Below are 115,343 nucleotides of genomic sequence, written 5' to 3'. Positions count from 1 at the left end.
GCGCCCTTGTCCTCGCCGTAGTAGTTCGTGTCCTGCTTGTAGTAGTAGGCCATCGCGTCGCCGTGGACGTTGGTGACGTAGTCGAGGTGCCAGCGGTAGGCCATGGTGCAGACGGACGAGGTGAAGCCCGCCGAGGCGTAGCACGGATCGCCGGAGTGCGCCGAGTAGACCGGCATCGAGTCCACCGAGTGCGTGGTCGCCTTGCCCGAGGACCAGCCGGGCAGCTCGTTGCGGCCGAAGGAGTAGACCGTGCCGTCCCGTTCGGTCACCGTCCAGTAGTCGGTGTTGTAAGTGCCCTGCCCGAAGCCGGAGTCGGTGATGTGCTTGACGACCTCACCGTTGTCGTCCTGGGCTTTCCAGACGCTCTTCGAGGCGTCCCACACCAGGGATGACGACTTGCCGTTCAGGGAGACGGTCAGGACGGGGCCGTCGTAGCACTCGTCCGGGGTGGACACCGGGGACGCGCTGCCCTCCGGGCTGTCGGCGCAGGAAGTGAAGCTCTGCTCTACGAACGAGTCCGGGGTGTTCCAACCGTCTCCCGTCCATGACGACTGGGCCTGTGTGGCGGACGTCTGGCCGTCCACCGAGCCCGAGTCGTAGCTCAGGTCCACCTTGGGTGCCAGCGAGGAGGCGGCGGGCGGAGTGGGGATCGGGTAGGAGTAGGTGAACGAGCCGGTGGAGCCGCCCGCCGCCCATGAACCCGAGGGCTTGAGCGTGGTGGCCCCGTAGGTGCCCGACGGGCCGCCGCCGTCACCGTCGGTCGTGCCGGAGACCGCGGCCAGCACCGTCGCGGCGGGGGAGACGGCGGCTGTGGCGTTGGTGGTGGCGCTGGGGGCGGCGCCAGTGGCCGAGTTCAGCGGGACGGTCGCGGAGAGCGACTTGCCGGCCGTGTCGTTGCGGGAGTCCAGCGGCGTCTGGGTGCGGCACCTGGCGAGTCGGGGAGTGGTCAGCGCACAGGCGGGCAGTTCGACCAGCCGCAGCCGGGCACCGAACCCGCCGCCGTACGCCTGGGCGAACGACGAGTAGTCCAGGCCTACTTGCACCTCGCCCCGTCCCCGGCCGGCCGGGGACACCGTGAAGAGCACACCGTCCACGCCGGCCGCGGTGGCGGCGCCACGACCGCTCATCGCCACCCGGGCGTCGGCGGGTCCGGCGTAGGAGGCGTGCCTCGGTGCGACCGCGCGCAGGGTGACCGGCGAGCGCTCGGGGGCGACGCTTGTCGGCGCGGGCGCTCCCGAAACGTGCACCGTGGCCGACGTCGCCGCCGGAAAGTGGGTGGCCGTCGCGCGGTAGGGCGTGCCCTTGGTGTTCTTCGCCGCGACGGCGTGCGAGGCGACCGCTCGCACGTCCGGCACTGCCGGTGCGGACGGCGGCTTCGGCGCGGCGGTGTGCCGGGCTCCGGTGTCGGCCGGAACGCTCGCGGCCGAGGCCACTCCCCCGCCGACGAACGCGAACAGGGCTGTCGGCACGACCAGCCACCGCGTTCTCACCCGCCGGAACAGCGCGACTTCCCCACCCCAGGACATCCTGACTCCCCCTCGCAGCCGGCGCCATGTCCGTTACGGAACGGACCGCAGTGAAAGGTTCCACGAACCCGTCATTGCTGTTGCCAATGAACTGTCCAATAACTGGCAATGACAGGACACCGCCATGACAAGTCGTCACAAACTAGGAGGAGTCGGGGGCGTGGGTCCCCTGACGGAAGGCGGGCGATCCCCCCGTGAACAGATCCCGAACACGCCGCAGAGCACCCCATCGCGGGCGCTCACTGAGCGCGGTGGCGATACTCACCCTCCTCACCGCGGGTATGTCAACCCTGACCGGCCCGGCGGAGGCCGCCGTGAGCGCGGGCCGTCCCGCCCGGACCACCCCGGCCGACCGCGGCGAACTGTCCGCGCTCGCCCGGGCCAAGGCCTCGGGCAAGGCCGTCGAAGTGACCGGCGCCACCACCTCCACCAGCACTTTGACCGCCCACCCCGATGGAACACTGACGGTACGTCAGTTTCTGGTGCCGGTCCGCAAGAAGGTCGCCGGCGCCTGGAAAAGCCTTGATCCCGACCTCGTCGAATCAGCGGACGGACGTATCTCTCCCGCGGTGTCGACCACCGGCCTGAGCCTGTCCCCGGGTGGCACCGGACCGCTGGCGACGATGAGCGCGGGCACCACGTCACTGTCGTTCTCGCTCCCGATGCGTCTGCCCGCACCCGAGTTGTCCGGGCCCACGGCGACCTACCCGGACGTCCTCGACGGGGTCGACCTCTCGGTCACCGCGGACGAGCAGGGCGGCTTCTCCGAGGTGCTTGTCGTCAAGAACGCGTCTGCCGCCGCAAATCCGGAAGTAAAGTCGCTGACCCTGGCGACCAGGGCGCACGGCGTGCGGGTCTCGGCCGACGCGGCCGGAAACATAGCGGCGAAGGACCCGACGGGACACCCGGTGTTCACCGCCACCGCCCCACGGATCTGGGACTCCGCGACAAAGGCGGCCACGGCCGACAGCACGGTGCAGGACCCGCTCACGGGAAGCTCCGTGGACCGGGCCGACGGGCTGCCGGTGCGCTCCTCCACCGCGACCCCGGGTGAGCACGCCCACTCCGCGCCCCTCAAGGTCGCCCTCTCCCGGCAGAGCGGCATCACCCTCACGTCCCCCGCCGCACTCCTCACGAACCCCTCCACGGTCTATCCGGTCTACATCGACCCGACCTTCACCGCTCCCTCGGCCTCGAGTTCCCTGCAGGCCTGGACCCAGATCAACTCACACTGGGACAGCGCGAGTTACTGGAAGTCGTCGGACCTGCTGCGGGTCGGCTACCAGGACTGGGAGGAGCCGACCTTCAAGTCCCGTTCCTTCGTACGCATCTCGGTGCCGTCCAAGCTCTACGGCGCGACCGTGCTGTCGTCCCAGCTGAACTTCACCGAGGAGTGGTCGCCCTCGTGCACCGCCACCGGCGTCCAGTTGTGGAAGTCGAGCGGTATCTCCTCCTCCACCACGTGGGACGACCCGCCCACGCTGAGCAGCCAGGTCGACTCGACCAAGACGGTCGCCCACGGCTTCAGCTCCTCCTGCCCCGCGGCCGGTGTCGGCTTCGACATCGGCAGCACCATGCAGTCCGCCGCCACCAGCAAGGCGACGAGTCTCACGTTCGGGCTGCGGGCCTCCGACGAGTCCGACGCGTACGGCTGGAAGGAGTTCTCCGACAAGATCAGCGTCAGCACCACCTACGACCACGCGCCGACGGTACCGAACACCATGAGCACCTCACCGGTCACCTCCTGCACGGGCGCCACCGTCGGGGACGGTGATGTGACCCTGCATGTCAAGGCGTCCGACCCGGACGGCGGGACGGTGGGGGTGGCGTTCTCGGCGGTGAACCACGCGACCGGCGCCACGGTCGCGAGCAGCAGCTCGAGCTCCCTGACCGCCCCGTCGGGCAACACCTTCTCGCTGAAGATCCCCAAGGCGACACTGGAGTCCCTGGCGAACAGCAAGGCTCTGCAGATCGACTGGAAGGCCCAGGACACCGACTTCCACTTCACCAGCGCCTGGACGAAGACCTGTTCCTTCACCTTCGATCCCAGCAGGCCGGGAGCCCCGGTCATCACGCTGCCCGACAGCAGCACCGCGTGCCCGGTGAATGTGCCCGCCGACGGCAGCACCGACCCGCCGTCCGTGGGTGTCATCGGCGACCGGTGCTCTTTCACGATCAGCCCTTCCCCCGGCGGCTCGGTCACACCGACCGCGTACGTCTACCAGCTCAACGGGGGAGCACCGCACACCCTCGCGGCGAGCAGCGGGAAGGTCGTGATCGTCCCGAGCCGGTTCACCGACACCCTCACTGTGACCAGCCTGTCGGCCGGCGCCAACTACGGCGACACCGCCGGTCTCGTCTTCAACGCGGCGACCCCCGCGACCCCGGCCGCCGACGGTGACCTGACCGGCCAGGGCGTCCCCGACCTCCTCCAGGTGGGTGCCAAGTCCGTCAACGGACTCTCGTCCGGCCTCTGGCTCGCCCCCGGCCAGGCCTCCCCCGGCCGCCCCGGCAACGGTCACGTCAACTCCGCGGCGACCGACATCGGCATGTACGGCAGCGGCGTCAACGCCAACAGCGCCACCGGCCTCGGCACCCCGGGCGACTACGACGGAGCCATCGCCTTCTCCGGTCCGTTCACCCGCGACAACCTCCAGGACGTCTTCGTCTACTACCCCTCGGGGACACACGCCGGGACCGGGGAGATCCTCTCCGGCAGCGGCGACGGCTCCGCACTGGACGCGAGCAACCCCGCCGACGTCCTGTCGGGCGCTCTCGACGACACGTTCGGCGACGCCCCGGTCCAGCTGGCCGCCGCCGACGGCGTCACCGGCGACGACTCCGGCGGTCAGAGCGCCTATCCGGACCTCATCGGCATCTCGGGGGACACGGGCAACGGCTACTACCTGAACCTCTACACCGGTGACACCGGCACCATCGGGTCGTACGGCAGCGGTCCGGGCGGTGTCGACAACTCCCTCCAGCTGCTGACGACGCCGACGCCCACCGGCGGCACGGACTGGCAGAACTGGTCCATCGTCACCACACAGCTGCCGAGCACCAGTCCGACGCCGGGCACCGCGATGTACCTGTGGAACAGCACCACGGGCGACCTCTATCTGTGGACCGGTTTGTCGTACGACCCGGACAGCGGCACTTTCTCCTTCTCCTCGCACCACGTCGCCTCCGGCTGGAACACCGGTCTCCAGCGCTCCCTGCAGGCCGCCGACATCAACGGCGACGGCAGCCCCGACCTGTGGAGCACCGACTCCACCGGCAAGGTGACCGCCGGCCTCATGACATCCGACGACAGCGGCTTCCAGAGCACCGCGCCACAGGACACCCTCGCCGCGCAGAGCCACATCTGGGACCTCGACGACCAGAGCGACGGCACGGTGGGCTCCACCACCGGGTCGGCCGACCGGACCTCGGCCACCGGACCGACGGTCAGCTCGGCCAACAGCGCCGCTGTCTGGTCGACCGGCGACCTGTTCAGCCCCGACGTCTCGCTGAACACCGGGGTGTCCGCGACCACGGCCACCCTGTCCTCGTCCACGGCTCCACTCGCCCTCGGCGGCAGTTTCAGCCTGTCCATCTGGGCCAAGGCCACCGTCGCGGGCAACGCCGTCGTCTCCCAGAGCGGCACCCACACCGCGGGCATGAAGGTCTACGCCGACGCGGGCACCGGGGAGTGGGCGTTCTGCATGGCCACGTCCGACGTGGCGAGCCCGACCAACAACTGCGCCTACGGCTCCCATGTCGCGCTGGGCGCCTGGACCCACCTGACCGTCACCTACGACTCCGTCAACAAGCTGATGGCCATCTACGTCAACGGCGTCGAAGCGGCCGCGGTGTCCCACACGGCTACCACCTCCGCGTTCGGCGGCGCTCTGGTGGTCGGGGGCTATCTGAACAACGGCGCCATGACCGCGTTCCTCGACGGCTCCGTCTCGCAGCTGCAGACCTGGACCCGGGTGCTGACCCCGACCCAGGTGGCGGGCACCGAGAGCAACGCCAACTTCACCCTCTTCCCGAACGACGGCACCCGCTGGCCCAGCGGCAGCAGTTGGACGCGCAACGCCACCACCGTCGCCTTCGACCAGGGGAAGCTGACCGTCACCTCGGCCGGGACACCGCTGTACACGAAGGGCACGGCGAGCACCCCCGCCGCGACCCTCACCTTCCAGCCGGACGGCAACCTGGTGGCCTACCCCGACGCCACCGCCACGACCGGGGCGCTGTGGAGTTCCGTCACCAACTACAACCAGGGCGGGGCGATGCTTCTGCAGCCCGACGGCAATCTGGTCATCTACCTGGACGACGGGCTGCCCGTCTGGGACACCGGCACCGACTTCGACTACGCCGACCAGTGGACCCTGACCAGCGCGTCCGGCGGTGACGACACCGCCGGGCTCAATCCGAGCACGCCCAGTTCCAGCGTCACCTGGGGCACCAACCACAAGGGCACGGCGGGCGCGGCCGCCGTCTTCAACGGCACCGACGGCATCGTCCACGCCACCGCGCCCGCGGTGAACACCACGCAGAGTTACACAGTCTCCTGCTGGATGAAGGCCGACAACGACCTCGCCGCGCAGTTCTGTCTCGGCCAGGGCACCGTCTACCACCAGGCGTTCTACCTCGGCTACAGCAACACCGCCGGCTGGGTCTTCCGCACCACCTCGAACGACCCCAGCACCTCGGCCACCCTCATCACCGCCGCCGCCCCCGCCACGGTCGGCACCTGGGTCCACCTCACCGGCGTCTACACCTCCGGCAGCGGCACCATGCAGCTCTACGTCAACGGCGTGCTCAAGGACACCGCCACCAACACCACACCGCAGTACAGCCCCGGCGGCGCGCTCACCATCGGCGCCATCGCCACCGTCAGCAATCCCACAGGCCTCTACAACCAGCTCACCGGCAGTGTCAGCGACGTCCGGACCTATCCGGGCGCCCTGACCGCGAGCGAGGTCGCCACGCTCTACAGCAGTTCCTGACATCTCCAGCCGTGGGCCGGGGTGACACCACCGCGGCCCACCCGGCTGCCCGCGTGCGCGGACCGGCCGGCCGGCCACTTGCCGCACCGGAAACTCGACGCTTTCCGTATTGGAAACTGTCCGCTACTCTTTCCGTCATGGAAACTCACGGGGTACCACTCACGCCGGAACAGGCCCGTTCCGCACTCGCCGACACAGACCACGTCCGGTCATCCGCCGCGGCGCTGTCGGCGACACCATGGCCGACCTGGTTCTTCGTCACGCTCACGCTCTATATCGCCGCCCTCCCTGTCGTCTACGGCGGCGTCATGGCCGACTCGGACTGGCTGCTGCCGCGTCCCGCCTGGATGGGGATCATGCTCGTGACCACCGTCGCGTACGGCGCGCTCTTCGCCGTCGCGGCCAAGGCGTGGCGCGAGCGGACCGGGGTGGCACTGCGGCTGGACGTGCTGCCGAAGCGGGCGACCGTGCCGCTCGCGGTCGGCCTGCCCGTGCTGCTGGTGGGGTCGGCGTTCGCGTTCCGCGCCACCGGACAGCCTCTGTGGCTGATCGCCGCCTCGCTGATCAGCGCGGGCGTGTCCGTCGGCTTCCACCTCGCCTTCGTCCGCCTGCACCGGAAGACGGCATGAGCGCCGAAACCCCTGACCCCCTGGACGGTTTCGACGCCACCATCCACGCCCCGAACCGGCTGCGTATCTGCGCCCTCCTGGACACCGCGGGCGAGGCCGAGTTCGGCCTGGTCCAACAGCAACTCGACCTCTCCGCCTCCGTGCTGAGCAAGCACGTCACCGTGCTGATGGACGCCGGTTACGTCGAGCAGCGCAAGGCCGTCCGCGACACCCGGCAGCGCGTGTGGCTCCGCCTGACCCGGCAGGGCCGGGACGCCTACCGGGGTCACCTAGCGGCGCTGCGGGCGATCGTGGGGCCGTCGGATCCGGCTGCCTGACCTGGGGGCGCTCTCGGCCGTCAGGTCGGCTCAGCTCAGCTCAGTTGAAGGGGACGGCGTCCGCCGAGGAGGTGTGCCAGTTGGTGACGACCGGCTGCTCGACGGTGATGGTGCCGACCGGCAGGGAAACCGGGTCCGGGTCGTCGTTGCCGACGGCGACGATGATGCTGTCCAGTTCCTTGCCACCGTCGGAGTTGGTGCTCTTGGGGTTCACCCCGGCGTAGGCGGCGGTGCTCCCGCTCAGCTTGATCTGATCACCGACCGACTGCTCGGCCGGGCCTGCCTCGGTGCCGTCGGATCCGAATGCCACGGTCGGCAGTGCGGCGGGCAGGTAGCAGCTGATCCCCGGCTTCGCCTTCGCGATGATCAGGATGTATCCGCCGCCCTGCGTCTCGGACTTGGTGCTCCAGGAGATGTCGTTGGCGCCGCAGCCCTGCTCGACCGGCTCCTTCTTGCCGTTGCCGGTGTCGGCACCGGATCCTGCCCCGTCCTCGGTCCCCTTGCCGGCCGCGTCGGAGCCCTTGCCGGTGCTCTGCCCGCTGCCCGCGGTCGACGATCCGGGCGGGGTGGCCCCGGTCGACGAGCCGGACGAGGTGGCCGCGGTGTCGGCCGTAGTAGCGGTCGGAGTGGCGGACGAAGAGCCCTTCGCGGCGCCGGTGTCCGAGTCCGCGGACGTGTCCTGGCACGCGGTCATCAGCATGGCACCGCCTACGAGGGCTGCGGAGACGAGTATGGCCTTGCGACGGTTGCCGGACATGAAATCCCCTTGGTGATCAGCGAGTTGAGGCCGAAGCGGGTTCGGCTTCTCGTGTCTTTCTTGATCATCATGAGGGGGCTGCGAGCCGAAGGGTTCCCGGCACATCGTTTCCGGACAACGCTGTCACCGAACGATGACATGATCACGACGGCTCACGGCTGCCCCAACCGCGTCCGGCCCGGCTGAACAACCGCCGTCTGTTCCTCGTGGTTGAGGGAAAGGAGGTGGTTCATGTGCCGGGTGAAGTCCAGAACGACCCCCGCGCCCGTCGCTTGGCCCGCGATCGACGTGCGGGCGCGCCGGTCGACCGCGCCGAGCGGGACGCGTGCGCCGGCCGCTCGACGCGTCCATGGTGGTCAGCGCCCGGGACATCGCGTCGAAACCGACCTCACCCCGGACGGCCCCCCGTGGCTCCGCCTCCAGCGGTCCAGGATCCGTCATGCCCCCAGCATGCCTCCCGCCACTGACAGTGACCGTCCGTGCGGCACCTGAAACGTGGACGGTTTGTGAGGACCGAACCGAAACACCGCAAATTTGATCACCAACTCCCCTATAGTGACGGCTAGTTGAGCACCATCAGTCACATCACGCTCACAAACCGATCGCAGCCGGCAGCACGAGGACACAGTCGAGGACCGACCAGGCACCGACCGAGAACCCGACCAAGGACCGCTTGATGACCGCGCCCCGCCAACCCGGCGAACGCCCCGCCTACCGCGCCCTCCTGACCGCCCCGCTGCTCACCGCCGTGATCGCCGCGCTCGCGCTGGCCGGCGCGGTCGCCCGGGCGCCGGACGGAGCGCGCACCCCGCTCACGCTGGGCGGAGCCGTCGCCACGCTGCTGCTGTGCGCGGCCGTCACCGTCGCCGCCCACGGGATCAGGTCCTCCCGGCTGCTGCGCCGACAGCTCGCGACCGTCACCGACGACGCCGGCCGCCTGCTGCACGACCGGGCCCGCCTCACCGAGGAGCTCAACCAGGTACGGGCCGGGGTGACCGCCGACCTGGAACGGGAACACGCGCGCGTGTCCGCCGATCTCGCTCGCGAACGCGCCCGCCTCACCGAGGCCTCCGCACAGGAGTTCACCCGCCTCCAGCGGGAGAAGGCCTACGAGATCAACCTCCTTACGGAGGACAACGACCGCCTCGCCGAAGAGCTGCGCCGGGCCCACCAGGAGCGGGCGGCGGCCCTCGCGGCCACCGCGAACGCGGCCGGCCGTATGCAGGCGCTGGCCACCAGCACCCTCGCCGACCTGCGCGCCATGGAGGACCGGCACACGGACGAGGACGTCCTCGCCGACCTCCTCCACCTCGACCACCGCACCGCCCAGGCGGGCCGCCTCGCCGACTCGATCGCCGTCCTCGCCGGCGCCCGCTCGGGCCGCCGCTGGGCCCGGCCGATCGTCATGGAGTCGATCCTGCGCGGCGCCATGGGCCGCATCAGCGGCTACCAACGCGTGCGCGTGCACTCCGCCAGCGGGGCCGCCGTCGCCGGACACGCCGCCGAGGGCGTCATGCACGCGCTGGCCGAACTCCTCGACAACGCCGCGACCTTCTCCCCGCCGACCGCCGAGGTCCGCGTGTACGTCGAGGAGGTCCCGGCCGGCGTCATCGTGTCCGTGGAGGACAGCGGCCTGGCCATGGGCGAGGTGCAACTGCGCCGCGCCGAACGGGCCGTCTCCGGCGAGGACACCGACTTCGGCGGTCTCACCGGCACCCGGCTCGGCCTCTCGGTCGTCGGCAGGCTGGCCCGCAAGTACGGCCTCAAGGTCTCCTTCCGCCCCTCCGCGCGCGGGGGCACCGGCGTCCTGGTGCTGATCCCGCAGGACATCCTGGCCGGGGAGGCGGTCCCGGCCGAGCCGCTGCCGACACCGTCGGCAGCGGCCGCATCGCCGGTGCGGTTGGCGCCGCCGGTCGCCGAGGCATCCACGGCTCCGGTACCCACCCCCGGGGAGCCCTGGGAGGCCCGCTCCGCGGCCCAGGACCAGGACCTGGACCGGGATCCGCGGGTGTCGTACGCGGAAGAGGCCCCCGCGGACTGGCCGTACCCGGAGGACCCGTACCCGGAGAACCCGTACGCGGCGGGGCCGAACACGGAGGTGCCGAACACGGGCGGCTCCTCCGCACAGCAACCGCCCCAGCAGGAGCCGTACGCGCGCCGGCCCCGCCCGGAGCAGCAGTCCCCGCCCCAGCCCTACTCGCGCCCGGAACAGTCGTACGCGGCCGCTCGTGCCGCCGCAGGCGACCTGGACCCGGACCCCGTGCCCACCCACGAGTCCCCCGACCGCGCCGGGCAGGCGCCGGAGGCCTCGGAGAACCACGGCCCGGAAGCGCCCCCCGTCGGGCTGCCGCAGCGGCGCCGGGGACGCACGCTCGCCGAGGCCGAACGCGCCCGGGGAGCGGCCCGGACCGACGAGTCGAGGTTCTCGATCCCGCTCGCCCCGCCCGACCCCGAACCCGACGACACGCGCGCGCGTGTGGCCCGGTTCGGGAGTTTCCGGCAGGCCGTGCGCGGCATCCAGCCGGACCAGGCGGCCCTCCAGGGCAGCACGAACCCAAGTCCGAATTCGATCTCAAGTCCGAACCCGACCCCGGAACCCACACCCACGCCCCCGGCGGAAGCCGTGCCGTCCACACCCCCCACCTCCACCTCCCACCCGGAAGGCGACCCCACCTGATGACCGGCACCGGTACTGGCCTCGGCCCCGGCCCGACGACCGCCGACGACAAGCTGACCTGGCTCATCGAGGGCCTGCTGGAACGCACCCCGGGTGCCCGCCACGCGCTCGTGCTCTCCCGGGACGGCCTGAAGCTGTGCCGTACGCCGGAGCTGTCCGTCGACCAGGCGGACCAGCTCGCCGCCATCGCCGCCGGGATCCAGTCGCTGTCGCACGGCGCGTCCGTGGAGTTCGGGGACGGCAGCGGAGGGGTGCGGTCCGCGATGACCGAGTTCTACGGCGGGGTGCTGTTCATCGTCGAGGCGGGCCAGGGCGCCCACCTCGCCGTCGTCACCGCCGAGGACGCGGACGCCGGGCTCGTCGGCCACAACATGAGCGAACTCGTCGAGCAGCTCGGGGAGCATCTGCGCGCCCAGCCCCGCGCGGGCCACCCCGGTACGGCATGAGTCGACGCGGGGGACAGACGGGGGGACCGACGGGGGGACCGGAGAGGGTGCCGGTAGGAGGACAGGCGGGGAACCGTCCGGGAAGGGACGATTCTCCTGACCGGCTCTACACCCTCACCGGAGGGCGCAGCCGCTCCGCGCCCGACAATCCGTTCGACCTGGTGACGCTGGTCGTCGCCGAGAGCGATCCGGTGCCGGGGATGCAGTCCGAGCACGCCGCGATCCTGCGGCTCGCCGAGCGGCCGACCGCGGTGGTGGAGGTCGCCGCCGTGCTGCGGCTGCCGGTGGGCATCACGAGGGTGCTGCTCGCCGACCTCCTCGCCACCGGGCACGTCAGCGCCCGCCACCCGCGCCGGACCGCCGTTACCGACCCCGACATCCTGGAGCAGGTGCTCGTTGGACTCCGCAACCTCTGAAAATTCTGAGACCTCTGACCCGGCGGAAGCCGCCGGCCCCGACGCCGACGCCGACCCGGACCCGGGCCCGGACCCGCGGACGTCCAGGCCGCCCCTCCACGCCTCCGCCGACAACGGGCTGAAGATCGTGGTCGTCGGCGGCTTCGGGGTCGGCAAGACGACGCTCGTGCGTTCGGTGAGCGAGATACGTCCGCTCAGCACCGAGGAGACGATGACGCACGCCGGCGAGACCGTCGACGACATCAGCGCGGTCCGCGACAAGAACGCGACGACCGTCGCCTTCGACTTCGGCCGCATCACGCTCGACTCGCACAACGTGCTGTACCTGTTCGGCGCGCCGGGCCAGGAACGCTTCTGGTTCCTCTGGGACCGGCTGTTCTCCGGCGCGCTCGGCGCGGTCGTCCTCGTCGACACCCGCCGCCTCGACGACTCCTGGTACGCCATCGACCGCCTCGAACGGCACGGCACCCCGTTCGTCGTGGCCCGCAACGACTTCGGCGGCCCCGACTTCGCCCCCCAGGCCGTCCGCGACGCGCTCGACCTCGACCCCGACGTACCGCTCGTGCACTGCGACGCGCGCCTGCGGAGTTCCAGCAAGCGGGTGCTGATCGCACTGGTGGAACACGCCAAGCACCGCCACCAGCGCTCGCGTTCGGGTTCGGGTTCGGGTGTGGGTTCGGGTTCACATTCGGGTGCGTATCCGTATTCGTACGATGGTCGGGTGCCCGTACTCGACGAGCCCCACGAGGAGTTGCCCCGGTGACCGCCGCCCATGTCCCCCTCAACGGCCCCCGGTCGCGCACCGATCCCGAGCGGCTGTACCGGGAGATGCGGGACGAACACGGGCCGGTGGCACCGGTGTTGCTCGACGGGGACGTACCCGCGTGGCTGGTCCTCGGCTACCGCGAACTGCATCAGGTGACCGGCGACGCCGAACTGTTCAGCAGGGACTCGGGGTTGTGGAACCAGTGGGAGAAGATCCCCGCCGACTGGCCGCACCTGCCGATGATCGGCCGCGGCCAGCCCTCGATCCTCTACACCGTCGGCGAACGCCACCGGCAGCGCGCCGCGATGGTCGGCGGCGCGCTGGAGGAGGCCGATCCGGTCGAACTGCGGTCGTACACCGAGCAGTTCGCGGACGAGCTGATCGACTCGGTCTGCGCCCGGGGCGAGGCGGACCTCGTCCAGGAGTACGCGATGCGGCTGCCCGTACGGGTCATGGCGCGGCTCTTCGGTTTCGCCGACGAGGACGGGCCGGGGCTGGTCACCGCCGCCCTCGCGATGACCGACGGACAGGAGACCGGCATGGCCGGTCAGCGGCACCTGATCGCGTCGATGGGCCGCCTGCTGGCCGCACGCAAGGAACGCCCCTCGGACGACGTCGTGTCGCGCATGCTCGCGAACCCGTACGGCTTCACGGACGAGGAGATCACCCACGACCTGATGATCATGCTCGCGGCGGGGAACGACCCGACCGCCCACTGGATGGGCAACTCGCTGCGCCTGATGCTCACCGACGAACGGTTCGCGGCCTCCCTCTTCGGCGGCCGCAGCAGTGTCGCCGAAGCCATGAACGAGGTGCTGTGGGAGGACGCGCCCGTGCAGACCATGCCGGGCCGCTGGGCGTCCCGCGACACCCGCCTCGGCGGCCGGCACATCCGTACGGGCGATCTGCTCCTCCTCGGCCTCCAGGGCGCCAACTCCGACCCCCAGGTCCGCACCGACGGCTCCGCCCTCACCGGCGGCAACAACGCCCACTTCTCCTTCGGCCACGGGGAACACCGGTGCCCGTTCCCGGCGCAGGAGGTCGCGGAGGTCATCGCGAGGACGGGCATCGAGGTGGTCCTGGACCGCCTGCCCGACATCGACCTGGCGGTCCCCGCCGAGACCCTGGCCCGCCGCAAATCCCCGTGGCTGCGGGGGCTGGTGGAACTCCCGGTGCGGTTCACGCCGACGCCGGCGCTGGGCGTCGCAGCGACCTGAGGCCTCGGCTCAGAGACGTATCGAGACGTATCAGGGGCGTTCCCCGGGCTTGTCCACGACGCCCCAGGCGGCCCGGGCGACGACGTACCCGGGGTCCTGGTCCCCGTCCTGCCCGGTGTCCATCGCCTCGCCGAGATAGGCGTAGGTCTCGGCGTCGAAGAAGATCTCCTGCTTGCCCCTGTTGCCGGACGCGGTGCGCTCGGGATAGGTCACCGTCACACCGATGGCGGGACGTCCGAGGGGATCCTCGACGCCCTTCTCGACCCGTGCGCCGGGAATCTTGGCGAGCGCCCGGAACAGGCCCGCCTGGACCTTCGGCGGGATGAGGACCGAGCGATAGAGGACGTCGATCTCCCGCCAGTCGCGTTGCGCCTGGGTCTCACCCGGGATGTCGCCGATGGCGTGCTCCTGGCGGATGCGCTTCATCATGCGGTCCGGATCGCTGGGGAGCGTCGCGAGGAAGCGGTAGAACTGGCGCTGCGACCGGTCGTCGTAGCCCTCCTTCTTCCACTTCTCCTCCTGGTTGGGGCCGTACCAGACCTGGAGTTTGTTCGGGTCGAAGTCCTTGAAGTGCCCCGAGGGCGGCATGCCCGGCAGACGGGCGCCGCCGGTGCCGTCCCAACGGGTCCACTGCTCCTGCGACTGAGGTCCGTTGCTGCCGAAGCCGGTGCTCTTCTCGTAGACCCACTGCTTCGGACCGGGTTCTTTCGCGCCGAGCTTCTCCACGGTGGCCGCCGCCAGTTCGAGGGTGTCGGCGGAGGCCCGCGCGGAGAGCAGCCGCGCGGCGGGGGACGCCGTACGAGAGCTGTCGTCGACCAGGGACACGACAGCGCCACCGGTGACCGCGAGACCCGCGACCGCCGCGGCGGCCACGAGGACGAGACGACGCCGAGAAAGGGGCGTACGGACAACCCCGTCGCCGGCTCCGACGGCGGTTTCCTCGCGGAACGCCGCCGTGAGCAACTTCCTTTGCGGGGCCAGGTGTTCAGGGGTGGGCAGGGGCACATCGGAACGCATCTCACGCAGTGCGGGCACTTCGGGAAAATCGGAGAGGTCGTTCATGTGAGGTCGCCTTCGGGTGCGTGCGGTTCGAACGTTTCGCTGAAGGGGCTGTGCGCGCCGGCCGACGCGCGCAGCTTGCGACGGGCCCGGTTGAGCCGGGAGCGGACGGTGCCCACCGGGATGTCCAGCGCCTCGGCGATCTCGAGGTAGCTGAACTCGGCCCAGGCGAACAGCAGTAGTGCGTGCCGGTCGCCCTCGGAGAGCCTGGCCAACGACTTGGCCAGTGGCCGGGAGGCGGCCTGCGCGGTGACCCGGTCGTCGGCCGAGTCGGTCCAGGTCTCGGCCACGGGATCGTGTCCGGTACGGGCGAGGAGCTTCAGCGCTCTCACCTCCTCACGGCGATGCCGGCTGATCAGTTTCGCCGCGATGCCGTACAGCCAGGGGCGGACACCGGCGCGCTCGCTGTCGTAGCGGGCGCGTATGCGGAAGGCGGTCAGGAAGGTCTCGGCGGTGACGTCGTCGGCCGCGTCATGACCGAGCCGCCGGGCGACGTACTGATGGATGGCGGGCGCGTACTGGTCGAAGAGCGCCGCGAAGCGCTCCGGTTCGTCGAGCGACGCCGCGATCAGCACGGCGTCCGCCTCCGCACCGGCCCCTTGTGAGGGCCGGCAGAGGGAATCAGTCATGGACGGTCCGTGTCGTCGGAGGGGTACGGGGATTGGACAGGGTTCACCCAGTACTTGCCAAGGGACGGGGATCAGGTTCACGACACTTTCGAGCGGGGGCGCGCCCTGTCCGCCGAGTGGCGGGGACAGGTGGGGGCTGGTGCACTGGGGAAAGGGATGATCCCTCCGGGAGTGGTGGTCCATGGGATACGAACTCCACCAGCGCAGGGTCAGGGTCGTCACCGGCCCGCCGGAGGGAGGCCCCTTCCGGGAACTGTGGGCACACGGCCGACGCCCGTTCGTCGCCGCCTTCTGGCATCTCCGCGGTCGGTGGCTGATTCGGCGGGGTGTCACTCGCCCCAGACGGTGGTGGAATCCGCCGTGGACGACGGTGTTCGTCGCGGTGGTGGCTTTGTTGACGGCGGCACTTCTCCTGGGGTGCTTCGTCGCGGTGTTGGACCTCTTCCGGGTCTCATGGCTGGTGAAGGACGTCAAACGCCTGCGGGTCTGCGCCGACGGCCATGCCGCCTCGTGCAACGCGCTCAGCAGCGTGGTGCTGCCCGTACTCGTACTCGCCGCCTCGACGTTGCTGTTCCTGTCCTGGCGGCTGTGGCAGGTCCGCCGGTTCTGTACGTACCAGGCCAGGCGCGAGCCCGGCCGGCTCGTGCAGACCGCGGGAAGCCTGATGGGCGAGGTCGTCGGACGCGACCAGCTCTGCAACGCCATCATGACGAACCTGGGCGACAAGAAGGTCCGACGGCCCCACGTCATCGTCGGAGGCGTCGGTGTCGGCAAGACGGCGTTGCTGGTTCGGCTCGCGCAGAAACTCGCGGCCACCGGGGCCGTTCCCATCCCGATCCGGCTGCGTGACGCCCAGGGCGAGGAGAAACTGGACTTCGACGAGATGGCGCTCGCGCGTTTCCGCGACATCGTCGGGTCGAAGGTGCGGTCGGAGGGCGAGATCGACCGGATCTGGAAGTGGCTCAGGCAGCGCGCCGACCGGATCGTGGTCCTCGCGGACGGACTCGAAGAGGCGTTCGGCCAGGACCACATGAGCGGCCGGCGCGACAACCTGATCCGGGACGCGATACGCAGGGCAGGACAGGACGGGCTGCCGCTGGTCATCGCCTCCCGGCCGCACGACCCGCTGCGCGCGATGCAGGCGGCCGTCTCGGAACTGGAGCCGCTGAGCAACGAGGCGGCGTTGCGCTACATCGCCCGCAGTGGCAGCTGGCGCTCCGATCCGACGCTGCTCGACCGGATCGTGGAAGCCACCAACATGGCGGAGTCCCCCATCTACCTCAAGATCGCCAAGGATCTGCACAGCAAGGACCTGCTGGAACCGCTGTGGACCGGCGGCGGGGATGTGGACCTCCAGCTCCATGACAGCTGGCAGTTGCGGGCGGAACTCATGGAGACGTGGATCCACGCGCTGGTCGACGGGGACGTCCACCCCGAACTGCCCATCGACCACGACACAAGGCTGGCGGTCGTGGAGTACGTCTCCGCGTTGGCGTGCATCGGCCTGGCCTCGGACAGCGCCGACGTCAAGCTGGCGGACCTCACCTCGGACCAGGAGTGGAACCGGCGGGTCGCCCAGAAACTGGACCAGCGGATGGCGGATCTGCGCTGGACGCCGTCCCGGCCGGGCCGCGAACACCCCTGCCAGGAAACGGGGGACCGCACCGGCTGGTGGATGGGCCCCAGGGTGGACGTCCGGATCGCCGCGACCTGGGGCACCCGGATGGGGCTGGTCCACGAGGACGGTGACAAGGTCCGTTTTCAGCACAGCATCGTGCAGGCCTACCTCGGATCCCGCTTCCTCGACAAGATGTTCGAGAACTCGGCGATCGACGGTACGCCGGCCACCCACCTCACCCGGGCTCTGCGGCGGGGCGGACGGGAACTGCTCATCGCTCTCACGCTGTACTCCCGTTCGCAGAAGGGGAGATGCACCTGCCGGGAGGCCCCGGAGGGCGAACGGCAATGCCCCGTCTACCTGATGTGCGAGCTGCTCAAGCGGCAGGCGAAGAACCTGCTGACCGACGCGGAACGCGCCCGGAGAACCGCCGAACAGCTCACAGAGACCAGTAGCAGTAGCAGTACCAGTAGCAGTAACGGGGAGCCCGATGAGCGGGGCAGTCCGCGGCTGAGGTCGCTCGAGATCTACGGCGCCGCCGTCGAGATCGACAGCGTCGGATCCGCTCCGAAGCAGCACGACCTCATCTCGGAGATCCTGGACGACTGGAAACGTCTGGGCCAGGACGAGGACCCGACAAGGCTGCGTGAGGCGAAGCTCGCCCTGGTGAGACAGTGCGGAACGGCCGTACGCCGCGTGGCCGCCGCCCAGAGCCGCAACCCGGAGTACGAGCACCCGGCGTACCCGCCGTACGGCGTCCTGTACCGGATCGGGCGCAGGGAGACGGACCGCGGGGTGCGCGAGGCGCTGGTCAAGGAGATCGGGGCGGGTGGCGAACCCGCGTACCAGGCGCTCTGCGCCAGACTTTCCGCACCCTGTGCGTCGCTGTCGCTCGTGACCCGACGTCGGTGCAACGGCCAGGAGATGAAGCCCTGCCCCGAAGACGCGGCCAGGAACGACGGCCGGTCGCAGCGGGACCTGGCGGAGGAGAGGGAACGCAAGGAACGCAGGAGCGCCGAGGAGGAGGCCCTGGAGGAGAAGGGGAACTGGGCCTGCAACACCATGCGGGCCTGGCTGCTCCCGCTGCTGGTCGACTCCTCGATGATGTCCCGTCACCTCGCCAGTCCCCGCGACGACCTGGCCAACTGGGTCCGGGTGGCGACCGGGGAGAAACCCGACGCCGAGATCCTCCAGGACGGCCCCGGCGCCCCCATCGGCCTGGGCGTGGCGCTGGCCCAGGGATTCAAGTACGCCGCCAACCGACGGCCCGGCCCCCGGTTCAACCGGAGCGCCCGCGAGTTCCTCGTCAAGCAGGCCCAGGAGCTGCTGACCCAGAGCACGTTCTGGTACACGCGCCTGACGCTTCTGCACGCCCTGACGCTGTGGAGCCTGCCCGACGACGTCAACGCCGACCAGCCGATCCGAGGCCACGGGTCGGACCCCGCGGGCCAGGTGAAGGAGTGGCTGGCGCTGGGCGAGGGCAACCGGGCCGAGCACCCCCTGGTCGCGGGCGCCGCGAAGCTGGCCGTACGCGCGCTGCAGACCCGGCGGCCCGAGCGGTTCCTGTGGATCGACGAGGCGGCGCTGGCCTCCTGCATCGGCACCGAGGTCGGGCTGCCCGGGGAGCAGCGGGCCCACAACCTGTGGATACCGCCGTCCACCGGGTGGAGCACCCTGGACCCCACGGCACAGCAGTTGCTGGCGGACGTACTCCTGCTGCTGGTGCTCGGCGAACGCTCGTACCGGCCCAAGGACCTGTTCCGCATCCTGGAACTCCGTGCCCGCGAGCCGTCCCAGCTGCCCTCCTGCGTACGGAAGGACCGCACCCGGCTGAACCCTGTCCGAGGGGCGGAACGGGCGTCTCAGCCCGGGTCCAGCTGCACGGACGAGTGCCGGATGAAGATGTGCCCGTACCCGGCCAAGGTGGAGAACCTTCGGATGGAGTTCAGCGAGGTTTTCTGTCTGCACCAGCGCGACCTGTTGAAGAAGTGGCAGCCCTGGGCGTGGGCGTCCCTGCGCTTCCGCCGGGAGGCCGCCTGGCAGCGCAGGGTGCCCACGGCCGGCATGCGCCGCTTCTGGGACCAGATGAGCGACCGGGCCCGGGACATCGACCCGGACGACGACACGGACAGCACCCACTCACGCTGACCGCAGTCCAATCGCCCACGGTCTCATGGACCTCCGTCTCATCCGACGGACGACATTTCGCCCAGGTTTCGCGGAGCCGATAGGCTCGCGCCCGTGGCTGACATCCAGATCCCCGCTGACATCAAGCCCGCCGACGGACGCTTCGGCGCGGGCCCCTCCAAGGTGCGGACGGAGGCGCTGGACGCGCTGGCCGCCACCGGTAGTTCCCTCCTCGGTACCTCCCACCGCCAGGCCCCGGTGAAGAACCTGGTCGGCAAGGTGCGCGAGGGCATCAGTGAGCTGTTCTCGCTCCCCGAGGGCTACGAGGTCATCCTCGGCAACGGTGGCTCCACCGCGTTCTGGGACGTCGCGACGCACGGCCTGATCGAGAACAAGTCGCAGCACCTCACCTTCGGCGAGTTCTCGTCGAAGTTCGCGAAGGCGTCGAAGCTCGCCCCCTGGCTGGGCGACCCCACCGTCATCTCCTCCGACCCCGGCACGCACCCCGAGCCGCAGGCCGAGGCGGGCGTCGACGTGTACGCCTTCACGCACAACGAGACGTCGACGGGTGTCGCGGCCCCGCTGAAGCGTGTCGCGGGCGCGGACTCCGGGTCCCTGGTCCTGGTCGACGCCACCTCCGGCGCCGGCGGCCTCCCGGTCGACATCGCCGAGACGGACGTCTACTACTTCGCCCCGCAGAAGTCCTTCGCCTCCGACGGCGGCCTGTGGATCGGCGTGTTCTCCCCGGCCGCGATCGAGCGTGCCGAGCGGATCCACGCGTCGGGCCGCCACATCCCGGAGTTCTTCAGTCTCCCCACGGCGATCGACAACTCCCGCAAGAACCAGACGTACAACACCCCGGCGCTGGCCACCCTGTTCCTCCTCAACGAGCAGCTGGAGTGGATCAACGGCCAGGGCGGCCTGGCCTGGTCCACGGCCCGTACGAAGGACTCCTCGACCCGCCTCTACACCTGGGCGGAGGAGTCCAAGCACGCGAACCCGTTCGTCACCGACGCCGCCAAGCGCTCCCAGGTCATCGGCACGATCGACTTCGCGGACGAGATCGACGCCGCCGCCATCGCCAAGGTCCTGCGCGCCAACGGCATCGTCGACACGGAGCCCTACCGCAAGCTGGGCCGCAACCAGCTCCGCGTGGCGATGTTCCCGGCGATCGACCCGACGGACGTCGAGGCGCTCACGAAGTGCATCGACTACGTCATCGAGAAGCTCTGACCATCGAGTTTCCCGACCTGCTCCACGAATGACGGGGGCGCCCGGTGCTGGTCACCGGGCGCCCCCCTTTCGCTTCCCGGACGGTGGGCCACTCACCGCGCAGCAGCATCGGTGAGGACTGCCCGAAGTCGGTCTCGGCACTCGGCGACGAAGGCGGGGAAGGTGTGCCAGTAATAGGAGATTCCACTGACACCCACCGCGATCGCCCAGGCTCGGGCACGGGTCCAGGTCACATCGTCGAGGTTCAGGGTGTCCCAGTAGGCCTGCCGTGCCTGTGGCGGCAGGTCCCAGACCGTGGAGTGCTCGGCGTCGGGAAAGCCGACCGAAAGTCCTCCGAAGTCGATGACTGCGTGGAGCTTGCCGTCCCGGACCAGGAGGTTGGTCGGTTTGAGGTCGCCATGGAGCCATACGTGAGGTCCTGAGGCCTCGGGCAGTGCGAGCGCGGCTCGCCACAACTGTTTCAGAGAGTCAACGTCGAGCTCAGAACCCAGCTTGGTTCGGCAATCGTCGAGACACCCGGCGATCCACTGATCGCAGGGCCCCAGGGCGCCTCCGCGGTACCAACTGAGTCCATTTGCGCGTGTCGCTCCCATGAGGTCGATGCCGTGGAGTTCCCGCACGACCGCCGCCAGGTCGACTCCGAAGGCGGCCCAGTCCTGGACGGTGCCCGGGCCGGCTTCGGCACCGTCGATCCAACGGTGGACCGACCAGACCAAGGGGAAGGCGTCGGTTGGTGTTCCCGCGTGGACGGGCTGGGGAATCGGACGTGAAAGGAGGGGCGCCAGGCGAGGAAGCCACTCCTGTTCCTTCCGCACGGACTGTCCCTTGTCGGCAGTTCGTGGAAGCCTCACGAGCAGATCATCGCCCAGCCGGTACATGGTGTTGTCCGTGCCCGCACCTGCGGGCGACAACGGTAGATCGGCCCATTCTGTGCGCTGTGCCTTCAGCAACGACCGGACCAACGTCTCGTCGACCGGGATCTCATCTTGGTGAAGCGTCACATCAGAAATCTCACCGCACGGGGGACCGGGAAGCCAGTGACTTTCCGACCGAGACAGGTTCGCTCTCGCGCTCGGTGGGCACTGCGCGTGATCGCCGTTCTTCCGCCGTGTGCACCATGACGTAAAACCGCACCAAGCCACCTACGTCCTCAAGCTGTTCATTGCGCACTGCCGCCCCCTCGCGGAACGAGGGCCGGGCCGTAGGCTCCCAGCAGGACTCGGAGGCGAGGAGTGGCAAGCCTCGTCCGCTCTCTGCTCGTTGGCGCTCCGAACACCTCCACCAGCGATACCAACGTGCCCTGGCAGGGCTGAGCAGGGGCCCCACGTACGGGTCCGGCTGCCGTGGGGCCTCGTCGAGGTCGGGCGCCTGCGCGTTGAACCCGCCCCGCTGCGGCGGACGCGTACGCGCGGCACGAGCAACGCCCAGGATCAGAAGGACCCACAGGACCACACCCCCCGAACCGACAAGCACCGTCACCGGTCGAGCCTCTTCTCGACCCAGACGGTTTTTCCGATGACTTCCGGGCTCACGCCCCAGGCGTCCGACAGGGCGTCGACCAGCACGAGGCCCCTGCCGCCGGCGCCCTCGCTCGTCTCGCACAGGCGCGGCTGCTTGTCGCTCTGGGTGTCCCGCACCTCGACGCGGATGACGTCTCCCGTCTTCTCGATGGCCATGCGGACATGCCGACCAGATGTGCCGGGTACGCGCCCGTGGGTCACGGCATTCGTCATCAACTCGCTGACCATGAGCACCACGTCGTCCACGAAGTCCTGAGCCTCGGGGAGACAGCAGGACGCGAGAAGGTCCCGACAGTCCGCGCGGGCTCGTCCCACGGAGCGCGTGGTGGTGGGGTAGTTGAGTTGTGCGATCACGTCGGGCATACGGGCATCCCCCTTGGAGGGCACGTCAGGACGGAGGTGAGCACTCGACGACGGAGCACTTGATTTGCAACCCTGCACCCCTGCCGCAAGCGGTTGCAACCCTGCAACCCACTTCCAACTCGTTCGAGTGGTTGCCGAGTTGCCCGCCAGACAGGCCTCCGGCACGCTGCTATCGCTGGTCGAACCAGGAAGGGGGCGCCACGTGGCGACGCGCCGGATACTGCAGCCGACTGCACGCCAAGTGCGACTCGGGTCCATCCTCCGAGGACTGCGCGAGGAGGGTGCTCACGGCAGCCAGGGCTCAGTGGCGGGCGAACTCGGCTGGTCCGAGTCCAAGTTGTCTCGTATCGAGTCCGGCCGGCTGGGCATCGGCGTCGAGGACCTGGACGTACTTCTCGGCCGATACGGCGTCAAGGATCAGGGCCTGCGCACATACGTGTCCGACCTGCGCAGGCGAGGCAATGTTCGTGGCTGGGAGACCGACATCCGCTCGGTCGTGAGCGCCATGTACGCCGACTACATCGGTTACGAGTCAGACGCGTCGGACGCGTACAACGCCCAGACCACTCTCATTCCAGGACTGTTGCAGACGCACGACTATGCGGCGGCAGTGATCAGCCAACTGGTTCCTGAAATGGACGAGGAAGAGAAGTACGAACGGCTCGCCATTCGGGACAGGCGACAACAAGTATTCGATCGACCGAATCCCTTGGTCTTCTGGGGTGTCATCTCGGAGTCCGTATTCCGGCACACAGTCGGCGGACCCGCCGTGATGGCCGCCCAGTTCGAACACCTGCTGACCCTGGCCAAAGAATACCCAGGAACGATCAACATTCACGTGCTGCCAGAGTCGTCAGCATCCCATGCAGCCCTGTTCGGCCCATTCGTCGTCCTCTCGTTCCCAGAACAATGGGAGCCCGACATTGTTTACCTTGAGGGGCTGACCGGCACCCGCTTCCTGGAGGAACCCGGAGAAGTTCGGGCCTACAGTAGAGTTTTCAACCGGCTCATGATGTCGGAATCCCTCAGAGGGGCCGATTCATTGAAGCTCATAGAAAGTCACCTTAAAAACTACCGCAAAGGATGAGCCTGCATGTCGCATCACATAATCTCGGACGCCTCTACCCTGGCCATCGCGTGGCAGAAGTCGTCCACCTCCGGGCACGATGGTGACTGCGTCGAATTCGCCGCCTACGAGGATGCCATCGCCATCCGCCACAGCAAGGCCCCCAACGGCCCCGCTCTCCTTTTCTCCCGCTCCGAGATGGAGGCCATGCTCACGGGCGCCAAAGCCGGAGAATTCGACCACTTCATTCAGTGAAAGCCAGGACATCTTGAAGTTGCTGATCAGGCCAGATCGGCGCCGCTCGTAGAGCTCGTAACACGATCACGCGGCCCAGTCCCCATAGTCCTGCCGTGGTGGAGCGTGGGAACGCGGCCCTGGATCGCGGGCGACGGCTTGTGTGGGGGAGAGTGGCTGGATGAGCGTGACGTGGGCGGCGACATCGCCGGAATCTGGGCTCTTCCATCCGGTGGAGAGACGTTCAGAGGTGAAGGACCTGTCGGACCGCTTCAACGATCTGCGTTCCTGCGGCCGGGGGTACGTCGAGGTTCGGTCGCCGAACAAGGAGTTCCCGGTGCTGGTACTGGCCTTCCGAGGTGATCACGCGGTCGTCCATCTGATGAGTGACACCGAGAGGATGTCGCTGCTTGTAGGAGACGGCACCCTGCCCTCGGATGCCGAGGTCGAAGTCCCGATCATGGACGACCTCGCCGTGTTCACGGGCGACTTTGTCCTGGACACCGATCGGGCGTGGGGCCTGGTGCACGACTTCACCCAGACGTGGGCGGCCGTCCCTCTGGGCGAGTGGCGTGAGTTGTAGCCAACAGCTCGTGACCTGATCATCTCCCTGTTGACGTGCAGGACGATGCCCTCCATAGGCAACCGCTCGGGGACCCACTGTGGGTGGACTCTCCAGGTCATCCGTACGTCTCATCGCGCTGTTCCAACGCCTCGTCAGCGGTTGCCGCGTAGCAAATGACCGGGAGTCGACGTCCTGGCGGTGGCGACCCGAAGTCCATCGTTCATTCCCCGAACCTTCCGACATCGATGGGGCCGACGTGCCACGTGGGCGGTAACTCCAGCAGCCGCGCACCGGCTCCCACAATTACTCCTCATCAGCAAGACCGTGCAGCCGCGCCCGCAGGTTCTTGCGCCATGGCCGGTCCAGTTGGCCCGCGAAGCGCTCGCAGGTCATCGGCACGATCGACTTCGCGGACGAGATCGACGATGCCGCCATCGCCAAGGTCCTGCGCGCCAACGGCATCGTCGACACGGAGCCCTACCGAAGCTGGGCCGCAACCAGTTCCGCGTGGCGATGTTCCCGGCGATCGACCCCGCGGACGTCGAGGCACTGAGCTCTGTCCAACTTCACGCAGAGCTGGTCAGATGTAGGGCGAGGGCGGCTTGGACGAGTGCGGTGATGCGGACCGGACGGCGGCGTGCACGAGCGCCGAGTTGGTCACGGGTGGACGCCCGCCTGCGCAGCCAGATACTCGACGCCGCGGTGGCCGGACTCCTTGGACACGTGGACGTGGACCGCGTGTCGGCCGGACGGCAGTGCAGGGTCGGAGTGGTCGCCGCGGAAGGCGACCTGTACCGCGTCGTGGTGGAAGCCGTGCAGGCCGTGCTCGGGTCTGTCCGGCCAGCGGCCCGGCCATACGAGGAAGACCGCGTTGCCGTTGTCGCCCAGTGCCGCGATGACCCGGTCCTCGGCCGTCCCCGGTGCGAACCGTGCCGACATCTCGAGCGGCAGGTGTGCCTCCAGTTCACGGTCGTCCATGACCGGCACGTCCGGTTCGCAGCCGTCGGCGCCGCAAGAGGGTCGGGCGCCAGGGTAAGGGCGGTGCACAAAGCGGGAGTTCGGCAGCGCCGTCGCCATTCGGCGGACCTCGTCGACGTTCTCCAGGAGCGTCAGCAGTTCCGCTTCCTCGCCGCGGTGTTCCATCAGCGCGCACAGCCGCATGGCCTGGCGGTACGCGTCGGTGGCATCAGCGGTGACGCGGACACAGCGTGTGTAGCCGGCCAGGCAGTCTTCGCACATGGCCGCATGGTGCCACCCGCTGGTCCGGACTGTCGCCTGGAATGATCGGCGGACTCCGATGCCGAGGGGCGCCCGTCGGCATGGTTCCCACGATGCCTTGACGAGCAGGGCGTACAAGCAGTGCAGGCCGATGGTGTCGAGGTGGAGAAAGTCCCTCGCGAGCAGGCCACCGACCTGGGTCTTGAGGAACTGAGTCAACTCCACCCCGGCAGATAGATAATACCGAGGTGCCGGAGGCACAGTCCGCGTTCCGTACTGGGGACGCTGGGAGACGCTCTCCGACGGTCAGAGGACCGTCAACCGGTCCCACGCCAAGATCCGGGCCCTGGTCGAGCAGGCCGTCGCCGCCCTCAAGTCCTGGCGACTCCTCCGCAAACTGCGGTGCTCGACCACCCGCATCACAAGCCTGGTCCAAGCCGTCCTGACCCTGCATCTGGCGAGCTCAGGCCGATGATGGAAAGAGCTCACTGACGAAGTGCGTCGACTTCGTCATCGAGAAGCTCTGACTCAGTAGTTGGGTAATTGTCAAGGTCTGTGGATCGGTGTCCATGGGCGGAGTCTGACTTGGGTGTCGTTGTGACCGCGTAGGAGTTTCAGGCGCGGCCCTCGAGGAAGCCCAACAGTGCGCTGTGCAGGATCTCAGGCTGTTCCAGATGCAGGTCGTGGCCGGTGCCGGGGATGCTCATGGCGATGGTGGCGGGCTGCTGCCTGAGCATTTCGTCGGCTTCCTGGGCCGGGATGAAGCTGGATTGGGCCAGGACGACCAGCGTGGGACATGCGACCTGCGTCCATTCGTTCCGGAAGGAACGCTGGGCGTTCTCCGCCAGCGAGCGGACCATCACGTCTCGGTCGAAGCGAGGCCACCAGCCGTCGTCGCGTTCTTCCAGTCCGGCTGCCCAGCCTGCGCCCACCGGTCCGCCGCCAAGGAATGCGGCTGCCGCATCGCGTGAGGGAAATGGTGTCGGCCACGAGTCGAGCCAACTGCCGATGTCCTCGGGGCCGTTCGGGTTCGGACCGCCGGCGCCGGCCTCGACCAGCACGAGCGCGCGGACGAGGCCGGGGTGCTCGGCGGCGGTGAGCATGGCGGTGTGTCCGCCCAGCGACTGGCCGACCAGGACGGGCCGCTGCAGCGCCAGTTGATCGGCAACGGCGACGACGTCGGCGACGTAGGCGGCGCGGGAGACGTCCCGGGGATGGCGCTCGCTGGAGCCGTGTCCGCGCTGATCGACCGCGACGACCCGGTATCCGGGGCTCAGCCTCCGTGCCAGCACGTCCCATTCACCCGCGTGACCGGCCAGGCCGTGCAGCAACACGAGGGGCCGTCCAAGCCCGCCCCAGTCCCGGCAGACAAGCCGCACGCCATCTCGCACCACCACGCATTCAGACCATGCCATGTCGCCCCCAGGGGAATCGATGGCCTTGATCATGCCGAAGGTCTTGAGTAGCACGCCGATCACTCTTGTACGAATGACGGGGGCGCCCGGTGCTGGTCACCGGGCGCCCCCGTCCTCGTAGTTGCCCGCGAGAACGGTGACCGTCACTCGTATGTGACGTCACTCGTACTTCTCTGCGGGTGCGCAGTCCATGTAGGAGCCCGACTCGTACGCCGCCCGGTCGCTGTCGCGTTCGCGGATCGCCTCGACGAGGCGGGCGTGGTCCTGGAACTGCTCGGGGCGCAGCGTGTCGCCGAAGTGGTCGAGGAGCGAGTCCCGGATCACCTCGCCGAGGTCCGCGTGCAACTCGGCCAGCACGGTGTTGTGGGACGCGGTGACGACGGCCAGGTGGAAGGCCACGTCGGCGTTCGCGAAGCCGACCCGGTCCCCGGCCGACCAGGCCTCCTGCCGTTGCTGCAGCAGGAGTTCGAGCCGCTCCAGATCCTCCGGGGTACGACGGTCGCAGGCCAGCCGAGCCGCACGGATCTCCAGGGCGCTGCGGACGTCGGTGACATCCTCCCGCCGCGCCTTTTCGAAGCGGGTCCGCATCATGCCGGCGAGTTCACTGGTCGCGCGTACGTAGGACCCGGAACCGTGGCGGATTTCCAGCAGGCCGGTGTGCGCCAGAGCCCGGACGGCCTCACGGACCGTGTTGCGGGCGACGCCGAGCTGCTCGACCAGCTCCGTCTCGGTCGGGATGCGGGAGCCGACGGCCCAGGCGCCGGAGGTGATCTGCCGCCGCAGCCGGGTGATCACCTGGTCGGAAAGCGCCTGTCGGCGAACGGGATCCATTGTCATCCCATCAGTCTATGACGGCTCTCACCCAATGAACCCCTCTGAGACTCATAGACTCATCCCATGACTCTACCGTCGAACCACTAGACATAGAGTCGTAGGATGAGTCTACGATAGGGCCTATGTCGAAGAGTGAGCTCAACCGGCACGCCTCGCACCCCAGTCGATCCAGTCGATCCAGTCGACCCGGCCGACCCACCCCCCACGCTCCCCTCAGCACCTCCCGCAAAGTGAGCGGCCTCGCGGTGGCGGCGCTCGTACTCGCGGCGCTGAACCTGCGGCCGGGCGTCACCAGCCTCGGGCCGGTCCTCGAAGAGGTCCGCGACAGCCTCTCCATGAGCGGCACACTGAGCGGGGTCCTGACCTCCATCCCCGCCGCGTGCTTCGCCCTGGTCGGCTCGGCGGCCCCGCTGCTGGCCCGGCGCTACGGCGCGGCCGGCGCCATCGCCGCCGCGGCAGCGGTACTCACGGCAGGCCTCGCGCTACGGCCGTTGGCAACCGACGCCGCCCTGTTCGTCGCGCTGACCGCCCTCTCGCTCGCGGGCATCGCCATCGCCAACGTGCTGCTTCCGGCAGTCGTCAAGGAACGCTTCCCCGACCGGGTGGGCGCGATGACCGGCCTGTACTCCATGGCGCTGAACGCCGGCGCCTCGTCCGCCGCCGCCGTGACCGTCCCGCTGACCGAGGCGTTCGGCGGCGACTGGCGGTACGGACTGGGGGCCTGGTCGGTCCTGGCCGCCATGGCCGTGCCCCCCTGGCTGGCCCTCGCCCGCCGCCGGCCCCCACCGGACACGGGCAGGGCGGACGCGAACGCCCCGCAGCAGGCCCCGGCCCCGGTCCGGCTCTCCCGAGACCCCACCGCGTGGGCGCTCACCGCCTACTTCGGGCTGCAGGCCAGCTCCGCGTACATCATCATCGGCTGGCTGCCCCAGATCTTCCGCGACGCCGGACTCTCCGCGCAGTCCGCGGGCCTGCTCTTCTCGGGCACCTCACTGCTCGGCGTACCCCTGTCCTTCGCCCTGTCCGCCGTCGCAGGGAAACTGAGCCACCAGAGCGGGATCGCCGCGGCCATCGGCGTGTGCGGCCTGGCCGGATACGCGGGGCTTTGGGCCGATCCGGCCACCGCGCCCTGGCTCTGGGCGTTCCTCCTGGGCGTGGCCAACTGTTCCTTCCCACTGGCCCTGACGATGATCGGCATGCGGGGCCGGGACGGCACCGCCGTCGTCCGTCTCTCCGGCTTCGTGCAGGGTTTCGGCTATCTGCTGTCGATCCCCGGGCCCGTCGCCGTGGGCGTCCTCTACGACCACTCGGGCGGCTGGCGGCTCCCGCTGTCCTTCATCCTGCTGCTGACCCTGGTCCAGATCGCGGCAGGCCTGCTGGCCGGCCGAAATCGCCAGATCGGCTGAAAAACAAAACCCCATTGACTGTACGGCGAAAATAGTTCTACGATTTAGCAAGTACGCAGCAGAAAGATTGCCCCGCACAATTCGGTTCGCGCACAACTGCTGCAGAAGCCGCCCCACACAGTGGCCGGCGAGAAATTCCGAAAACCGCACCAGCACTCGCACCACAAGAACCATCGTTTCTCCAGCCATGCCCAAATCATGCGGAAAAGGGAAACCAGTGAGCACAGATGTGATGCCCGGTAATCGTCTCGCCACCACCTGCCTGACCGACCTCATCGCCGAACAGGCACGCCTCTCCCCGGACCGGATCGCCGTCGTCCACGAGACCGAGAGCCTGACATTCGCACAGCTCGTGAGCCGCAGCCAGGAGCTGGGAACCTTCCTGAGGCGGGCCGGCGTCAACCGGGACAGCCGCGTCGGTGTGTTCATGGAACCGTCGCTCGACCTGATGACGAACATCTGGGGAATTCTGTGGGCCGGCGGCTCCTACGTGCCACTCTCCCCCGAATATCCCGAAGAGCGGATCGCGTACATGATGGCGGACGCCGGAGTGGAAATCGTCCTCACCCAGGAATTACTCAGGCCCGCCCTTCAGGAACTGTCCCCGCCCGGAGTCCGCACCGTCACCCTCGACGAGGTGTTCCGGACATCGGAAATGGACAGGGAAGAGGGCGGGGAAAAGGGCGGGGAAAAGGGCGGGGAAAAGGGCGGGCAGGAATTCGGAGAAAAGGGTGGGGGAAGGAGTTGGGGCCGGCCCCGGCCCGACGACCTCGCCTACGTCATCTACACCTCCGGCAGCACCGGGAAGCCGAAGGGTGTGATGGTCGAGCACCGGAGCATCGTCAGCCAGCTGCGCTGGCTGCACGACGACCAGGGAATCGACGCCGGCGAGATCATCCTGCAGAAGACACCGATGAGCTTCGACGCGGCGCAGTGGGAGATCCTCGCCCCCGCCTGCGGAAGCACGGTGGTGATGGGAGCCCCCGGCGTCTACCGCGACCCCGCGGCGATCATCGCGACCATCGAGCGGCACGGCGTGACCGCTCTCCAGTGCGTCCCCACCCTCCTCCAGGCGCTCCTCGACACCGAGGACCTCGCCGGCTGCCACTCGCTGCGCCACATCTTCAGCGGCGGCGAAGCGCTCTCCCGAAGCCTCGCCGCCCAGTGCCTCGACACGATGCCGGCGACCCGCCTGGTCAACCTCTACGGCCCCACCGAGTGCACCATCAACGCCTCCGCCTTCGTCGTGGACCGTGCGGCGGTGGACGACGGACCGCGCACCATGCCGATCGGCACACCCGTGAGCGCCACCACGTTCCACATCCTGGACCCGAACGGGAAGCCCGTCGCGATCGGCGAGATCGGCGAACTGCACATCGGTGGAATCCAGGTGGCCCGCGGCTATCTCGGCCGCCCCGACCTCACCGCCGACCGGTTCGTCGAGGACCCCTTCTCCGCCGCCCCCGGAGCCCGCCTCTACCGCACCGGCGACCTGGCCCACTTCAACGCCGACAGCACCGTCCAGTTCGTCGGCCGCGCCGACAACCAGGTCAAGCTCCGTGGCTACCGGGTCGAACTGGACGAGATACGCCAGACGATCGAGACCCACGACTGGGTGCGCGGCGCGGCCGTCCTGCTGCGCGACGACGACGCCACCGGGTTCCAGAACCTGGTCGCCTTCGTCGAACTCAACCCCAAGGAAGCCGCCCTGATGGACCAGGGCAACCATGGCTCCCACCACCAGTCCAAGCGCAGCAGACTCCAGGTCAGGGCCCAGCTGTCGCACTCCGGCTCCCGTGACACCGCCGAGCTCGACGGCCGGCCGGTGGTCGAACTCCCCGGCGCCGAGGCCACCCCCGAGCAGCGTGCCCGTGCCTTCGCCCGCAAGACCTACCGCTTCTACGAGGGCGGGGCGGTCGGCCGGGAGGACATCCTGCGGCTGCTGAACCCGCCCGCCCGGGCGCAGCTCCCCGCGCGCACCCCCGCCGACCTGAGCCGGGCCGAACTCGGCGCGATCCTGCGCGAATTCGGCCACCATGTCAGCGACCAGCGGCTGCTGCCCAAGTACGCCTACGCCTCCCCCGGCTCCCTCTACGCCACGCAGCTGTACCTCGAGCTCAGCGGAGTGGGCGAGATCCCCGCGGGCCTGTACTACTACCACCCGCTCCACCACCACCTGGTGCTCATCGGCCCGCCCCTCCCGGACACGCGAGCCCCCCAGGCACCCCAGGCACCCCAGGCACCCCAGGCACCCCAGGCACCCCACGCGAGGGTCCACTTCCTCGGCAAGCACCGGGCGATCGAGCCGGTCTACCGCAACAACATCCGCGAGGTCCTGGAGATCGAGGCCGGGCACATGGTCGGCCTGTTCGAGGAGGTGCTGCCGGCCCACGGCCTCGGCATCGCCGCAGCGGAGTACCGGCCCGCCGTCAAGGACCGCCTCGACTGCGCCGAGGAGGACCACTACCTGGGCACATTCGAGCTGCTGCCGCGTGACACGGCCGAGGACGCCGAGACTCACAGCGGCAACGGCGACAGCGACGCCTTCGACATCTACGTCCAGGCCCACTCCGGCCGGGTCGACGGCCTCCCGGCCGGCCATTACCGGTACGCCGACGGCGACCTCGTACACATCTCCGAGGACGTGGTCCTCAAGAAGCATGTCATCGCCATCAACCAGCGGGTCTACGCACGGGCGGCCTTCGGTGTCAGTCTCGTCGCCACCGGCCCCGACTCCTGGCGGCACTACCTCGACCTGGGCCGCAAGCTCCAGCGCCTCCAGATGAACGATCTCGGCCTCGGCTTCATGTCGTCGGGCTACAGCTCCAGGTCCGGCAACGACCTGCCCTCGGCCAAGCGGCTGGGCCGCATCCTCACCGACCTCGGGCTGCCCACGGGACCGTCGTACTTCTTCGTCGGCGGGCGCGTCAGCGACGAGCAGTGGCGCGGCGAGGACATGAAGGAGGACTCGGTCCACATGCAGGGACCGGCCGAGCTGATCAAGGAGGACCTGGCCGGGCTGCTGCCCCGCTACATGCTGCCCAACCGGATCGTCGTCCTGGACCAGCTGCCTCTCACCGCCAACGGGAAGATCGACAACAAGGCCCTCGAAGCGTCCCAGCAGAACGAACTGGCCCTGTCAGGGCGTGCGTTCATGGCACCCCGCACCCGCTCGGAGCGCCGGGTCCGTGATGTCTGGCAGGCGGTGCTCAAGCGTGAACAGGTCTCCGTCGTCGACGACTTCTTCGAGCTGGGCGGCAACTCCCTGCTCGCCGTGGCCCTCGTGGGCCGGCTGAACAAGGACTTCGGCCGGGCGATGCCGCTCCAGGTGCTGTTCGAGGCCCCGACCGTCGAGAAGCTCGCCGCCCGCCTCGACGCCGAGACGGCCGCGCCGCTGACCCGGCTGGTGCCGCTCCAGCCCGAGGGCGCCGGCACCCCGCTGCACTGCTGGCCCGGCCTCGGCGGCTACCCCATGAACCTGCGCCCGCTGGCCACCGCCCTGGGCACCGACCGGCCCGTCCACGGTGTGCAGGCGTACGGCATCAACAGCGGCGAGGTCCCGTACGCCACGGTCCGTGAGATGGCGACCGCGGACGTCGAGGCGATCCGGGAGATCCAGCCGCACGGCCCCTACCTCCTGTGCGGCTACTCGTTCGGCGCCAGGGTCGCCTTCGAGGCGGCGTACCAGCTGGAACAGGCCGGCGAACAGGTGGAGCACCTGTTCCTCGTCGCCCCCGGCCAGCCCCGGCTGCGCCCCCAGGACGCCGAAGGCGCCTCGGGCCGCGCGGACTTCGGTGACCGGGCCTTCCTCGCCATCCTCTTCTCCGTCTTCGCCGGCACGGTCAGCGGCCCGGCACTGGACGAGGCCCTGCGGACCGTCCGCGACGAGGAGACCTTCGTCGCCTTCGTCACCGCCCGCTTCCCGGGCCTCGGCGAGGACCTCGTACGGGCCGTCACGGGCGTCGTCCGGCAGACCTACTCCTTCACCTACGAGTTCGAGGAGCTGGCCGGACGCCGCCTCGAGACCCCGGTGACGCTGGTCAAGGCCTCCGACGACAACTACTCCTTCATCGAGCGCAGCGAACGCCGCAGCGGCTTCTCGGTCCACCCGCCCGCCGTTCACCAACTGCGGGCCGGCCACTACGAACTGCTGCGCGAGCCGTACGCAGCCGAACTCGCCGCCCTCGTCAACGCCCGTCTCACCGCCCCCGCCCCGTCCACATACGCGTCCCCGTCCCCGTCCCCGCATCAGGGCCAGGTGGCCCGCGCCGTTCTCCAGGAGGTCGGAGTGCCCCACATCAACATCAAGCACTTCCCGGTGCCCATCACCGAGGAGCAGGAACTCGAACTGCTCAGCGCGGTCACCGCTGCCGTACGGAACGCCTTCGGCTGCAGGGAGGACGTCGTCTCCATCGCCCTCGAACCCGTCACCCAGGACGTGTGGAACGAGCGGGTCTACGTGCCCGAGATCGTCGACCGGCAGGACCTGCTGCGCAAGACGCCCAACTACTGACCTGCCTGCCCCGGCAGTTCCACCCCGATCACCGCCCCGACCACGGCCCCCTCTCCAGTAAGGACCCTTCCATGACGCTCCCCGCACGCGGACACCGTCCGGTGCCCCTGGTGTTCACCGACGAGGTGGCCGCGGCGCTCGCCGACGGCGACCCGGTGGTGGCCCTGGAGTCGAACGTCATCACCCACGGCCTCCCCTACCCCGACAACGCGGCGACCGCCCGCAAGGTGGAGGAGGCGGTACGGACCGGCGGCGCGGTGCCGGCGACCATCGGGATCGACGACGGCCGCATCCTGGTCGGGATGACCGACGCGGACATCGAGCGCTTCGCCGCCACCCCCGGCATCCCCAAGGTGAGCAGCAGAGACCTGGCCGCCGTCCTCGCCTCGGGCGGCATGGGCGCCACCACCGTCGCGTCCTCGCTGGTCGCGGCGGAACTCGCCGGCATCCCCTTCTTCTCGTCGGCGGGCATCGGCGGCGTCCATCGCGGCGCCGAGACCACCATGGACGTCTCCTCGGACCTGATCCAGTTCACCCGGTCGAAGGTGGCCGTCGTCTGCGCCGGCGCGAAGAAGATCCTCGACCTCGGCCTGACCATGGAGTTCCTGGAGACCCACTGCGTCCCCGTCATCTCCTACGGCTACGACGACTTCCCCGCCTTCTACTGCCGCTCCAGCGGACTGCGCGCCCCCCAGCGCCTGGACGACGAGGCCCTGATCGCCCGTGCCGTCGACACCCACTGGGCCCTGGGCAACCCGGGCGGTGTCCTCATCACCAGCCCCACCCGCGAGGAGGACGCGATCGACGGACAGGACATCGAGGCCGCCATCACCTCGGCCCTGGACAGCGCCTCGGCCGACGGGGTGCGGGGCGGCGCGGTCACGAAGTACGTGATGCGTGCCGTGGACCGCGCCACCGAAGGACGGTCCGCGCTGGCCAACATGGCCGTCCTCATCCACACCGCCGAGGTCGGCGGCCGGCTCGCCGCGGCCCACGCCCGTCTCCGACGCGAGCAGAACGGGTGAACCCGGCGCAGCCCGTGCCCCGGCCCTCGCCCCGAGCCCGAACCCACCCTCGGCCCCACCCTCAGACCCAGACCCAGACCCACATTCAGGGCCGGACCCAGGCCCAGCCCCAGGAGGCAGCTGTGACCCGCGTGGCGATGTTCGACCTGGACGGAACGCTCGTCGACTCACCGCGGGCGATCGTGGAGGCGTTCGGGGTCGCCTTCGAGACGATGGGCGCCGACCCCCGGGATCCGGCGGACATCCGGGCGACCATCGGCCTGCCGCTCGAGCAGGCGTTCGCCAAGCTGCTGGGGATGCCGCAGGACGACCCCCGGGTCGCCGAGGGCGTCGCCCGCTACCAGGAGGCGTTCCGTACGGTCATCCTGCCCCGGGCCCGGTCGCTGGTCTTCCCCGGTGTTCCCGAGGGCCTCGACGCACTGCGCCGCGCGGGGGTCGTGCTGACGGTGGCCACGAGCAAGTTCCACACCAGCGCCGACGCACTGCTGGCCGCGGCCGGCCTGCGCGACCTCTTCACCGTCCTGATCGGCGCCGACGACGTCACCTATCCCAAACCCCACCCTGAGTCGGGGCTGCGGATCCTCGAACAGCTCGACGCCCGCCCCGAACACGCCGTTATGGTCGGGGACACCACCCACGACCTGCGGATGGCCGAGGCGGCCGGCATCGCCTCGGTCGCGGTCACCTACGGGGTGCACCAGCGGCCGGAACTGGAGTCCGCCCGCCCGACGTACGTCGCCGAGACGTTCCCCGAGGTCGTGGCGCACATCATCGGCACACTGCCCTACAGCAGCCCGGCCGAGAACAGCTCGGACTCGCACAGCTCGGCCGGAAACACGCTGGTCGAGGACATGCTGAACGACCGTACCCACCACATCGAGTTCAACGGTCACCTCACCAACCACGTGAAACACGCCGTCGTGGCCCTCGCCGGCCTGGGCATCGCCCCGGAGCGGATCAAGGCCTACCACGACAACTACGTCACGCTCACCCCGTACGGCTGCCCCGTGGAGCCCGCCCGGGCACCCCAGCAGACCGTCGACGACGACAACTGGCTCCAACTCATCGGCAAACGCCAGGACTTCGCCGCCCTCTGCGAGTTCTTCGACCGTCGCGAGCGGGAACTCGGAATGCCGGAGATGCTACGGCGCTACCTGCCGCGCCTGCTCTCCGGCTGGGTCGGCGCCCTCCAGCACGCGACCATCCATCTGGGCTGGGCACTGGACGCCGGCAACCGCTGGATGGCCATCGAGGGCATCGCCTACCTGGCCTTCGCCCACGTCGACTGCCACCCGGAGCGGACCGTCGTCACGGACGCCTACGGCCCGGAGCGGCCCAAGGACTCGCTGCTGCGCATCGCCCGCTTCTGGGACGACAACCGACCGCAACTCGCGGCCTGGGTGCAGAACCTGGTCGACGACACGACGGCCGACACCCACCCCGAGCTGCTCAGGTCCGGACTCCAGCACCGGATCGACCGCATGCTCGGCGAGGGCCACCCCCGGATCTACGAGACGCCCACCTGGGTCAACGACCAGGACACCGACGCCAGTTGGGACCAGCTCGGCTACCTGGTCACCCTGCTCTACCTGGCGGAGCCGGGGGACTTCCTCCTGCTGCACCTCATGACCGCGCTGCACGCGATGCGGCACATCGCGGACGCCCTCCCCGAGGAACAGCGCCCCGAAGCCGTGAAGTGCTACTGGACCGGCATCCTTGGCGTCCTGTTCTCCCGCGGCCACTTCTCCCTGCCCGGAAAACTGACGGCACTCGACAGCCTCTTCGACACGGCCATGGACGACGTCAGCGACCCGCGCTGGGCCCGCGAGTGGGACTGGCTGGTCGCACGAGCCGCGGAGGAGGAGGAAGAGCACAACCCGAAGCTGGTCTACGTGATGCGCGCGATGTGGCACCGCACGGGCGGCCGGTCCATCTACCGGGTCGCCGCAGGCCAGTTCACCGCGACACCCGAACTGCCCGCGACCTTCGAACAGCCGCCGGTCGACTGACCCCCTCCCAACTCGCCCCGAAGGAGCCCGACATGACCACAGCGACCGCCCCCACGACTGTCACAGCGACGACGCCCACACCCACGCCCACACCCACGACCACACCCACGACCACACTTCAGACGTACCTGGACCGCAACGTCCACCTGCTCCCGCAGACCGACCAACTGCGCGCCCTGCACACGGTCGTCCGCGACCGCCACGCCCGCCGCGAGGACTTCGTCTTCTACACCGGCCGCATCATCCGTCTGCTGACCGAGGCTGCCCTGAACCTCCTGCCCTTCGAGCCGTACGACGTCACCACCCCCGTGGGCAGCACCTACCCGGGGCTGCGCTTCGCGGGCGGACTGTGCGCGGTGCCGATCATCCGCGCCGGCGAGAGCATGGAGGCCGAATTACGCGCGGTGGTACCCGGGATCAGGATCGGGAAGATCCTGATCCAGCGGGACCCTACGACCAAACAACCGCACCTGTACTACACGAAGCTCCCCGACGACATCGCCGACCGCCACGTCCTCCTGCTCGACCCGATGCTGGCGACCGGCGGCACGGCGGTCGCCGCCATCGAGGTCCTGCGCGGGCTCGGCGTACCGGAGGAGCACATCGTCTTCGTCAACTTCATCACCGTGGCGGAGGGCATCACCGCCGTGTGCGAGCGCTACCCCGGCGTACGGATCGTGACGTCCGCCATCGAGGAGGGGCTGAGCGAGCACGCGTACATGCTGCCCGGCATAGGCGACTTCGGCGACCGCTACTTCGGCACGGACCGCTAGAACCCTATGCGGACCAACCCCCGTACGGCACGGTGATGAGTTCCATCGCGTGGCCGGCCGGGTCCATGAAGTACACGCCTCGGCCACCGTCGTTGTGGTTGATCGTGTTCGGCTGTTGGCGGCGCGGGTCGGCGTAGTGCTCGATTCCGCGCTGCCTGATCTGCGCGTACGCCGCCTCGAACTCCTCCTCGGAGACCAGGAAGGCGTAGTGCTGGGGGGTGATCCGCTCCGCGGGGATCGTGGCGAAGTCCAGGGTGACGCCGTTGCTCAGCTCGACCGCGATGAACGGTCCCCACTCGGCGGTGATCTCGAGGCCCAGCAGGTTCACGAAGAACTCCGCGGACTCCCGGTTGTCCCGGGCATGGACGATCGTGTGGTTCAACTCGACTGACAAGGAATGCCTCCGAAGGCATGTCCCGACACCTCCATGCCTCACCCGGCCGGTGACCGACACGCGATGTCGCCGTAGATCCTAACCGCCGTGCGCCGCAAGGGGCTTGAGAAGGTACGCGCCCGTCGCGACGCCCTGCAGGACGCTGTCGGCGGTCGACTCGGCGGTCAGCCCGGTGGAGTCCAGGACGTGGGCCTCGTAGGGGCCCAGGTCGCTGAACTGGTCGTGCAGTGAGCGGATCGGCTCGGGGTCGGTCAATGCGCCGTCGGGCCGGCTCTGCGCCCGTTCCAGGGTGGTGCGCTGGCCCGGCCGGAGGATGACGTAGCTCAGCGGCAGGGCCCGCTCCCCGGCGGTTTCGCGGAAGAGGTCGATGAACCAGGGCCCCACGATGCCGTCGCAGACGACCTGGTAGCCGCCGTCGGCGTAGCCGAACGCCGCCGAGACCAGCACCCGGAGGACCACCTGGTTCTGTTGATGCGCTTCGGGCAGGTAGGGCGCGAGCCGGCCCTGCTTGATATAGCCCCAGAAGTCGTCGCCGTGCAGGTGGACGCTGGGAGTGAGGCGATCGGCCAGCAGCCTCGCCACGGTGCTCTTGCCGGCTCCGGGAGGCCCGGTCAGGACGATCACCTGACCGGGATGAGGGCGCGTCCGGGAGAGGGTCGGCTGGTTCATGCCGCCACAGTGCCACAGTGATCACGCACCCGCGCCCTCGCGCCCTCCCACCCTCACGTCGCCGTACAGCTCACCGTCGGCACACCTCCACCCCCCGGTGCTCCCCCGAACCCGAAGCTCGCCGAACCCCCCACCGGCACGCTCCCGTTGTGAGCCGCGTTCACAGCGGTGACCGTCCCGCCGCTCTGTGTGTACGAGGCGTTCCACATGCTCGTGACCGCCTGTGAACCGCTCCAAGTCCACGTCACCTTCCAGGACTTGAGCGCCACCGTGCCCGAATTGGCCACCTTCACCTCGGCGTTGAACCCGCCGCCCCAGTCGCTGCTGACGGCGTAGGTGGCGGCGCAGGCCGCCGTACTGCCACCACCGCCACCACCCCCTCCTCCCCCACCGCCACCGCCACCGCCGTTCCCCGGGAAGCCCGGTGCCTTCACGCTCGCCAGGTACCCGTCCTTCACCGTGTCCACAGTCGCCCAGTCGTCCTTCAGAATCCCGCCGGTGTCACCGGAGTTGGGGTTCCAGGACCAGAAGGTCCAGTGGAAGGAGTCCGAGCCGTAGGTCGAGGTGGGCCGCAGATAGTCGACCAGCGCCGCCAGCCACCGCTGGTCCACGGTCGACTGGAGCGTCGTACCGAACTCCCCCACCCACACCGGCGCGATGTTCTGCTTGAAGATGTAGCCCCAGTACTTGTCCCAGATCCCCGGCATGTTCGCGGGGAAGGACGGGTCGCTGAACCAGCTCTGCTGGGCGACGCTCGTCGCGTAGTCGTGGGCGGAGTACACCACCCGGTTGGCCACATCCAGTTGCACCGGGTACTGCGCGACGCCCATCAGGTTGCCGCCCCACCAGCCGGAGACCCCGTTGAACGTCTGCACGCCCTCCACGAACACCAGGAGCTGCGGATTCACGGAGAGCACCGCGTTGCCCGCCCGCTGCGCCGCCAGCCGCCAGTCCCTCGTCGTGTCGCCGCAGCCCCAACAGGCCGGATCGTGCGGCTCGTTGTGCAGGTCGATGCCGACGACCGCGTCCTGACCGGAGTAACGCGCCGCCAGCGCCTTCAGGTTGGCCAACCACGTCGACTCGGGCACCGCCGAGGTGTACCAGAGCGCCGACTGTCCGCCCGCGTCCGGCCGATGCCGGTCCAGGATGACCTTGAGGCCGATCTGGCCGGCGTACGCGACCAGCTTGTCCATGATCTGGAGGGAGCCCAGACCCTGCAGGTCGGCGTTCTTGCCGCTGCTGAAGTCGATGCTGTTGGGGACGGTGGAGGACTTGAAGATGTCGTCGCTGTACGGCAGTCGGATGGTGTTGTAGCCGAGCGACTTCATCTGGTCGATCATGCTCTTGTAGTCGCGGGACCAGAGGCCGTGGACCACGTAGTTGCCGGTCTCGAAGCCGAACCAGTTGATGCCGGCGATCCGGACCGGCTGCCCGGCCGCGTCCAGGATCTGCCGCCCGCTGGTGTGCCAGTACCCGGCACCGGCGGCGGCCACGGCACGTACGCCCGCCGAGCCGGCGTCCGCCGCGTGGACGGCCTGCGCACCGGCTCCCAGCGGCAGCAGGAGCACGGCGGCGACAGTACACAGAGCTCGCCGCAGACCACGAAGCCGGGGGAGGCGGGAGTGGCCGGTCCGGCCAGGGAGGCGAGAGAGACGAGGGAGACGAGGGAGACGAGGGAGACGAGGGAGGCCAAAGCGGCCGGGAACTTCAGGGACACGGGGATGGAAGCGGGAATGTGCGCGGGGGTGGAAGCGGGGCATGCCGCTCGCTCCTCTCGGGAGGCGCGGCCCCGGAATCGATGGGAGCGCTCCCATGCGCCGCGCACTTCCAGGAAACTGGCGCTACATGCTCACGTCAAGACTCGCGGCAGACGCTCACTTCACACCGCGCGCCCAAGGGCAACCCCGAGCGAGTCACTCGGCCCTCACGACGGCCGCCGACGAAGCCGCCTCACCCCGACAAAGGCCACGACGAGCACGGCGACAGCGATGGCCCCGGTCCTGACGTTCCCCTCCGAGCTCCCGGTTCCCCCGCCCCCCGAGGCCGAACTCCCGTTGCCCCCACCCGAGTCGGAGTCACCCGACTTGCCGAACGAGGGAGCGTCCTCGGCCGCGACACCGCTCTCGGCGCCCTCACTCCCGTACATGATCTTGGACCCGTCGACGCTGTACGTGACCGACTCCCCCTGCTGCTGCAACGGCACGTCGAGCTGCCCCTGCCGCTTGATCTTGCCGTCGTTCCACGAGTAGGCGACGCCCCCGAAGTACCCGCGTACGGCCAACTGCCGCCCGTCGGGCGAGAACGCGGCGTCGGTGGCCCACATGTCGACGGGGGCGACCGGCCGGAAGACGTTGGTGCCGGAGGAGGAGAGCTTGGCGGGGCCGGCGTACAGATGCCCGCCGTCCTCCTGCTTGTCGATGATGTAGACGCGCCCCGTCTTCGGGTGCACCACGAGGGACTCCGCGTCGCGCGAGCCGTCCGAGTACTTCACGACGTACTGCGTGGCACGGATCGTCTGGTCCTTCAGCACCTTGGGCTCGGGAAGCTGGTAGATCCAGACGTAGTCCCAGGTCACACCGTCGTTGTCGCCGATGTCTCCGACATAGATCTGGTTGTTCGGGCCGATGGAGATGGCCTCGATGTCACGGGGCTTGCCGACGCCCTTCATGGTGACGGTGGCGACGGTCCGCCCGGTCGCGCTGTCGATCGCGTACAGGAAGGCCCCGTCGTCGCTGTCGTTGTGGGTCCAGTAGACGCCGGGGTGCTGGCGGGACGCGGCGAGACCGCTGGACTCGGTGATCCGCGGATCCTTGATGGTGAAACCCTCGTCACCATCGGCGGCGGAGGCGGGCGCGGCGAGCGCCCCGACGAGTAGGGCCCCGGCAAGGAGGGCGAGCGATCGGCGCATGCCCTCAAGCGTGCCATCCCGGCGATCGATACAGGGCGCGCGACCCCTCAACGCCCGCCGGATCACCGCACGCCCGACCACCGACGGCCCGCCGGACCGACCGCCGGACCGACCGTCAGACGGCCGCCGACCGCCGACCGACCACCGGACCGACCGTCAGACGGCCGCCGGACCGGATGCCCGCGCCCCCGCTCCCCCGCACCCCCGCGCCCGCCTCCCCTGCTCCCCCCTGCTCCCCCCTGCTCCCCCGCTCCCCTGCTCCCCTGCTCCCCTGCTCCCCTGCTCCCCTGCGCACAACTCCCCCCAACCCGACATACACCCGCCACACCGTGGCCCGACTCACACACCCCACCCACCCCACCGCCCTCCCAGCCCTCCTCCCATCCCTCATCATGAGCGGATGCTCAGGTTGATGCCGGTAGGCGACTCCATGACCATCGGCAGCGCCGGCGAACACACCTGGCGCTACCGGCTGTGGCAGCACCTGCGGGAGACGTACGGCGGTCCGTTCCGGATCGTCGGCCCGCGCGAGGCGCTGTACGACAAGGCGACGGACACCGCCGACTCCTACGAGTACGCCGACCCGGACTTCCCGCGCGCCCACCTGGCCGGCTGGGGCGAGGGCTGGCAGCACATGGCCCCGCTGATCGCGGACGCGGTACGTGCCCACAAGCCGGACATTCTCCTGGTCTCCCTCGGCCTGATCGACCTGGGCTTCTACACGGACGCCGACCAGACGGCCGCCAACGCCCGCCTCTTCGTGGCCGAGGCACGACGCTCCAACCCGCGCATCGCCATCGCCCTGCTCCCGGTGATCCCCAACGTCCGCGCGGAGACGGACCCGCCCTTCGCCGCCCAGGTCGCCCGCTTCAACGAACTCCTGGCGAAGACGGCGGCCGACCTCGACGAACCCCGCTCCCCGCTGCTCCTGACGTCACCCCCACCCTCGTACGACATCCACCACGACACGTACGACGGCACGCACCCGAACGCGAGCGGCGAGCACAAGATCGCGGGGGCGTTCGCGGAGGCGATGTACCAGGCGTGGGGCGTGGGTGAGCCGTACCTGTCCGGAACCGACTGACCGAATCCTGCCGTGCCATGGTCACCGTGCGTATCGTTGTACCGCACGGCTGCGCTCGTCCGGGGCACAGCCGGGGAGGAGTGCCACGATGACCGTCCTTGAAGACAGGATCGAGATGGCCGACATCGCCGACAACAGCGAAGAGCTGACGCTCGACACGATGTTCGAGTGGCTTGAGAAGAGCCCCATCCCCGACGGATACAGGGTCGAGATCGTCGGAGGGAACATCTACATGTCGCCGCAGCGGGACACCCACTGGGAGATCATCGCAGCCATCTACGATCAGCTGCGCACGAAGTACCCGCGCAAGCGCGTGAAGTCCGACGTCCGCATCGACTACCCGGGCCATCTCAACGGCTTCTCCTCCGACGTCACGCTCATGACCGAAAGTGCGGAGAAGAGCGACAAGGGCCTGTGGCAACACCAGGACGTCGAGTTCGTCGCCGAAGTGATCTCGAAGAAGACCGCCGCCAACGACTACGGTCCCAAGAAGGCCGCCTACGCCGAGGCCGAGGTCCCCGTCTACCTCATCGCCGATCCCTACCAGGGCAGGTGCTTCCTCTACACCCACCCCAAGAACGGCGAGTACGCGACCGAAACGAAGCTCGCTTTCGGAGACGACGTGGACCTCGGCGACACCGTCGTCGGCCTCACCCTCAAGACGGACGAGTTCCCCCGCGACTAGGGCCTGTCGTTTGGATCACGCCTGGGCCGCGGGGTGTGGCACGCGCATCTGCCGCGTTGTCGTCGGTTGCCGACGCTCCGCGTCGACGCCCTCCTCCGCCTTGCAGCTGCACGCACCACACCCCGCTCACCAGCAGACAAAGGCGCCGCAGCTCGAAACCGGCGTGATCCAAACAACAGGCCCTAGACCTCGCGCGCTCCACCCTCGGGCACCGACGAGACCCACGTCACATTCGCCCAGTCATGTCACATCCCCCCGCTCCCTCCCGTCGTACGTGTGCAACGCCCACAAGGCAGCACCGAAGCAGCCGAAACGGCACCAACGACGGAGGAGCCCACCATGGAAGCCCGTTTGAACCTCTTCGCCAGCCCCGCCGCCACCAAGGCCATGAAGCACCTCATCGCGGCGGGCAACGCGACCGCGGACTCGGCCCTGCCGCTCGCGACGCAGGAGCTGATGCGGCTTCGCGCCAGCCAGATCAACGGCTGCGGCTACTGCACGGACATGCACACCAAGGACGCCGCCGCCGCGGGCGAGACCGCGCAGCGGCTCCACCTGGTCGCGGCCTGGCGCGAGGCCAACGTCTTCACCGACGCGGAGCGCGCCGCGCTGGAACTGACCGAGCAGGGCACCCGTATCGCGGACGCGGCAGGCGGGGTCACGGACGAGGCCTGGGCGAACGCCGCCAAGTACTACGACGAGGAGCAGCTCACCGCCCTGGTCCTCACGATCACCCTGATCAACGCCTTCAACCGGGTGAACGTGATCGTCCAGCAGCCCGCCGGCGACTACGTACCGGGCATGTTCGCCCACCACTGACGGCCCGGGCGGGCCGCACAGCGGAAAGCGGCACACCGGAAGGCAGCACAGCGGAAGGCCGCCCGGCAGGAATGCCGGGCGGCCTCGTCACTTGTTTGCGACTCCGCGCTGTGGTCAGAACATCATGTGGTCGTCAGAACATCGTGTTGTCGTTGGCCGAGGTGGCCGGCACGTCCTGCAGTACGTCCCAGTGCTCGACGATCTTCCCGTTCCGCACCCGGAACAGGTCCACGACGGCCTGTCCGCGCTCGCCGGGCGCGTTCACGTAGTGGCTGTGCACGGCGACCAGGTCCCCCTCCGCCACCACCCGCTTACGGGAGACGGCCAGCTCCGGGAACGCCTTGAAGTATCCGCCGAGCCCCGCCCGCGCACCGGCCACGCCGTCCGCGATGGTGGGGTTGTGCTGGTGGTACTCGGCACCCCAGTACTTGTCGAGCGCGGACAGGTCCTTGTCGACGATGAGCTGGTCGAACGCCTTGGTCACGAGCTTCTCGTTGTAGGCGGTGAGCCACCGCGACCCCGGCTGACCGGTCTGCGGCCGGCTGACCGTGGAGAACATGTCGTTGCCGTTGACGCTGGTGTCCGGCACGTTCTGCCCGGTGTCCCAGTGCTCGGCGATCTTCCCGCCCTGGAACCGGAAGATGTCGAACACGGCCGAGCCCTTGGTCCCCGGCGTCAGTACGACGTTGGAGTGCACGAGGACGAGGTCGCCCTCGGAGATGACCCGCTTGACGTCGTACTTCGCCTCGGGGAACTGCTGGTGCGCACCCACGGCGAGGTTCTTCAGCGTCTCGGAGCCGTCGGCCGCGAAGGGGTTGTGCTGGATGTAGTCCGTGCGTACGAACCTGTCGACGATCGCGGTGTCACCGCGCTCGAACACGCCCTTGAGGACGCGTACGGCGACGCCCTTCTGGTACTCGAGCCGGGCACCGTCACCGACGTACCCGCCGAACCCGGCGTGCCCGTAGGCGTGGCCCCCGCCGAAGGACGGCGAGGCGACGGCGGGCACGGTCGCGGCACCCAGCAGGGCGGATACGGCGAGCGCGGCGACGAGGACGCGGCGGCGGGCGGAGTTGCGCGGGGCGGACATGTGGGGGGTCACGGTGCTCCCTGTCTCGGACTCTCGAACTTTGGGAAATCTTGAAACTTAAAGCGAGTGGCGCTGCGCATACGTAAGCACTAACTACGAGTTAGTGTCAAGGTCCGCCGCCCCGCGCACAGCCCGGCTCCCCTGCCCGCCCTTGCTTAGAGCGCACTCCACGACGTTGGCTGAACAGTTATGGAGTACACGCAGCTCGGACGCACAGGACTCAAGGTCAGCCGACTCGTCCTCGGGACCATGAACTTCGGCCCCCAGACCGACGAAGCCGACAGCCACGCGATCATGGACGCGGCCCTGGAGAAGGGGATCAACTTCTTCGACACGGCCAACGTGTACGGCTGGGGCGAGAACAAGGGCCGTACGGAATCGATCATCGGAAACTGGTTCGCCAAGGGCGAGGGCCGCCGCGACAAGGTGGTCCTCGCGACCAAGGTGTACGGGAACATGGCCGCCGACGGCGACGCGTGGCCCAACCACGACAAGCTCTCCGCGCTGAACATCCGCCGCGCGGTGGACGCGTCGCTCAAGCGCCTCCAGACCGACTACATCGACGTCTACCAGTTCCACCACATCGACCGCTCGACTCCCTTCGAGGAGATCTGGCAGGCGATCGACGTGCTCGTACAGCAGGGCAAGATCCTCTACGCGGGGTCCTCCAACTTCCCCGGCTACAAGATCGCCCAGGCCAACGAGATCGCCGCCCGGCGCGGTGGCACCATCGGGCTCGTCAGCGAGCAGTGCCTCTACAACCTCGCCGAGCGACGCGCCGAGATGGAGGTGATTCCGGCCGCGCAGGAGTACGGGCTCGGGGTCATCCCCTGGTCGCCGCTGCACGGCGGACTGCTCGGCGGCGTCATCAAGAAGGAGGCGCAGGGCGGCCGGCGCACGAGCGGCCGAGCGGCCGACACCCTCGCCGACCCCGCCGCACGCGCCCAGATCCAGTCGTACGAGGACCTGCTGGAGAAGCACGGCGTCGAACCCGGCGAAGCCGCCCTGGCCTGGCTCCTCACCCGCCCCGGCGTGACCGGCCCGATCGTCGGCCCACGCACCGCCGAACAGCTGGAGTCGGCGGTACGGGCGTCTGAGCTGAAGCTGAGCGAAGAGCTGCTGACAGCCCTGGCCGAAATCTTCCCGGGCCCGGGCCCGTCCCCGGAGGCCTTCGCCTGGTAGGACACGAGCGGCGACATTCACCTGCGGGAATCAGCCCCGAGCGGCCGTAAGCAGCCACAGGAGGTGGACGGCGGCCGCGCCGCGGACCCAATACCAGCCGGGCGCCGCGGGCCGACGGCGCGGCTGGCATCGCGGGCCGACGTGGCTGGCATCGCGGGCCGACACCGTGGCTGGCGCCGTGGGCCGACGTGGCTGGCATCGCGCGACACCGTGGCTGGCGCCGTGGGCCGACGGTGTGGCTGGCGTCGCGGGCGACGGTGCGGGCTGGCGTCGCGGGTCGGCGTCGCGCGCCCGAGACCAAGTCGGCCACGCGGCCCCGGATCAGGGCCTGCGACGCGGGCCGGCTGGAAGACCGGTAAAGCGGGCAAACCTCGTGAGCCGGCGTCGCCCGGCCGAGAAACCAAGTCGGCCACGCGGACCCGAGTCGGGACCGGCGACCCGGGCCCGGCTAGAGGCCGGTGAAGCAGGCCGACCCCCGTGAGCCGCCGCCGCCCGGCCGGGGCGAAGCCGGTGACGCGGGCCCTGCGACGCCGGCCCGGCAGAAAAGCCGGTGAAGCAGGCCGACCCTCGCGGGCCGCCGCCTGCGCCGGGGCGAAGCCGGCCACGCCGTTTCGCGTCGTCGGTCGTCGCCGCCCAGCCGAGACGAAGTCGGCCACGCGGGCCCGAGTCAGGGCCTGCGGCGCAGGCCCGCGTCATCCCCCGTGAGGGCCTGCGGCGCACGCCCGCGTCATCTCACGTCAGGACCTGCGGCGCACGCCCGCCTCACTTTCCCAGCGCCGCCGCCACCGCGACCGCTGCGAACATCAGTACGAGTGCGCCGGCCATTACCCTGTTCCGGATTTTCGGATTCACGCCGTCGAGCCTAACCGGCCGCGCCGAGGGGCCAGCGGGCGACCACCTCGTACCGGGGCTGCTCCCCCGGCACCCCCGACTTCGGCAGATTGCTGCGTACGAGCGCCAGGTCGTCCACCGTCCACGTGCGGCTCGCGAACGCGTCCAGCGCCTCGATGTACGGCCCCGTCTCGAACGCCTCGCGGCAGCGCGCCACGGTGAGGTGGGCCTGGTAACGCCGGTGCTCCCCCATCTCCACGCCCGCCTTCCGGCCGGCCGCCTCCGCCCGGTCGGCCAGCAGCCGCAGCGCGGCCACCTCACCGGCGGCGCCGGCCCACAGCGCCCGCCCGTGCCCGAACTGCCCTCCGCCGCGCACCGACAGCGCGAACGCGTCCGTACGGTGCGCTGCCCGCGCCAGCCTCTCGGACAGTTCCGGTACGACGTCCTCGTCCACCTCGCCGTAGAAGGCGAGGGTGAAGTGCCAGCCGGGTACGCCGGTCCAGCGCAGCGCGTCCGCGCCGGGCAGGTTCCTCAACCCGGCCACGGCGGCGGCGAGTTGCTCGGCCACGTCCTCGGGCGGCAGTACGGCGGCGAACAGTCTGACCGTGCTCATGGCACTGGTGGCCCTCATGGCGCTCACCGTACTCACGCCGCGGAGGCGACCGCCCCCCGCCGCTCGTCCGGCTGCTCCTCCTGCTCATGCTCCTCGTCCCGCTTGACGAGGCGGACGCGCACCCGGCCGGAGTTCCGTACGACACTGACCCGCAGGCCCCCGACGCGGGCCAGGACCAGGCCGACGGCCAGAGCGGCGGCCGTCGCGATGATGCCGCCGAAGGCGAGGCCGACCCGGGGACCGTACTGGTCCGTGATCCAGCCGACGATGGGTGCGCCGACCGGCGTACCGCCCATGAAGACCATCATGAACAGGGCCATGACCCGGCCGCGCATGGCCGGATCGGTGGACATCTGGACCGAGGTGTTCGCCGTGACGTTGACCGTGAGGCCGGCGATCCCGAGCGGCACCATCAGCAGCGCGAACATCCACAGGGACGGGGCCACCGCGGCCACGATCTCCAGCGAGCCGAAGGCCACGGCCGCCGCGACGAGGACGCGCAGCTTCGCCGTACCGCGCCGGGCTGCGAGCAGGGCGCCGGCCAGCGAGCCGACCGCCATGAGGGTGTTGAAGAGGCTGTAGGCGCCGGCGCCCGCGTCGAAGACGTCGTCGGCGTACGCGGAGAGAAAGACCGGGAAGTTGAAGCCGAAGGTGCCGATGAAGCCGATGAGGACGATCGGCCAGATCAGGTCGGGCCGCCCGGCGACATAGTGCAGCCCCTCACGCAGCTGCCCCTTGGCACGCGGCGCCCGCTCGACGGCGCGCAGTTCGCGGCCGCGCATGAGGAGGAGGGCGGCGATGGGCGCGACGAAGGAGAGGCCGTTGGAGAGGAAGGCCCAGCCCGTGCCGACCCCGGTGATCATCAGACCGGCGACGGCGGGTCCGACGAGGCGGGCGGACTGGAAGTTCGCGGAGTTGAGACTGACGGCGTTCTGGAGCTGGTCGGGCTCGACGAGCTCGGACACGAAGGACTGCCGGGCCGGGTTGTCGACGACGGTGGCGACACCGACGGCGAAGGCGGCGAGGTAGACGTGCCAGACCTCGACCTGCCCGGTGAGCGTGAGAACGGCGAGCACCAGTCCGGTGACGGCCATCATCGTCTGGGTGACGAGCAGTGTGGGCCGCTTGGGCAGCCGGTCGACGAGGACACCGCCGTACAGGCCGAAGAGCAGCATCGGCAGGAATTGCAGCGCCGTCGTGATACCGACGGCGGTGGAGGACCCGGTGAGACTGAGGATCAGCCAGTCCTGGGCGATGCGCTGCATCCAGGTCCCGATGTTGGAGACGACCTGCCCGAGAAAGAAGAGCCGGTAGTTGCGTACACGCAACGACTTGAACATCGAGGTACGGGTACGGGTACGGGTGGGGGCACCCGCCGGGGCGGGACCCTGGGAGTCGTGGGTGGGCTGGGAGTCGTGGGTGGGCTGGGTGTCGTGGGTGGGCTGGGTGTCGTGGGTGGCTGGTGCGGGTGCGGAATCTGCTCCGGGTCCCGGACTCAAAGGGATTCGCCTCCTTGCGGGGTCTGCCTGTGATGCGCGGGTTTCAACTGCGAGCCGGGCGCCGGCTACAGATGCGCGAGCTTCTCCAGTACGGGGGCGGCGGCGCGCAGTTTGGCCCACTCGTCCTCGTCGAGGTCCTCGACCAGGCCGGCCAGCCAGGCGTTCCGTCTGCGACGGCTCTCCTCGAGCATCGCTTCGGCCCGCTCGGTCTGGGTGACGACCTTCTGGCGCCGGTCCTCGGGATGCGGCTCCAGCCTGACCAGCCCCTTGCCCTCCAGCAACGCGACGATACGAGTCATGGAGGGTGGCTGCACATGCTCCTTGCGGGCGAGCTCACCCGGTGTGGCCGAGCCGCAGCGGGCGAGGGTGCCGAGCACCGACATCTCGGTGGGGCTCAGCGATTCGTCGACCCGCTGGTGCTTGAGTCGGCGCGACAGGCGCATAACGGCGGAGCGCAGTGAGTTCACGGCGGCAGCGTCGTCGCCATGGGTTAGGTCCGGCATGTTCTTTAGCGTAACTCATTACTCTGACTAAAGACCACCCGCAATGCGCCAAACTGCCCGTGACAAGGGCCACGGAACCTTCACATCACCCGTACGAGTGAAACGACCGCAAAAAGCCCCCCGCCGCCCCACACCCGCCCGCGACCCTCGTCTCCATGGGGACCAGCGTGCTCAGCCTGCGGATAGACGGGGAGCTGCTCGACCGGCTCCGGGACCATGCGGCGAAGAGGGGGATGAGCGTGCAGGACTATGTGATCCAAACGCTCATCCGAAACGACTTCGACGAGCGCTTCCAGAGCGCGGTCGAGGAGACGGAGAGGTTTTACGGGGTCACCTGAGCGACCTCGTAAGCTGTGCCCATGGCGAAGTGGACACCGAAGCACGAGGCGCCGGAGCCCCTGGAGGGCCCCGTCGTCGCCACCATCACCGGCGGCACGATCCTCTGGTTCGTCCTCTTCCTGGCCCAGCTCCCCTTCTACGGCTGGTACGCGGACCACAACCACGAGTGGTGGATCTGGACGTGCCTCGCGGGCGCGGGCCTGGGCCTGATCGGCATCTGGTACGTCCGGGGCCGGGACGCGGCAATCAAAAGGTCAGCGGCGACGCTCTCAGCCCGTCCGGCGTTTGAGGACAAGGCCCCTTAAGGGCCGAAGCGGGGGTCTGGGGGCACAGCCCCCAGGGACAGGATGGGACGGGTAGGGGCGGCGGGGGCGAGATCAACAAGCCCCCCACCCACCGCACCCTGCCGCAAACCCCTACGCACCCCCGAGTACACCCACCGCACGATTCCCCACCCCGCCCCTCCTCCCCAGGTCGGATCTTTGGTGCACTCACCAGGTGAAGCCGCAAATCCGCACGTACCGTCGAACACATGACGCACATCGACGCCGGCGCCGAACTCGATCCTGTGCACCCCGTCCCCCGCCCCCCTACCGGCGCCACCCCAGCCAAAGCCCCCGGCAAAGGCGCCGCGGGCGACAGCCCCCGCGCCCCCGGCCTCACCGCCGCCGAAGTCGCCGAACGCGTCGCCCGCGGCGAGGTCAACGACGTCCCCGTACGCAGCAGCCGCAGCGTCTCCGAGATCGTCCGCGCCAACGTCTTCACCAGGTTCAACGCGATCATCGGCGTCCTCTGGCTGATCATGATGTTCGTCGCCCCGTTCCAGGACAGCCTGTTCGGGTACGTCATCCTCGCCAACACCGGCATCGGCATCATCCAGGAGTGGCGGGCGAAGAAAACCCTCGACTCCCTCGCCGTGATCGGTGAAGCCAGACCCACGGTCCGCCGCGACGGCGTCGCCGCCCAGGTGAGCACCTCCGACCTCGTCCTGGGCGACCTGATCGAGATCGGCCCCGGTGACAAGATCGTCGTGGACGGCGAGTGCGTGGAGGCCGACGGCCTCGAGATCGACGAGTCGCTGCTCACCGGCGAGGCCGACCCCGTCGTCAAACAGCGCGGCGACCAGGTCATGTCGGGCAGCTTCGTCGTCGCGGGCGGCGGCGCCTTCACCGCGACGAGGGTCGGCCGCGAGGCGTACGCCGCCCAGCTCGCCGAGGAGGCCTCCCGTTTCACCCTGGTCCACTCGGAGCTGCGTACCGGCATCTCGACGATCCTCAAGTACGTGACCTGGATGATGGTGCCGGCCGCGATCGGCCTGTGCATCACCCAACTGGTCGTCAAGGACAACGACCTGAAGGACTCGATCGCCCGTACGGTCGGCGGCATCGTCCCGATGGTCCCCGAGGGTCTCGTCCTCCTGACGTCCGTCGCCTTCGCGATCGGCGTCATCCGGCTCGGCCGCAAGGACTGCCTCGTACAGGAGCTGCCGGCGATCGAGGGCCTCGCGCGCGTCGACACGGTCTGCCTGGACAAGACGGGCACCCTGACCGAGGGCGGCATGGACGTGACCGAGCTGCGCTACCTCAACGGCAGCGACGAGACATACGTACGACGTGTCCTGGGCGCCCTCGGTGAGTCCGACCCGCGCCCGAACGCCTCCCTCCAGGCCATCATCGACGCCTACCCGGACAGCGAGGACTGGCGCTGCACCGAGTCGCTGCCGTTTTCCTCGGCCCGCAAGTACAGCGGGGCGTCGTTCAGCGAGGGCAACGGGGAGATGAGCACCTGGCTGCTGGGCGCCCCTGACGTCCTCCTCTCCCCCACCGCCCCCGCCGACGCACCGGCCCTCGCCGAGACGGACCGTCTGAACCAGGCCGGCCTGCGCGTCCTCCTCCTCACCCGTACGACCCGCGACCTCGACCACCCGGAGGTGGCCAGCGACACCACCCCCACCGCCCTGGTCGTCCTGGAGCAGCGTCTGCGCCCCGACGCGGCGGACACGCTCCGCTACTTCGCCGAGCAGGACGTCGACGCCAAGGTCATCTCGGGCGACAACGCGGTGTCGGTGGGCGCGGTGGCGGGCAAGCTGGGCCTGACGGGCACGACGGTGGACGCCCGCCAACTCCCCACAGAGACACCGGAGATGGCGAAGGCGCTGGACGAAGGAACGGTCTTCGGCCGGGTCACCCCGCAGCAGAAGCGGGACATGGTGGGCGCGTTGCAGTCACGCGGACACACGGTGGCGATGACGGGCGACGGCGTGAACGACGTACTGGCCCTGAAGGACGCCGACATCGGCGTGGCCATGGGATCGGGCTCGGAGGCGACGCGGGCCGTGGCGCAGATCGTCCTCCTCAACAACAGCTTCGCGACGCTGCCTTCGGTGGTCGCGGAGGGCCGCCGGGTCATCGGCAACATCACACGCGTGGCAACCCTGTTCCTGGTAAAAACGGTCTACTCAGTACTCCTGGCCGTCCTGGTGGTCTGCTGGCAGGTCGAATACCCCTTCCTGCCGCGCCACTTGACCCTGCTCTCCACCCTGACGATCGGCATCCCGGCCTTCTTCCTCGCCCTGGCCCCCAACAAGGAACGCGCGAAACCCCACTTCGTACGCCGGGTGATGCGCTACTCGATCCCGGGCGGCGTACTGGCGGGGGTCGCGACCTTCGCCACGTACCTGATCGCCCGTCACCACTACACGGGCGAGGGCGCGTTGGACGCGGAGACGAGTGCGGCGACCCTCACCCTGTTCCTGATCTCCATGTGGGTACTGGCGATCATCGCCCGCCCCTACACCTGGTGGCGGATCGCCCTGGTCGCGTCGATGGGCGCGGGGTTCCTGCTGGTGCTGGTCGTACCGTCGCTCCAGGAGTTCTTCGCGCTGAAGCTGGTGGGTGTGACGATGCCGTGGATCGCGGTGGGCATCGCGGCGGTGGCGGCGGCCACCCTGGAGATCCTTTGGAGGTGGGTGGACCGCCGCTTCCCGGCGTGAGCCGTACGCCTATGGCATACGGCGTTTACTGAACGTCGATGAAGTCGGGCGCGGCGTACGCGTCCGAGGTGGTCGACGTGGTGGCGGCGACGTACCGGAAGAAACCGTCGACGTTCGCGGTGACGGTGGTCTTCAGGTCACCGTTCGCGGCGGTCCTGATGGTCTTGACGGTGGTGTAGGTGTTGGTGCCGTTCTTACGGAACTGCAGCTTCACCGCCTGGTTGCCGTAGCCGGTGTAGTTGGCGCCGTCCCAGTTGGCCCGGGTGAGCCTGCCGGTGACGGTGATGGTCCTGCCCTTCTTCACCGGCTCCGGGGAGGCGTTGACGGTGAGCTTGGCGAGGCGCCGCACGGTGGTGGTGCCGAGGCCGTCCTGCTGCTTGATGCCGATCTTGGAGGGGTCGACGCTCTCGCTCTCGAGGTCCTGTCCGTTGAGGGCGATGGCGATGGCGCCGGCCGACCAGACCTTCCCGGCGTCGAAGACGGTCAGGTCACCCTCGGCGGGGTAGATGTCGATGTTGGCCTTGCAGTTGGCGACCGTCGTCGACGTGGCCGTGCAGGTGGCGGGGTTCTCGCCCATGAGCATGCCGACCGTGTCCTCGGACTCGAGGCCGGATCCCTCGTAGAGGACGGGGCCGCTCATGAAGTCGCGGGCCTTGATGTTGACCTCGGTGCCGTGGGTCAGCGTGTAGGTGACCGGGACGACGACGTGGCCGGTGGCGGCGACGGTGATCGACTTGGCGACCTTGAGGTTGGAGAAGGAGACGTTCAGTTCGTACGGCACGCCGTCGTCGACGGGCGACGTGACGAACGCGGACTTGCCGCCCAGCACCTTCGCGACGCTCGCGCGGTAGTTGGTGTCGCCGCCGGAGGCGTGGACGTCGGCCTGCGCGGCCGGTACGGCGAGAGCGGAGAGAGCCAGGGCGCCGGAGACGGCGGCCACAGTGGCACGTATGCGCATGCGTGTTCCCCACGTGGAGAAAGGTGATCGTGGAGCCTGTTGGCCCCCATGATCAGATTCGTGGGGGCAGTGGTTGGTTGTGCGGATGAGCAATGATTTTGCGCACGCCTTGCACAACGGCTATCGCACGTCGACGAAGTCGGGTGCGGCAAAGGCGTCCGAGGTGGTCGTCGTGGTGGCGGCGACGTAGCGGTAGAACCCGTCGACGGTCGCGGTGACGGTGGTCTTCAGGTCACCGTTCGCGGCCGTCCTGACGGTCTTGAGGGTGGTGTAGGTGCTGGTGCCGTTCTTACGGAACTGCAGCCTCACCGCCTGGTTGCCGTAGCCGCCGTAGGTGCCGGCCTCCCAGCTGGCGCGGGTCAGCTTGCCGGTGACGGTGATGGTCGCGCCCTTCCTGACCGGCTCCGGGGAGGCGTTGACCGAGAGCTTCGCGGCGCGCAGGACGCTGGGGCCCACGATGCCGTCCTTCTCGACGGCCCCGGTCTTGGTGACGTCGAAGTCGTCGCTGCCCGGGTCCTGGTTGTTCAGGGCCCGGGCGTACGCGTACGCCTTCCACTTCCCGGCGGTGGAGTTGAACAGGTCCTCGGCCGGGTGGACCACGATGGACTGGGTGCAGTGGGCGACGGTTGGCGAGGCGGCGGTGCAGTGGGCCCAGTCGTTGCCGTACAGCCCGGCGTCGGAGTCGAAGTAGGAGGCGCCGTAGTACAGCTCGAGGTCGGTGAAGAAGTCCTCGGCGGTGAGGTCGACGTCGGTGCCGTGGGTGAGGGTGTAGGTGATCGGCACGGTGAGGGTGCCGGTGGTGCCGGCCACGATCGACTTACCGTTGTTGATCTTGATACCGGAGAAGGAGGCGTTGAGCGCGTACGGCGCGTCGGCCGCCGAGGCGGCCGGCACAGCAAGGGCGGAGAGAACCAGACCGCCGGTGACGGCGACGGCGACGGCGGTGACACGTATGCGCATGCGTTTCCCCAAGTCGAACAGAGGGGCCGACGGTGGTCGTCCTCGCGGCTTGCCATCACACGAGGCCCAAGTGACCGGCGAGTCTACTGACTCGATGTACGCAGACCTGCGCCGGGTGGTAATTCGTTACCATCACCAGCCCACCTGCAAAGGATGCGACTGTCGGGCGAATCTCCGTCACCGCCGCCGGGCTGTCGATTCAGCTGCACAGGAGAACTCATGAGGGTTGAGATCGACGGCTCGGCGATTCGCTCCACGGGAGATCTGCACACCCAGTTGTCGTGCGCCCTGGATTTCGGCCCCCATTAGGCCGGTGCCGCCCCGGCTGGGCGGCACCGTCCTTGGTTTGGTCGGTGGCTACTTCACGTCGACGTAGTCGCCGCCCGCCGCCGCAGGCGCCGTCGTCGTCGAGCCCAGGAAGGCGTAGCGGTAGGTGCCGTCGACCGTTGCCGTCACCGTGGTCTTCAGGGTGCCGGCGGCGCCCGCCTTGACCGTCTTGACGGTGACGAAGGCGCTCGTGCCCTTCTTCTGGAACTGGAGCGCCACCGGGGCGTTGACGTAGCCGACGTACTTGTGGGTCTGCCAGTTCGCGCGGGTCAGCGCGCTCTTGACCGTGATCGTCGCACCCTTCTTGACCGGCTCCGGGGTCGCGTCCGTGGTGCTCAGCTTCGAGTGGAACAGGAGCTGGGCGAGGCCGAGGCCGCCCTGGGTCTTGATGCCACCCGTGTTCGTGAGGGCGATGGCGCCCACGCTCCACTTGCGCGCGTCGGTGTTGTAGAGGTTGGCGTCCTCGCCGCTGGCGTGCAGGTCGATGAAGCCCTTGCAGCTGGCGACGGTCGACGACGTGGCCGTGCAGGTTCCCGGCTCGTCGCCGCCGAGTCGGATCTTCGTCACGTCGACGGTGTTGCCGACGTAGAGGACCGGCCCGGTGAGCAGCTTGTTCGCGGCGATGCTCTGCCCCGCCCCGTGCTTGAACGTGTACGTCACCGGCACCGACGTGGTCCCCGTGGCGCGGACGACGATCGGCTTGCCGTTGTTGACCGTCACCTTGGTGAAGGTGACGTCGGGCGCCGTGGCGGCCTGCGCGGCGGGCACGGCGAAGGCGGAGATGGCCAGGGCGCCGGTGACGGCGGCCACAGTGGCACGAATGCGCATGCGTTTCCCCAGGTGGAGAAAGGGGGCCCGGTGGTGCGGGGCCGCACGGAACTCATCCGTGCGGCACGCGGTCGCACCCGGGCCCGAGTGATCTTGGAGTCTGTTGACTCGCCAGATCAGATCCGTGACGGGTGGGGATGGTTGTACGGAAGTGGCGGAATGTTGCCCCAGGGGCGGAGATTTTGTGCGCCCGTTACCGTTTCTGTTCGGTTCGCCGATGGCCGGCGATCAGTCGAACCACCGGTCCCGCGCCAGTTCCGTCGTCCTCGACGGATCCTCGAGCAGCGCCGCCACCTCGAACCGGCGCGGCCACTGGCCGGCCGCCCAGGCGAGCGCGGCCGCGACGCCCTCCAGGGTCGCCGCGTGGAGGACCCCGTCCCGCGTCCTGCGCCAGTCCAACTCCACGCCGTCGACGACGAGCTCCTCGTGCTCGACGTACGTGGCCGGCGTCGCCGGACCCAGCAGCACCCGTACCGACTCCGGTACGTCGTGCTCCGAGCCCTCCGACGTCACCTCGCCCGTCACCGACTCGCTCAGCCGCCGTACCTGGAACAGCTCCGCCAGTTCGGCGGCCCGTGCCGGGCGTACGGGGAGCAGCGGCACCCCCGCCGTGAAGGGCAGCAGGTCGGGTGAGTCGACGACCACGGCGTCCGCCGCGTCCACCACCTCCACGTGCCCGTCGACCACGGCCCGCAGGTCGTCCGGCAGCGTGACCTGTTCCGGGTCGAGGTCGGCCAACGCCCCGTAGAGCGCGTGCAGTTGAGCGCCACTCACCTCCCGTTCGGGGTCGGCGAGGCGGTCCAGGAGTTCGGCCGCGCCGCCCGGCTCGTCGAGGAGGGCGGCCACCGACGTCCGTACGCCCAGCGCCCGCAGCACCTGCTCGTCGTCGAACCCGGTCGCGTCGGCCTCCTCGTACAGGCCCCGCAGGAGTGGGTCGCCGCCCGCCGCCAGGAGGCCGGCCGGGCGCCTCCCGTCCAGGACCGGGTTTCCGCGCAACCACCAAGCGGTGTACGGGCGTACGAGTTCATGCGTGCCGTCGGGCAGCAGGACGCGCACCGGCTGGACGATCGCGTCCCGCAGCGGCGGCTGGGCGAGGAGGGCGAGGGCCTGGGGCCAGCGGTCGTCGTCCACGAGGTCCAGGTCCCGTACGGCGACGAGTTCCGTGGCGACGGGGGGCACCGGCGAGTCGGGGAAGCGGTCGAGGATGTCCTCGCTCCACACGTCCACGGCGTCGAGCAGACCCGGGTCGTCGGGTTCGGCGAAGTCACTGTCCCGGGGCTCGAGTTCGTCCGGGTCGAGGACGACGTCGGTGGCGCGGACCAGGGCGAAGTTCGCCAGGACCCCGCACGCGGCGAGCGGCTGCTCACCCCACCGCTCCGCCAACTCGGCGTCCACCGACGACAGTTCGCCTTCCCTGATCACCTCGGCGAACGGGCTGCCGGGCAGGACCAGTTCACCGGCGGGCGCCAACTCGCCTTCCTCGTCAGGGAGTGCGAGGGCGCCGAGCCAGGGTTCGTCACCGGGCTCGAGGCCCGCGTCCCGTACGAGGGCAAGGACGGTGTCGGCCAACTCCTCGGCGTCCGGAGCGTCTTCGTCGTCCCAGGACAGGCCGGCGGCGTCCTCGTCGAGGGAGGCGGCGACGGCGGCCCGCACCTGCGGGGTGGTGAGAACGGCACGCGGGGTCGCCGGGAGGGCGCCGAGCTTCTCCAGGAGCGGGTGGGCGGCGTCCGGGTGCGCGACCTTGAGGCCGAGCCGGGCGAGCGTCTCGGGGGCGGGCCCCTGCGCCTCACCGCCCGCGGGCAGCAGTACCTGGCGGGGGCCGATGGTCGTACGCCCGTCAGCGAGCGGCACGGGCAGCCCGGTCAGCCGGTCGGGGTCGACGCCGGCCAGGCTGTCGTACAGCCGGTGCCACCACTCGGGCGCCTTCTCCAGGCCGGCGAGCCGGTCGACGGCGTCGGTGAGGGGGACGCGGGCGACGCCCAACGTCCGCAGCTCCACCCGGCGTTCGAGCCCGGCGGGCAGCAGCGTGGGCAGCACCTCGGCAAGGACACGCACCGTGTCGGCCCCGGCGCCCTCGACGACCTCCGCGTCCCGGGGGCGGAGCGCGGAGGGCAGTTCGTCGTCGTCGCCCGGGTCAAGTGCGGGCGGCAGGAAGGCGGTTCGCGGCAGCCGTTCGAGGATCGCCTGACGCAGCTGCCCGTCCAGCTCGCTCTTCCCCAGCGGGCCGGGCACGAGCGCGATGACGCCCTCCCCCACCGGGCGCCAGTCGGCAAGGAGTTCGGCGTACGCGTCGGCCGCGCGCTGCACCAGGAAGTCGGTGAGCGGGCCGGGCGCGGCATGCCTGCGGGCGGTGTCCAGCGGGAGGGAGGCGATGAGCAGCGCCGGTACGCCCAGCGGTTCGTCACTCGGCGTCGGCGCGTGCACGACGGGACTGGTCCTGGGCGGCACGGGAGCCCCGTCCGCGTCGACGGGCACGGCCCAGGTGACCGACCAGTGCGGACGCAGCCGCTCCTCGACCGGCCGCCCGGCCAGCAGGGCCGCGTCCAGGGGGCCGTGCGCGGAGGCGGTACGCCAGCGGCTCGTACCGTCCCGGGAGTCCTCCACGAGGGTCAGGGCGCCCTCGGTGCGGCGGCTCAGCGTGCGAGGCGCCCGCTCCCCCACCTCGATGACGACCTCTTCGAGGCCGGGCAGTGTCAGCAGCAGCGCGTCGTCGACGGCGTTCAGCAGCCGTTCCGCGAGATCCTCGGCGGCGGGGTCGCGCAGCGGGAGGATGACAGCCGTGTCGTACGGCGCGGGGGCGGTGCCCTCGGCGGCGAACGGGAGCCGGAGCAGCGGCACATGGCCGTCACGCCGCCGGACCTCGTCACCGAGCCCGGGGCTGTGCCGGGCGGTCTCGGCGGCCAGCTCGCGGGCCTCGGCGAGCGACCACCGCACACCGCCGTGCCGTCCGACGACGGCGGGCTCGTCGCTCACGGCGAGCACGGCGGCGAACCCGACACCGAACCGTCCGACGGCGCCGCCGGCGCCCTTGCCGTTCTGACCGCCCTGGCCGTCCTCGGCGTCCCGCTTCGCGGAGGCGCGCAGCGTCGAGAGGGACTCCACACCGGTGGCGTCCAAGTGGGCGCCCGTGTTGGCGGCGACGAGGACGCCCTCGCGCAGAGTGAGCCGGAACCTGCCCGGCACCCCGGCCCGCGCTGCGGCGTCGGCGGCGTTCTGGGCGAGCTCGACGACAAGCCGGTCCCGGTACCCGCCGAGGACGAGATCCTCCTCGGCGTTGGCGTCCTCACGGAACCGGGCGGGGCTGGTGGCCCACGCGTCCAGAACACCCCGGCGCAGCCGGGCCGTACCGAAAGGATCCGCGCCCTCAGCTGCCGGTCGCACGAACTTGCTCACGTACGTTCACTCTCCTCATCGGCGTGAGCAAGAAGGTACCGCGCGCGGGAGAGGGCGCCCGCCCACCTGTCCTTCCTTACCCACGAGCCACACATGCGGCCACACGCGCGGCCACACATGTCCCCTGGGACGGATGCCGGGTAACCGGCGCCCCTTACCATTCGTGCGGGTCGCGCCCGAATCGGCGCCGATCCACCTACCAGGTTCCACATGTCAGGTACCTGTCCTCAGGGGGGATTTCCGTGTTCGTGCTGTCCATACTGCTGCTCATAGCGGCGGTCGTGCTGTTTTTCGTCGGCCGGACCCAGGACTCCGGCGGCTGGAAGATCGGGGCGGTGCTCAGCGCCGTCGCGGCCGTGCTCGCCGGTGTCTTCGCGTGCGTCCATGTCGTGAGCGCCTACGAGGTCGGGGTACCGGTGACCTTCGGCAACGTGGGGAAGCCGATCACCTCCGGCGTCCAGTTCAAGTCGCCGTTCACCGACGTCACGTCCTTCTCCACACGTCCCGTGGATCTCGATCTATTCGGCAAGGACGTCGTCGAGGTCCGCTCGGCGCAGGGCGGGGTGCTGTACGCGGACCTCACCATCAAGTGGGCCGTCATCCCGGCGAGAGCGGTCGAGCTGTACCGGCTGGCGGGCAGCGAGGAGGCCGTGCAGGAGCGGCTGGTGGAGCCGGACAGCCGGGAGATCATCCGTAACGTCTTCGCGAAGCACACCAGCGAGGAGGGTTACACCTCCGCGCGCGAGCAGATCGGTGCGGAGATCGCCGCGCTCATCAAGGCGCGGCTGGAGCCTCGCGGGATCGACGTCACCAACGTCAATCTGCGCAATGTGCGGCCGTCGGAGAAGCTCCAGGACCAGATCGACAAGAAGATCCAGCAGGAGCAGGCGACCGAGCGGGCCGTCGAGGCGGCGCGGACGGCGAAGGCGGAGGCGGAGCGGCGGCGGATCGAGGCGGAGGGGATTGCTCGGGCCAACGAGATTCTGGCGAAGTCGCTGAGTGACAAGGTGTTGTTCAACCAGTGCATCGAGGCTTACAGGGAGGCCGCGAAGGCCAATCCGGTGTATGCGGTGCCGTGTGGGACGTCTTCGAATGGGACGCCTGTGATTGTGAACAGTGGCAGCGGCAAGAACTGACTCCGTGGGGGAGGTAGTTGGTTCGCTGCGGGGCGGTGGGGGCTTGTCGCGCAGTTCCCCGCGCCCCTAAAAAGCAGGCAGGTCCCGCGCCCCCCAATCAAAAGGGGGCGCGGGGATCTGCTTGCCGTCCTGCACTTCTACGAGTGGCCCAGTTCTGCCGTCGACTCGTCGCCCTCGGTCGACGGGACCGAGCCGGAGTCCGCTGCGGGGCGGAGGGGGAAGGGGTCGACCTTTGTTTCGTCGATCACCGGGGGTGGCGGGACCGGCGGGGTCGGCATGACCGCTGCCTCCGAGTGGCCTCCGCAGCCGTACGCCAGGGACACCACGCGGCCGTCCGCCGGGGCGAACTCGTTCGTGCACACGCCGAACGCCTGGCCGAGCGAACCGCCGATCGCCACGAGGAAACCGCAGCTCACGCACGTCGCCGGCGCGGCCTGGGCCATCGGGGTGTTGGAGCCGTAGGCGTCCTCCCAGCGGTCGGCGGCCGTGTGGAGGCCGTACCGCGACAGGACGCGCGCCCGGCGCATGCCCAGTTCCTCGGCGACCGCCGCGATCGAACCGCGGGCCGGTACGACCGTGAAGTCGGCCGGCGAGCCCGGCGTGATGTCCGCGTCCTCGGCGTCCGCCAGATCCGCGGCCAGCTCCACCGAGGCCGACCTCGTCACCAGCACGGAGTTCGGCAGCGGCTCGTCCTCGCCCGTGTAGCCGGGCTCCAGCCGCAGATCCTCCGCGTCCGTCGGGAGCAGGTCCCCGGGACCCAGGTCCCCGGGACGCAGCCGCTCGCTCCACGGCACCCACTCCGGTGCCTGGAGGGCGTCGGGGCCGGGGAGGAGGACCACCTCGTCCAGCGTGACCAGTTTGGCCCGCGACGCCCGGGCGACCGTCACCGCCCAGCGCCAGCCCCGGTAGCCGAACTCCTTGCACTCGAAGAAGTGCGTGACGACCCGGTCCCCCTCGGAGATCAGGCCCGCGTGTTCACCCACCACGCCTGGCGCCGCCGCCTCCTCCGCCGCGGAAAGGGCGAGGTCGACGGCCTCGGCGCACAGGCGGTCGGGGGTGCGGCTTCGCGTTGTCGCTGCGCTCACAGGTATCGCTTCTCTCCTACGCCGTCTCACGAGTGCGCCCGTCCCGACGGGGTGCGAACGGTTGCGAACGGAGCGGACCAGAGGGCCGCGTCAACGTTCGCGCCCGATCGCGCTCGGGCGCACCTACGTCATCCATTCTGCGGGATGGCCGAGAGGCGCGCGGCCGAGAACAACCGCCACTGCGCGCTACGCACGCTACCTTCTCCAGCGCCCGGGGCCCACACCGACGGGACGGTTCTCGACGACCGACATCGAACCGTGGCAACTCCGGCCCCCTTTTCCACCCGCCTCTCACCCCACCCTTCCCAGCTCCAGATGGCCGGAAAACACCCCACCCGAACAGTCCGAGAGACGCGTCCGCCCCTCCGTCACCGTCCTCGACCATCTCCGATCTCCTCCAACCCCTTCCTCCCCGACCCCACTCGGCCCCTATACGCGCGGTAACCGCACTAGATACGCCGTTCTCGGGGCACTATGGCGGAGTGGCAACCGAGAGGTCGCCCCACGGCGCCACCGGAATCGGCGGGGCCGCGGGGAGCAACCGGAGCGGCACCGGCGCCAAGGGCGGCCGGCGTGGCGTACGGGACCGGATGAACGGGTCCGTACGTGCGGTCGGCCGTGCCCTGCACTTCCCGGTGACCGGAACCGCCCGGGGCATCCGCAAGGCCACCCACGCGCACGGCGCCGGGGAATCCGGGCTCGGCAAACTCATCGAACTGCACGCGGTGAACGGCGCCGGCGACGTCATGATCACCATCGCCCTCGCCTCCACCGTCTTCTTCTCCGTCCCCACCGACGAGGCACGCGGGCGCGTGGCCATCTATCTCGGCATCACCATGGCGCCCTTCACCCTCCTCGCCCCCGTCATCGGCCCTCTCCTCGACCGCCTCCCGCACGGCCGCCGCGCCGCCATGGCCGGCGCGATGCTCGCCCGTGCCCTGCTCGCCCTGCTGCTCGCCGGCGCGGTCGCCACCGGCAGCATCGAGCTGTACCCGGCCGCGCTGGGCGTCCTGGTCGCCTCGAAGGCGTACGGCGTGGTCCGCAGCGCCGTCGTACCCCGCCTCCTGCCGCCCCGTTTCTCCCTGGTCAAGGCCAATTCCCGGGTCACGCTCAGCGGCCTGCTCGCCACCGGCATCGCGGCTCCCATAGGGGCGGGGCTCCAGGCCCTCGGTCCGCGCTGGCCGCTCTACGGCGCCTTCGTGATCTTCATCGCGGGTACGTTCCTGTCCTTCACGCTCCCGGCCAAGGTGGACTCGGCGAAGGGTGAGGACACCGCCCTGCTGGCGGCGGACGAGGATCATCTGCACGGCCCGCATCTGCACCCCGTCAAGCGACCCGGACTGCGTACGGTCGGTACGGCCGTCACCCACGCCCTCGGCGCCAACGCGGCCCTGCGCTGCCTCTCCGGCTTCCTCACCTTCTTCCTCGCCTTCCTGCTCCGCGAGCATCCGCTGACCGGCGAGAGCGCCGCGTGGTCGCTGGGCATGGTCGCCGTCGCGGCGGGCGCCGGCAACGCGCTCGGCACGGCCGTCGGGGCCGCCGTGAAGCAACGCGCGCCCGAACTGATCATCGTGACTGTCGTCGGAGTGGTCCTCTGCGCGACGATCGTCGCCGCGGTCTTCTTCGGCGCCGCCCTGGTCGCGTGCCTCGCAGCGGTCGCCGGGTTCTGCCAGGCCCTCGCCAAGCTGTCCCTGGACGCGCTGATCCAGCGGGACGTCCCCGAACTCGTCCGCTCCTCCGCGTTCGCCCGCTCGGAGACGCTGCTCCAGATGGCCTGGGTGCTCGGCGGCGCGGTCGGGATCGCGCTGCCGCTGATCGGTGAACTGGGGCTCGGGGTTGCCGCCGCGATCGTCGCCGCGGGGTGGCTGACCACGATCAAGGGCCTGGTCGGCTCGGCCCGCCACGGTGGACGGGCCCACCCCCGCGTCGCCTGACGCCTCCCGCCCGGCCCCGCCCGACGCCCGGCACGCCGTACCCACGTGACAACCCTGTCGCGGGCGCCCGATAACCTTCGGCCATGACCTCGATGCGTTCCGCTTCCAGTGCGCGCCGTCGCCGCGCTGTTGCCGCCGTCGGCGCCGTTGGTGCCGGACTGCTCGTCCTGTCCGCCTGCGACAAGCCGACGCCGATCTCCACGATCACCGTCGGCCGTTCCTCGGTGAACTCGGAGGCCTCCTGCTACGACGACGGCAAGGAGCTGAAGACCGCCGACGTGGCCGAGTGCCTCAAGGACAAGGACATCAAGAGCATCAAGGTCGACCCGGACGAGACCGTGCGCTTCGGTGTCGACCCGGAGATCGCCGACAAGGGCTGGACGATCCTGCTGAACGGTCAGCCGCTGACCGACTCCAGCACCAAGACGTACCGCACGATCCCGGGCAGCGTGTTCTTCAACGCCCAGTACGGCGCCCAGGGGAACTCGACGCTCGTCTCCGTCAAGGAGGGCGAGAACGAGGTCAACGGCCTCTGGTCGTTCAGGCTGAAGAAGGACTCCTGACGATTCCGGCGACGCCAGGAGTACCAGTACGCGTACTGGTCGCCACCGCGGTTCCCGTCGAACGGGACGCGGTGGCACAGGCGTTTGAGGGCTCCGACGGCGGGGCTGTCGACATCATCGCCGCGGGGGTCGGGCCCGCCGCCTCCGCCGCGTCCGTCGCCTCCGCGCTCACCACCGCCGCCCTGCGCGGCACCCCGTACGGCCTCGTCGTCTCGGCGGGCATCGCCGGCGGTTTCCAGCCGGAGGCACCGGTCGGCTCGCTGGTCGTCGCCGACGAGATCACCGTCGCGGACCTGGGCGCCGAGACCCCCGACGGCTTCGTGCCGGTCACCGGACTCGGCTTCGGCACCGTCACCCACCGTCCACCGGAAACACTCGTACGAGACCTCACGGCCGTGACGGGCGCCCGCTCCGGCACCGTCCTGACCGTCTCCACCGTCACCGGCACCGCCGAACGCGCCGCCGAACTGCGCGCCCGCCACCCCGGTGCGCTGGCCGAGTCGATGGAGGGCTTCGGCGTCGCCGAGGCCGCCGCCGCGCACGGTGTGCCGGTACTGGAGATCCGGGCCGTGTCCAACCCCGTCGGCCCCCGCGACCGCGCCGCCTGGCGCATCGGAGACGCGCTCACGGCCCTCACCGAGGCCTTCGGGAAGCTCGCACCGGTACTGGAGAGTTGGAACCCGCATGAGCCCACGAACTGAACAGCCGCTGCGGATCGCGTACTCGCCCTGCCCGAACGACACCTTCGTCTTCGACGCCTGGGCGCATGGCCGGGTGCCGGACGCGCCCGCGCTCGACGTGACCTTCGCGGACATCGACATCACCAACGGCATGGCCGAGCGCGGCGAGTTCGACGTACTGAAGGTGTCGTACGCCGTGCTGCCGTACGTCCTCGACGAGTACGCGCTGCTGCCCTGCGGGGGCGCGCTGGGGCGGGGCTGCGGTCCGCTGGTGCTCACGCGGGAGGCGGGGGCCGACCTGACCGGGCGTACGGTCGCGGTGCCGAGTGAGCGGTCGACGGCGTATCTGCTGTTCCGCCTGTGGGCCGCCGACACGGTCCCCGGCGGGGTCGGGGAGGTCGTCGTGATGCCGTTCCACGAGATCATGCCCGCCGTACGGGACGGGAAGGTCGACGCGGGGCTGGTCATCCACGAGGCGCGCTTCACGTACCAGAACTACGGGCTGCACAAGCTCGCGGACATGGGCGAGCACTGGGAGGCCACGACCGGGCTGCCGATCCCGCTCGGCGCGATCATCGCCAAGCGCTCGCTGGGGACGGAGACGCTGGAACTCCTCGCCCGGTCCGCCCGGACGTCCGTACGCGCCGCCTGGGACGACCCGGAGGCCTCCAGGGCCTATGTCCTGGAGCACGCGCAGGAGATGGACCCGAAGGTGGCCGACCAGCACATCGGGCTGTACGTCAACGAGTTCACCGCCGACCTCGGCGAGGACGGCTATGCGGCGGTGCGGGGACTGCTGACACGCGCGGCGGCCGAGGGACTGGTACCGCCCCTCGGCCCGAACGCACTCGATTTCCCCTAGAAATCCCCGAGACCCCCGAGGACCACTTTCCCGGCTTACACGTCCAGCTGGTCGGCGACCGCCCGCAGCAGGCCGGCGATCTTCGCGCCCGAGGCCTTCTCGGGGTAACGGCCCCTTTCCAGCATCGGGGTGATGTTCTCCAGGACGGTCGTCAAGTCCTGGACGATGGAGGCCAGTTCGTCGGGCTTCTTGCGCTGCGCCGCCGCGACGGACGGGGTCGGGTCCAGGATCACCACGGAAAGCGCCTGGTCACCGCGCTGCCCGGCGACAACTCCGAACTCCACGCGCTGGCCCGGCTTGAGGGAATCGACTCCGGCGGGCAAAACCGAGGAATGGACGAAGACGTCACCGCCGTCGTCGCGGGAGAGAAAGCCGAAGCCCTTCTCACTGTTGAACCACTTGACTTTGCCGGTAGGCACGTCTGTTCCTCGTCCTCATACTCGTCGGAAAAATGCGGGTCTTGACAGCACTCGGGCGGGTCGCTGGACCCGCCAGTACCAAGGCTAGTGGTCGGCAGGCGGGTGACAAGACGTCACCGGGTTGTTCCTTCGGGCAGGGAACTACCCTGGTCGAGTGCGTGACAAAACCCAAGCGAATTCCGCCGCGGCCGGAGATCGGCTGATCCGAGCCGGTGCCATCGTGTTCTTCGTCGGTGCGGTGGCCACTTTGGTCACCGTGGCCCCATTCCTCCTCGGCACGACGCCATTCCCGACGTTCATGTTCGGCTTGAGCATGCTGATGGGTGTCGGCTTCCTCGTCGCGGGCGCCGGTGTGCTCCGGTCGGTGGCCGAGGGCCGCCGTCAGGCGCGGGCGGCCACCTCCGCCGAGTAGGAGGTCAGCCAGGCCGGGAAGTGGGTGAGGTCGTCGAGGACGACGTCCGCACCGGCCTCGCGCAGCTCGGCGGCGTCGCAGGGGCCGGTGGGCACGGCCACCGACAGCGCGCCGGCGGTCCGTGCGCCGCGTACGTCTCCGACGTGGTCGCCGACGTACACGCTCGCGCCCTGCTCGCGCAGCGCCACCGCCTTCTGCTCGGCCCACAGGTTGCCGATGAGCGCGTCGGGCTCGATGCCGAGGTGCGCGAGATGCAGCTCGGCGTTCGGCTCGTACTTGGCGGTCACGACGACCGCCCGCCCACCGGCCTCGCGCACAGCGGCGATGGCCTCGCGGGCGCCGGTCATCGCGGGGGTCGCGGTGATGGCGATGGCCGGATACATGGACCGGTAGAGGTCGCTCATGGCCTCGATCCGATCGGCCGGAAACCAGTGCACGAGCTCCTCCGCGAGCGGCGGCCCGAGCCGGGTGACGGCAAGGTCGGCATCGATGAACGTGCCCGTCCGCTCGGCGAGCGCCAGGTAGCAGGCGTGGATGCCGGGCCGGGAGTCGATGAGGGTCATGTCGAGGTCGAAGCCGACGGTGAGTGTCATATGCACATTGTGCGGGAGCGCTCGCGGGGGCGGAGAGCGGCAGGCGCGGGGGTGATCGGTGAGGTACTCAGGGCGGGCCTCGGGGGCGGGGCCGGCGCCGCGAACCGGCGCGGGTGCGGGAGCGGGCGCGGCCACAACCCAGGCCCCGGAAGAGGCGCGGGCCCAGCCCAGGCCCAGGGAGCAGGCGCGAGGGTGACCAGGGCGAGCGTCGGGAGCGGGACCGGCGCCGCCAACCGGCGCGGGTGCGGGAGCGGGCGCGGCCACAACCCAGGCCCCGGAAGAGGCGCGGGCCCAGCCCAGGCCCAGAGAGCAGGCGCGAGGGTGACCAGGGCGAGCGTCGGGAACGGGACCGGCGCCGCCAACCGGCGCGGGAGCGGGCGCGGCCACAACCCAGGCCCCGGAAGCGGGCGCGGGCCCAGCCCAGGCCCAGGGAGCAGGCGCGAGGGTGATCAGGGCGAGCGTCGGGAATGGGACCGGCGCCGCCAACCGGCGCGGGTGCGGGTGCGGGCGCGGCCACAACCCAGGCCCCGGAAGCGGGCGCGGGCCCAGCCCAGGCCCAGGGAGCAGGCGCGAGGGTGACCAGGGCGAGCGTCGGGAACGGGGCCGGCACCGCGAACCGGCGCGGGTGCGGGAGCGGGCGCGGCCACAACCCAGGCCCCGGAAGCGGGCGCGGGCCCAGCCCAGGCCCAGAGAGCAGGCGCGAGGGTGACCAGGGCGAGCGTCGGGAACGGGGCCGGCGCCGCCAACCGGCGCGGGTGCGGGAGCGGCCACAACCCGGGCCCCGGAAGCGGGCGCGGGCGCAACCCGGGCCCCGGAAGCGGGCGCGGGCGCAACCCGGGCCCCCTCCATGGGAACGGGCGGTGGTCCCGCTCAGCGTTGGCGTTGGGAGCGCCAGACCAGGAACAGGGCGGAGGTGATCGCCGCGCCTCGTACGACCCAGGGCCAGGTCTGGGTGAGGGCCTCGTTCATGTGGCCCTCCGCGATGGGGGTGCCCCAGCGGCCCTGGGCGCGGCCCCATAGCCAGGCGGCGCCACCGGCTACCGCCGCTCCGGGCAGGTACACGACCGCCCATTTCGTCTCGGCCTGGGACAGGCGGCGGGAGGCGTAGGCGATGGCCCAGCCGACGAGGAGGGCCCAGAGGTTGCCGAGGACCGCTCCCGCGACGAGGAGGGCGGCGGCGAGGAGGAGCAGGGGGTTGCTCCAGCGGCCGGAGGGGAGGGGGAGGCGCAGTCGGGGGCGGCGGCGGGCTCGGCCGGTTTCGGCCTGCTCGACTGCCTCCTCGGTGCCTTCTTCGACTCCTTCGGCGGCGGCGGGCTCGGGGGGCGCGCCCGGGCCTGCCTTCCGGGTGTCGTTCTCCAGCCTGCGCGGTGGTTTGAGCAGGTCGGGGATCTCCACTCCGCCGACGAATCCGGGCGGGAGGCTGTCCATCTCCGCGAGCGGGCCCGTGCGGCGCGCCAGCCACCAGTCCGTGTCCTCGAGTCCGGCCCCGCCCGAGGCCGCGAGGTGGGGAGGGGCGGGGTCGTCGCCCGTGGGAAACGGAGCGAATAATTCCGCCGGGTTGGTCGTCTCCGCCGGGCGGGGGCGCGGTACGAGCCGCCCGAGTCCCTTGCCCCGGCCCCCTCCTCTGCCCTTGCGCTGCGGGTCCTCGCGGTCGCGCTGTACGGGTACGGAGGCGCGCGGCACCTCGGGAGCGGCGGGGGCCGCGGGGGCGGCGGCGGCGGGGTCCGCGCCGGCCACGACCTCGTCCGGGGTGCCGATGCGGTCGAGGATGCGGCGTACGGAGGCCGGGCTGTCGACCGGCGCCTTGGCGCGGCGGCGGTCGATCTCCTGACGCAGCCCCGAGACGAGGCGCATCCGCTCGCCGGACGGCAACTGCCGCTGCTGGGCCAGGTCTCCGACCCTGCTCAGATACTCGTAGACGACCTGATCGCTCTCGATACCCACGAAGTCAGACGTTACCGGCATCTGTATCCCAGCAGGCATCTCCATCCCGGCCCGCACCCCCAGCCCGTCCGGCGCTTGAGGACAAGGCCCGTTCAGGGCCGGAGGGGGGTCTGGGGGCGCAGCCCCCAGCGACGCCCGCACCAACTCCCCGCACCGACGAAAGACACCTCCCCGCACCCACCCGCTACCGTGGGCGGGATGAGCACCGAGGAGACACCGGCGCCGCGTTCTCTCGCGGAAGCGCTTCGCGCGCGGGACGACGCGTCACTCGCCGCGCTGCTGCGCAGCCGTCCGGACCTCATCACCCCCGTCCCCACCGACCTCACCCAGCTGGCCACCCGCGCCGGCACGCGCGCGTCGGTCGTACGCGCGCTGGAGCGCCTGGACAGGTTCACGCTCCAGACGGCGCAGGCGCTGGCCGTGGCCCCCGACCCGGCGGCGTACGACGATCTGCTGGACCTTCTCGCGGGCGATGACGCCGATCCCGGTGTGACGGCCGCCCTGCCGCGCGCCCTGGGTGTGCTGCGCGAGCAGGCGCTGGTGTGGGGCGGTACGGACCGGCTGCGTCTGGTGCGTACGGCCCGTGAGCTGCTGGCGCCCTCGCCGCAGCACCCGTCCCCGACGGGGCTCGGTCCGACGGTCGCCGAGGCGACGGCGGGGATGTCGCCGGGCCGGGTGCAGGAGATCGTGACGGCGGCGGGGCTCACGTCGACGCACGACGCGGTGAGCGCGGTGGCCTCGCTGACGGCCCTGTTCACCGACCGGAAGCGGATGGCCGCGCTGCTCGACAGTGCCTCCCCGGACTCGCTGGACGTGCTGCGGCGGCTGGTCTGGGGGCCGCCGTACGGGCAGGTCACCGCCGATCCGGCCGCCCATCTGCGCTGGTTGCTGGACCGGGGGCTGCTGCTGCCCACCTCGCCGGGCACGGTCGTGCTGCCGCGCGAGGTGGCCCTGCATCTGCGGGGCGGACGGGCCCACCGTACGACCGAGCCGTTGCCGCCCGGGATCGAGGCGGTCGCGTCGCATCGTCCACAGGTTGTGGACAGTGCGGCGGCCGGGCAGGCGTACACGGCGCTCGCGACCGTCGAGGAGCTGCTGAAGGACTGGGACGAGGGCGGCCCGGCGGTGCTGCGGGCGGGCGGGCTGAGCGTCCGTGACCTCAAGCGGACCGCCGTCGCCCTGGACGTGTCCGAGCCGATGGCCGCCTTCTGGGTCGAACTCGCCTATGCGGCGGGCCTGTTGGCGTCCGACGGCGAGGCCGACGAGCGGTACGCGGCGACCCCGGCGTACGACGAGTGGCTGGAGCAGCCGGCCGCGACGCGCTGGGCGCGGCTCGCGGAGGCGTGGCTGACGGCGACGCGGACGGCCGGTGTGATCGGCGGCCGGGACGCCAAGGACCGTACGCTCTCCGCCCTCGGCCCGGGCCTGGACCGGTCGGCCGCGCCGGAGGTACGGCACCGGGTGCTGGCCCTGCTCGCCGCGCTCCCGGAGGGGACGGCACCGACCGTCGACTCGGTGCTGGCCCGGCTGCACTGGGAGCGCCCGACGCGCGGCCCGCAGCACGACCGGGAGGACGAGGACCTGCGCACCAGGCTCGCCCGCTGGACCCTGTCCGAGGCCGAGTCGCTGGGCGTCACGGGACGTGGGGCGCTGTCCTCGCAGGGCCGGGCGCTGCTCGGTGTCCCCGCGGCGCCGGTGCGGGCGGCCGAGCCGGTCGGCCCCGGCGACAAACTCCCGGTCCACCACCACGACCACCACGAGCGTCACGAGCGTCACGACCACGGCACCCGTACTGCGGCGCATCCCGTCGCGGAGCCCCTCTCGCCGCCCGAACAGGCCGTCGCCTCCGCCACCGCCGCGCGCCTGCTCGCCCCACTCCTCCCCGAGCCGCTCGACCACGTCCTGCTCCAGGCGGACCTGACGGCGGTGGCCCCGGGCCCGCTCAGGCGCCCGCTGGCCGACATGCTCGGCGTGCTCGCGGACGTCGAGTCGAAGGGCGGCGCGACGGTCTACCGCTTCACGCCCGGCTCCGTACGGCGCGCCCTGGACGCCGGTCGCTCCGCCTCCGACCTGCACGACTTCCTGACCGCCCACTCCCGTACGCCGGTCCCGCAGCCCCTCACCTACCTCATCGACGACGTCGCGCGCCGCCACGGCCACCTGCGGATCGGCGCCGCGTCGGCGTACGTGCGCTGCGACGACGACGCGGTGCTCAGCGAGATCCTCGCCGACAAGCGGTCCGCGAATCTGCGCCTGCGGCGCCTGGCGCCGACGGTGCTGGCCGCCCAGGCCGACCCGGCGACGCTCCTCGAGGGCCTGCGCGGCATGGGTTTCGCGCCGGCCGCCGAGTCCGCCGAGGGCGACGTCCTGATCACCCGCGCCCTCGCCCATCGAACGCCGGCCCGCACGGCCCCGGAGCCGGTGCCGGACGGCCCGCCGGCCCCCGACGCCACGCTCCTGACGGCGGCGATCCGCGCGATCAGGGCGGGCGACCTGGCCTCGACGACGCCCCGCAAGCCGACCGAGACCCCGGCCGCGAAGGGCGACCTCCCGCGCACCAGCCCCGCCGAGACCCTCGCCACCATGCAGGCCGCCGTGCTGACCGGCGAGGCCGTGTGGATCGGCTACGTCAACGCCGAGGGCGCCGCCAGCCAACGCGTCATCGCCCCGATCCGCGTGGAGGGCGGCTTCGTCACGGCGTACGACCACACGGCGGACGAGGTACGGACGTACCCGCTGCACCGGGTCACGGGCGTGGCGGAACTGGCGGAGGACCAGCCGTAGGCAGGGGCGTCTGTGATCTGCGCCCCGCCGTGGCGTCCGCCGGTAGGGCACACTGGACGTTTGGCCGTTTGGCTGTAGGCCGTGCGGAAGGGATGTGCACGTACGTGAATGGTCCTCTCATCGTCCAGTCGGACAAGACCCTGCTCCTGGAGGTCGACCACGAGCAGGCCGGCGACTGCCGTCGGGCCATCGCGCCGTTCGCGGAGCTGGAGCGGGCGCCGGAGCACATCCACACCTACCGGGTGACCCCGCTGGGCCTGTGGAACGCGCGGGCCGCCGGGCACGACGCCGAGCAGGTCGTCGACGCGCTCGTGCAGTACAGCCGCTATCCCGTGCCGCACGCGCTGCTCGTCGACGTCGCCGAGACGATGGACCGCTACGGGCGCCTCACCCTGAGCAAGCACCCCACGCACGGACTGGTCCTGACGACCACCGACCGTCCCGTGCTCGAGGAGATCCTGCGCTCCAAGCGGATCACACCGCTCGTCGGCGCCCGGCTCGACCCTGACACCGTCGCCGTGCACCCGTCCGAGCGCGGACAGATCAAGCAGGTGCTGCTGAAGCTGGGCTGGCCGGCCGAGGACCTCGCCGGGTACGTCGACGGCGAGGCGCATCCGATCGACCTGGCCGAGGACGGGTGGGCGCTGCGCCCGTACCAGCAGCAGGCCGTGGAGAACTTCTGGCACGGCGGCAGCGGAGTCGTCGTACTCCCCTGCGGTGCGGGAAAGACGCTGGTCGGGGCCGGGTCCATGGCCCAGGCGAAGGCCACCACCCTCATCCTCGTCACCAACACCGTCTCGGCCCGGCAGTGGAAGCACGAGCTGGTGAAGCGGACGTCGCTGACCGAGGACGAGATCGGCGAGTACAGCGGTACGCGCAAGGAGATCCGGCCGGTCACCATCGCGACGTACCAGGTGCTCACGACCAGGCGTAAGGGCGTCTACCCGCACCTGGAGCTGTTCGACTCGCGGGACTGGGGGCTGATCATCTACGACGAGGTGCATCTGCTGCCCGCGCCCGTCTTCAAGTTCACCGCCGATCTCCAGGCCCGGCGGCGGCTCGGTCTCACCGCGACCCTCGTACGGGAGGACGGGCGCGAGTCGGACGTCTTCTCGCTCATCGGGCCGAAGCGATTCGACGCGCCCTGGAAGGAGATCGAGGCGCAGGGCTACATCGCGCCCGCCGACTGTGTAGAGGTCAGGGTCAACCTGACGGAGTCGGAGCGGCTCGCGTACGCCACCGCCGAGACCGAGGAGAAGTACCGCTTCTGTGCGACCACCGCGACCAAGCGGAAGGTCACGGAGGCGATCGTGCGGCGCTTCGCCGGCCAGCAGATCCTCGTGATCGGCCAGTACATCGACCAGCTCGACGAACTGGGCGAGCACCTGAACGCGCCGGTCATCAAGGGCGAGACCCCGAACTCGCAGCGCGAGAAGCTCTTCGACGCGTTCCGGGAGGGCGAGATCAGCGTGCTGGTCGTGTCCAAGGTCGCGAACTTCTCCATCGACCTGCCGGAAGCCACCGTCGCCATCCAGGTCTCGGGCACGTTCGGGTCGCGGCAGGAGGAGGCGCAGCGCCTTGGGCGCGTGCTGCGGCCGAAGGCCGACGGCCACAAGGCCCACTTCTACTCGGTGGTCGCCCGCGACACCATCGACCAGGACTTCGCCGCCCACCGCCAGCGCTTCCTGGCGGAACAGGGCTACGCGTACCGGATCGTGGACGCGGACGAGCTGCTGGCGTCCGAGGAGGGCTGAACGCCGCCCGCACAGTCCGTACGCCTCGGTAGGCTGGCTCTCACTGGACGAGCCACGGCAAGCCACGGCAAGGAGGACCACATGCCTCATGAGGACGTCTACGAGGTGCTCTACACCGAGCCGGCGGCCCGGGACCGCGACCGTCTGGACCCGGTGCGCAGGGCCACGCTCGACAAGGCGATCACGATACTGGCCCGCGATCCGTACACCGAGGTCTCCCGTGCGATCGGTGTCGGTGAGCAGGACCGCGAGATCCGGCTGACTTCGCAGATCGTGGCGGAGTACATGGTGTCCCGGGGGCGTCTGCTGCTCGTGATGCTCCGGATCTTCGACGACGCGGACATCCTGCTGCCCGAGGACTGACCCCGGTCGCTCACCGGCGGCGAACGCCCGCCTGCTCGCCGTACTCGCCGAGGAGTACGACGCTCAGGGCCGCGCCCGCGAACACCCGGACGGCGCGCAGGGCGTCGCCAACGGGGTGGCGGTGGCCGCCCCGCAGGGGGGTGGCGCCGGAGCGGGCGGAAGCCACGGGGGCTACGGACGCGGGGGTGAAGGCTGCTGCGCTCATGTGTCCATGGTTGCTTCCGGCGCCGCCGATGCCATCGGCCTGCGGGTCCAACCTTCGTCGTCCCTCCGTACGACCCCGGGTGGACGTATCCCCCACAGGAAGGGGAGTCCGTCCCCTAGGGGACGACAGGCGTCGTACGCGGGCCCCGCCGAAATTGATTGGCCTCCCCCCGCTTCCGTCCCCTAAGATCTCCGCTCTTGCCCGCCTCCCTCTCGCGGAGTGCCGCCGCCCGGACGGAAACCGGTCGGCTGTCTATGTCACCCGAGCAGCAGCTCCGCCGCGAGCCGCGGCAGGTATCCGGAGGCACCCCCTTGTCCAGCCCCGTTCCCGACCCCCTTTCCGACGACCCCCTCGGCCGCGAACGCGCCCACCTCACCGCCTCCCGGGCGGCCCTGCGTGCCATGCGGGAGGACGCGGAGTCCCTCGACATCGCGGACGTCACCGCGAACTGGGTCAACGCGGCGGTCCTCTCCCGTCAGATCGAGGAACGGATCAAGGCCCTCGCCGACCTCAGCCACACCCCGCTGTTCTTCGGCCGCCTCGACTATCTGCACGCTCCCGGCGCCGAGCAGGCCGAGGGCGCGGAGGGCGAGCAGTTCTACATCGGGCGGCGGCATGTCCACGACGCCGACGGGGACCCCATGGTCATCGACTGGCGTGCGCCCGTGTCCCAGCCGTTCTACCGGGCGTCGAAGAAGGACCCGATGGACGTCGGTCTGCGCCGCCGGTTCGGCTACACCAGCGGGGACCTCACGGCGTACGAGGACGAGCATCTGTCCGACCCCAGCGAGACAGCGGCCACCAGCAAGCTGCTCCAGCAGGAGATCGAGCGGCCGCGTGTGGGCCCGATGCGTGACATCGTGGCGACCATCCAGCCCGAGCAGGACGAGATCGTCCGCAGCGGGCTCGGCGGGTCGGTGTGTGTGCAGGGGGGTCCCGGCACCGGGAAGACGGCCGTCGGTCTGCACCGGGTCGCGTATCTCCTCTACGCCCACCGGGAGCGGCTGGCCCGTACCGGCACCCTCGTCATCGGGCCGAACCGCTCCTTCCTCCAGTACATCGAGCAAGTGCTGCCCGCCCTGGGCGAGTTGGAGGTCAAGCAGGCCACCGTCGACGATCTGGTGGCCCATGTCGAGGTGCGCGGCACGGACGACGCGGCGGCGGCCGTCATCAAGGGCGACGCGCGGATGGCGGAGGTGCTGCGCAGGGCCGTCCACTCCCATGTGACCCTGCCGACCGAGCCCGTGGTCGTCGTACGGGGGTCGCGTCGCTGGCGCATCCCGGCGTACGAACTCGAGGGTGTCGTACGGGAGTTGCTGGACCGGGGCATCCGTTACGGCGCCGCCCGCGAGGCCCTGCCGCAGCGCATCGCGCATCTGGTGCTGGTGCAGATGGAACGGTCGGGCGAGGCACCCGACGACCGCGTGCAGGACTCCGTGGCCCGCAACGCGGCGGTGAAGGCGGCCGTGAAGACCCTGTGGCCGCCCGTCGACCCCGCGAAACTCGTCCTGCGCCTGCTCACCGACGCCGATTTCCTCGCCGTCCACGCGGCCGGAGTCCTGGACGCGGACGAGCAGAAGGAGATCCTCTGGGCGAAGCCCGTACGGTCGGTGAAGTCGGCCAAGTGGTCAGCGGCGGACGCGGTGTTGATCGACGAGACGACCGACCTGGTCCAGCGCACGCACTCGCTCGGGCATGTCGTCCTGGACGAGGCGCAGGACCTCTCCCCGATGCAGTACCGGGCGGTGGGCCGCCGCTGCACGACCGGTTCGGCGACGGTCCTCGGCGACCTCGCGCAGGGCACCACGCCCTGGGCGACCCGGAGTTGGGCCGAGGCACTGGCCCACCTGGGCAAGCCGGAGGCGGTGATCGAGGAACTGACGGCCGGTTTCCGCGTCCCGACGGACGTCATCACGTACGCCTCCCGGCTGCTGCCGCACATCGCGCCGGGGCTGACGCCGGTGGCGTCGGTCCGCGAGAACCCCGGATTCTTCGACGTGCGGTCGATCAGCGACACGTCCGAAGTGGTGGGCGCCTGCGAGGAGTTGCTGCGCAACGAGGGCTCGACGGGCCTGATCGCGGCGGACGCCCGCATCCCCGCCCTCGCCGAGGCGCTGACGGCGGCGGGCATCGGCCACCTCTCCCCGGGCGAGGAGACGACGTACGAGACCCGGCTGACGCTGGTACCGGCGTCGCTGGCGAAGGGCCTGGAGTACGACTACGTGGTCCTGGACGAACCCCGGGCCGTGGTGGACGGCGAACCCGACGAACGCACCGGCCTACGACGCCTGTACGTGGCCCTGACCCGAGCGGTGTCGGGGCTGATCGTGACGCACGCGGCTGCATTGCCACCGCAGCTGGCCTAGCCACCCAGCGTTCTTTCAGCTTCAACCAAGCCACCCCTCTCACTGGGTCGTTGACGCGAGACAATGACCCAAAAGGAGTACTATTTTCCCTAAAGTAACAATTGCGGGGTTGATGGCAATGGATCCGATCGCAACATCGGCAGCCACGGCCTTGGTGGGCGCGATGACCAGCGAAGCCTGGCAGCAGATACGGACGGCCTTCGTGGACTGGTGGCGTCGCGTCCGCCCCGCCGACGCCGACCGCGTGAACGCAGAGCTGGACGAATCACAGCGCCGCCTGGACGAGGACAGGACGACGGAGGCAGCACTGGTCGCCACCTGGCAAAGTCGGCTGGAATCCCTGCTGGCCGAGAACCGAGCGCTGGCTGACCAGTTGACTCACTTGGTCGACATGGCCGAACAGGCCAAGCGGCACAGCCCGCGCATGCGCAGTGAAACCGGCGACCGTGCCGGAACCCTGGAGCAGAGTGCCGAGGCGTCCGGACAGAGCCGGGTCTATCAGGCCGGGCGTGATCAACACATCCACGAGCCATGACTCCCGCCGACAGAGCACCACACGGCATCGGCGGCGGGCCCCCCGTCAGTAGCGAGGAAATTCTGCGCGGTGAGGAGATCCGCCTCCAGGCGAACGCCTCGGACCGGGCCAGGATCTACCAGGCCCGCCGGGACATGTTCGTCGCCGAACGGGACCTGCATCTGCACTATGAGGACGGCGTCCGCTCGGCCCGCAAGGTGCTCACTGCTTCGGCGTCCCAGGAGTGCCCGTATCCCGGTCTGTCCGCATTCGGCACCGACCAGGCGCAGTGGTTCTTCGGGCGGGACAAGCTGGTGGCGAAGCTGTTGGTCCGCCTCGACGCCTGCCTCGCGGTGGGCGGCGCGTTGGTCGTCGTCGCCCCTTCCGGAGCCGGGAAGTCCTCACTGCTCAGGGCGGGTCTGCTTGCCGAGCTGAAGCGAGGCGTGCTGCCCGGGTCCGCGCAGTGGCCACGAGTGTGGCTGACACCGACCTCCCAGCCAATGGCGGCGCTGCGCGGCCAGTTGTGGGAAATCATGGGCAGCGGAGCGGACGGTTCCCCCGTCCTACAGACGGACGCACTGCGCCGCGCACTCGCGCGTGGACCCACGGAACGTCGCGTGATCGTGATCGTCGACCAGTTGGAGGAACTGTTCACGCTCTGCCCCGACAAACAGGAGCGGCGGGACTTTCTGGACCTGATCCTCAGCCTCGCTGACCCAGGCCCGGACGGCGAGCCCCCGCTCGGCCTGGTCGTCTTCGGCCTGCGCTCGGACTTCTACTCCCAGTGCGCCGCCCACCCCGGCCTTCTGGACGCCGTGGAACGCAACCAGGTGGTCGTGGGACCGCTGTCCCAGGAGGGGGTGCGGGAGGCGATCCTGTACCCCGCCCGCGCGGTCGGACTGGACGTCCAACCGGGGCTGATACAGATCCTGCTGCACGACCTGGGCACGACGGAGGACGGAGCCCACGGCACGGGCGCCTACGAGATCGGGCGACTCCCCCTGCTGGCCCATGCCCTGCGGGCCACCTGGCTGCGCCGCGCGGGCCATGTCCTCACCGTCGAGGGCTACGAGTCGACCGGCGGCATCGCGAACAGCGTGACGGCCGAGGCAGACCGCTGGTTCCACCGGCTGGAGCCGCCGGCGCAGGAGACCGCGCAGTCCGTGTTCCTGCGCCTGGTCAAGTTCGGTGAGCGGGGCGCCAGGGACACCCGGCGCCCGGTGCGCTACGACGAACTGCTGAGCCACTGCGCACGCCCGGAGGAAGCCGCCGAGGTGGTCGAGAGGTTCACCCAGGGCCGACTACTGACCCGGGAACAGGACAGGGTCACCATCACCCACGAGGTCCTCCTCCGGGCCTGGTCACATCTACGGCAGTGGATCCGCGAGCACCGCGTCCGCTACCTGACCCAACAACGACTGGAGGACGCGGCGGCCGCGTGGCAGGAGGCCGGTCGGGACACCGGGATGCTCTACCGGGGCGGCCGCCTGGAGGAGGCCCGCGCCCTGGCAGAGGGAGGCGACGAGGACGAGAACGGGGAGCGGGGCAGGCTTGGTTCGGTGGCGTCGGAGTTCCTGGCTGTTTCCGTACGGCACTGGAGACGCAGTCGGCTGATACGGCACGGGGTCATCGCCTGCCTGAGTGTGCTGGCGGTGCTCGCCGCACTGTCGGCTGTCATGGCCGTCTTGCAGAGCGGTGAGGCGGAGAACGAGCGCGACGCCAGGATCCTTGGCGTGGTCAGGGCCAACGCGACCCAGTTGCGTGCCACGAATGCCTCGCTCGCCGCCCAACTGGACTTGGTGGCCCACCGCATCAAACCCGATGAGTCGACCGGGGTCGACCTGCTCAGCACCCAGAACCTGCCACTGTCCACGGTGCTGACCGGCCACCAGAGCGAGGTGAACGTCGTGGACTTCAGCCCGGACGGCCGCGTGCTGGCGAGCGCGGACGACGACGGCGTGATCCGCTTGTGGAACACCGCTCGACAGGGCCACGCCGCCGCACTGGGCGATCCTCTGCAGGGCTTCACGGAGAGGGTATGGGGGCTTGTCTTCAGCCCCCGCAGGCATTTCCTGGCGGCAGGGGGAGAGGACGACACCATCCGCTTCTGGGACGTTCACGATCCCCGCCACCCCACGGACCTCGGTGGTCCGGTCAAGGTGGGCGGTGGCGGGGTGTACCGGCTCGCAATCAGTCCCGATGGACGCTCTCTGGCGGCGGGGGGCGCGGACGGCCGTATCCGCATCTGGGACGTCACAGAACCCGGCGCCCCGAAGCCGATGCCACGGCCGTTGACCGGTGCCAATGTCGATCATTGGGTAAGCAGTGTCACCTTCAGCCCGGACAACAGGCTGCTGGCGTCCGCTGCAAGCGACGGATCGGTACGGCTGTGGCGGGTGACGGACCCGAAGCATCCGTCACCCGTCGGCCGGCTACCGGACCGCATCTCCTCCTCTGCCAACTGGGTCGATTTCAGTGCGGACAGTCGGACGTTGGCCGCGGCCGGCGATGACTCGGCAGCCCGCCTATGGGATGTGACGATTCCAGACAAGCCAGTCCGCATCAGCCCTCTTTACGGCAACGACGCCGTCCAAGCGGTGGCCTTCTCCCCAAGCCGCGACCTGATGGCCTACGGCGGCGATGACGCCTCCGTCTGGCTGGCCAACGTGAAGTCCCCCGACACCGCGCTGGATGTCACTCCAGCCCTGAAGGGTCACGCAGGACATGTGCTGGCACTTGCCTTCGACCCCACCGGCACGAGGTTGGCCAGCGCCGGCGCCGACCACACCGTCAGGCTGTGGACGATCCCGCGCACGCTCCTCACTGGCCACAGCGATTCCGTCGCGACGCTGGCCCTGAGCCAGGACGGGCATCTCCTGGCCTCGGCCGGATGGGACAACACCGCACGTCTCTGGGACGTCAGCGACCAGGACGATCCCCGCCGCCTGAACGGGTCGATCCCCGGCGTCATGCCGTACGTCGGCGCCATCGCCTTCGAACCCGGTGGAAAGGTACTCGCCATCGTCACCGGACACGAGGTGCAGTTGTGGGACGTCACCGATCGGGACAGGCCCCGTCATCTGGGACGTGCTCCCCGTGCCGCCAGTGACTTCCTGAGCGTGGCGTTCACCCCCGACGGGAACACCTTGGTCGGCGGCAAACTCAACGGAGAAGTCACCCTGTGGAACGTCTCTGATCCGTCGGACCCGAAGGCCGTCGCCAACTTGGACACGGGCACGAAGAGTGGGATAAACCGGGCGATCGTCAGTCCGGATGGCCGTACACTCGCCGCCGTGTCAGCGGTCGGCAGCGCACATTTCTGGGACATCGGCGATCCCGCCCGCGCCAAGACACTGGGCGAACCCCTGCAAGTCAGCCAAGAACCGCTTAACTCAGTCGCGTTCGCCCCGGACGGCCGCACACTCGTCACCTCCGGCGAGGACACCAAGATCCGGTTGTGGGACCTGGCCGATCCTGCTCGGCCCAAGCAACTCGGGAAGGACCTGACAGATCACACCGGAGCCGTCAAGGGCCTGGCCTTCACTCGGGACGGCCATCGCCTGATCAGCGGCGGAACTTCAGACTCCACGATCCGACTGTGGGACATCCCCCAGGACCCGGCGCACGTGCAACCCCACGGAGGACCGGTGACCGGGCTTCTCGATTACATCAACGCAATTGCGCTCTCCCCTGACGGCCGCGTCCTGTTCATCGCAAACGGAGACTCCACCATACGCGTCCTGCCCCTGACCACGGACAAGGCCATTGACTACATCTGCCGGGCCACCGGAAACCTGCTGACGCCCAAGCTGTGGCGGATGCACGTCCCAGATCTCCCCTACGATCCCCCCTGCGCCGAGAACTGATGCCCCTCACCCTCGGCCCAGAACCTCCCGCCACTCCCCCACGGCCCCCGCCGAAACCGGCCCTCCCCAACCCCCCGGCCGAGCAGCCCCGCCGATATGGAACGCATCGATCCCGGCATTCCGAAGCTCAGCCACATGTTCGAGTCGCAAGCCTCCCCCGACCAGAATCGTCTGCTCGTACCCCGGTTCCCCGCCCCGCCGAGCCTCCGCCAGCAGTGTCGGCAGCCCCTCCTCCACTCCCCTCGCCGCCCCCGCCGTGAGGTAGGTGTCCAGGCCGGGCATCCCGTACAACTGCTTGCGCAACGCGTCCCGGTCGGCCGCGCGGTCGATCGCGCGGTGGAAGGTCCAGCGGCAGCCGTCCAGCGCGTCTACCACCCGCTCCACCGCATCGAGGTCCACACCCCCGTCCGCACCCAGGAACCCGAGCACGAACTCCTCGGCCCCCGCCGCCCGCAGTTCCCCGGCCACCCCCACCAGCCGGTCGACGTCTCCCGCGGCAAACCCGTCCGCGAGCCGCAGCATCACACGCAACGGAATGTCCACGGCGGCCCGGATCCCGGCGAAGGCCCCGACGGTCGGGGTCAGGCCGTCCGCCGCCATGTCGGCGACCAGTTCGAGTCGGTCCGCACCCCCGGCCTGGGCGGCGACGGCGTCCTCGACATCGAGGGCGATCACCTCCAGCACAGCACGCTGGCTCATCGGACCCCTTCCTCTGGGTTCCCTCTGGCTCGACAGGAGCAACGACAGGTCTAGTCCAATCAGAGGGTACGCCCATGAGCCCCGGGCCCGTCACTCACCCGCCGCCGTACATGTTCAACTCCGCCGCCTCGACCCCGGCGAGCTCGTAGGACCCGGCGGCCCCCGCGCCCGCCGCCGGCCTCCCCGCGTACAGCCGCACCAGCGTGGCCCCGTCCCCGATGTACCGCCCCGGCGTCCGGACCCCCGACACATCCCCCAGCCGCAACGGCTCGTCCAGCTCGTCGACATCGGCGTGGAGCGGCACCAGCCCCCGCTCCCGGCTCAGCCGCGCGAGCAGCGCCAGCGCGTAAGGAAGGCCGGGCCCCGCGTAGGCCCCGGGCTCACCGAGGGCCTCCCGTACATCCCCGGCGTGCACCCACTCCCCCAGCGCGAGCCCGTCCAGGGTCCCGTCGCCCCCGGCGAGCACAGCCCCGGCCTCGGTCATCCCCTTCTCCAGCTCGTCCAGGACGCGGGCGTTCGTCCAGTCGCCGCGCTCGGCGATGTCCCGCTGGTTCGACTCGGGCGAGAAGATTCCCTTCTCCAGCCGCCCCTCGACCACCCGGGTCAGCGCGGCCGAACAGTGCGCGAGCACCTCCCGCACGGTCCACTCGGGACACCCGGCGGTCACAATCCCGAAGTCGGCCTCGGGCCTGCCCCGCAGCAGCGGGATCAGCGCGTCGCGCTCGACGGCCAGGAGCCGCCCGGGCAGCTCGGGGTCACGTACGTCATGAAGATCGGCAGAAGACGTCATGGGTCCCACGCTAGGGGCGGATCGAGCGGGACGGGAGAATGCCCCCATGCCCGACCAAGCCCGCCACGACGCCCCCGACGACGCGCACGCTCCCCTCCGCGCCCGCTGGACCCAGGCACTGGAGGCCGCCCGCGCCGCCCCCGGCGCCCCCTCTCACCCCGACCCCGTCCCCTACGCCGACAACCTCCTGGCCCGCTACCAGGAACCCCAGCGCCGGTACCACACCCTCACCCACCTCACCGCGGTCCTCGATCACATCGACGTGCTGGAGCGGACGTTCGAGGAGGCCGGGACACCGGTCCCCGACCTCGCCCTCGTCCGCCTCGCCGCCTGGTTCCACGACGCGGTGTACGCCCCCGACCGCTCCGAGAACGAGGAGCGCTCGGCCCGCCTCGCCGAACGCGCCCTTTCCGAGGCCGGGGTCTCACCGGAGGGCACCGCCGAGGTGGCTCGCCTGGTCCGTCTCACCGTCACCCATGCCCCCGGGCCCGACGACCTGGCCGGCCAGGTCCTGTGCGACGCGGACCTCGCGATCCTGGCCGCGCCCCAGGACACGTACGCCGCGTACACGGCCGCCGTACGCGAGGAGTACGCCTTCGTCCCGGAGGACGCCTTCAGGCAGGGCCGGGCGGACGTACTGCGCCAACTCCTCGACCTGCCAAGGCTGTTCTGGACCCCGTACGGAACGGAGCGTTGGGAGGAGGCGGCGCGGGCCAACATCGCGGCGGAGCTGGAGCGGCTTCGATCCCCGCTTTGATCCGTCCCCGCTTTAATCCGTGTCGGTCGGGGCACTCGACGCCCTATCCTCGCCGCATGTTGAGCACGGGTGGAAACGAAGTGGACGAGGCTGTCGCGAGCGCGGTGGCGCTGCTGCGGCCGGCGGTGGACCGGAACTGGGCGGAGGTCAAGGCGGGTCCCGTGGACTGGAGTTGCCGGAAGACCGCCGAGCACATCGTCATCGACCTCGTCATTTACGCCTCCCGGCTCGCGGGACGGACAGAGAGCGCGTACGTCCCGCTCAACATCAGCCTCGACAGCACCTACAGCGGGGCCCCCACCGACGACAAGGACATCAACGAGGGCATCCTCGAAGTCATCACGGCCACCGGCGCCCTGCTCACCGCGGCCATCCGCACCGCCCCCCGCGACGCGCGGGCCTTCCACCCGGCCCCCTACCGCAGCGCGAACCGTGAGGGCTTCGCCGCGATGGGCATCGCCGAAGTCCTGCTGCACGCCCACGACATGGCCGATGGCCTCGGGCTTCTGCCGTACGAACCGCCCGCGCATCTCGCGGAGTTCGTCCTCACCCGGATCTTCCCGAGCGTCCGCCCCGGCCCCGACCACTGGCAGACCCTGCTGTGGGCGGCCGGACGCGCCGACCTGCCCGGCCGCGCCCGACCCACCAGGTGGCACTGGACCAACAACCTCGTCCTCGACACCGAGCGCCTCCGCCTCGAGGGCGTAACCCCGGCGGCCGCCGCCGACCTGAGCGCGGGCGGCACCGGCGGCTTCGACTGGATCGAGGGCGGCCCCTTCGAGGGCACACGCGACGCCGCCGGAATGGTGGCCAAGGCATATCAAGCGGGCGTACACCGCCCGGAGTTCGGCCTGTACGTCCTCGTCCGGCGCGAGGACGACCGCGCGGTCGGCGGCATGGGCTTCCACGGCGCCCCCGACGAGGACGGCAAGGCCGAGGTCGGCTACGACCTCGCGGAACAGGCCCGCGGCAACGGCTACGCCACGGAGGCACTGCGCGCCCTGGCAGGGTGGGCGCTGGCCCGGGACGACGTACGCTCCTTGTTCGCGACCGTCGAACCGCACAACACCCCGTCCCAGGCGGTGATCACGCGGGTCGGATTCACGCCGGTGAGCGAGGAAGGGGAGGTCGGCGAAGACGGGCTCAGGGCCTACGAGTTGCGCGGCTGAGCCGGGGCGTCCGTTCCGCCCGGCCCCCCGCCCGGCCCCTTGCGTCTGCGCAACCCCGACCCGTGCAGCAGCCGGACCACCTCGCGGCTGCTGACCTCCACCGCCCCCGCCGCCACCACATCCCCGTACCGGTGCGACGGAATGTCGTAGTGGTCGCGCTCGAAGGCCCGGGCCGGTACCCCCAACTCCTCGGCGAACGCGTGCAGTTCCTCGTACGACACGTCGCTCACCAGGTGGGACCACAGACGGCCGTGGCCCGGCCAGGTGGGGGGATCTATGTAGACCGTCACGACGAGGCGACCCCGCCCGCAGCCCCGGCAGCCCCGAGTCCGCCGAGCGCCGCGACCCGTACCCCCGCCTTGTGGCACACCCACTGCGGGTCGGGGCCCAACTCCGGCTCGACCTCCAGGGCGTGCGGGTCGCCGGAGCCGCAGACCGGGCACAGGGGCCAGCGGCCGTACTTCTCCAGCAGGGCGTCCTGGACGTCCTGGGCGACAAGCCCGGCCACGAAGTCCGCGCCGTCCGGCCACTGCTCGACCCACCAGCGGCGCTGTACGACCGACTCCTCGACCATGGACACGACGTCCGCCTCGGCGACCTCGCGTGCGGCCAGGTCGGCGAGCACCAGGGCGCGTGCCGCGTGCAACGCCTGCTCCAGGGAGGTGATGGGGTTGGCGGGGCCGTCGGAGGGGGTCATGCACCCATTGTGCGCACTCTTGACCGCACCTCCGAACAGAAAATATCTTTCACATGTGAGCCGAGACGTGAAGGAAACTGCCGCCCCTCCCCCGCCGCCGCCCCCGCCCGCGCCCGCCGCCCTCGCCGCCAAGGTGCGCACCCTCGCGCCCTCCATGACCCGTTCCATGCAGCGCGTCGCCGAGACGGTCGCCGCGGACCCGGCCGGCTGCGCGGCCCTCACCGTCACCGGCCTCGCCGAGCTCACCGGCACCAGCGAGGCGACGGTCGTCCGTACGGCCCGGCTGCTCGGCTACCCCGGCTACCGCGACCTGCGTCTCGCGCTCGCCGGCCTCGCCGCCCACCAGCAGTCGGGGCGCTCCCCCGCCGTGACCGCCGACATCGCGGTGGACGACCCGATCTCCGAGGTCGTGGCGAAACTGGCGTACGACGAGCAGCAGACCCTCGCCGACACGGCCGCCGGCCTCGACATGGCCCAGCTGTCGGCCGCCGTCAGCGCACTCGCCGCCGCCCGCCGCGTCGACATCTACGGCGTCGGCGCCTCGGGCCTGGTCGCCCAGGACCTCGCCCAGAAGCTGCTGCGCATCGGACTGGTCGCGCACGCCCACAGCGACCCGCATCTCGCCGTCACCAACGCCGTGCAGCTGCGCGCGAAGGACGTCGCCGTCGCGATCACGCACTCCGGGTCGACCGGCGACGTCATCGAGCCGCTCCGGGTCGCCTTCGAGCGCTCGGCCACGACCGTCGCGATCACCGGGCGGCCCGACGGGCCCGTCACGCAGTACGCCGACCACGTCCTCACCACCTCCACGGCCCGCGAGAGCGAACTGCGCCCGGCGGCGATGTCCTCGCGCACCAGTCAACTCCTCGTCGTGGACTGCCTGTTCATAGGCGTGGCGCAACGGACGTACGAGACGGCCGCCCCCGCGCTCTCGGCCTCCTACGAGGCGCTCGCCCACCGCCACACCCCGCGCGGCGGCACGACCTCACGCCGCTAGGCCGCACGCCACAACCGACAGCAGCCGTACCGGAAGATCCGAAAGAGCCGCACGCCATGACCCCAACCGCTGACGCCTCCTCCAACTACCGTGCGCTGAAAGAGGAGTTGGAGACGCTGACGACGGAGGCGTTCCGCCCGGAGCTGGCCGAGATCGACCAGCTTCCCACCCTCGACATCGCCCGGCTCATGAACGCCGAGGACTCCACCGTCCCGGCCGCCGTCGCCGAACGCCTCCCGGAGATCGCCGCCGCGATCGACGCCCTGGCGGCCCGGATGGCACGCGGGGGCCGGCTCGTCTACGCGGGCGCGGGCACGCCGGGCCGGCTCGGCGTGCTGGACGCGTCCGAGTGCCCGCCCACCTTCAACACCGACCCCGCCCAGGTCACGGGCGTGATCGCGGGCGGCCCCGAGGCCATGGTCACCTCCGTGGAGGGCGCCGAGGACTCCAGGGAGCTCGCGGCGACGGACCTCGACGCGCTCGGCGTCACCACCCTGGACACGGTGGTCGGCATCTCGGCGTCCGGCCGTACCCCGTACGCGGTCGGCGCCGTCGAACACGCCCGCGCGCTGGGCGCGTTGACGATCGGCCTGTCCTGCAACGCGCACAGCCCGCTCGCCGCCGCGGCCGATCACGGCATCGAGATCGTCGTCGGACCGGAGCTGCTGACCGGCTCGACCCGGCTCAAGGCGGGCACCGCCCAGAAGCTCGTCCTCAACATGCTGTCGACGATCACGATGATCCGGCTCGGCAAGACGTACGGGAACCTGATGGTCGACGTACGGGCGTCGAACGACAAGCTCCGGGCGCGCTCCCGCCGGATCGTCGCCCTGGCGACCGGGGCGAGCGAGGAGGAGATCGAGGCGGCCCTCGCGGCGACGGGCGGGGAGACGAAGGACGCGATCCTGGTCCTCCTCGGCTCGGTCGACGGCCCGACGGCCACCCGGCTCCTCGCGGAGAACGACGGCCACCTGCGGGCGGCGCTGGCGGCCGCACCCCACTGATGACCCCACCGATGACCCCACCGATGACCCCACTGATGACCCTCTGATGCGGGCGCGCGTTCGCCGGTCGGGCAGGATGAGCGCCATGACCGAGATCCACACTCCCCGCCTCCTCCTCCGCCGCTGGACCGACGACGACCTCGTACCCCTGTCGGAGATCCTCGCGGACGCCCAGGTCATGCGCTGGATCGACGACGGCTCGGTACGCGACCTCGAGTACACGGCGGAGGCCATCGAGCGCTGGGAGGAGGAGTGGGACGAGGAGGGCTTCGGCCTCTTCGCCGTCGAACTCCTCGCCTCGGGCGAACTGGCGGGCGCGGTCGGCCTGTCCGTACCCGGCTTCCTGCCGGAGGCGGCGCACGAGGTGGCGATCAGCTGGCTGCTCGGCTCCCAGTTCTGGGGCCAGGGGTACGCATCCGAGGCCGCCCACGCCACCCTGGAGTTCGCCCTCCAGGACCGCGGCCTCGATCGCGTGATCAGCATCAGCAGGGCGGGCGACGAGGCCTCCGAGAACATCATCCGCAAGCTGGGCCTGACGGAGGAGCGGGTGACGACCCACCCGGTGTACGACCACCAGCTCCTCGTACACGCGATCGACCTGACGGAGTTCGAGGCATAGAGGCGGCCCGCCGCACGTTGTAAGTGACCTGTGCGACGGTGGAGACCACCACCCACAGAAACACTGCCCACAGAAACACTGCCCGCAGAACCACCGAGCGCAGCGCCCGCCGCCGAAGGGACGAAAGACACCGTGAACCACGCCCAGCTGACCGCCCTCGGGCGGGCCCTGCGCGTCCTCGGCGAGCACGGGGAAGCGCTCACCGGCGACACCACCGACGCGAAGCTGCACGAGATCAAGGCCGACCTGAACCGGGCCCTGGCGATCCTGGAGGACACGGTCACCGGCTCGGCGCCCACCACCCGCTGCGCCGAGCACCCGAACGGCCCGGTCGACAAGGACGCCGTCGACCTGTGCCTCCTGTGCGAGACCCGCCGCCGCAGCGCCCGCCGCTCCGAGCAGAACGGCGCCTACCCGCAGGCCCGCCCCACCGACCCGGACTCGGCGCCCCCCGAGCGCACGATGTCCCGCTACGGCGTCCGCGCGGACCGCCCCCAGCCCCAGCAGCGCTGGATCCCCGAGGTCTGGACCGGCCAGAACTGGCAGCTCTGCGGCACCCCACGCCGCGACCGCCTGGACGCCGAGCGCTACCTCTCCGCCGAACGCCGCTCCCCCCGCCCCGGAATCGCCTACCGCCTGGTCCACGAGTTCACCGACTTCGAGGTGCTGCGCATCTGGGGCACACCGATGAAGGTGGACATCGAGCCGATGGGCGATCTCTGAGCGTCGGCCCACGTCACGTTGTTCGCACGATGTTCGAAAAGCGCTTTCCAGTGGCCCCCGCGGCATCACATAATGTCCTGCCGCCGACTAGCGGTCACTGATTTGCGCCCGGGGCGCCGCGCGGGACGCGTCGGCGCCGGGGTGCACGGGCTGTACTTGCAGTACGCCGTGGTGGGGTGGGCCGAGACGCTCGGTGGCGATGATCCATCACTCTTTGGGGGGCCTTCCTTGAGTTCTCACACGCGCCGCAGTCTCGCGGCGCTCACCTCCGCTGCCGCGTTGGCGGCCGGCCTGCTCGGCGCCGTGGCACCGGGCGCGCAGGCCGCGACCGTGACGCCCGGTCAGATCGCCCTGTACGGCGGCAGCACCGGCATCGCGACCGTCAACTCGAACGGGACCGGCCTGCGTTCGGTCCCCAACATCCCGAACTACGGCTACACGCCGAACTGGGCGCCCGACGGCAGCCGACTGGTGGCCGGCTGGAGCCAGTTGGTCACCGGCCGGGTCAGCGGCAGCACCGCGCCGATCACTCTGCCGTGGGCGACCGGCGTGCGCTCCAGCGCGGCCTACGAGGACCCGACGTTCTGGCTGGACGGCCGGTACGTGGTGTTCAGCACGGGCGGCCAGCTCGTCTACGGGCCCTCGGACGGCTCATGGGCGCCGGAGCCGCTGCTGACGGACGCGCAGGAGCCGTCGACGGTGTGCGACGTGCACCCGACGGCGAGCCCCGCGGGCACGCTGGCCTTCGAGCGGCGCGACACCTACGGCTGCTACGAGAGCCTGGGCATCTGGACGTACAACCCGGACACCAGGGCGCTGAAGAGGATCATCACCTCCGGTTCCTCACCGGTGTTCTCGGCGGACGGCACCCAGCTGGTCTTCACCCGCCTGGTGGGCGAGTGGACCCAGCTGTTCACGGCCGACGCCAACGGCGCCAACGTCAAGCAGGTGACCACGGACGAGTCCGACCACACGGCCCCGAGCTGGGACCCCGCCGGCGGACGGATCGCCTACGAGGCGCACAGCTCGCACGCGGGCTGGTCCAGCGACGTACAGACGGTCCGCGTCCTCGACCTGGCGAGCGGGACCTCCACCCAGCTCACCGGGGCGGGCAAGGGCGCCAAGCCCGCGTGGCAGCCGCTGCGGAGAAACACCCTGGCCCGGGTCTACGGCACCGGTTCCATCGGAATCGACGGAGCCGCGTCCCGCTGGACGTTCGACAAGACGGGCGGCACGCACGAGCCCGGCCTGATCGCCGCCCGGTCCGCGGTGCTGGTCAACAAGGGCAACGCCACGTACTCGGCCCCGGCGCTCGCGCTGGCCGCCGAGAAGCAGGGTCCGGTCCTGCTGACCTCCGGGGGCCGGCTGGACAACACCGCGGCCGCGGAACTGAAGCGCTCGCTCCCCCGGGGCAGCTCTGTCTACCTCAACGGCGGCACCCGCGTCCTCGCCAACAACGTGGCCAACCAGGTGCGGGCACTCGGCTACAAGCCCGTACGCCTCGACGGCACGGACCTCTCCGGGCTGTCGGTCAGGGTCGCCAAGCAGATCACCTCGGCCCCGAGCTGGATCTTCGTCGCCGACGGCAACGAGTACCACGACCCGATCGCCGCCTCCGCCGCCGCCGGCGCGCTGGGATACCGCGGCAAGGGCGTGGTCCTGCTGACGAACGGCAAGAACGTCTCCGCCTCGATCAGGAACTACCTGAACGCCCTGAACCCGAACACCACGGGTCTGGTGACGGTCGGCTACAACGCCACCAAGGCGATCGAGAACGTCACCCTCAACAAGGTCTGGAACTTCTGGAGCATCGGCGGCAGGACCCACGAGGACGTCGCCGCCAACCTGGCCCGCTTCTGGTGGTCCTCGCCGAACTGGGCCACCGTCCAGGACACCTGGTCCTGGCAGAGCGCCATCGCCGGAGGCGCGGTCACCGCCACCTACGGCCCGGTGCTCTGGTCCTCCCGGGCCACGCTCTCGGCGCCGACCGCGTACTACCTGAGCCAGCGGGCCGCGAGCATCATGGGCGTGCAGGCCTTCGGCCCCAACGCGTCGTACCCGTCGGCCAACCGCACCGGCATCGGTTCCGCTATCGCGGCGAGCAGCGCCTGGACGACCACCCTGTGGGCGGCGGGCGGCGCGCTGCCCACGACGTCCGCCACGGCACGGTCCGCCCAGCTCTCACCCCTGACCGCAGCACCGGCCAAGCCCTCCGCGCCGTCCGCGTCCTCCGCGTCCGGCGCCGCCCGTCCGACGGCCGCCCTCGCGGTGGTCCCCGGTGAGCACCTGCCGGCGCCCGACTCGCACAGCGCCCGCTAGCCAGGCGGCGGGTGTGATGCCCCTGCGGCAGGCCGCAGGGGCATCACACCTGACCTGCCCGCGAGCGCGCAAACCTTGATCCACACGACCGGGTGAACCCCGTCCCTCGTCCGAGGCAATGTGGCGGATCGGCGACCCGATGATCATCGATGCTGCGGGTGTCCGAGTCATTCGTCCGCCAGGAGTACAGCCTTGAACGTCCGCCGCTTCCTGACCACCGCCCTCGCCGTCGTCGGCCCCCTGACCAGCGCCCTGGTCCTCGCCGTCGCCGCCCCCGCGGCCACGGCCGCCGCCAACCCCTGCGGGTACTACGCGACGGGCAGCGACGCGTACTACAACCACTGCACCAGCGACGGCTCGCACATCGTGATCGAGGTCGAGGTGTGGGGCCCGAACTACGAGAAGTGCGTCCTCCCGGGCGTCACCTGGCTCGGCAGCAGCAGCAAGGTCGACGGCGCGTTCTACACCGGCCGCACCTGTTGATCCACTGACGCGGGTCGACCGGGCGAGGAGGCCACCTCACGGCAGCCGCCCCTCCCGGTTGACCCGCCGCACCCGCGCCCGCAGCACCTCCCCCGGCGCCGCCTCCCTGAGCTCCTCCGGCGGACAGTCCCACTCGCACCCGCCACCCACGGGCCGCAGCTGCACGTACCCGCCCTCGCGCCCCATGACCTCCCCGATCCGCCCGTCGCGCACATCGAGGGCGTACGCCACCTCACGCACCCTCGTCGCCGCCCACGGCCAAGCCCTCCAGCACGGCGGCGAGCCGCGTCGCCGTACGGACGTTGCAGCGCCCGAGAACGACCAGCGCGAAGGGCTCGCCGCCGGCTTCGCTCACCGGGTCGACGCCCAGCGACGGCAGGGCGACCCCGACCTCCTTGAGCGCGGCCCGCAACCGCACCACGATCTCCTCGGTCGACTGCAACCGCCCGTTCGACAGCAGCTCCATCGCGCCTGTTCCTCTCCACTCTGAGTGTTCGCGTTCTCCACACAGAGTGGCGGCCACCCGTCTAACCTGGCCAGACACCAAGACCCAACAACCCCATGTGTCCAACAGGGAGTTGCCGCCATGGCAGGACCGAAGAGTCTCGACCCGTTCTCCTCACCCCGAGCCATGCTGGGTGCTGAACTGAGATATGCGCGTGAGAAGAAGGGGCTGAGCCAGACCAAGTTGGGCGAGCCCCTCTTCGTCAGCGGCTCCTTCATCGGCCAGCTGGAGTGCGGGACTCGCCGCATGCACCACAACTACGCCGTCAAGTTCGACGAGATGCTCGACACCGGCGAGTTCTTCGCCCGCAACTGCGAGGCCTCCGCCAAGTCCAGGTTCCCGAACCACTTCACGGAAGCGGTGGAAGCGGAGGCGCTCGCCACTTCGATCAGGCAGTTCACGCCAACGCTGATTCCCGGCCTTCTGCAAACAGCGGCGTACGCGGAGGCGTTGTTCCGCGCCTACTGGCCGACGGCATCGGACACGGAAATCGACGAGCTGGTAGCGACCCGTATGGAACGCACCCGCCTTTTCGACGATCCAACAACGCCGTTGTTGTGGGCAGTTCTCGAGGAAGCCGCCCTACGCCGCCCCGTCGGCGGACCTGCGGTCATGGCACAGGTCCTCCGCCGCGTGGCAGACCTGGCACATCACCGCCGGATCATCATGCAGGTGCTCCCGTTCAGCGCGGGCGCGGTCGGCTCCCTGCCGAGCGGCATCAAGCTCATGTACTTTCCGGACGCCCCTCCGCTCGCCTACGTCGAGGGCGTCGGCATGGGCCAGCTGCTGGACGACCGAGAGACCGTCACCCGCCACGAGCTGACCTTCGACCTGATCAGAGCCAACGCTCTCCCCCCGCAGGAATCTCTGGCCCTGGTCGAGTCAGTGGCAGAGGATTACTCCCATGAAGCGATCCAGCTCTGACCACACTTGGTACAAGTCCAGTTACAGCGGCGGCGACGGCGCCGACTGCCTGGAAGTCTCCGACGGCCACCCCACCCACGTCCCCGTACGAGACTCCAAGAACCGCCGGGGGCCAACGCTCGCGTTCCGGACGGAGGCGTGGGAGGCGTTTGTCGAAGACCTCAAGCAGCCTCGGGACAACTGACCCGGCCGGGATCCCAAGCTTGGGATCCCGGGTGTCATGCGCCCAGCCTGAGCCCCAACTCCGCCCGCAGCGCCGCCACATCGACCTGGTCGGCGGCCAGCAGTCGTACGACTGTCATGTTGGCGTCCGTGTCCGCAGCCGACTCGTCGAGCAGCGCGGCCAGCAGGTGGACCGTGCCGACCGTGGGCGAACCGTGCTCGGCGGCGGACAGTCGCGCCACGGCCACGACCCGGTCGGCGGCGGCGGACGGACGTACCAAGTCGCTGTCGGGATCACCTGCGGCACGGCCCGCCGAAGCCGAAGTGACCGCGGCAGCCGAGGCGTTCGTCGAGGCCGCCAAGACCAGGGAGCACTGTCGTACCCCGTGCCGGCGCATCAACTCCGGCGCGGAGTTGGCCTTCGCCAGACTCGCGGGAAGCGAGCGCCTGGCGACGAACAGGGCCCGGTCCAGGGCCAGTATCCCGAGCAGAAGATCCAGCGGTTCCACCGCGCCGCGCCCGCACCGTACCGCCTGCCGCATGGCCTCGACAGTCACCGCGAACAGAACCGGTGAGCCGTTCACGGAGCTTTGGGAGGTCCACGAAGTCAGGGCGCGGGTCAGGCGGTTACCGCTCTTGCCCAGCGTTCCGGCTCGCCGGAGAAGGGTGACGCCGCGGGATTCCGGTCCTCCGGCCCGCGCCGAGGCGCCCGCATCCGACGCATCCGACGCGTTCACCGCCTCCAACGCGTCGAGCGCGTCGAGCGCGTCGAGCGCGTTCGCCGCGGCGGAGAGGTCCAGCCTCTCCAGCACCATGGCCTCCCGTGCCCTGCTGTCCGGCAGTTCCACCAGGGCACGGGCAACATGCCGACAGCGCACAGAGATCGCCCCCTCGGCGCGGGCCGACCTGATCGCGAGCAGGAGGCACGAGTGCGCCGCCCCGGTCGTCCCGGGTGGCACCGGGCCGCTGTCCGGAGCCGATCCGCCCGCGCTGAGGCCGTAACGCCACCGGGCCTCACGCCAGGCAGCTTCGATCTCCTCCTCATCGGCACCCTCACCGACACCGCTCGCCTCGTCGTCACTCACCCAACCGCGGCCCGCCCGGCCGTCGATGAGACCGCTGAGCGAACCGGCCTTCCGCATCCCCGGGGTGATCGCGTCACCGGCGTCCGTCTCCCCGGACACGAGGGCCCCGAGCAGGGTGTCCGTCCCCACGGCCGGCAACTCGCGTTTGACCGCGCGGCGCAGTGCCTCCACGAACAGATCCATGACGTCCGGCTCGAACTCCGTGGCCGCCCCGATCATGACTGAGCCGTTGTCGGCGTGGGCGCCGTCCGTCCCCTGCTGTTCCATCAAGTTCCCCTCACAGCGCGGTGGTCTGGTTGCGATGACGCTATGCGCACCTCCGGGGTCACCGCGACGGCCGACCGGCCAGACTCCCGGTCCGATCGGCCGTCCCGCTCCGCGCGGCCACGGACAGGGCCTGCTGGCGGCGCAGCCTCGGCTGCACCTGCCGGACAGCAGGATGCGAGTCACGCGAAGGTCCGACTCACCGGCACGACCGCGTCCGCCGGAACGGAATCGGCACTGAGAGGCCCCGGGCGCTACCGCCCGGGGCCTCGTGCTGTCACGGCAGCTCCGTGTCGACGAACTTGACCTCAGCTCGGCGTTCGTCCTCGCCCAGCTGCGGTCAGGTCAGCTCAACGACCCCAGCGCCGCCGCGTCGTACGCCTTCAGCTCACCCGTCCGGCCCTCGAGCACCTTCGCCGCCCACTCCGGGTCCTGGAGCAGCGCGCGGCCGACCGCGACGAGGTCGAACTCCTCGTTCTCCAGGCGGTCCAGGAGGTCGTCGATGCTCTTGAGCGGGGAGCCCTCGCCCGAGAACCCCTTGATGAAGTCGCCGTCGAGGCCGACCGAGCCGACCGTGATCGTCGGCTTGCCGGTGAGCTTCTTCGTCCAGCCGGCCAGGTTGAGGTCCGAGCCGTCGAACTCCGGGAGCCAGTAGCGGCGCGTGGAGGCGTGGAAGGCGTCGACGCCGGCCGCCGCGAGCGGGGTCAGGATCGACTCCAGCTCCTCGGGGGTCTCGCCCAGGCGGGCGTCCCAGGCGCCCCCCTTCCACTGCGAGTACCGGAAGATGATCGGGAAGGACGCGGACACGGCCTCCCGTACGGCGGCCACGATCTCCGTCGCGAACTTCGTACGGGCGACCGGGTCACCCCCGTACGCGTCCGTGCGGCGGTTGGTGCCCGCCCACAGGAACTGGTCGATCAGGTAGCCGTGGGCGCCGTGCAGTTCGATCCCGTCGAAGCCGATGCGCTCGGCGGCCACCGCGGCCGCGACGAACGCGTCGATGACGTCGTCCAGGTCCTCCTGCGTCATCTCCTTGCCGCCACCGGCGGTGCCGTCCAGCCGCAGCCCGGAGGGGCCGACCGGCGGGGCGTCGGTGTACGGGGGCTGCCCGGCTTCCCTGGTCATGCCGATGTGCCACAGCTGCGGCACGATCTTCCCGCCGGCCGCGTGCACGGCCTCGGCGACCTTCGCCCACCCGGCGAGCTGCTCCTCGCCGTGGAACCGGGGGACGTTGTCGCTGGCACCGGCGGAGTCGTGTCCGACGTAGGTGCCCTCGGTGACGATCAGACCGACGCCGGCGCCCGCGCGGCGCGAGTAGTACGAGGCCACGTTCTCGCCGGGGATGCCGCCGGGCGAGAACTCACGGGTCATCGGCGCCATCACGATCCGGTTCGGCACGGTCAGGCCGTTCACCGTCAGGGGGCGCGAGAGGACCTGGGCCGCGCGGGAGGTCTGGGCGGGGGCTGTCACGTGGGGGCTCCTCGGAAGGGGACGGAAGGGAACGGACTGCACATGCATGCATGTGCATCAACTCCGCCGGGTGCCGGCTCATTCCGCACCCGAGCCCGACTCACTGTGATCCGAGCCACTTCCACACGGTCACCTCGGCCTCGACCCCACCACCACTCCCCACAGCCGTGACAACGACACTGGCGACGCGCCCTTCGTCGGTACGGAGACAGACGGTGTCGTCGGGCGACACGGGCACGAGCTTCGCGCGGCTGTCGATGTCGCCGAGCAACTTGGCGCACATGTCCGGCGACGAGACGACCGTGCCGTCCGGCGCCTTCACCAGGGTCCGCCCCACCAGCCTGGCGACGTCTTTGCCGTTCCTGTACTCCTGTACGGCTACGTCCCACGACTCGCCGGCCCCAGGAGGCGTCCGGTCGACGTCGATCGCCGACACCGATCCGATGTCCACGCCCCGCAGGAGCTCATGCAAGGCGTTCGGTTCCTGGACCTCGTACGTCGGGTCGGGCACGGGCAGTGTCCAGGTGGTTGACGACCACACGTCACCCCCACCCCCCGTCCCGCCCCCCTCCACCAGCAGCGCGGGCATCGTCCCCACCACCAGCACGGACGCCACGAACAGCCCGGCCCCGACGTACACATACGCCGAATGCACCCCGCGCCCCTTCAGCGGCGTGCGCTCCGGCATCGACGGGTCGGGCGGCGGTTCAGGGGGCGGCCCCGGCTGGCCCGAGTCCCCTGGTCCCCCAGTGGTCCGACCGCCGCGTCTCCCGCCTGATCCCCCGAACAGCACGCCCCAATGGTCCCGCAAACGCCCGAGGGCGGCACCCCTCTTCAGGAAGGGTGCCGCCCTCGAACTCGTACGCGATGAACTGCCGATCCTCGGGGGATCAGAAGTCCATGTCACCGCCCGGCATGCCGCCGCCGGCCGGCGCGGACGCCTTCTCCGGCTTGTCGGCGATGACGGCCTCGGTGGTGAGGAACAGCGCGGCGATCGACGCGGCGTTCTGCAGCGCGGAGCGCGTCACCTTCGCCGGGTCGATGATGCCCTCGGCGATCATGTCGACGTACTCACCGGTCGCGGCGTTGAGGCCGTGGCCGACGGGAAGGTTGCGCACCTTCTCGACGATGACGCCACCCTCGAGACCACCGTTGACGGCGATCTGCTTGATCGGGGCCTCCAGCGCGAGCCGCACGGCGTTGGCGCCGGTCGCCTCGTCACCCTCGAGCTCCAGCTTCTCGAACACCTGGGAGGCCTGGAGCAGGGCCACGCCACCACCGGCGACGATGCCCTCCTCGACGGCCGCCTTCGCGTTGCGAACGGCGTCCTCGATGCGGTGCTTGCGCTCCTTGAGCTCGACCTCGGTCGCGGCGCCGGCCTTGATGACCGCGACACCGCCGGCGAGCTTCGCCAGGCGCTCCTGCAGCTTCTCGCGGTCGTAGTCGCTGTCCGAGTTCTCGATCTCGGCGCGGATCTGGCTGACCCGGCCGGCGACCTGGTCGGCGGAGCCGCCGCCGTCGACGATCGTGGTCTCGTCCTTGGTGATGACGACCTTGCGCGCACGGCCCAGCAGGTCCAGGGAGGTGTTCTCGAGCTTGAGACCGACCTCCTCGGAGATGACCTCGCCACCCGTGAGGATCGCGATGTCGTTCAGCATCGCCTTGCGGCGGTCACCGAAGCCCGGGGCCTTGACCGCGACGGACTTGAAGGTCCCGCGGATCTTGTTGACGACCAGGGTCGAGAGGGCCTCGCCCTCCACGTCCTCGGCGATGATCAGCAGCGGCTTGCCCGACTGCATGACCTTCTCGAGGAGCGGGAGCAGGTCCTTGACCGAGGAGATCTTGGAGTTGGCGATGAGGATGTAGGGGTCCTCGAGCGACGCCTCCATGCGCTCCACGTCGGTCGCGAAGTACGCCGAGATGTAGCCCTTGTCGAAGCGCATACCCTCGGTGAGCTCCAGCTCCAGACCGAAGGTCTGGGACTCCTCGACGGTGATGACGCCTTCCTTGCCGACCTTGTCCATCGCCTCGGCGATGAGCTCGCCGATCTGCGTGTCGGCGGCGGAGATGGAGGCGGTCGAAGCGATCTGCTCCTTGGTCTCGACCTCCTTCGCCTGGTCGAGCAGCGCACCGGAGACGGCCTCGACGGCCTTCTCGATACCGCGCTTCAGCGCCATCGGGTTGGCACCCGCGGCGACGTTGCGCAGGCCTTCGCGGACCAGCGCCTGGGCCAGGACGGTCGCGGTCGTCGTGCCGTCACCGGCTACGTCGTCCGTCTTCTTCGCGACTTCCTTGACCAGCTCGGCGCCGATCTTCTCGTACGGGTCCTCGAGCTCGATCTCCTTGGCGATGGAAACACCATCGTTGGTGATCGTGGGGGCGCCCCACTTCTTCTCGAGGACGACGTTCCGGCCCTTGGGGCCGAGGGTGACCTTGACGGCGTCGGCGAGCTGGTTCATCCCGCGCTCGAGACCGCGCCGTGCCTCCTCGTCGAACGCGATGATCTTGGCCATGTGAAGTGGTCCTCCCGGACTGGGGTGGATTGCTCCGGACCGCGCTGGCGCCCGCGACGGACGGCCTGCCTGCCCTGTGGTTCCTTGCACCACCTGGCCTGCGGGCCTCACCCACCCGGTCCTTCGTTATCACTCTCACCTTCAGAGTGCTAACGCCAATGATTAGCACTCGCCCCTGCCGAGTGCAAGCGGCTCTCGAAGATCCCCAGGTGAACGGCGGGTACCTACGCGCCGGTAGGCATGGCGCCGACGGTCGGTGGACATGCCGATGGGCCCGCACCCCGTGAGGTCCCACGAGGTACGAGCCCATCGAATCCTTCAACGAAGGAAGAAGAACGTCGCTTGCGGTGCGCCGGCGCGTTGCTTCAGCTGGTCGCCAGACGGACCATGTCCGCCTGCGGCCCCTTCTGGCCCTGCGAGATCTCGAAATCGACCCGCTGACCTTCCTCGAGGGTGCGGTAGCCGTCCATCTGAATCGCGCTGTAGTGGACGAAAACATCCGCACCACCGTCGACCGCGATGAAGCCGTACCCCTTCTCCGCGTTGAACCACTTGACGGTGCCCTGAGCCATGCCTAACTCCCCTATTACTGGCCCTTGCACGGACCCGCACTTCGCGGATCCGGGTCAGACCTCACCCCCCCAACCGGTGGAGGTGTGCGCCGGAACGCGTCGACCGCGGCCGAATGTATCTGTCCAACTGCCCTCTGCAACAGGTCAATCGGACGAGAAATCCGGGCACGCCAGGTCAGGAAATATGCGGAGAATTCACGCGGATTCAGGGCAAGCCGGGCCCCACAAAGAGAACAAAAAACGCAAAAGGCCTGCACACTTTGGCTACTTCTCGTTGGGTGCGCGGCAGGAATTAATACGCGTGCGGCGAGCGAGATGGTGCGGCTTCCCCAACTGTACCGCGCTCAACCATACAGAATTGCCCCCTCCGTTTCTCTCACGGAGGGGGCAATTCGATGAACTCTCGGTAACCGATGTTACCGACGGTTACTACTGGCGGGTATCACGGCCTCGCGGCTCAGCCTCCGGCCACAGCCGGGATGATCGACACACCGGCGCCGTCCGGCGTCGCCGTCTCCAGCCCCTGCTCGAAGCGGACGTCGTCGTCGTTGACGTACACGTTGACGAACCGACGCAGCTTCCCCTGGTCGTCGAGCACCCGGGCGGCGATCCCCGTGTGGTTCTTCTCCAGATCGGCGATGACCTCCCCAAGGGTCCCCCCTTCGGCACTCACCTCGGCCTGCCCACCGGTGTAGGTACGAAGGATGGTAGGGATACGGACGCTAACGCTCACGATGAAACCTCCGGTCAGGTGGAGCGCCCCTTAAGGGGCGCGGGGAACTGCGCGACCAGCCCCCACCGGCCCGCAGACAACAAACGACTAAACGAGCCCGGACTCCCGGAACGACTCAAGGCTGGGCCGAATAGTCGCGGTCAGCCCGACATCGGCAACCGCGTCCAGCGTCTTCAGCCCGTCCCCGGTGTTCAGCACAACAGTCGTGAGCGTCGGATCCAACAACCCGCTCTCGATCAGCTTCTTCGTCACCCCCACCGTCACACCCCCGGCGGTCTCCGCGAAGATCCCCTCCGTGCGCGCGAGCAACCGGATCGCGTCGACCACCTGCTCGTCGTTCACGTCCTCCACCGCACCCCCGGTCCGCCGCGCGATGTCCAGCACGTACGGCCCGTCCGCCGGGTTGCCGATCGCCAGCGACTTGGCGATCGTGTTGGGCTTCTGCGGCCGTACGACGTCGTGCCCGGCCTTGTAGGCCACGGACACCGGCGAGCAGCCCTCCGCCTGGGCACCGAAGATCTTGTACGGCTTGTCCTCGACCAGCCCGAGCTTGATCAGCTCCTGCAGACCCTTGTCGATCTTCGTGAGCTGCGACCCGGAGGCGATGGGCACGACGAGCTGGTCCGGCAGCCGCCAGCCGAGCTGCTCGCAGATCTCGTACGCGAGGGTCTTGCTGCCCTCCGCGTAGTACGGGCGCAGGTTGACGTTGACGAAGCCCCAGCCCTCGCCGGCCGGGTCGCCGATCAGCTCGGAGCAGAAGCGGTTCACGTCGTCGTAGTTGCCCTCGATGCCGACGAGCTCGCCGCCGTACACCGCGGCCATGACGACCTTGCCCTGCTCCAGGTCGTGCGGGATGAACACGCAGGAGCGGAAGCCGGCGCGGGCGGCGGCGGCGCCGACGGCACCGGCCAGGTTGCCCGTGGAGGAGCAGGAGAGGGTGGTGAAGCCGAAGGCGCGGGCGGCCTCCAGGGCCTGGGCGACGACCCGGTCCTTGAAGGAGTGGGTCGGGTTGCCGGAGTCGTCCTTGACGAAGAGCTTGCCGGCGTCGACACCCAGCTCGCGGGCGAGGTTGTCGGCCTTGACGAGCTTGGTCCAGCCGGGGTTGATGTTCGGCTTCTCGGCGACGTCCGCGGGGACGGGCAGGAGGGGCGCGTAACGCCAGATGTTCGCGGGTCCCGCTTCGATGCGCTTGCGGAGTTCCTCGGTGTCGTACGAGGAGAAGTCGTAGGCGATCTCCAGCGGGCCGAAACACTCCTCGCAGGCGAACACGGGACCGAGGGGGACCCGGTGGCCGCATTCGCGACAGGAGAGCGCGGCGGCGGGGCCGAGATCGACGGGGGGAACGGCGGAGGTGACGGAGCCGGTCGTGGTGCTCTCGGCAGTTTGCGCAGCCATGGAGGCGAAACCCTTCCTCATCTTTCTCACGACGCGTTTCGCCGTGAGACGGATTTGGCACCTTCCCGAGCCGGGAGCCTCGCTGACCGTTAGCGGATCACGAGTGCCGACTGGAGGGTTGCCGGGGCTTCATCGGGCCGTATCCCTCTGCCCCTCTGGATGAGCGGTATGAAGTTGTCAGGTTGTGAGCTTGTGAACGCCGCTGCCCTCGGACATGCGATGGTCACCCGCGTTGTTCAAGACTGTAACCGAAGGCTTGGATGGTGGTGGGAGCCGTCCGAACCGCGAGATACAAGATCGCGCTTCCCCCCACGAACGTAAGGGAGAGCCGCACGTGCTGGAAGACGTCGAGCGCTGGCTGAGCACGCGCTCCTGGGCCGCCCGCGACCGCCCGCTCAAGAAGCTGATCGCCGCGAAGCGTTCCTCCAACGCCACGGTGAGTGTCGTCCTGCCCGCGCTCAACGAGGAGGAGACGGTCGGCGAGATCGTCGCCGTCATCCGCCGGGACCTGATGCTGAAGGCGCCGCTGGTCGACGAGATCGTGGTCATCGACTCCGGATCGACCGACCGTACCTCCGAGGTGGCCGCCGCTGCGGGCGCCCGGGTCGTGCACCGCGACGACATCCTGCCGCGCATCCCGGCGGTTCCGGGCAAGGGCGAGGTGCTGTGGCGCTCGCTGCTCGTGACCAGCGGGGACATCGTCTGCTTCGTCGACGCGGACCTGAAGGAGTTCTCGTCGGAGTTCGTCTCCGGGATCGTGGGCCCGCTGCTCACGGACCCGGGTGTCGACCTCGTCAAGGCGATGTACGACCGCCCGCTCGGCACCGAGCTGAATTCGCTCGCCTCCGGCAGGACCGCCGGCCAGGGCGGTCGTGTGACCGAACTCATGGCCCGCCCCCTGCTCAACATGCACTGGCCGCAGCTGGCCGGCTTCGTCCAGCCGCTCGGCGGCGAGTACGCGGCCCGCCGCTCGCTCCTCGAACAGCTCCCGTTCCCCGTCGGCTACGGCGTGGAGCTGGGCATGCTGATCGACGCCCTGCACCTGGTCGGTCTGGACGCGCTCGCGCAGGTCGACGTGGGAGTGCGCAAACACCGCCACCAGGACGGCCAGGCCCTGGGCCGGATGGCCGCCGCGATCTACCGCACCGCCCAGCTCAGGCTGGCCCGGGGCCATCTCATCCGCCCTTCCCTCACCCAGTTCGAACGCGGGGAGGACGGTTTCGAGCCGCGTACGTACTCGGTGGACACGGAGGAACGCCCGCCGATGGCGGAGATCGCGGAGTACGCGGGAAGGAAGGTCGCGTAGCCCGGCGCAACGCCACCCGTGCGGCTTGTATACGGCCGGTACGTACGCCTGTACGTTTGAGCGTTTCCGGCCCGGGCTAGGTTCAGGCGTATGGCTTCGACGCAGGGTGAGCAGGAAGTGCAAGGCGTGCCGGGTGTGGCGGGCGTACAGGACGAGCGGGCGGGCGGATACCGCGTGCTGGTCGCGTCCAACCGCGGCCCGATCACCTACGAGGTCCAGGAGGACGGCTCGCTGCACGCCCGGCGTGGCGGCGGCGGGCTGGTCTCCGGGCTGTCGGCGATCGGGCCGGACGCGGACGCCCTGTGGGTCTGCTCGGCCCTCGGCGACGGCGACCGCGAGGCGGTCCGGCGGGGAGCGGGCGAGCCCGGGGTGCGGATGCTCGCGATCCCGGCCGACGTGCACGCGGACGCGTACAACGGCATCGCCAACTCGGTGCTGTGGTTCGTCAACCACATGCTGTACCAGACCCCGCTGGAGCCGGTCTTCGACGCGGAGTTCCGGCGCCAGTGGGCGTCGTACGAGGCCTACAACCGGGCGTTCGCCGAGGCTCTGGCGGCGGAGGCGGCCGAGGGCGCGTCGGTGGTGGTCCAGGACTACCACCTGTGCCTGGTCCCGGGCATGCTGCGCGAGCTGCGCCCCGACCTGCGCATCGGCCACTTCTCGCACACCCCATGGGCACCGGCGGAGTACTTCCGGATGCTGCCGTACGACATCTCCGAGCAGCTCCTGCGCGGGATGCTCGGCGCGGACCGCCTCGGTTTCCTCACCCGCCGCTGGGCGGACGCGTTCACCGCCTGCTGTACGGACCTGGTCGGCGGCCTCGGCGACACCCGGATCGGCGTACACGGTCTGGGCGCGGACGCGGACTTCCTGCGCCGGCGCGCGCACGAGCCGGACGTCGAGGAGCGGATGGCCGCCCTGCGGACGGAGATCGGCGGAAACGGCGACCGAAAAACAATCGTCCGCGTGGACCGCACCGAACTGTCGAAGAACATCGTGCGGGGACTGCTGGCGTACCGGCAGCTGCTGGAGGACCGCCCCCAGTGGCGCGAACGGGTCGTCCACGTCGCGTTCGCGTACCCCTCCCGCCAGGACCTGGCGGTCTACCGCGACTACACGGCCGAGGTGCAAAGCCTGACAAACGACATCAACTCAACCTACGGAACCCCCACCTGGACCCCGGTCCTCCTCCACGTCAAGGACGACTTCGCCCGCTCCCTGGCCGCCTACCGCCTCGCCGACGTGGCCCTCGTCAACCCCATCCGCGACGGCATGAACCTCGTCGCCAAGGAGATCCCGGTGGTCTCCGACGAGGGCTGCGCGCTGGTGCTGTCCCGGGAGGCGGGGGCGTACGAGGAACTGGGCGAGGACGCCCTCGTGGTGAACCCGTACGACGTCACGCAGACGGCACGGGCCCTGGAGGACGCGCTCAACATGCCGCCCGGCGAACGTGCGGAACGCACGAAACACCTGGCCGCGGCGGCGACGGCGCTGCCCCCGGCCCAGTGGTTCCTGGACCAGCTGAACGCGCTCAGCGACTGAGGACGGTCCGCTGAAGGGCCTGAAGCAGCCGTACGACTCCGGCGGGGCCGTCGACGACCAGGTCGGCGCGTTCCGCCAGCTCCGTCACGGCCTCGGCGCTGTTGCCGCTGCACACCAGCAGGCCCGGGATTCCCTGCCGGCGGAGCTTCTCCACCGCCGCGAACGCCGGGAGGTCGCCGAGGTCGTCACCGGCGTAGAGGACGGAGGTGGCGCCGATCTCGCGGACGTACTCCTCGAGGGCGACACCCTTGTCCATGCCGGGCGGGCGCAGCTCCAGCACGAGCCGCCCGGGTTCGACGATCAGACCATGCCGGGTCGCCAGGTCGGCGAGGGGCTCGCGCAGCGCCTCGAACGCGGCCTGCGGGTCCGACGCGCGCCGCGTGTGCACGGCGACGGCCCGGCCCTTCTCCTCGATCCAGGCGCCCTTCCAGGCCCCGAACCGCTCGAGAAATTCGGGCAGTTCGGCACGGACGGCGGCAACGCCGGGATGCGGGTCGGGCGCACTGACCTCGCCGGTGCCGGCGTCCCACCGCTCGGTGCCGTAGTGCCCCAGAACGACTAGATGCTCAAGCCCCGACACCCCCGCGAATCCACCGTGCCGCACAGCGACCCCGGCGGGCCGCCCGGTGAGAACGGCCACGGAGGCAACCGCGGGGGCAAGCCCGGAGAGAGCGGAAAGAGCCTCGGGATGAGCCCGGGCCTGCTCAGGATCGGCAACGATGGGAGCAAGGGTCCCATCAAAGTCAAGAACGACAAGGGCCCCCCGGGGCCGCCCAAGAATGGCCTCCAGCCCATCACGACCGGCCTGAGTAAGGGGCGTAGGCAGGGAATCCATGCACCCGACCCTAGCGGGCACTCCAGTACCTTTTCAGCCCCGGCCCGGCACCCTCAGCCCGTCCGGCGTTTGAGGACAAGGCCCGTCCCCCCGCTACCGCTCCCCCCGCCGCCCCTCCCGCACCCTCCGCAACCTGTTCACCGTCACCGGATCCCAAGCCAACGCCCGCTCGTCATCAATCAACGCATTGAGCAGCTGGTAATACCGAACCGGCACCAACCCCAACTCCTCCCGGATCGCCCGCTCCTTGGCCCCCGGCCCAGCAAACCCCCGCCGCTCAAGCGCGAGAATCTCCCGCTCCCGCCGCTCCAGCTCCGGCTTTCCGCCCACACCCTCACTCATACGCCGAACCTACTACTCGGCCTACGCCGACCTACTCCGCGTTCTCCGCCCTATTGGCCTCCCCCTGCAACTCCGCGAGCACCCGCCCCGGACTCCCACCCGCAGCGAAAACCGTCCCGATCCGCTGCTTGATGTCCGCGCTGACCTGCGCCCAGGACGTCTTGCCGACCGGATAGAGCTGGGCGTTCGGCAGCTCCGCCAGGAAGGGCGCGAGGTCCTTGTCCTGGGCGGCCGTGGACATCGTCCGGGACGCGGAGGTGGTGACCGGCAGAAGGTCGTACTCGCGGGAGAAGGCGAGGACGTTCTTCTCGTCGTAGACGAAGTCGAGGAAGTCGCCGACCTGGCTGCCGTGCCCGTTCTTCTTGAAGGCCATCATCCAGTCCGCGACCCCCATCGCGGCCCGCGTCGAGTTCCCCGTACCGGGCATCGGCACCATGCCGACGTCGACCCCCTTGGCCGCCGCGATCTTCATCAGCGAGGGATGGCCGTTGAGCATGCCCACCTCACCGCGTGCGAAGGCGGCGAAGGCGGCGGCCCGGTTGAGCTTGCCGGGGGCGACGGGACCGGTGAGTCCCTTGTCGACGAGTTCGTCCTTGAGCCAGGTGAACGTCCTGATGTTCTGCGGGGAGTCGATGCCGTAGGTGCCGACGGGGCTGGTGTAGCCGTCGCCGCCGCTGAGCAGCCACTGCATGGTCTCGGCCTGTGCCTCCTCGGGGCCGAGCGGAAGGGCGTACGGGTACTTCACGCCCTCGTCCTTCAGCGCGGCGGCGTCGGCGGCCAGCTCGTTCCAGGTGGTGGGCGGGGTGAGGCCGGCCGCGGTGAAGAGCTTCTTGTTGTAGAAGAGGAGACGGGTGGAGGCGGCGAAGGGCATGCCGTACTGGGTGCGGTTGACCTTTCCGGCGTCGGCCAGCCGGGCGACGAAGTCGGCCTGGGTCGGGATGGAGAGGATGTCGTCGGCCTGGTAGAGGTCGCCCTTGGCGGCGTAGTCGGCGTACGCGCCGATCTGCGCCAGGTCGGGCGCGTCACCGGCGGCGACGAGCTCCTTGACCTTGCGGTCGACGTCGTTCCAGGAGTAGACGCTGACGTCGACCTTCACATCGGGGTGCGTGTCCTCGTACGCCTTGACCAGGTCGTCCCAGTACTTCTGGGAGCTGTTGGTTTCGGAGTCGCCGTAGTCGGCGGCGACCAGCTTCAGGGTGACCTCACCCGAGCCGGTGGCTCCGCAGCCCCCGAGCGCTGCCGTCACTGCCGTCATACCGAGTGCGGACACCGCCGCGATCATCCCTGCCCTACGCCGTTGCACTGCCTTAAACCCCTACCGATCGGCACAGATCATCACTGACCCGTCATCGATCATTCACATATATGTTCATTGGTACGTTCATTTTCTTACTCCATAAGGTCTACACCACGTAAGTGGACTAGACCTCTTCCGGGTCGACGGGCCACACTGTTCCCGTGAGACATGTCATCGCCCTCGACGTGGGCGGCACCGCGATGAAAGCCGCCCTCATCGGGCCGGACGGCGCGCTCCTCCACCAGGCGCGCCGGGCGACCGCCCGCGAGCGCGGCCCCGAGGCCGTGGTCGAGGCGATCCTCGACTTCGCCGCCGACCTCCACGCCCACGGCGTCGCCCACCTCGGCGAGAGCGCCGCCGCGGCCGGCGTCTCCGTCCCCGGCATCGTCGACGCCGACCAGGGCATCGCCGTCTACGCGGCGAACCTCGGCTGGCGCGACGTACCCCTGCGCGAGCTGCTCACCCGGCGGCTGGGCCTGCCGGTCGCCCTCGGCCACGACGTACGGACGGGCGGGCTCGCGGAGGGACGCATCGGGGCCGGCCAGGGAGCAGACCGTTTCTTCTTCATCGCCCTCGGCACCGGAATCGCGGGCGCCATCGGCGTCGACGGCCGGGTGGAGGCAGGCGCGCACGGCTTCGCGGGCGAGATCGGCCACATCGTCGTACGGCCCGGCGGGACCCTGTGCCCGTGCGGCCAGCGCGGCTGTCTGGAACGGTACGCGTCGGCATCGGCGGTGAGCGAGGCGTGGGCGGCGGCGTCCGGGAACCCCGGCGCGGACGCGGCGGACTGCGCCGCAGCCGTCACCTCGGGCGACCCACGCGCCCACCGGGTGTGGCAGGAGGCCGTCGACGCCCTCGCCGACGGCCTGGTCACCGCCCTCACCCTGCTCGACCCCCGCACCCTGATCATCGGCGGCGGCCTGGCGGAAGCCAGCGACACGCTGTTCACACCGCTGCGCACAGCCGTACGGCAACGGATCACTTTCCAGAAGCTTCCGTCCATCGCCCCCGCAGCCCTGGGAGACACGGCAGGCTGCCTGGGCGCAGGCCTACTCGCCTGGGACCTCCTCACCACAACCGACCTCACGGAGGCAACGCCCTGATGGCAACGACCCCAGGGGCAGCGGACCCAGTAGAGACGGGTGCACTGGCAACAGACCCAGCAGCAGCCCACCCAGGGGCGCGGGGAACTGCGCGACCAGCCCCCACCGCGCCGCACCCGTCCCACAACCTGGTTTTCAGCGGCGCCCGCCTGGTATTCCCCACAGGCGTCATCGAAGGTGCCCAACTAACCGTCGCGGGCACCCAATTCGCCGAACACCCCCACGAAAACGCCCAGCAGATCGATGTCCGCGACCACTGGGTGGTCCCCGGTTTCGTGGACCTCCACAACCACGGCGGCGGCGGAGCCTCCTTCACCTCCGGCACCCCAGAGGACATCCTCAAGGGCATCCACACCCACCGAACCCACGGCACCACCACCCTCGTCGCCTCCACCGTCACCGGCGACATGGACACCCTCACCGCCCAGGCCGGCCTCCTCTCCGAGTTCGCCGAGCAGGGCGACCTCGCCGGCGTGCACTTCGAGGGCCCCTTCATCTCCCCGTGCCGCAAGGGCGCCCACTCCGAGGCGCTGCTGCGCGACCCTGACCCGGCGGAGGTACGCAAGCTGATCGACGCGGCGCGCGGCCAGGCCAGGATGCTCACCCTCGCCACCGAACTCCCCGGCGGCCTGGACTCCGTGCGGCTGCTCGTCGAACACGGCGTCCTCGCGGCGATCGGGCACACGGACGCGACGTACGAGCAGACGGTGCGGGCCATCGACGCGGGCGCCACCGTCGCCACGCACCTCTTCAACGCGATGCCCACCCTCGGTCACCGCGAGCCCGGCCCGATCGCCGCCCTCCTGGAGGACGAGCGCATCACCGTCGAACTCATCAACGACGGCACGCATTTGCACCCCGCTGCCCTCCAACTCGCGTTCCGTCACGCGGGCGCCGACCGGGTGGCGTTCATCACCGACGCGATGGACGCGGCCGGCTTCGGCGACGGCCGCTATCTGCTCGGCCCGCTGGAGGTCGAGGTCAGCGAGGGTGTGGCGCGGCTGGTCGAGGGGGGTTCGATCGCGGGCTCGACACTCACTCTGGACCGCGCGTTCCGGCGGGCGGTCACGGTGGACCGGCTCCCGGTGACGGACGTGGTCGCCGCCCTGTCCGCCAACCCGGCCCGGCTGCTGGGGATGTACGACCGGGTGGGCTCCCTGGAACCGGGCAAGGACGCGGACCTGGTACTGCTGGACGCGGACTTCGCACTCAAGGGAGTGATGCGCAAGGGGAGTTGGGTTGTGAAGCCCCAACTGCCCTGATTTCCGGGCCCGGAGAGGGGAGGCCGACGGGATGACCCTGACGGTCACACTGAACACCGCGCTGGACATCACGTACCACGTAAGGGAGTTACGCCCGACCGCCATACCAGGCGTGTTGGACACCCTGGTGCCAGTCTCCGGCGACCCAACTCGACGAGCCGGGCCCGCAGATCACCTCCGGCGAGTGGTCCGCGTTCCGGGACGCGTACGAGCAACTCCTGCCGTCCGTCTCGGCGGTGGCCCTGTGCGGCAGCCTGCCGCCGGGGGCGCCGGTGGGCGCGTACGCCGACCTCGTCCGCACGGCACGCGCGGCCTGCGTACCGGCGCTCCTCGACACCGGCGGAGAGCCATTGCGTCGCGGGATCGCGGCCCGCCCCGACCTGGTCAAACCGAACGCCGCGGAACTTGCCGAACTCACCGGTTCCCACGACCCGTTGACGGCGACCCGGGACGCCCGCAGACGCGGCGCACGGGCGGTGGTGGCCTCACTCGGCCCGGCCGGCCTGCTGGCGACGACCCCGGAGGGCACCTGGCGGGCAGCCCCACCGACCCACGTCAGGGGCAACCCGACGGGCGCGGGCGACGCAGCGGTGGCAGGCCTCCTGTCGGGCCTGATCGACCAACTCCCTTGGCCCGAACGCCTGGCCAGAGCGGTGGCCGCGTCAACGGCGACGGCACTGACCCCGCCGGGGGGCGAGTTCGACCACAGGACGTACGAGGAACTGTTACCCCGGGTGAGGGTGACCGTCGAGGCGACGGTGGCCTAGTGCGGCGCGTTCACACGCAGACGGCTACTGGTCGACCCAGCCCTTGACCAACCAGAGTTGATCGATATTCGCGTCGCACTGGTTTCCCTGCTCGCACGAGATCTTGATGGTGTTCGTGCCCTTGTTGAGCTCGACGTAGTTGTAGGTCTGCGTCCAGCCCTTCGCGTAGTCGCCCTCTGCTGCCTTCGCGTAGTTCTTCATTCCGACCGGGCTCGTGGAGGCCGTGCCGTTGAGGGTGAGCGTGGCGTTGGCGTCCTTCCCCGGGACGCCGTAACCGACATACAGCGTGTACTTGCCGTCCGCCGGAATGTCACTGACGTTCCAAGTGACGGACGCGCCCTGGTTGTTGAAGTTGCTCACATAGACCCCGCCGGCCGCCTTCGCGCCCTCGACGTCCGATGCTGTCGTGGCGCCCCCGCCGAGTTGCAGGGCCTTCGCGTCGATGGCCGGCAGCTCTTCCTCCGTCGCCGCCGACGACTTGCTGGCCGTGGGGGACGGCTCGGCGCTCTGCTGGGTCGACGGGGTCGCGCTCGCGCCGCCCGCCTCCTCCTTGTCGCCGTCGCCGCCCATCATCGCCACGGCGATGCCGATGACGACCGCGGCGACCACCGCGATGGCACCGATCAGCAGACCCTTGGTGTTGGGGCCGCCGCCCCGCCCGCCCCGGCCCCCACCGTTGCCGCCGCTGTACGCGTGCTGCTGGGGAGGGGTGGGCGCGCCGCCGAAGGCCTCGGGTGCCTGGTAGTGGGCGTTCGGGCTGCCGTACACGCCCTGCTGCTGCGGGACCGCCTGACCGTACTGCGCGGTCGGGGCGGTCTGGCCGTACGCCGCCGGCGGCTGCTGCTGCGGGGCCTGCGGGCCGCCGTACTGTCGCTCGCCGACCGCCCGCACCCGGCCGACCGAGTTCGGGTAGCCGTAGCCGCTGCTCGGCGGCTGCGCGCCGGCGGCCTGCCCGTCGGCGTACAGATAGCCGAACGGGTCCTCTTCCTCGGGCGTGCTCGCTCCGTTGTTGCCGGGCGTCATCCCTAGGTCTCCTCAACAGGTGCAGGGTGGGACTTCGAAGGTGCTGCGAAGGTGCCGCGAAACATGCGATGCGAATAGCGAGCCTACCCGCTCTCGCTGCCCCAAACGGGTGAGTCCGATCGCAGGGGACCGGGGTCACACCCCTGACCAGGGGATCATCCCGCCCGGCGGTGCTGTCTGGGACGAGATCGTTTCTCGATGTACATCCGCTCGTCGGCGGACTTCAGGACTTCGTCGGCCGTCATGCCGCAGTGGGCCCACCCGATACCGAAGCTCGCACCGACCCGCATCGCGCGGCCGTCGACCCGGATGGGCTGGATGATCTCGTTGCGCAGCCGTACGGCGAGGTCCTGGGCGTCGGCGCGGCCGAGGCCGTCGGCGAGGACCACGAACTCGTCGCCGCCGAGCCGGGCCACCGTGTCACCGTCCCGGACGGCGCCGCTCAGCCGCCGGGCCACCTCGATCAGTACCGCGTCGCCGGAGTTGTGCCCGAAGCGGTCGTTGATCGACTTGAAGCCGTCGAGGTCGCAGAAGAGGACCGCGAGCCCCTTCGTCCCGTCGTCCTGCTCGCCCTCGGGGGCAACGGTGTGGACATGGTGGTCGTACGCCCCGTACGCGTCGGCACCGGCGCGGAAGTCGAACTGGTGGCCGTTGACGTCGTACGGCTGGAGTCCGCCGTCCGGCACCGGGGCCGGCGCCGTCGAGTACTGGTCGTGCGTGCCGTAGGGGTCCGGCTGGCCGTGGCCGTACGCCGCGTCGACCGACTCGACGAGGCCGGGGGCCGCCGTCTGCGGGCGCTGGCAGAGGCGCGAGCTGAGCCGGGCGCGCAGCTCGGCGGAGTTGGGCAGGCCGGTCAGGGAGTCGTGGGAGGCGCGGTGGGCGAGCTGGAGCTCGCGGCGCTTGCGCTCCTCGATGTCCTCGACGTGGGTGAGCAGGAAACGCGGGCCGTCGGTGGCGTCCGCGACGACGGAGTTGCGCAGCGACACCCACAGATACGAGCCGTCACGGCGACAGAGCCGCAGCTCGGTGCGCCCGCCCTCGGCGGAGGTGCGCAGCAGGGTGCCGATGTCCTCGGGGTGCACGAGGTCGGAGAAGGAGTAGCGGCGCATCGCGGAGGCGGGGCGGCCCAGGAGGCGGCACAGGGCGTCGTTGGTGCGGAGTATTCGCCCGTGCTGGTCGCCGCCCAGCTCGGCGATGGCCATGCCGGAGGGGGCGTACTCGAAGGCCTGGCGGAAGCTTTCCTCACTGGCCCTCAGCGCCTGCTGCTCGCGTTCGAGTCTGACCAGTGCCCGCTGCATATTCGCGCGTAGACGCGCGTTGCTGATCGCGATGGCGGCCTGGAACGCGTACATCTGGAGCGCTTCCTTGCCCCAGGCGCCCGGTCGGCGACCGTTTCGCGGCCGGTCCACGGACAGCACGCCTATCAGCTCGCCGCACGAGCCGCCGGGCACGCCCGGGGTGTACATCGGCGCGAAGAGCCGGTCGGAGGGGTGCCACTCGTCCTCGAAGCGCGGGGCGGGGCCGTCGGTGTACCACTGCGGGACGTCGTCGTCGTCGAGGACCCAGCCCTCGGTGTGCGGTATGAACACCAGGTCGCCCCAGGCCTCGCCCATGCCGAGCCGGCGCTCCCAGGACTCGCGCGAGCCGACCCGGCCGGTGATGAGGGCCTCGGCGGCGGAGTTCCCGGCGAAGGCGGCGACGACGAGATCGCCGTCCGGACGGACGAGGTTGACGCACGCCAGCTCGTACCCGAGGCCGTTGACGACGCCATCGGCGACGGTCTGGAGGGTGTCCGCCAGACTGCGCGCGGTGTTCATGTCCGCCATGACCTGATGCAGCTGCCGCAAGGTCGCGAGACGGACATACGGCTCCTGGTCGGTCTCCATTCGCCCCCCTTCCGCCTGTCTCACCTTCCAGCCACTGAATCACAGTGCGCTGCCCACTCGGTACACAGGGTCAACAAAAAGAGTCACCTGTGACTCAAGTCACAACCAAAGATGAGCAATTGAGTGGAGTTTCTGAGTTCTCCTTGTGCGTTTACTGAACGCAATCTTTGTATCCGTGCGGACACTACGAGCGAGGATACGGCCGAGAAGAAGTCGGCGTGGCCGTTCCCGATCATTGGTTGTCGGCCGGGGGTCGCTCGGGAGTCGGTCGGGAGTCGGTCGGGAGTCCTAGGTCCGGGTTCGGCCGCTGGTCCGATGCGGTGGCGGGCAACGGCGAAATAGTTTTTCCGTGTGCCGACCTCCCCCGCAGTACCCGCCCCGCACGCCCCGCACGTCCAAGACGTCCCGCACGTCCCGCACGCCACTACCACCCCTCCCCTCACCACCACCCCTCCCCTCTCCTCGCCCCCTCCCGCCGGGCATCCTGGGGGAGTGACCCACGACGACTTCCGCGCCGCGATGTCCCGCCTGGCCTCGGGCGTGGTCCTGGTGACCGCGCAGGAGCCGCCGCTCGACCCGGACGACCCGCACGCGCCCGCCGGTGAGGACGTCGGCATGACGGCGACCGCCTTCCTGTCCGTCTCCCTGGATCCGCCCCTGGTCATGGTCAGTGTGCGCGAGGGCTCCCGGATGGACGACCTGCTCGACGAACAGCCCCTGTGGGCGGTCTCCGTCCTCTCCGAGAGCCAGCGCCACATCGCGGGCCGCTTCGCGATGAAGGGCCGCATCAGCGACCGCCTGCTCTTCGAGGACCTCCCCCGTACGAGGGGCGAGGCGTCCGGCGCCCCCCTGATCGGCGGCGCCCTGGCGACCCTGGAGTGCCGCACGGAACAGCGGGTGCCGGCCGGCGACCACACCCTGGTGATCGGCCGCGTCCTGACGGCGACCACACAGAACGCGGACGAGGGCCCGCTCGCGTACTTCCGGGGCCGCTACCGCCAGCTGAGCTGACCCGGCCGACCCGGCTGACTGACGGAAAACCCGCTGGTCAAGCGGGTACGTGACGACATAGCTTGCCTTTATGGCAAGCGACGACGCGCTCCGACTGGAGCGGATCACCCCCGACAACTTCGAAGCCGCCGTCGCCGTACGCGTGCGGCCCGACCAGGAGCACGCGGTCTCGCCGGTCATGAAGTCCCTGGCCGAGGCGTACGTCCACGCGCGTGCCGCCTGGCCCCGGCTGATCCTCGACGGAGACCGGCCCGTCGGTTTCCTCATGGCCTTCTTCGACATCGCGTGGGACGACACCGGCACCGACCTGCGCTCCGGCCTGTGGCGCCTGAACATCGCGGCCGACGAACAGGGCAGGGGCTACGGCCGCTTCGCCGTGGAATCCGTGGCCGCCGAGATCCGCCGCCGCGGCGGCACCGCCCTCTACGTCACCTGGCACCCAGGCCCGACCGGCCCCGAGCCCTTCTACCTGGGCCTGGGCTTCCGCCCCACCGGCGAGACGAGCGGCGGCCAAACGGTCGGGGTACTGGACCTGGCCTAGTTTCCGCAGCGACCTTTTCGTGTACGAACGTGAATACCCGCCGGGATTTCACACTGCGGGAAATTCATTCCCGGGGCGGTACAACGGCCGTACACGGCCCTTTTCCCCGACCCCCCAATAATTCACGATCGTTCATCCGCAGCCCCAGTCCGTCCGCAATCCGCCCCCAATCCGCGCCGTCGGCGGTCAGAAACAGACCCACTATGCGGTTATCAGCCCCAGTCCCGTCCCGTACGGCCACGCTTCACGTCCGCGCGTGCTTTCTTCTGACGCAGCCGGCGTTCATTGATTCCGCGCGGGATACGGGTCGGGGTGCGGGGCTTGGGCGGAGGCGCGGTCGCCTCGGCGAGAAGAGCGGTCAGGCGTACGGCCGCCGCCTCACGGTTGCGCCACTGCGAACGGTGCTCGGAGGAACGGACGGTGACGACACCGTCGACGAGGCGGCCGGCGAGGCGCTCCAGCGCGCGCTGCTTCCAGACCTCGGGCAGCGCCTCGGTCCGGGCGAGGTCGAGGCTCAGCTCGACCCTGGAGTCACTGGTGTTGACGTGCTGCCCGCCCGGACCTCCGGACCGCGAGAAACGCCACATGAGCTCGGCCTCGGGGAGCGAGACGGAGCCGCGGATGAGGTAGGGACCGGCCATGCCCACCATGGTCGCGCGGCTGTCCGGTCCACGTCACCCCGTTTTCGCCACGCCGGGTCGCCACGCCGGGTAAAGAAAGTAAAGACGCGTGGAACCTTTGGTACCCCCGTCGGCGTTCATGGGGGTGACGGTAGCTTCGTCCCCGTACGGGGCTCCCGCACCGCACGCCCGTACGCCCGTACGCACGTCTGTCAAACGAGGGAAGGACTCCCAACAATGGCTGTAAGCCTGTCCAAGGGTGGCAACGTCTCGCTCACCAAGGAGGCTCCGGGCCTGACCGCCGTCACCGTGGGCCTCGGCTGGGACGTCCGCACCACCACCGGCACGGACTTCGACCTCGACGCCTCGGCGATCGCGGTCAACACGCAGGGCAAGGTCTACTCGGACGCCCACTTCGTGTTCTTCAACAACAAGCAGACCCCGGACAGCACGATCGTCCACACCGGCGACAACCGCACGGGCGAGGGCGCGGGCGACGACGAGGCGATCAAGGTCAACCTCGCCGGCCTCCCCGCCGACATCGACAAGATCGTCTTCCCGGTCTCGATCTACGACGCGGAGAACCGCTCGCAGAACTTCGGCCAGGTCCGCAACGCGTACATCCGCATCCTGAACGAGGCCGGCGGCGCCGAGATCGCCCGCTACGACCTCTCGGAGGACGCGGCGACGGAGACGGCGATGGTCTTCGGCGAGCTGTACCGCAACGGCGCGGAGTGGAAGTTCCGCGCGGTCGGCCAGGGCTACGCCTCGGGCCTCGTGGGCATCGCCCAGGACTTCGGCGTCAACGTCTGAGCCGACGACGAGGCCGCCCACGGCGGCCACCCGAAAAGCCCCCGGCCCGAGCGCAAGCCAGCGCTCGCCCGGGGGCTTTCGCACGTCCACGCAGAAGGCGGAAGGGGTGAGGGGGCGGGCCCCCGGCCCAGGGGGCCGGGCCGGGGGGGGGGGGCCAGGGCGGGGGGGCGGGGGGGGGGGGGCGGGGGGGGGTGCGGGGGCCGGGC

99 protein-coding genes, 4 pseudogenes and 1 riboswitch (1 of these 104 running past the window's edge) are annotated in these 115,343 nt (G+C 70.1%); of the genes and pseudogenes, 57 read left to right on the top strand and 46 right to left on the bottom strand.

Annotated features, from left to right (window positions below; all coding sequences use genetic code 11):
* Nucleotides 1-1,526 carry the 5' end (the start) of an RHS repeat-associated core domain-containing protein gene (locus tag ABZ855_RS13660; RefSeq protein ID WP_360805822.1) on the bottom strand. It extends 5,149 nt beyond the left edge of the window, so 1,526 of the gene's 6,675 nt are visible here — the first part of the coding sequence; its start codon is at nt 1,524-1,526; its stop codon lies off the left edge, out of view.
* 251 nt (nt 1,527-1,777) lie between these two features.
* On the opposite strand from ABZ855_RS13660, the gene ABZ855_RS13655 reads away from it, so the two are divergent.
* From ABZ855_RS13655 to ABZ855_RS13645, 3 genes are all read left to right on the top strand, one after another.
* Nucleotides 1,778-6,523 (top strand): LamG-like jellyroll fold domain-containing protein, encoded by a 4,746-nt coding sequence (locus ABZ855_RS13655; RefSeq protein ID WP_360805819.1) that lies wholly within the window; start codon nt 1,778-1,780, stop codon nt 6,521-6,523.
* Between the two features lie 137 nt (nt 6,524-6,660).
* Nucleotides 6,661-7,152, top strand: a complete 492-nt coding sequence (locus ABZ855_RS13650) for a hypothetical protein (protein WP_360805816.1) — start codon at nt 6,661-6,663, stop codon at nt 7,150-7,152.
* Nucleotides 7,149-7,469, top strand: a complete 321-nt coding sequence (locus ABZ855_RS13645) for a transcriptional regulator (RefSeq protein ID WP_360805813.1) — start codon at nt 7,149-7,151, stop codon at nt 7,467-7,469. The genes ABZ855_RS13650 and ABZ855_RS13645 overlap by 4 nt, the downstream gene beginning before the upstream one ends.
* Nucleotides 7,470-7,509: 40 nt before the next feature.
* On the opposite strand, the gene ABZ855_RS13640 is transcribed toward ABZ855_RS13645, so the two are convergent.
* Both ABZ855_RS13640 and ABZ855_RS13635 read right to left on the bottom strand, forming a co-directional pair.
* The gene (locus ABZ855_RS13640; protein ID WP_360805810.1) at nt 7,510-8,226 is read right to left on the bottom strand and encodes a hypothetical protein; all 717 of its coding nucleotides are present in this window, start codon (nt 8,224-8,226) and stop codon (nt 7,510-7,512) included.
* 176 nt (nt 8,227-8,402) lie between these two features.
* Nucleotides 8,403-8,667: pseudogene (locus ABZ855_RS13635) on the bottom strand (FAD-binding protein); the annotation flags it as partial.
* Nucleotides 8,668-8,902: 235 nt separating this feature from the next.
* On the opposite strand from ABZ855_RS13635, the gene ABZ855_RS13630 reads away from it, so the two are divergent.
* The 5 genes from ABZ855_RS13630 (at nt 8,903) to ABZ855_RS13610 (ending at nt 13,748) form a co-directional block, all read left to right on the top strand.
* On the top strand, nt 8,903-10,903 hold the full coding sequence (locus tag ABZ855_RS13630) for an ATP-binding protein (RefSeq protein WP_360805807.1): 2,001 nt from the start codon (nt 8,903-8,905) through the stop codon (nt 10,901-10,903).
* The gene (locus ABZ855_RS13625) at nt 10,903-11,349 is read left to right on the top strand and encodes a roadblock/LC7 domain-containing protein (RefSeq protein ID WP_360805804.1); all 447 of its coding nucleotides are present in this window, start codon (nt 10,903-10,905) and stop codon (nt 11,347-11,349) included. The genes ABZ855_RS13630 and ABZ855_RS13625 overlap by 1 nt, the downstream gene beginning before the upstream one ends.
* Before the next feature lie 47 nt (nt 11,350-11,396).
* The gene (locus ABZ855_RS13620) at nt 11,397-11,765 is read left to right on the top strand and encodes a DUF742 domain-containing protein (protein WP_360805801.1); all 369 of its coding nucleotides are present in this window, start codon (nt 11,397-11,399) and stop codon (nt 11,763-11,765) included.
* Between the two features lie 118 nt (nt 11,766-11,883).
* Entirely contained in the window at nt 11,884-12,528 is a 645-nt protein-coding gene (locus tag ABZ855_RS13615) for an ATP/GTP-binding protein (protein ID WP_360806280.1), read from the top strand.
* Nucleotides 12,525-13,748 (top strand): cytochrome P450, encoded by a 1,224-nt coding sequence (locus tag ABZ855_RS13610; RefSeq protein WP_360805798.1) that lies wholly within the window; start codon nt 12,525-12,527, stop codon nt 13,746-13,748. Before ABZ855_RS13615 ends, ABZ855_RS13610 begins: the two co-directional genes overlap by 4 nt.
* Nucleotides 13,749-13,778: 30 nt before the next feature.
* Here ABZ855_RS13610 and ABZ855_RS13605 read toward each other — a convergent pair whose 3' ends face one another.
* The gene (locus ABZ855_RS13605; protein WP_360805795.1) at nt 13,779-14,810 is read right to left on the bottom strand and encodes a CU044_5270 family protein; all 1,032 of its coding nucleotides are present in this window, start codon (nt 14,808-14,810) and stop codon (nt 13,779-13,781) included.
* Nucleotides 14,807-15,436, bottom strand: a complete 630-nt coding sequence (locus tag ABZ855_RS13600; RefSeq protein WP_360805792.1) for an RNA polymerase sigma factor — start codon at nt 15,434-15,436, stop codon at nt 14,807-14,809. The genes ABZ855_RS13605 and ABZ855_RS13600 overlap by 4 nt, the downstream gene beginning before the upstream one ends.
* 181 nt (nt 15,437-15,617) lie before the next feature.
* On the opposite strand from ABZ855_RS13600, the gene ABZ855_RS13595 reads away from it, so the two are divergent.
* The gene (locus tag ABZ855_RS13595) at nt 15,618-19,202 is read left to right on the top strand and encodes an NACHT domain-containing protein (RefSeq protein ID WP_360805789.1); all 3,585 of its coding nucleotides are present in this window, start codon (nt 15,618-15,620) and stop codon (nt 19,200-19,202) included.
* Nucleotides 19,203-19,295: 93 nt separating this feature from the next.
* The gene (gene serC, locus ABZ855_RS13590; protein ID WP_360805786.1) at nt 19,296-20,414 is read left to right on the top strand and encodes a phosphoserine transaminase; all 1,119 of its coding nucleotides are present in this window, start codon (nt 19,296-19,298) and stop codon (nt 20,412-20,414) included.
* Nucleotides 20,415-20,506: 92 nt separating this feature from the next.
* Here the strand turns inward: serC and ABZ855_RS13585 are convergent, their stop codons facing one another.
* Both ABZ855_RS13585 and ABZ855_RS13580 read right to left on the bottom strand, forming a co-directional pair.
* Nucleotides 20,507-21,415, bottom strand: coding sequence for an aminoglycoside phosphotransferase family protein (locus ABZ855_RS13585; RefSeq protein ID WP_360805783.1), 909 nt, complete (start codon nt 21,413-21,415; stop codon nt 20,507-20,509).
* Nucleotides 21,416-21,889: 474 nt separating this feature from the next.
* Complete coding sequence (locus ABZ855_RS13580) at nt 21,890-22,297, bottom strand: ATP-binding protein (protein WP_360805780.1); 408 nt, start codon at nt 22,295-22,297, stop codon at nt 21,890-21,892.
* 127 nt (nt 22,298-22,424) lie between these two features.
* Here ABZ855_RS13580 and ABZ855_RS13575 point away from each other — a divergent pair, with 127 nt between their 5' ends.
* The 4 genes and pseudogenes from ABZ855_RS13575 to ABZ855_RS13560 all read left to right on the top strand — a co-directional run.
* Nucleotides 22,425-23,384 (top strand): helix-turn-helix transcriptional regulator, encoded by a 960-nt coding sequence (locus tag ABZ855_RS13575; RefSeq protein WP_360805777.1) that lies wholly within the window; start codon nt 22,425-22,427, stop codon nt 23,382-23,384.
* A gap of 6 nt (nt 23,385-23,390) precedes the next feature.
* Nucleotides 23,391-23,618: a DUF397 domain-containing protein gene (locus tag ABZ855_RS13570; protein ID WP_360805774.1), complete on the top strand. Its 228-nt coding sequence runs from the start codon at nt 23,391-23,393 to the stop codon at nt 23,616-23,618.
* A 229-nt stretch (nt 23,619-23,847) separates the two neighbouring features.
* Nucleotides 23,848-24,180, top strand: coding sequence for a hypothetical protein (locus tag ABZ855_RS13565; protein ID WP_360805771.1), 333 nt, complete (start codon nt 23,848-23,850; stop codon nt 24,178-24,180).
* Between the two features lie 352 nt (nt 24,181-24,532).
* A pseudogene (locus ABZ855_RS13560) lies at nt 24,533-24,717 on the top strand (phosphoserine transaminase); the annotation flags it as partial.
* A gap of 102 nt (nt 24,718-24,819) precedes the next feature.
* Here the strand turns inward: ABZ855_RS13560 and ABZ855_RS13555 are convergent.
* Nucleotides 24,820-25,401 carry a hypothetical protein gene (locus tag ABZ855_RS13555; protein ID WP_360806301.1) on the bottom strand — a complete coding sequence of 194 codons (582 nt, stop codon included), beginning with the start codon at nt 25,399-25,401 and terminating at the stop codon, nt 24,820-24,822.
* Nucleotides 25,402-25,609: 208 nt separating this feature from the next.
* On the opposite strand from ABZ855_RS13555, the pseudogene ABZ855_RS13550 reads away from it, so the two are divergent.
* Nucleotides 25,610-25,855, top strand: a pseudogene (locus tag ABZ855_RS13550) (transposase family protein); the annotation flags it as partial.
* Between the two features lie 139 nt (nt 25,856-25,994).
* Here the strand turns inward: ABZ855_RS13550 and ABZ855_RS13545 are convergent.
* On the bottom strand, nt 25,995-26,795 hold the full coding sequence (locus ABZ855_RS13545; protein ID WP_360806277.1) for an alpha/beta hydrolase: 801 nt from the start codon (nt 26,793-26,795) through the stop codon (nt 25,995-25,997).
* A 159-nt stretch (nt 26,796-26,954) separates the two neighbouring features.
* Nucleotides 26,955-27,626 carry a FadR/GntR family transcriptional regulator gene (locus tag ABZ855_RS13540; RefSeq protein ID WP_319209324.1) on the bottom strand — a complete coding sequence of 224 codons (672 nt, stop codon included), beginning with the start codon at nt 27,624-27,626 and terminating at the stop codon, nt 26,955-26,957.
* Nucleotides 27,627-27,859: 233 nt separating this feature from the next.
* Here ABZ855_RS13540 and ABZ855_RS13535 point away from each other — a divergent pair, with 233 nt between their 5' ends.
* From ABZ855_RS13535 to upp, 5 genes are all read left to right on the top strand, one after another.
* Nucleotides 27,860-29,035, top strand: coding sequence for an MFS transporter (locus ABZ855_RS13535; RefSeq protein ID WP_360805768.1), 1,176 nt, complete (start codon nt 27,860-27,862; stop codon nt 29,033-29,035).
* A gap of 232 nt (nt 29,036-29,267) precedes the next feature.
* Entirely contained in the window at nt 29,268-33,548 is a 4,281-nt protein-coding gene (locus ABZ855_RS13530) for an amino acid adenylation domain-containing protein (protein ID WP_360806273.1), read from the top strand.
* Nucleotides 33,549-33,619: 71 nt separating this feature from the next.
* Nucleotides 33,620-34,573 carry a pseudouridine-5'-phosphate glycosidase gene (locus ABZ855_RS13525; RefSeq protein ID WP_360805765.1) on the top strand — a complete coding sequence of 318 codons (954 nt, stop codon included), beginning with the start codon at nt 33,620-33,622 and terminating at the stop codon, nt 34,571-34,573.
* A 122-nt stretch (nt 34,574-34,695) separates the two neighbouring features.
* Complete coding sequence (locus tag ABZ855_RS13520; RefSeq protein WP_360805762.1) at nt 34,696-36,582, top strand: HAD-IA family hydrolase; 1,887 nt, start codon at nt 34,696-34,698, stop codon at nt 36,580-36,582.
* A gap of 32 nt (nt 36,583-36,614) precedes the next feature.
* Nucleotides 36,615-37,355: a uracil phosphoribosyltransferase gene (upp, locus tag ABZ855_RS13515; protein ID WP_360805759.1), complete on the top strand. Its 741-nt coding sequence runs from the start codon at nt 36,615-36,617 to the stop codon at nt 37,353-37,355.
* 4 nt (nt 37,356-37,359) lie between these two features.
* Here the strand turns inward: upp and ABZ855_RS13510 are convergent, their stop codons facing one another.
* From ABZ855_RS13510 to ABZ855_RS13495, 4 genes are all read right to left on the bottom strand, one after another.
* Nucleotides 37,360-37,749, bottom strand: a complete 390-nt coding sequence (locus ABZ855_RS13510) for a VOC family protein (protein WP_360805756.1) — start codon at nt 37,747-37,749, stop codon at nt 37,360-37,362.
* 78 nt (nt 37,750-37,827) lie between these two features.
* Nucleotides 37,828-38,418, bottom strand: coding sequence for an AAA family ATPase (locus tag ABZ855_RS13505; RefSeq protein WP_360805753.1), 591 nt, complete (start codon nt 38,416-38,418; stop codon nt 37,828-37,830).
* Nucleotides 38,419-38,471: 53 nt separating this feature from the next.
* Nucleotides 38,472-39,986, bottom strand: a complete 1,515-nt coding sequence (locus ABZ855_RS13500) for a cellulase family glycosylhydrolase (RefSeq protein WP_360805750.1) — start codon at nt 39,984-39,986, stop codon at nt 38,472-38,474.
* A gap of 356 nt (nt 39,987-40,342) precedes the next feature.
* The gene (locus ABZ855_RS13495; RefSeq protein ID WP_360805747.1) at nt 40,343-41,326 is read right to left on the bottom strand and encodes a WD40 repeat domain-containing protein; all 984 of its coding nucleotides are present in this window, start codon (nt 41,324-41,326) and stop codon (nt 40,343-40,345) included.
* 400 nt (nt 41,327-41,726) lie between these two features.
* Between ABZ855_RS13495 and ABZ855_RS13490 the strand changes: the two genes are divergently transcribed.
* The 3 genes from ABZ855_RS13490 to ABZ855_RS13480 all read left to right on the top strand — a co-directional run bounded on the left by ABZ855_RS13490 (nt 41,727) and on the right by ABZ855_RS13480 (nt 43,914).
* Nucleotides 41,727-42,410 (top strand): SGNH/GDSL hydrolase family protein, encoded by a 684-nt coding sequence (locus ABZ855_RS13490; RefSeq protein ID WP_360805744.1) that lies wholly within the window; start codon nt 41,727-41,729, stop codon nt 42,408-42,410.
* A gap of 88 nt (nt 42,411-42,498) precedes the next feature.
* Entirely contained in the window at nt 42,499-43,095 is a 597-nt protein-coding gene (locus tag ABZ855_RS13485; RefSeq protein WP_360805741.1) for a Uma2 family endonuclease, read from the top strand.
* A gap of 339 nt (nt 43,096-43,434) precedes the next feature.
* Nucleotides 43,435-43,914, top strand: coding sequence for a carboxymuconolactone decarboxylase family protein (locus tag ABZ855_RS13480; protein WP_360805738.1), 480 nt, complete (start codon nt 43,435-43,437; stop codon nt 43,912-43,914).
* A 133-nt stretch (nt 43,915-44,047) separates the two neighbouring features.
* Here the strand turns inward: ABZ855_RS13480 and ABZ855_RS13475 are convergent, their stop codons facing one another.
* Nucleotides 44,048-45,004 carry an ester cyclase gene (locus ABZ855_RS13475; RefSeq protein ID WP_360806270.1) on the bottom strand — a complete coding sequence of 319 codons (957 nt, stop codon included), beginning with the start codon at nt 45,002-45,004 and terminating at the stop codon, nt 44,048-44,050.
* A 189-nt stretch (nt 45,005-45,193) separates the two neighbouring features.
* Between ABZ855_RS13475 and ABZ855_RS13470 the strand changes: the two genes are divergently transcribed.
* On the top strand, nt 45,194-46,186 hold the full coding sequence (locus ABZ855_RS13470; RefSeq protein WP_360805735.1) for an aldo/keto reductase: 993 nt from the start codon (nt 45,194-45,196) through the stop codon (nt 46,184-46,186).
* Between the two features lie 862 nt (nt 46,187-47,048).
* On the opposite strand, the gene thpR is transcribed toward ABZ855_RS13470, so the two are convergent.
* The 3 genes from thpR to ABZ855_RS13455 form a co-directional block, all read right to left on the bottom strand.
* The gene (gene thpR / locus ABZ855_RS13465) at nt 47,049-47,648 is read right to left on the bottom strand and encodes an RNA 2',3'-cyclic phosphodiesterase (protein WP_360805732.1); all 600 of its coding nucleotides are present in this window, start codon (nt 47,646-47,648) and stop codon (nt 47,049-47,051) included.
* Nucleotides 47,649-47,662: 14 nt separating this feature from the next.
* Complete coding sequence (locus tag ABZ855_RS13460; RefSeq protein ID WP_360805729.1) at nt 47,663-49,129, bottom strand: MFS transporter; 1,467 nt, start codon at nt 49,127-49,129, stop codon at nt 47,663-47,665.
* Between the two features lie 65 nt (nt 49,130-49,194).
* Nucleotides 49,195-49,632: a MarR family transcriptional regulator gene (locus ABZ855_RS13455; protein WP_055531761.1), complete on the bottom strand. Its 438-nt coding sequence runs from the start codon at nt 49,630-49,632 to the stop codon at nt 49,195-49,197.
* Between the two features lie 155 nt (nt 49,633-49,787).
* Between ABZ855_RS13455 and ABZ855_RS13450 the strand changes: the two genes are divergently transcribed.
* The 3 genes from ABZ855_RS13450 (at nt 49,788) to ABZ855_RS13440 (ending at nt 52,963) form a co-directional block, all read left to right on the top strand.
* The gene (locus ABZ855_RS13450) at nt 49,788-49,970 is read left to right on the top strand and encodes a ribbon-helix-helix protein, CopG family (RefSeq protein ID WP_360805726.1); all 183 of its coding nucleotides are present in this window, start codon (nt 49,788-49,790) and stop codon (nt 49,968-49,970) included.
* Nucleotides 49,971-49,991: 21 nt separating this feature from the next.
* Complete coding sequence (locus ABZ855_RS13445) at nt 49,992-50,276, top strand: DUF2530 domain-containing protein (protein WP_360805723.1); 285 nt, start codon at nt 49,992-49,994, stop codon at nt 50,274-50,276.
* A 227-nt stretch (nt 50,277-50,503) separates the two neighbouring features.
* Nucleotides 50,504-52,963: an HAD-IC family P-type ATPase gene (locus tag ABZ855_RS13440; protein ID WP_360805720.1), complete on the top strand. Its 2,460-nt coding sequence runs from the start codon at nt 50,504-50,506 to the stop codon at nt 52,961-52,963.
* A gap of 25 nt (nt 52,964-52,988) precedes the next feature.
* On the opposite strand, the gene ABZ855_RS13435 is transcribed toward ABZ855_RS13440, so the two are convergent.
* The 4 genes from ABZ855_RS13435 to ABZ855_RS13420 form a co-directional block, all read right to left on the bottom strand.
* Nucleotides 52,989-53,921, bottom strand: a complete 933-nt coding sequence (locus ABZ855_RS13435; protein WP_360805717.1) for a hypothetical protein — start codon at nt 53,919-53,921, stop codon at nt 52,989-52,991.
* A gap of 120 nt (nt 53,922-54,041) precedes the next feature.
* Nucleotides 54,042-54,881, bottom strand: coding sequence for a hypothetical protein (locus ABZ855_RS13430; protein WP_360805714.1), 840 nt, complete (start codon nt 54,879-54,881; stop codon nt 54,042-54,044).
* A 357-nt stretch (nt 54,882-55,238) separates the two neighbouring features.
* Nucleotides 55,239-56,036, bottom strand: coding sequence for a hypothetical protein (locus tag ABZ855_RS13425; protein WP_360805711.1), 798 nt, complete (start codon nt 56,034-56,036; stop codon nt 55,239-55,241).
* A gap of 228 nt (nt 56,037-56,264) precedes the next feature.
* Complete coding sequence (locus ABZ855_RS13420) at nt 56,265-59,429, bottom strand: molecular chaperone Hsp90 (RefSeq protein WP_360805708.1); 3,165 nt, start codon at nt 59,427-59,429, stop codon at nt 56,265-56,267.
* 248 nt (nt 59,430-59,677) lie between these two features.
* Between ABZ855_RS13420 and ABZ855_RS13415 the strand changes: the two genes are divergently transcribed.
* Nucleotides 59,678-60,565 (top strand): prohibitin family protein, encoded by an 888-nt coding sequence (locus ABZ855_RS13415; protein WP_360805705.1) that lies wholly within the window; start codon nt 59,678-59,680, stop codon nt 60,563-60,565.
* A 137-nt stretch (nt 60,566-60,702) separates the two neighbouring features.
* Here ABZ855_RS13415 and ABZ855_RS13410 read toward each other — a convergent pair whose 3' ends face one another.
* The gene (locus ABZ855_RS13410) at nt 60,703-61,650 is read right to left on the bottom strand and encodes a DUF3027 domain-containing protein (protein ID WP_360805702.1); all 948 of its coding nucleotides are present in this window, start codon (nt 61,648-61,650) and stop codon (nt 60,703-60,705) included.
* 482 nt (nt 61,651-62,132) lie between these two features.
* On the opposite strand from ABZ855_RS13410, the gene ABZ855_RS13405 reads away from it, so the two are divergent.
* The 4 genes from ABZ855_RS13405 (at nt 62,133) to ABZ855_RS13390 (ending at nt 65,689) form a co-directional block, all read left to right on the top strand.
* Nucleotides 62,133-63,584, top strand: coding sequence for an MFS transporter (locus ABZ855_RS13405; RefSeq protein WP_360805699.1), 1,452 nt, complete (start codon nt 62,133-62,135; stop codon nt 63,582-63,584).
* 83 nt (nt 63,585-63,667) lie between these two features.
* Nucleotides 63,668-64,147, top strand: a complete 480-nt coding sequence (locus ABZ855_RS13400; RefSeq protein WP_360805696.1) for a DUF2771 domain-containing protein — start codon at nt 63,668-63,670, stop codon at nt 64,145-64,147.
* The gene (locus ABZ855_RS13395; RefSeq protein WP_360806267.1) at nt 64,117-64,848 is read left to right on the top strand and encodes a futalosine hydrolase; all 732 of its coding nucleotides are present in this window, start codon (nt 64,117-64,119) and stop codon (nt 64,846-64,848) included. The genes ABZ855_RS13400 and ABZ855_RS13395 overlap by 31 nt, the downstream gene beginning before the upstream one ends.
* Entirely contained in the window at nt 64,832-65,689 is an 858-nt protein-coding gene (locus ABZ855_RS13390) for a 1,4-dihydroxy-6-naphthoate synthase (protein WP_360805693.1), read from the top strand. Before ABZ855_RS13395 ends, ABZ855_RS13390 begins: the two co-directional genes overlap by 17 nt.
* Before the next feature lie 35 nt (nt 65,690-65,724).
* Here the strand turns inward: ABZ855_RS13390 and ABZ855_RS13385 are convergent, their stop codons facing one another.
* Complete coding sequence (locus tag ABZ855_RS13385; protein ID WP_189145246.1) at nt 65,725-66,108, bottom strand: cold-shock protein; 384 nt, start codon at nt 66,106-66,108, stop codon at nt 65,725-65,727.
* Nucleotides 66,109-66,262: 154 nt separating this feature from the next.
* On the opposite strand from ABZ855_RS13385, the gene ABZ855_RS13380 reads away from it, so the two are divergent.
* Nucleotides 66,263-66,520, top strand: a complete 258-nt coding sequence (locus ABZ855_RS13380) for a hypothetical protein (protein ID WP_360805689.1) — start codon at nt 66,263-66,265, stop codon at nt 66,518-66,520.
* Here ABZ855_RS13380 and ABZ855_RS13375 read toward each other — a convergent pair.
* Nucleotides 66,490-67,113, bottom strand: a complete 624-nt coding sequence (locus ABZ855_RS13375; protein WP_360805686.1) for a haloacid dehalogenase-like hydrolase — start codon at nt 67,111-67,113, stop codon at nt 66,490-66,492. The two genes, ABZ855_RS13380 and ABZ855_RS13375, sit on opposite strands and share 31 nt — an antisense overlap.
* A gap of 870 nt (nt 67,114-67,983) precedes the next feature.
* Complete coding sequence (locus ABZ855_RS13370) at nt 67,984-69,057, bottom strand: hypothetical protein (RefSeq protein ID WP_360805683.1); 1,074 nt, start codon at nt 69,055-69,057, stop codon at nt 67,984-67,986.
* 198 nt (nt 69,058-69,255) lie between these two features.
* On the opposite strand from ABZ855_RS13370, the gene ABZ855_RS13365 reads away from it, so the two are divergent.
* The 3 genes from ABZ855_RS13365 (at nt 69,256) to ABZ855_RS13355 (ending at nt 73,958) form a co-directional block, all read left to right on the top strand.
* On the top strand, nt 69,256-71,841 hold the full coding sequence (locus ABZ855_RS13365) for a helicase C-terminal domain-containing protein (RefSeq protein ID WP_360805680.1): 2,586 nt from the start codon (nt 69,256-69,258) through the stop codon (nt 71,839-71,841).
* 104 nt (nt 71,842-71,945) lie between these two features.
* The gene (locus ABZ855_RS13360; RefSeq protein WP_360805677.1) at nt 71,946-73,595 is read left to right on the top strand and encodes a DNA repair helicase XPB; all 1,650 of its coding nucleotides are present in this window, start codon (nt 71,946-71,948) and stop codon (nt 73,593-73,595) included.
* An 81-nt stretch (nt 73,596-73,676) separates the two neighbouring features.
* Nucleotides 73,677-73,958: a hypothetical protein gene (locus ABZ855_RS13355; RefSeq protein WP_360805674.1), complete on the top strand. Its 282-nt coding sequence runs from the start codon at nt 73,677-73,679 to the stop codon at nt 73,956-73,958.
* 10 nt (nt 73,959-73,968) lie between these two features.
* Here ABZ855_RS13355 and ABZ855_RS13350 read toward each other — a convergent pair whose 3' ends face one another.
* Complete coding sequence (locus ABZ855_RS13350) at nt 73,969-74,163, bottom strand: hypothetical protein (protein WP_360805671.1); 195 nt, start codon at nt 74,161-74,163, stop codon at nt 73,969-73,971.
* 311 nt (nt 74,164-74,474) lie between these two features.
* Here ABZ855_RS13350 and ABZ855_RS13345 point away from each other — a divergent pair, with 311 nt between their 5' ends.
* The 3 genes from ABZ855_RS13345 (at nt 74,475) to ABZ855_RS13335 (ending at nt 80,909) form a co-directional block, all read left to right on the top strand.
* A complete protein-coding gene (locus ABZ855_RS13345) occupies nt 74,475-76,529 on the top strand; it encodes an ATP-binding domain-containing protein (protein ID WP_360805668.1) in 2,055 nt (684 codons plus the stop codon).
* Nucleotides 76,530-76,692: 163 nt separating this feature from the next.
* Entirely contained in the window at nt 76,693-77,064 is a 372-nt protein-coding gene (locus ABZ855_RS13340) for a hypothetical protein (RefSeq protein WP_360805665.1), read from the top strand.
* Nucleotides 77,061-80,909: a WD40 repeat domain-containing protein gene (locus ABZ855_RS13335; protein WP_360805662.1), complete on the top strand. Its 3,849-nt coding sequence runs from the start codon at nt 77,061-77,063 to the stop codon at nt 80,907-80,909. The genes ABZ855_RS13340 and ABZ855_RS13335 overlap by 4 nt, the downstream gene beginning before the upstream one ends.
* A 6-nt stretch (nt 80,910-80,915) precedes the next feature.
* On the opposite strand, the gene ABZ855_RS13330 is transcribed toward ABZ855_RS13335, so the two are convergent.
* A complete protein-coding gene (locus tag ABZ855_RS13330; RefSeq protein ID WP_360805659.1) occupies nt 80,916-81,608 on the bottom strand; it encodes a copper homeostasis protein CutC in 693 nt (230 codons plus the stop codon).
* A gap of 94 nt (nt 81,609-81,702) precedes the next feature.
* On the bottom strand, nt 81,703-82,398 hold the full coding sequence (locus ABZ855_RS13325; protein ID WP_360805656.1) for a maleylpyruvate isomerase family mycothiol-dependent enzyme: 696 nt from the start codon (nt 82,396-82,398) through the stop codon (nt 81,703-81,705).
* Between the two features lie 46 nt (nt 82,399-82,444).
* Between ABZ855_RS13325 and ABZ855_RS13320 the strand changes: the two genes are divergently transcribed.
* A complete protein-coding gene (locus tag ABZ855_RS13320) occupies nt 82,445-83,155 on the top strand; it encodes a hypothetical protein (protein ID WP_360805653.1) in 711 nt (236 codons plus the stop codon).
* A gap of 56 nt (nt 83,156-83,211) precedes the next feature.
* Nucleotides 83,212-84,324 (top strand): GNAT family N-acetyltransferase, encoded by a 1,113-nt coding sequence (locus ABZ855_RS13315; RefSeq protein WP_360805650.1) that lies wholly within the window; start codon nt 83,212-83,214, stop codon nt 84,322-84,324.
* Here ABZ855_RS13315 and ABZ855_RS13310 read toward each other — a convergent pair.
* The gene (locus ABZ855_RS13310; protein WP_360805647.1) at nt 84,306-84,614 is read right to left on the bottom strand and encodes a DUF4031 domain-containing protein; all 309 of its coding nucleotides are present in this window, start codon (nt 84,612-84,614) and stop codon (nt 84,306-84,308) included. The two genes, ABZ855_RS13315 and ABZ855_RS13310, sit on opposite strands and share 19 nt — an antisense overlap.
* Nucleotides 84,611-85,021, bottom strand: a complete 411-nt coding sequence (locus ABZ855_RS13305) for a hypothetical protein (protein WP_360805644.1) — start codon at nt 85,019-85,021, stop codon at nt 84,611-84,613. Before ABZ855_RS13305 ends, ABZ855_RS13310 begins: the two co-directional genes overlap by 4 nt.
* Before the next feature lie 55 nt (nt 85,022-85,076).
* On the opposite strand from ABZ855_RS13305, the gene ABZ855_RS13300 reads away from it, so the two are divergent.
* From ABZ855_RS13300 to ABZ855_RS13275, 6 genes are all read left to right on the top strand, one after another.
* The gene (locus tag ABZ855_RS13300) at nt 85,077-86,018 is read left to right on the top strand and encodes a MurR/RpiR family transcriptional regulator (protein ID WP_360805641.1); all 942 of its coding nucleotides are present in this window, start codon (nt 85,077-85,079) and stop codon (nt 86,016-86,018) included.
* 56 nt (nt 86,019-86,074) lie between these two features.
* Nucleotides 86,075-87,022 (top strand): N-acetylmuramic acid 6-phosphate etherase, encoded by a 948-nt coding sequence (gene murQ, locus ABZ855_RS13295; protein WP_360805638.1) that lies wholly within the window; start codon nt 86,075-86,077, stop codon nt 87,020-87,022.
* Nucleotides 87,023-87,107: 85 nt separating this feature from the next.
* Entirely contained in the window at nt 87,108-87,641 is a 534-nt protein-coding gene (locus ABZ855_RS13290; RefSeq protein ID WP_360805635.1) for a GNAT family N-acetyltransferase, read from the top strand.
* 132 nt (nt 87,642-87,773) lie between these two features.
* Nucleotides 87,774-88,364: a hypothetical protein gene (locus ABZ855_RS13285; protein ID WP_360805632.1), complete on the top strand. Its 591-nt coding sequence runs from the start codon at nt 87,774-87,776 to the stop codon at nt 88,362-88,364.
* A gap of 228 nt (nt 88,365-88,592) precedes the next feature.
* Nucleotides 88,593-90,683 (top strand): cell wall-binding repeat-containing protein, encoded by a 2,091-nt coding sequence (locus ABZ855_RS13280; protein WP_360805629.1) that lies wholly within the window; start codon nt 88,593-88,595, stop codon nt 90,681-90,683.
* A 192-nt stretch (nt 90,684-90,875) separates the two neighbouring features.
* Nucleotides 90,876-91,166 (top strand): DUF6355 family natural product biosynthesis protein, encoded by a 291-nt coding sequence (locus tag ABZ855_RS13275; protein WP_360805626.1) that lies wholly within the window; start codon nt 90,876-90,878, stop codon nt 91,164-91,166.
* A 36-nt stretch (nt 91,167-91,202) separates the two neighbouring features.
* Here the strand turns inward: ABZ855_RS13275 and ABZ855_RS13270 are convergent, their stop codons facing one another.
* The gene (locus tag ABZ855_RS13270) at nt 91,203-91,397 is read right to left on the bottom strand and encodes a hypothetical protein (protein WP_360806298.1); all 195 of its coding nucleotides are present in this window, start codon (nt 91,395-91,397) and stop codon (nt 91,203-91,205) included.
* A 1-nt stretch (nt 91,398) separates the two neighbouring features.
* Nucleotides 91,399-91,632 carry a hypothetical protein gene (locus ABZ855_RS13265; protein WP_360805623.1) on the bottom strand — a complete coding sequence of 78 codons (234 nt, stop codon included), beginning with the start codon at nt 91,630-91,632 and terminating at the stop codon, nt 91,399-91,401.
* A gap of 120 nt (nt 91,633-91,752) precedes the next feature.
* Between ABZ855_RS13265 and ABZ855_RS13260 the strand changes: the two genes are divergently transcribed.
* Nucleotides 91,753-92,595, top strand: a complete 843-nt coding sequence (locus ABZ855_RS13260) for a helix-turn-helix transcriptional regulator (RefSeq protein ID WP_360805620.1) — start codon at nt 91,753-91,755, stop codon at nt 92,593-92,595.
* Nucleotides 92,576-92,779, top strand: coding sequence for a DUF397 domain-containing protein (locus tag ABZ855_RS13255; RefSeq protein ID WP_360805617.1), 204 nt, complete (start codon nt 92,576-92,578; stop codon nt 92,777-92,779). Before ABZ855_RS13260 ends, ABZ855_RS13255 begins: the two co-directional genes overlap by 20 nt.
* A gap of 34 nt (nt 92,780-92,813) precedes the next feature.
* On the opposite strand, the gene ABZ855_RS13250 is transcribed toward ABZ855_RS13255, so the two are convergent.
* The 7 genes from ABZ855_RS13250 to thrC all read right to left on the bottom strand — a co-directional run bounded on the left by ABZ855_RS13250 (nt 92,814) and on the right by thrC (nt 100,789).
* On the bottom strand, nt 92,814-94,109 hold the full coding sequence (locus tag ABZ855_RS13250) for a hypothetical protein (RefSeq protein WP_360805614.1): 1,296 nt from the start codon (nt 94,107-94,109) through the stop codon (nt 92,814-92,816).
* Between the two features lie 342 nt (nt 94,110-94,451).
* Nucleotides 94,452-95,576 carry an NADH:flavin oxidoreductase gene (locus tag ABZ855_RS13245; protein ID WP_360805611.1) on the bottom strand — a complete coding sequence of 375 codons (1,125 nt, stop codon included), beginning with the start codon at nt 95,574-95,576 and terminating at the stop codon, nt 94,452-94,454.
* Between the two features lie 100 nt (nt 95,577-95,676).
* The gene (locus ABZ855_RS13240; protein WP_360805608.1) at nt 95,677-96,264 is read right to left on the bottom strand and encodes a hypothetical protein; all 588 of its coding nucleotides are present in this window, start codon (nt 96,262-96,264) and stop codon (nt 95,677-95,679) included.
* Between the two features lie 202 nt (nt 96,265-96,466).
* Nucleotides 96,467-98,089, bottom strand: a complete 1,623-nt coding sequence (gene groL / locus ABZ855_RS13235) for a chaperonin GroEL (protein WP_360805605.1) — start codon at nt 98,087-98,089, stop codon at nt 96,467-96,469.
* Between the two features lie 365 nt (nt 98,090-98,454).
* Complete coding sequence (locus ABZ855_RS13230) at nt 98,455-98,661, bottom strand: cold-shock protein (protein ID WP_019057200.1); 207 nt, start codon at nt 98,659-98,661, stop codon at nt 98,455-98,457.
* Nucleotides 98,662-99,118: 457 nt separating this feature from the next.
* Entirely contained in the window at nt 99,119-99,394 is a 276-nt protein-coding gene (locus ABZ855_RS13225; protein ID WP_175433254.1) for a MoaD/ThiS family protein, read from the bottom strand.
* Nucleotides 99,395-99,481: 87 nt separating this feature from the next.
* The gene (gene thrC / locus ABZ855_RS13220; RefSeq protein ID WP_360805600.1) at nt 99,482-100,789 is read right to left on the bottom strand and encodes a threonine synthase; all 1,308 of its coding nucleotides are present in this window, start codon (nt 100,787-100,789) and stop codon (nt 99,482-99,484) included.
* Between the two features lie 14 nt (nt 100,790-100,803).
* Nucleotides 100,804-100,955: riboswitch (SAM riboswitch) on the bottom strand.
* 168 nt (nt 100,956-101,123) lie between these two features.
* Between thrC and ABZ855_RS13215 the strand changes: the two genes are divergently transcribed.
* The gene (locus ABZ855_RS13215) at nt 101,124-102,095 is read left to right on the top strand and encodes a glucosyl-3-phosphoglycerate synthase (RefSeq protein WP_360805597.1); all 972 of its coding nucleotides are present in this window, start codon (nt 101,124-101,126) and stop codon (nt 102,093-102,095) included.
* Between the two features lie 174 nt (nt 102,096-102,269).
* Nucleotides 102,270-103,637 (top strand): trehalose-6-phosphate synthase, encoded by a 1,368-nt coding sequence (locus ABZ855_RS13210; protein WP_360806264.1) that lies wholly within the window; start codon nt 102,270-102,272, stop codon nt 103,635-103,637.
* Here the strand turns inward: ABZ855_RS13210 and otsB are convergent.
* From otsB to ABZ855_RS13195, 3 genes are all read right to left on the bottom strand, one after another.
* A complete protein-coding gene (gene otsB, locus ABZ855_RS13205) occupies nt 103,627-104,472 on the bottom strand; it encodes a trehalose-phosphatase (RefSeq protein WP_360805594.1) in 846 nt (281 codons plus the stop codon). The two genes, ABZ855_RS13210 and otsB, sit on opposite strands and share 11 nt — an antisense overlap.
* Before the next feature lie 93 nt (nt 104,473-104,565).
* Nucleotides 104,566-104,814 carry a DUF3263 domain-containing protein gene (locus ABZ855_RS13200; protein WP_360805591.1) on the bottom strand — a complete coding sequence of 83 codons (249 nt, stop codon included), beginning with the start codon at nt 104,812-104,814 and terminating at the stop codon, nt 104,566-104,568.
* 31 nt (nt 104,815-104,845) lie between these two features.
* Complete coding sequence (locus ABZ855_RS13195) at nt 104,846-106,096, bottom strand: extracellular solute-binding protein (RefSeq protein WP_360806261.1); 1,251 nt, start codon at nt 106,094-106,096, stop codon at nt 104,846-104,848.
* A gap of 176 nt (nt 106,097-106,272) precedes the next feature.
* On the opposite strand from ABZ855_RS13195, the gene ABZ855_RS13190 reads away from it, so the two are divergent.
* The 3 genes and pseudogenes from ABZ855_RS13190 (at nt 106,273) to ABZ855_RS13180 (ending at nt 109,243) form a co-directional block, all read left to right on the top strand.
* Complete coding sequence (locus tag ABZ855_RS13190; RefSeq protein WP_360805588.1) at nt 106,273-107,214, top strand: ROK family protein; 942 nt, start codon at nt 106,273-106,275, stop codon at nt 107,212-107,214.
* Between the two features lie 128 nt (nt 107,215-107,342).
* Nucleotides 107,343-108,476, top strand: a complete 1,134-nt coding sequence (gene nagA / locus ABZ855_RS13185; RefSeq protein ID WP_360806258.1) for an N-acetylglucosamine-6-phosphate deacetylase — start codon at nt 107,343-107,345, stop codon at nt 108,474-108,476.
* A 31-nt stretch (nt 108,477-108,507) separates the two neighbouring features.
* Nucleotides 108,508-109,243 (top strand): annotated as a pseudogene (locus tag ABZ855_RS13180) (PfkB family carbohydrate kinase).
* Between the two features lie 24 nt (nt 109,244-109,267).
* Here ABZ855_RS13180 and ABZ855_RS13175 read toward each other — a convergent pair.
* Nucleotides 109,268-110,266: a CBM35 domain-containing protein gene (locus ABZ855_RS13175; protein ID WP_360805585.1), complete on the bottom strand. Its 999-nt coding sequence runs from the start codon at nt 110,264-110,266 to the stop codon at nt 109,268-109,270.
* Nucleotides 110,267-110,421: 155 nt separating this feature from the next.
* A complete protein-coding gene (cdgB, locus tag ABZ855_RS13170) occupies nt 110,422-112,152 on the bottom strand; it encodes a diguanylate cyclase CdgB (RefSeq protein ID WP_360805582.1) in 1,731 nt (576 codons plus the stop codon).
* Between the two features lie 492 nt (nt 112,153-112,644).
* Here cdgB and ABZ855_RS13165 point away from each other — a divergent pair, with 492 nt between their 5' ends.
* On the top strand, nt 112,645-113,163 hold the full coding sequence (locus ABZ855_RS13165) for a flavin reductase family protein (RefSeq protein ID WP_360805579.1): 519 nt from the start codon (nt 112,645-112,647) through the stop codon (nt 113,161-113,163).
* Between the two features lie 70 nt (nt 113,164-113,233).
* Nucleotides 113,234-113,704, top strand: a complete 471-nt coding sequence (locus tag ABZ855_RS13160; protein ID WP_360805576.1) for a GNAT family N-acetyltransferase — start codon at nt 113,234-113,236, stop codon at nt 113,702-113,704.
* 212 nt (nt 113,705-113,916) lie between these two features.
* Here the strand turns inward: ABZ855_RS13160 and arfB are convergent, their stop codons facing one another.
* Entirely contained in the window at nt 113,917-114,354 is a 438-nt protein-coding gene (arfB, locus tag ABZ855_RS13155) for an alternative ribosome rescue aminoacyl-tRNA hydrolase ArfB (RefSeq protein ID WP_319208665.1), read from the bottom strand.
* A gap of 207 nt (nt 114,355-114,561) precedes the next feature.
* On the opposite strand from arfB, the gene ABZ855_RS13150 reads away from it, so the two are divergent.
* Nucleotides 114,562-115,137 (top strand): TerD family protein, encoded by a 576-nt coding sequence (locus tag ABZ855_RS13150; protein WP_360805572.1) that lies wholly within the window; start codon nt 114,562-114,564, stop codon nt 115,135-115,137.
* Nucleotides 115,138-115,343 lie beyond the last annotated feature (206 nt).

This window comes from Streptomyces sp. NPDC047042 (genome assembly GCF_040644035.1).
GTDB lineage: Bacteria > Actinomycetota > Actinomycetes > Streptomycetales > Streptomycetaceae > Streptomyces.
Note: the sequence above shows the minus strand (reverse complement) of the source record. Positions and strands in the feature narration are given on the sequence as shown.

What these genes read in the sequence shown, in the direction of transcription:
- ABZ855_RS13650 (WP_360805816.1), top strand. Translation starts at nt 6,661, where the DNA reads ATGGAAACTCACGGGGTACCACTCACGCCGGAACAGGCCCGTTCCGCA.
- ABZ855_RS13645 (WP_360805813.1), top strand. Translation starts at nt 7,149, where the DNA reads ATGAGCGCCGAAACCCCTGACCCCCTGGACGGTTTCGACGCCACCATC.
- ABZ855_RS13640 (WP_360805810.1), bottom strand. Translation starts at nt 8,226, where the DNA reads ATGTCCGGCAACCGTCGCAAGGCCATACTCGTCTCCGCAGCCCTCGTA.
- ABZ855_RS13630 (WP_360805807.1), top strand. Translation starts at nt 8,903, where the DNA reads ATGACCGCGCCCCGCCAACCCGGCGAACGCCCCGCCTACCGCGCCCTC.
- ABZ855_RS13625 (WP_360805804.1), top strand. Translation starts at nt 10,903, where the DNA reads ATGACCGGCACCGGTACTGGCCTCGGCCCCGGCCCGACGACCGCCGAC.
- ABZ855_RS13605 (WP_360805795.1), bottom strand. Translation starts at nt 14,810, where the DNA reads ATGAACGACCTCTCCGATTTTCCCGAAGTGCCCGCACTGCGTGAGATG.
- ABZ855_RS13600 (WP_360805792.1), bottom strand. Translation starts at nt 15,436, where the DNA reads ATGACTGATTCCCTCTGCCGGCCCTCACAAGGGGCCGGTGCGGAGGCG.
- ABZ855_RS13595 (WP_360805789.1), top strand. Translation starts at nt 15,618, where the DNA reads ATGGGATACGAACTCCACCAGCGCAGGGTCAGGGTCGTCACCGGCCCG.
- ABZ855_RS13580 (WP_360805780.1), bottom strand. Translation starts at nt 22,297, where the DNA reads ATGCCCGACGTGATCGCACAACTCAACTACCCCACCACCACGCGCTCC.
- ABZ855_RS13570 (WP_360805774.1), top strand. Translation starts at nt 23,391, where the DNA reads ATGTCGCATCACATAATCTCGGACGCCTCTACCCTGGCCATCGCGTGG.
- ABZ855_RS13555 (WP_360806301.1), bottom strand. Translation starts at nt 25,401, where the DNA reads ATGTGCGAAGACTGCCTGGCCGGCTACACACGCTGTGTCCGCGTCACC.
- ABZ855_RS13545 (WP_360806277.1), bottom strand. Translation starts at nt 26,795, where the DNA reads ATGGCATGGTCTGAATGCGTGGTGGTGCGAGATGGCGTGCGGCTTGTC.
- ABZ855_RS13540 (WP_319209324.1), bottom strand. Translation starts at nt 27,626, where the DNA reads ATGGATCCCGTTCGCCGACAGGCGCTTTCCGACCAGGTGATCACCCGG.
- ABZ855_RS13530 (WP_360806273.1), top strand. Translation starts at nt 29,268, where the DNA reads ATGCCCGGTAATCGTCTCGCCACCACCTGCCTGACCGACCTCATCGCC.
- ABZ855_RS13525 (WP_360805765.1), top strand. Translation starts at nt 33,620, where the DNA reads ATGACGCTCCCCGCACGCGGACACCGTCCGGTGCCCCTGGTGTTCACC.
- upp (WP_360805759.1), top strand. Translation starts at nt 36,615, where the DNA reads ATGACCACAGCGACCGCCCCCACGACTGTCACAGCGACGACGCCCACA.
- ABZ855_RS13505 (WP_360805753.1), bottom strand. Translation starts at nt 38,418, where the DNA reads ATGAACCAGCCGACCCTCTCCCGGACGCGCCCTCATCCCGGTCAGGTG.
- ABZ855_RS13495 (WP_360805747.1), bottom strand. Translation starts at nt 41,326, where the DNA reads ATGCGCCGATCGCTCGCCCTCCTTGCCGGGGCCCTACTCGTCGGGGCG.
- ABZ855_RS13490 (WP_360805744.1), top strand. Translation starts at nt 41,727, where the DNA reads ATGCTCAGGTTGATGCCGGTAGGCGACTCCATGACCATCGGCAGCGCC.
- ABZ855_RS13485 (WP_360805741.1), top strand. Translation starts at nt 42,499, where the DNA reads ATGACCGTCCTTGAAGACAGGATCGAGATGGCCGACATCGCCGACAAC.
- ABZ855_RS13480 (WP_360805738.1), top strand. Translation starts at nt 43,435, where the DNA reads ATGGAAGCCCGTTTGAACCTCTTCGCCAGCCCCGCCGCCACCAAGGCC.
- ABZ855_RS13475 (WP_360806270.1), bottom strand. Translation starts at nt 45,004, where the DNA reads ATGTCCGCCCCGCGCAACTCCGCCCGCCGCCGCGTCCTCGTCGCCGCG.
- ABZ855_RS13470 (WP_360805735.1), top strand. Translation starts at nt 45,194, where the DNA reads ATGGAGTACACGCAGCTCGGACGCACAGGACTCAAGGTCAGCCGACTC.
- thpR (WP_360805732.1), bottom strand. Translation starts at nt 47,648, where the DNA reads ATGAGGGCCACCAGTGCCATGAGCACGGTCAGACTGTTCGCCGCCGTA.
- ABZ855_RS13455 (WP_055531761.1), bottom strand. Translation starts at nt 49,632, where the DNA reads ATGCCGGACCTAACCCATGGCGACGACGCTGCCGCCGTGAACTCACTG.
- ABZ855_RS13450 (WP_360805726.1), top strand. Translation starts at nt 49,788, where the DNA reads ATGGGGACCAGCGTGCTCAGCCTGCGGATAGACGGGGAGCTGCTCGAC.
- ABZ855_RS13445 (WP_360805723.1), top strand. Translation starts at nt 49,992, where the DNA reads ATGGCGAAGTGGACACCGAAGCACGAGGCGCCGGAGCCCCTGGAGGGC.
- ABZ855_RS13440 (WP_360805720.1), top strand. Translation starts at nt 50,504, where the DNA reads ATGACGCACATCGACGCCGGCGCCGAACTCGATCCTGTGCACCCCGTC.
- ABZ855_RS13435 (WP_360805717.1), bottom strand. Translation starts at nt 53,921, where the DNA reads ATGCGCATACGTGCCACTGTGGCCGCCGTCTCCGGCGCCCTGGCTCTC.
- ABZ855_RS13430 (WP_360805714.1), bottom strand. Translation starts at nt 54,881, where the DNA reads ATGCGCATACGTGTCACCGCCGTCGCCGTCGCCGTCACCGGCGGTCTG.
- ABZ855_RS13425 (WP_360805711.1), bottom strand. Translation starts at nt 56,036, where the DNA reads ATGCGCATTCGTGCCACTGTGGCCGCCGTCACCGGCGCCCTGGCCATC.
- ABZ855_RS13400 (WP_360805696.1), top strand. Translation starts at nt 63,668, where the DNA reads ATGACCTCGATGCGTTCCGCTTCCAGTGCGCGCCGTCGCCGCGCTGTT.
- ABZ855_RS13390 (WP_360805693.1), top strand. Translation starts at nt 64,832, where the DNA reads ATGAGCCCACGAACTGAACAGCCGCTGCGGATCGCGTACTCGCCCTGC.
- ABZ855_RS13375 (WP_360805686.1), bottom strand. Translation starts at nt 67,113, where the DNA reads ATGACACTCACCGTCGGCTTCGACCTCGACATGACCCTCATCGACTCC.
- ABZ855_RS13365 (WP_360805680.1), top strand. Translation starts at nt 69,256, where the DNA reads ATGAGCACCGAGGAGACACCGGCGCCGCGTTCTCTCGCGGAAGCGCTT.
- ABZ855_RS13355 (WP_360805674.1), top strand. Translation starts at nt 73,677, where the DNA reads ATGCCTCATGAGGACGTCTACGAGGTGCTCTACACCGAGCCGGCGGCC.
- ABZ855_RS13350 (WP_360805671.1), bottom strand. Translation starts at nt 74,163, where the DNA reads ATGAGCGCAGCAGCCTTCACCCCCGCGTCCGTAGCCCCCGTGGCTTCC.
- ABZ855_RS13340 (WP_360805665.1), top strand. Translation starts at nt 76,693, where the DNA reads ATGACCAGCGAAGCCTGGCAGCAGATACGGACGGCCTTCGTGGACTGG.
- ABZ855_RS13335 (WP_360805662.1), top strand. Translation starts at nt 77,061, where the DNA reads ATGACTCCCGCCGACAGAGCACCACACGGCATCGGCGGCGGGCCCCCC.
- ABZ855_RS13330 (WP_360805659.1), bottom strand. Translation starts at nt 81,608, where the DNA reads ATGAGCCAGCGTGCTGTGCTGGAGGTGATCGCCCTCGATGTCGAGGAC.
- ABZ855_RS13325 (WP_360805656.1), bottom strand. Translation starts at nt 82,398, where the DNA reads ATGACGTCTTCTGCCGATCTTCATGACGTACGTGACCCCGAGCTGCCC.
- ABZ855_RS13320 (WP_360805653.1), top strand. Translation starts at nt 82,445, where the DNA reads ATGCCCGACCAAGCCCGCCACGACGCCCCCGACGACGCGCACGCTCCC.
- ABZ855_RS13315 (WP_360805650.1), top strand. Translation starts at nt 83,212, where the DNA reads ATGTTGAGCACGGGTGGAAACGAAGTGGACGAGGCTGTCGCGAGCGCG.
- ABZ855_RS13305 (WP_360805644.1), bottom strand. Translation starts at nt 85,021, where the DNA reads ATGACCCCCTCCGACGGCCCCGCCAACCCCATCACCTCCCTGGAGCAG.
- murQ (WP_360805638.1), top strand. Translation starts at nt 86,075, where the DNA reads ATGACCCCAACCGCTGACGCCTCCTCCAACTACCGTGCGCTGAAAGAG.
- ABZ855_RS13290 (WP_360805635.1), top strand. Translation starts at nt 87,108, where the DNA reads ATGACCGAGATCCACACTCCCCGCCTCCTCCTCCGCCGCTGGACCGAC.
- ABZ855_RS13265 (WP_360805623.1), bottom strand. Translation starts at nt 91,632, where the DNA reads ATGGAGCTGCTGTCGAACGGGCGGTTGCAGTCGACCGAGGAGATCGTG.
- ABZ855_RS13260 (WP_360805620.1), top strand. Translation starts at nt 91,753, where the DNA reads ATGGCAGGACCGAAGAGTCTCGACCCGTTCTCCTCACCCCGAGCCATG.
- ABZ855_RS13255 (WP_360805617.1), top strand. Translation starts at nt 92,576, where the DNA reads ATGAAGCGATCCAGCTCTGACCACACTTGGTACAAGTCCAGTTACAGC.
- ABZ855_RS13250 (WP_360805614.1), bottom strand. Translation starts at nt 94,109, where the DNA reads ATGGAACAGCAGGGGACGGACGGCGCCCACGCCGACAACGGCTCAGTC.
- ABZ855_RS13240 (WP_360805608.1), bottom strand. Translation starts at nt 96,264, where the DNA reads ATGCCGGAGCGCACGCCGCTGAAGGGGCGCGGGGTGCATTCGGCGTAT.
- groL (WP_360805605.1), bottom strand. Translation starts at nt 98,089, where the DNA reads ATGGCCAAGATCATCGCGTTCGACGAGGAGGCACGGCGCGGTCTCGAG.
- ABZ855_RS13230 (WP_019057200.1), bottom strand. Translation starts at nt 98,661, where the DNA reads ATGGCTCAGGGCACCGTCAAGTGGTTCAACGCGGAGAAGGGGTACGGC.
- thrC (WP_360805600.1), bottom strand. Translation starts at nt 100,789, where the DNA reads ATGGCTGCGCAAACTGCCGAGAGCACCACGACCGGCTCCGTCACCTCC.
- otsB (WP_360805594.1), bottom strand. Translation starts at nt 104,472, where the DNA reads ATGGATTCCCTGCCTACGCCCCTTACTCAGGCCGGTCGTGATGGGCTG.
- ABZ855_RS13200 (WP_360805591.1), bottom strand. Translation starts at nt 104,814, where the DNA reads ATGAGTGAGGGTGTGGGCGGAAAGCCGGAGCTGGAGCGGCGGGAGCGG.
- ABZ855_RS13195 (WP_360806261.1), bottom strand. Translation starts at nt 106,096, where the DNA reads ATGATCGCGGCGGTGTCCGCACTCGGTATGACGGCAGTGACGGCAGCG.
- ABZ855_RS13175 (WP_360805585.1), bottom strand. Translation starts at nt 110,266, where the DNA reads ATGACGCCCGGCAACAACGGAGCGAGCACGCCCGAGGAAGAGGACCCG.
- cdgB (WP_360805582.1), bottom strand. Translation starts at nt 112,152, where the DNA reads ATGGAGACCGACCAGGAGCCGTATGTCCGTCTCGCGACCTTGCGGCAG.
- ABZ855_RS13160 (WP_360805576.1), top strand. Translation starts at nt 113,234, where the DNA reads ATGGCAAGCGACGACGCGCTCCGACTGGAGCGGATCACCCCCGACAAC.
- arfB (WP_319208665.1), bottom strand. Translation starts at nt 114,354, where the DNA reads ATGGTGGGCATGGCCGGTCCCTACCTCATCCGCGGCTCCGTCTCGCTC.
- ABZ855_RS13150 (WP_360805572.1), top strand. Translation starts at nt 114,562, where the DNA reads ATGGCTGTAAGCCTGTCCAAGGGTGGCAACGTCTCGCTCACCAAGGAG.